The organism is bacterium (assembly GCA_017744355.1).
Lineage (GTDB): Bacteria > Cyanobacteriota > Sericytochromatia > S15B-MN24 > UBA4093 > JAGIBK01.
Genome location: JAGIBK010000004.1, coordinates 173,015 through 288,357 on the forward strand (window position 1 = coordinate 173,015; position 115,343 = coordinate 288,357).

Below are 115,343 nucleotides of genomic sequence, written 5' to 3' on the forward strand. Positions count from 1 at the left end.
GTGGGCACGGGCGAGCAAGGCGACAGCGGTGACGGCGGCCCAGCCTCCCAGGCCAAGCTGTACGTGCCCGGCGGCATCACCGTGGACGCGAACGGCAACCTCCTGTTCGCGGACATGTACAACCATCGGATCCGCATGGTGGCGAAAGTGACGGGCACCTACTTCGGCAAGTTCATCACCGCGGGCAACATCGACACCATCGCAGGCGACGGCACCGCAGGCTTCGCCGGCGACGGCGGCCCCGCCTCGGGCTCCAAGCTCAACATGCCCTTCTCGCTGGCCTTGGATGGGGCGGGTAACCTCCACTTCTCAGATGCGAGCAACAATCGGATCCGCATGGTGGCGAAGGTGACGGGCAACTACTTCGGCAAGAACATTACGGCGGGCAACATCGACACCATCGCAGGCGATGGCGACGGGTCCTTTGCGGGCGATGGCGGCCCCGCCGCGAGCGCCAAGCTCAATATGCCCTTCGGCCTCACCGTGGACGCTGCGGGCAACCTCTATGTCGCGGACACGAGCAACCAGCGCGTACGGGTCGTCTCCAAGAACGGCGGCACCTTCTTCGGCAAGTTCATCGCCGCGGGCAACATCGACACCGTCGCGGGAGACGGCACCGCGGACTTCGCGGGTGACGGGAGCCCGGCCTCGAGTGCCAAGCTCAACACGCCCGCAGGCGTGGCGCTGGGATCGGGCGGGCAACTCTACATCGTGGACGCCTACAACAACCGGGTGCGCATGGTCCCGAGCGTGTCAGGGGCCTACTTCGGCCAGGCCATGACCGCCGGCAACCTCTACACCATCGTGGGCGACGGCACCACCACCGAGACGATAGGGGCCACCCCGAAGACCACCTCGCTCAACGTCCCGATCTCTGTGGTCGAGGACCCGCGTGGCGACCTCTACATCTCGGTGCTCGGGGCGAACTACGTCGTCAAGGTTTACTAGCAGGACCCCGCGGAGGAACACTCGCCATGCGCTTGACCATCTCGACAGGCCTCGTCCTCTGCGGACTGCTCGCCGCTTGCGCGAGTCCCGGCGTGAGCCCCGAGGCCCTCACGCTCGAGGGGCGGGTCTCCTCTGGCGGCGGAGGGCGGCAGGTCGCTGCGACCATGGAGACGATCGCAAGCGGCGCCACCGTCTCCTTGATCGATCCCGACACCGGCAACACCCTCGCGACCACCCTCACCACCCCGAGCGGCAGCTTCCACCTGAAGTTCTCGAACGACTTCAGGCCCACCCAGGGGCCCTACGTGCTCGAAGCGATCAAGGGCGGCAAGGCCGGCTCGACGGTCACACGCGTGCGCACCCTCGTCTCCCGGCAGAGCGATGGCTGGCGATCGCTGAGCGGTAGCGGGGTGCTCATCAGCGGGTCGAGCACCGCCGTCGCCATCCTCGCAAGCCTCAAGGGCCTCGACGCGCAGCAGGAGCTCGCCCTCATGGGGTGCATCACCCCCGGCCTCCCCTCATCGCAGGACGCGATCGCCTGCCCGGACACCTTCCGACCGACCTCGGGCCTCACGCACCCCACGTTCTTCCAGGCCTACGACCTGGTCGTGCGGGCGCTCGAGCTTGACGCCGATCCCGTCGCGAGCCTCTTCACACGAGCCTCGGACGCCTTCACCGCAGGCAGCGCGAGCGCATCGGCCGGGGTCGGCGTCTACGACGGGCTCGGCATGGCCCAAGACGGATGGGCCGTCACGAGCCTCACCCCCTCCACCGCGAACGCTGCGAGCCCCACCACGCTCACGGTGCGAGGCATCGGCCTGCCCACCGCGACCGACAGCCTCCAGGTCACCCTCAACGGCACCCCCTGCCAGGTGATGGCGGCGAGCCCGAGCGGGACGCAGTTCACGGTGAAGGTCCCGGCGGGACTCGTCGCGGGCAACACGCACCCGCTCGTCATCACCTACGGCCCCTGGATCGATCGCTCTCAGACCGTGACGATCCAGTAGACCCCGGGAAAGGCAACCCCCATGCCCAGGCTCACCCTGCTCTCTGTCTTCATCGCCTTGCTCATGCTCGTCGGCTGCGCGCCCGAGGATGACGCCGTCCTCCTGCCGATCCAGAACAACCCGATAACCACTCCCCCCGACCCCAGCGGCCGGGTGGAAAGCGGGACGAGTGGAAGTCCGACCGTCCGTCACGTCAGCGTCACGCCCGCCACCCTGACCCTGAACGCCCCCGACGTGGACGGCAACACACCCGTGGGCTTCGCGGCAGCGGCCACCATCAGCGCCGAGGCCGTGCTGAGCAACGGCCAGCGGGATCCCAAGGGGATCACCTGGAGCATCTCGGATGCGCGCCTGCGGCTCGACGCTGACGGCACGCTGCGCGTGTTGCCGGGAGCCGCTGCCGGCTCGACCGTCATCAAGGCGGTCGCCGTCGGCGATTCGAGCCGAACGGCCTCGATCCCGATCATCATCACCGACAACGGCCAGCTGCGCTTACAGTTCTCACCGGCGCTGCCCCTGCTCTCATCGGACGCCTACCGGGTGACGGTGACGCGCGGCGGGATCTCCGTCCATCAGGGCAACTACAAAGGCACCACCCGCCTCACGCTGCCCGCCGGCACGAACTATTCGGTCCTGGTCGAGCGCGTCGTCGGACAAATGACCACCACAAGCGACAGCTCCTCGAGCGTGACCGTCAGCTCCAACACCCTCTCCACCCTGGACTTCAACCTGGAGTGAACCGCCGGCGCAGAAGGCCGAGTTCAGGGCCTTCCAGGGCGTTGAACGACGTCGCCACCCGATCCAACACGCGCTGAAGCACGCATCGTAACGCGGTTTCCGCGATAAAAGTCGTCGCTTTTCGTAGATAAGGGCGCCATGTGATAGATCCTGCACGAGGTCCGGGTACAAAACCAGGGACCTGGCGTCATCGCATCCCTGCCCTTCGTACGGAGATCGTTCATGTCGTCCCAGAAGGGGTCCGATCCTCGACGCGACACCCAGGCCCTGCGTCGTCCGAACGGCACGGCGTCCTTCGACACGTTCGCCAGCAGGGCACCTGCGTCCGACGCGATCTCAGCAGCTGAAACGCCCACGCAGCGCGCAGCCCTCGCCGAAGCGATCGCAGAGGCCGAGCCGCTGCTTGCGACGCTGCTGCCGCGCATCACGGCGATCTCCCGGGCGGACGCGGCCAACGCCCCCAACCGCCCCTCTTTCGACGAGCTCTTCGAGGGAGCCTCGGAAGGCGAGCGCGCTTTCACCCTGCAACTGGCGCGGATCCTTTCCGAGCACCCCGAAGCGGCACGCCGGGCGCGGATCGCCTGCCAGCAGTTTCAGCAAGCCGAACAGGATCTCGCCATCGCCCAAGAGGCACACGCCCAACTCGTCGCCGCCCAGCTCGAAGCGGGCCAGGTCACGGGCTTCAGCGTTACCAAGTTTCGCGGGACCCTGTACCCGCTCTACAACCTTGCGATGACCTTCGAGGGAATCCCCTTGCTCGAGAGCTTGTTCCCTCGCAACCGCGGCCCGGCCGCGACCCGGCCACTCAACACGCTCGGCTCGCCCACCAAGACCCAGGAGCTCAAGAACACCGCTCCCGTGCCGGAGGCCCCGCCGCTCTCCACGATGCAGCGCTTCGGAGACTGGCTCGTCAAGGTCCTCGGCGGCTCCCCGCGACCCGAGGACCATTAAATCCTCGTCAAAAGTTTGATCGCCTTGCCCGCTCCAGCATGGAAGCGGGTATATTGCCCCTAAGTTTGCCCGCGCGTTTCATGTCACATCCTTTGCCAGAGGAGAGGCCGCGATGAACCTGAACAGCGTCGACTCGCCAATTTCGCCGATCATTCGGCCGACCGCGCCGACGAGCGCCGCCCCAGCCCCGGCGGCCCCGAGCGCCCCCGCCGCCGCTCCGAGCTCGGATCGGAACCTGGTTCGAGACATGCTCGATCGCACCCTCGACTTCGGCGCCCTGCCCTGGGATCTGGCCGGCCGGGCTCCGGCGCCCCAGCAAGCACCCAAGGCCCCCGCCGCCTTCACCAAGAGCGAGAGCTTCAACAAGCTGAGCGCAGCCGATCAGCAGACCGTCCAGACCCTCTTCGACACGGCATCGCGCAGTGTCGACGACACCAAGCTCGGTGAGATCGAGCAGGACGTCCAGACCCTGCTGGAGTCGGGCAAACTGTCCCAGAACGACACCTTCGGCAAGAGCGCCGTGGGCTACCTCGAGACCTTCAACCAGAGCCCCCTGCACGACTCGCTCTCGGGCACGAGCAAGGCCGAGCTCGCCCAGGATCTGCTCAAGGCGCTGGCAAACCCCGAATCGGTCAAGCAGAGCCAGAGCCTCGACGACTGCGCCGAGGCGACCATGGAGGCGACGCTCGCCTACAGCCACCCGGCCGACTTCGTCCGGATCTCGACCGAGCTTGCGACCAAGGGTGAGGCGAGCATTCCCGGCGGCCCCAAGGGCCCCAACCCGGATACCCTGAAGCTCAGCACGAGCGGCTCGCGCGACGGCCGTTCCGCGCTCGGCTCCATGATGCAGGACTCCTTCGGGAAACACGTGACCAGCATCTTCCAGGGGATCCTGAGCGCCATCGTCTCGCTCGGCGGGGACAAGGGCCTCAACGCCAATCAGGTGAAGAGCCTCTACGACGGGGTTCTGGGCACCGACCACGTCACGGTCTTCGCCAAGAAGGGCGAGAACCTCTTGCCCACCATCCAGGAAGAGCTCGCCAAGCAGAACACGGAAAATCCCTCGGTCAAGGTCTCCATGCGCAACCAGGAGGGCTACCTCCACTCGATGTCCGTCACGGGCATCTCGGGCGACAGCGTCTCGCTGTGGGATCCGCGCAGCGGCGAGCGCACGACCATGTCCTCGGAGGAGTTCAACTCGCTGGCAGCCCGCGCCATGATCGAACGTTCAGCCCCCAAGAGCGGGTTGGTCGATGGGATCGTGGAGGCCATCTCATCGCCGATCAAGACCATCACGGAGGTGGTGGACAGCCTCACCGAAGAAGGAGGCGGTCGCCTCGGCGGGCGCGGCCAAGACGGCTAACCCGCGGCTCCAAGACGTCGAAGGGTGCGGCCCCTCTGCGGGACCGCACCCTTCTTGCTGAGCGGCCCTATTTCCACTTTATTAGCGCTTTGCTAAATCCCCATTTAGTTGCACATAGGCTACCTGTTTTGACGCGATAACATCAAGGATTGCCCGCTCAGTCCCAGGCCCTGCCGCCGAGGAGACCCGTCCGATGAGCCTGAAAAAGATCGATTCGCCGCTCTCAGCGCTGCTTCGGCCGGTCGCAAAATCGTCGGCACCCCCGGCGGGCCAAGAGGCCGCGAGCGTCTCGGGCCCCGTCGGAGATCGAAATTTCGTCGCATCTCCCACCACCCCGCAGGGGACGATGGGCGCCCTGCCCTGGGATACGGGCCCTCAGTCCTTCACGAGCGCCCTGCGCATCAAGACCCCCTACGGCGTCTTGGTGCTGAACAACCTGCAGCGTCAGCGCTGGCAGGTGGTCCCGACGCGCAACGGGCTGCTGCTCGTCCGGCTCGCCGAGCGATTCGCTCCGCAGCGCCCCCAAGGGCCGGCCGTGTCAAATCGTGCCGTCATCGGCCCCACTCCGGCCGTAACAGATCGTGCCGTTGTCGGCCCCACCCCGACCGTAACAGATCGTGCCGTTGTCGGCCCCACCCCGACCGTGCCGAATCGCGCCGTCGTGGGCCCGACCCCAGCCGTACAAGATCGTGCCGTCATCGGCCCCACCCCAGCCGTGCCGAATCGTGCCATCGTGGGTCCCACTCCGGCCCCTGAGCCGGCTCGCCCCGTCTTCGGGCCCACTCCGGCACCTGCACCAGGCCAAGCGGTGATTGGTCCCACCCCGGCTCCTGAGCCGACTCGGCCCGTCTTCGGCCCCACTCCGGCGCCTACGCCAGGCCAAGCGGTCATTGGCCCCACCCCGGCTTCTGAGCCGAATCGCCCCGTCTTCGGTCCGACCCCAGCTCCTACACCTGGCCGACCGGTCGTTGGACCGACCCCGGCGCCTGCACCGAGCCGCCCGGTCGTGGGTCCCACCCCGGCTCCCGAACCGAAGCCGCCTGTGAGCGCTCCGACGCCGGCGCCTGAGCCCGCCCCCAGCCCCGTGCAGGCCGGCGGGGGCGACGCACGGCCGGATCGGCCCGGGCTGCTCGCAAAGATCAAATCCCTGCTCCCGGCACCCATTCAAAAGGTGCTGGACAAGCTCGGCGAGAAGCTGGATCAAAAGGATCTCTCGGGCAAGAAAACGACGCTCGATCACCTCTACGACATGGCCGAGAAAGGCGTGGACAGCAGGCTGCCGCGCCTGGGCATCTCCACCGGCGAGATCCTCGGCAACCTGGTGCAAGAGCTCGACGAACCCGGCATCATCCATCAGGCCGACCGCGGGACCTGCGCGGCGACCACGGTCCAGTACTACATGGCGAGCAACCATCCCGCCGAGTACGCCCGCCTGGTATCCGACCTGGTGTGCGAAGGAGAGGCCCAGATGGCAAGCGGCAACAAGCTGCTGCTGGATCCCGGCTCGCTTGCGCGCGATAACAGCACCCGCAACCACGTCGATCGCATGTTCCAGACGGCCGCCATGGATCGCTCCGAGCTCGGCGATTACAACAACGCGACGGATCGGCGCGCGAACGGCAGTAGCGGCTTGACCCAGGATGACGTGACCAAGCTGATGAACGACGTCACGAACGGTCGTGACGGCGCATTCCAGACGGTCAAAGGCAACTCGGACGCGATCGTCGCGCGCATCGCCCAGAGCACGGCCCGCGGCATCGAGGTGCCCGTCGGCATGAAATGGGCGATAAGCGGCATGCACACAGGCCATGAGATGCTGGTGACCAAGATCGAAGGCGACAAGGTCTACCTGCGAAACCCCTGGGGCCGCGACGAGGACGGCAGCGCCGCCATGGGCCCGAGGCGACAGGTCCTCAACGACAACGGCGACATCGTCATGTCGCGCGCGGATTTCCAGGCGAACTTGATCACCTCGACCTTAGCCTAGGCTGAACCCGGAGGCCTCTCGATGAACCAGTTGCTGACCCAAACCCGCCGTATGCTCGAAAACCTCACGGGTGCTCCGATGGACGAGACCCGTGACTGGGCGGCGGTCCTGAGCACCCTGAAGGCCGGCAAGGGGGACGTGATCCTCGAACTGCCATGGCAGCACCCGGACGCTCCGCCTGAGCGCCACGAGGTGGTCCTCAAGCACCTGTCTCAGGATCGCGTGGTCTACTACAATGCCCGCTCGCCACAATCCCTTGCCGTGGGGACGATCCTGCCGGGCAACGCGACGATCCCCGAGCGTCGCGTCGAGGGAACGGGGCTAGAGAGCATGCCGCTCGGCGATCTCCAGCGCCTGTTCCTGGACGGCGAAGGCGCAGCCCTGTTGCCCACCGAGCGCCGCTCCCGGTAACCATCGCCATGGCCTTTCAAGAACCACCCCAACCGCGCCGGCAGACCGACGTGCTGCAACGGTCGCGTCACACCGCGCCCATCGATCCGAGCGCCCTGGCGGGCGCGCGGCCGGACGCTCCTCTGCGCAGCGCCGAACTCGCCCAGGCGATCGCCGAAGTCGAGCCGTTCTTGCGCTCCATGCAGCCCCGGATAAAAGCTGTCGAGCGTGCCCTTGCCGCATGCCCGGGCTCCGAGCAAACGCACGACGAGGTCTTCGCGGGGGTGTCCGCCGGCGAGCGCAAGTTCACCCTCCAGATGACCCAGCTCCTCACCAGCCGCCCGGACGTGCTGCGCAAGGCCCGGATCGCCGTGCAACAGTACCAGGTGGCTTCCAGGAGCTTTCAGGAGGCCCAGGAGGTCCACGCCCAGTTCCTGGCCGCAGATCTCGCGATCGGGCGCGTCGAAGGGTTCAGCCTCTCCAAGTTTCGCGGCGCGATCCACCCGCTCTACAACTTTTGCCTGTCATTTCGCGGCGTTCCGCTCTTCGAACCGCTCTTCCCACCCCTCGAAGGACCCGCGACGACCAAGCCTCTGCGCCCCACGGGCGCGCTCGCTCCCCACCAGGCGACACCCGACGAGGCCGCCCCGCTCGATAAACTCGCCCAGCTCCTCAAGGGGACCCCCCGCCTCGCCTCGGTCGAACCGGTCCTGCAGCAGGGCATCGAGTGGCTCCAGAAGGCCCAATCCGCGGCGCCAGGCATGATCACCCAGGCGATGGCCAAGCTCAAGAACCGCCGCTCCCCGGAAGCGGCCCTACCGGCCCCGATCGCGGAAACGGAAACCGACGTAACGGAAACCGACGTACAGGAAGATCTCGACTAGGCCCGCCCCCACAAGCAGCCACGGCTAGAACCACCATAAGCTCGCTCACCTAGCCACGACTAGAACCACCATAAGCTCGCTCACCTAGCCTCGCCCGATCGACAGAGGAGACCGCCCCATGAGCATGTTCAACATCAGCACGCGCAACACGGCCCCCCTGCCACCGCTCGTCGCTCCAGGTGCAGCCCCCGAGGCCCCACAGACCGTCGATCCGTCGCCCATGCCGGGCGCCGTGATGGACCAGTACGCGGGGGGCAGCCCGATCCCTCTCGGAGGTGAGATGGGAGCACTGCCGTGGGAGAGCGCCGAGACGCCGCAAGGGCCCGAGGCGGCCTTCATGAACACTCCCGGATATCAGGAACTGAGCGAGTCCGAGCAAGCCACGCTCAAGGCCTTCTTCGAAACGGCCATCCAGGGTGAGGGCGCAGCGCATGCCGACGAGATAGCGGCCCAGCTCGCTCAGTTGCTGGCACCACGCGACCCCTCGGTCGGGGGGATCACCGTCCTGGGAGCCCTGGATCTCATGGCCACCTTCAACCAGAAGCCGCTCCCGGCGGGCCCGGACGGAGCGGCGGCAAAGGGGAAGCTCGCCCGCGAGTTCTTGCCGTCCCTGCTGCCCCCTGCGGCGGCCCCCAGCGCGTTCTCCGCTGCGGACATCGCGGAGATCGTCTCCAGGGGGCCCTCGAAGGCCGGCCGCCTCGGCGCCCGCGCACAAGATGGCTAAAGCCTCCCAGCCGAAGGCATGATCCCACGCCCAGGCGCCAAACTGCTGCTGCTCTTCCGAGCCGGATCCGGAACACCCAAGAACAACGGGTGATTGTGGGTAAAACAAACATAAGCTCAGCTTGCTCGCCTAGCCCCGCCTTGTCAGCCGGAGGAGACCCGCCCCATGAGCCAATTCAACGTCAGCACGCGCCAAACGGGCCCTCTGCCCCCGCTCGTCGGGCCTATCTCGACGCCGACCGCTCAGCCGGCCGCCGAGCCACCGGCCGCGGCGTCTGTCACGGTGGATCAGTACCAGGCGCACGCTCAGACTCCCCAGATCGGCGACATGGGGCCGCTTCCGTGGGAGAGCGCCGAGGTGTCGCATGGGCCCGAAGCGCCCTTCGCGAACACGCCCGAATACCAGCAACTGAGCGAAACCGAGCAAGCCACGCTCAAGACCTTCTTCGAAACGACCATTCAGGGTAACGGCGCAGGGAAAGCCGAAGAGATGGCCACCCGTCTCGCCCAGCTGCTGACGCAGGGCAAGTTCGCGGCCAAGGACGCCTTCGGGCAAGGGCTCATGGACCACCTGGCCGCTTTCAACCAGGCGCCGCTCAACGACGCCCTGCAAGGCCGGACGAGCAAGGACAAGCTCGCTCGCGAACTCGTGACGGCCCTGGCCGACCCCGCATCCGTCATGCAGGGGCAGGGCACCGCCCACTGCGCGGAGGCGACCCTCGAGGCGACCCTCGCCTATACCCAGCCGGCGGACTACGCCCGGATCGCCACCGAGCTCGTGACCAAGGGGCAGGCCCGGATCCCCGGCCCCCCCGGCGGACCCAATCCCGACACCCTGCAGCTCGGCTCGAAGACCGACCTGATATTCATTCCATCCGATCTCAGCGCCATGCTGCAGCGCTCCTTCGAGGCGCGCGTGGCCGGGCGGCCCGCCTACTGGAGCGGGGGCGATTCAGGTGATGCGGGCCCCAGCGGCCTCAACCCAAATCAGGTCAAGGCGCTCTACGACGGGATCATCGGCTCGGATCACCTCACCATGTACGCCAACCAGGGCACCGACCTCTTGCCCGCCATCAAGCAGGCGCTGGGCCACCAGGGCGCGATCAAGGTCACCATGCGCTCGGAGGATGGCCTCCACTCCGTGGCGGTCACCGGCATCTCCGACAAGGGCGTCGCGATCTGGGATCCGGCCACGGGCAAGCACGAGACCCTCTCATCGGCCCAGTTCAACTCGCTGGTCGTGCGGGCCACCCTCGATCGAAATCATCTGGATCAAGACACCGTCAAGCGCCAGGAACAAGCGCAATGGCAGATCTATGGCGACGAGAGCGGCTCCTTCATCGTGCCCGAAAAGGGCGGGCGCCTCGGTGCCCGCGCACAACAAGGCTAGCGCGACCAGACGATAGGGATGATCCTGCACGCCCCCAGGCAACCCGAGGCTTCCGCCCGCCCTATGAAAGCGAGCGATTCCGGGTAAAACAGGCATGAGTTCAGCCTGCTTGCTCGGCCTCGCCCGCCCGACCAACAGAGGAGCGTCATTCCCATGCTCAACATCAGCACGCGCAACACCCGCTCCCTTCCCACGCTCGCAAAGCCCTCGAAGGCGCCCTCTGCCAAGCCGAACGGCGCTCCGACACCCGCTCCGAGCACCGCCCAGGATCGGTACCAGGCGCGGCCTCAGAAGACCTCCCAGAGCGCGGATATGGGGGCGTTGCCGTGGGCGACGCTCGTGACGGGAAAGCTTCCCGGCAGACACGAGCTGGGATGGCTCAAGCAGCCCAAGGGCGATGCCGCCGGCGGTCGCCTCGGCGCCCCCAAGCTAGAAGGCTAGAAGCTCCAGAGAAGGGATGACCATGCACCCCCCCCACGCTTCCCGGCGCCTCCTTTCGCTCGTCCTCGCCGCGACCCTGGCAGGATGCCTCCCGCTGAACAGCATGACGGGAGTCGGCAACTCGGACACACCTTCGTTCGGCGCCGTGGGCGGCAAGAAGGACACCCTCGTCTCCAACAACACGGCGAGCCTCGCGGGCGTCATCCGTGGCCCTGCGACGCTGGTCAGCAACAACGTCGCGGGCTACCGCGTCCAGGCCTACGAGGAGGCTCCCGCCCAGCAGACGGTGGTCTACCTGACGGCGCCTGACGAGCGCTTCTACGCGGGCGACGACGGCAAGGCGATCTTCACCGTCACCGACGACCAGGGCCGCTACGCCTTCAAGGCGGCTCCGGCCGATGTGCCGGTCGTGGTCACGGTCCTGCTTGCTCAGAACCGGCGCCTGGTGGGCTTCATGATCCCCAACAAGGGCGCGAACACCTACGACGTGGATCTCGCCACCACGGTAGTCGCGGAGTTCTTCCGCGATCAGGCCCGCCTGGCCAAGCGCTCCATGGCCGACTACTCGGCGCTCACCACCGAGCTGCCCAAGATCATTGGCCTGACCCGCGAGCTCATCACGAGCGGCAAGATGCCGGTACCGGATCTCGAGGTGAACGCGATCCCCGCCATGCGCCACGCCTACGTCCGCGCCTTCGGCGCCGACAACCAGGCGCTCAGCGATGCTTGGAAGCGCCTGCTCGGCTATCGCCCGCTGCTGATCGACGAGGTGGATGCCGGGCTCTCGGCCGGGCTCAACGCCCTTTCGGTCCATGTGGCCGAGGATGGCAGCCTCTACACGGCTGGCTTCAACAACTTCGACTTGCAGATCGTCCGCCTCAGGCCGGACGGCTCCTCCGAGACCATCACCCAGGCACCGCGCAACAAGTGGATCGACTACGTGGGCGGCATGCTCGCCATCGGCGACACGCTGCACGTGGGGGCCGCAGGCTCCAGCCACTACGGCTTCGACCTCCTGACGCCGTTCAATCCCACCCCCAACGATCCCGATGCGTTGCTTGAGAACAACTCGCTCTGGTTCGAGAGCGGCACGACCGCCGATGATACCCTGCCCTTCACGCCCTTCGACCTCGCATTCAAGGATGGCGATGGCTGGTTCTACGCGACGAGCGACAGCACCAACGAGGTCGTGCGCTATCACGCGCCCGGTGACTATGAGTTCGACGATAACGGCGAAATGTTCGCGTCGAACCTTGAAGTCATCGCTGGCGATCGCAACGAGGCAACCACCTTCGTCCCAGGCCAGGACGCCCAGGCGCCCAATGGCTCGGCCGCGCGCTTCAACTACCCCAGCAACCTCACCCTGCAGACCGTAGGGGGCAAGGACTACCTCTACGTCTCGGACACCCTCAACCACCGGATCAAGCGCATCGACCTTTCGAACCCCTCGTTCCCGACCGAGACGGTCCTCGGCTTCGCGAGCCTGACGCCGTACGGCAACATGCTCAAGCCGCCCGGCGCCCTCGAGGACGGCAAGGCTTCCCAAAGCAAGGCGCAGGGCTTCACCGACCTCGATTCGCCAGAGGGGGTCCCCAAGGCGAAAGCCACCCTCGCCTACCCGCACAAGGTGGTCTTCGACGCGCAGGGCCGGATGTTCATCGCGGACCAGGACCACCGCCGCGTGCGCATGTTCGACGGTCAGAAGGTCTACACCCTCGCAGGCACCGAGCCGGGAGTTGCGAGCGCCGTCGGCGACTCGCGCCGCGCGGGACTCGGCGAGGTGGCGAGCATCGCCTTCGACAAGGACGGCAACTTGCTGATAGCAGACGGGCGCTCGAACAAGCTGCGCCGCCTCTGGCTGAAATTCGGACTTTAAGGGGTTCATCATGAGACGTTCCCATCTGCACAGCCTCTTGGCCCTGAGCCTGTCCTTCGGGCTGCTCGGCTGCAGCCCCGAGCTGGTGGCGCGCCCGGTAACGGGCGACCCCAATGACCAGGCGTCACTGGTTTCGAACAACACGGCGGGTTTCGTGGGGAACGTGCGCGTCCCCGTCGAGCTGATCTCGAACAACGCGGGCGGCCTCATCTCGAACAACGCCGGGGGGCTCATCTCCAACAACGCGGGCGGCTACCGCATCAGCGCCCTTGCCGAGCAGGCGCTCGCCAATTCGCTCATCTACCTCCTCAACCCGGACGAGAAGTTCTACAACAACCTCAAGGGCGAGCGCATCGTCGCGACCACCGACGCGAAGGGCGCCTACCGCCTGCCGACGGTGCTGCCCACGGACAAGCAGGTCATCGTCAGCGCCATGCTCTCGGGGAACCGGCGCATGGTGGGCTACACCTTCACCCAGAAGGGAGAAAACCGCGTCGACGTCAGCGTGGCGAGCACCTACGTCACCGAGTTCTTCCGGGCCCAGGCCAAGAAGGCTGGCCGAACCATGGCCGACTACCCGGGTGCGCTCGACAAGCTCCCCGGGCTCGTGGCCGAAACCCAGAAGCTGCTGGATAACGGCACGCTCCCCATCCCCGACCTGACCATCGGGCAGGCGGATGCCATGAACAAGGTCTACCTGGCCGCCTTCGGCTCGCGCAGCAAGGCCCTGAGCGATGGCTGGGCCGATCTCCTGGGCCGCCGCCTGGTCGCGCTCTCGACTGCTGCGGGCAACTACGCACTCGGCGTGCTCCAAGATTCGGGGCCCGCCACGGGGCTCGGCCTGCACCTGCCGTCAGGCGTTGCGTGCGATTCGCAAGGCAATCTGTTCATCGCCGAAAAGAATCACCACGGGATCCGCTGGGTGAAGCCGGACGGCAGTAGCACCTTCATCGGCGGCTTCATGGGCGACGGCTCAGTGACCCTTCCGGAGCTATCACCGGACGGCGCTCCGTTCTCGGAAACCTTGCTGCCCGCGGTTCATGACGTCACCTGCGATCCCAAGGGCAACGTGATCGTCACCCTGCAGGGTGGGAGCATGCCGACCAACGTCCTGGTCTTCTTGTGCCGCGAGTCCGGGAACTACTATGGTCGAATGAATTTGGCGGCGGGCCACTCCTACATCCTGGGAGACCCAGCAGGCGAGTTTGGGCACAGTGATGGGCCGATCGGAGAGGCGACCTTCAACGCCGTCGCCGGGGTGACGACCGACGACCAAGGCAATCTCTACCTGGCCGATCGCCGCAACAACCTGATCCGCCGGGTCGACGTCGGGACGGGCCAGGTCTCCACCGTGGCGGGCATCAAGAGCTTCGACGCGAAGAAGAAGAGCACCATCCCCGCAGAGCTGCGCGTAGGCTATGCCACCCCCGAGCAAGAGGCCACGGCGGCCGTGATCCATCGCCCCTTCGACGTGGCCTGGCGCAAGGGGGCGAACGGCCTCGATCACCTCTACGTCTGGGAAGGTTCGAACCCCGACGAAACGGACCCCGACATCAAGGCGCTGGGCAACGCCATCCGCGAGATCACCTTCGATCCGCTGCAGCCAAGCGAAGGAACCATTCGCTTCCTGATGGGCGGCCAGGACAAGCGCGGACTAGGAGGCGACGGCGGCCCGGCCAAGGACGCCCTGCTGAACCTCGTCGATCCGTTCAACACCCCCGAGGTACCCTACGGCGGCCTCGCGGTCTCGAAGGACGGCCGGTACCTGTACTTCAACGACTCGCTCAACCGCCGGGTGCGCGTCATCGACCTGCAGACCGGCCTTGTCGACACCGCCGCGGGCGGCGGCGGCCAGGAAGGCGACGCAGAGGCCCGCGAAGCCCTGCTCAAGGACGTTTCGGGCCTCGCGATGGGGCCGAACGGCGAGGTCTACTTCTGCGATTCGGTCAACCACGTGGTACGCAAGCTGAACCGGCAATTCGGGTTCTGACGAAGATGAAAAAGCCCCCCGGCGGTTGCCGGGGGGCTTTTCTTGGGATACTACGCTCGTGCGGCAGGCACGAGGGCGACGGCGCCAGAGGCCTGGCCAACAGGCGGCGCTCCCGCCTCGCTCCGGAAGAAGGCGATCGCCGCCTGGAGGGCACGCGCCTGTTCCTGCAGGGCCTCGACCGATTGCGAGATCTGGGTGGTGGCCGCCGCCGACTCCTGCGCGGCGAGGTTGATCTGGCCCACCGAGGCGACGACACGCTCGCTGCCCGCCTCTTGCTCGGTCGAAGCGGCCGAGACCTCGCGCGTCATGCGGCTCATCTGGTCCACGGCCCGCACGATCTGTTCGGAGCCCTTGGCCTGCTCGCCGACCGCGACAGTGACCTCCTGGGTGAGGGCGTTCATCTGGTCCACCGCCCGGGTGATCTGGGTGGCGGTGCGAGCCTGCTCGCCAGCCGCCTCGACGACCTGGGCGACCAGCCCTCCCGCTTCGCCGATGGAAGCGACGATAGAGCCGAGCGCATCACCGGCCGAACGCGCAAGGCGGGTGCCGTTGTGGACCGCCTCGTTGCCGCGCGCCGTGGCCTCGATGGCCGCCACGCTCTCGGCCTGGATGCCCTTGATGAGGCTTGCGATCTCGCCGGTGGCCTTGGCCGAGCGCTCGGCGAGCTTGCGGACCTCGTCGGCGACCACTGCGAAGCCGCGGCCGTGCTCTCCGGCCCGGGCTGCCTCGATGGCAGCGTTGAGCGCCAAGAGGTTGGTCTGCTCGGCGATGTCGTCGATCACCTCGACGATGGCCCCGATCTCCTTGGAGCGATCGCCGAGCTGCGCGATCTGAGTGCTCACCTGGCCGATCACCTGGGTGATCGCCTCCATGCCCTGGATGGTCTCGTCCACCGCGCGCTGACCCTCGCGTGCAGCCCCGGTCGCACCGGCGGCCGCCTGATGGACTTGGGCGAGGTTGCCCGAGACCTGCTGGATCGAGGCCGCCATCTCGGTGATGGCCGCCGAGGTTTCCTGGGTGGAGGCGGCGAGACGCTCGGCGTTGCCCGCCACCTGACGGATCGAAGCCGTCATCTCGGCGATGGAGCTGGAGGTCTCCTCGACCCCCTCGGCCACGGCCTGGGCGTTCTCCGTGACCTGGTGAATGGCGACGGCCATCTCGCCCATGTCACCGGCCGTCTGCTGGGCGGAGGCCGCCTGAGAGCGGGCCGTGGCGGCGAGCTGGGCGCTGGCCGAACCGATCTGGTGCGAGCCGCTCGCGACCACGTCCGCCGCCACCCGGACCTCACCGACGATGCTGCCGAGCTGCCGCACCATCTGGCGGAAGCTCTTGGCCACATCGCCGATCTCGTCGGTCGACTGCACCGCGACCTTCACGTCGAGGCGACCACCGGCGATCGCCTCGGCGGCCTGCCCCAGCGCGCGCAGGTCCCGGGTGAAGCGGCCGCCCATGAAGAGGGCCACCCCGATGGTGACGAACAACGCGAGGCCGCCGACCCCGAGCAGGACGAGGTGAGCGCGTTCGTTCTCGGCCTTGACCCGCTCCCAGGCACCGTTGACGATCCGGTCCGTTTCCTTGTCCATCTGGGAGAACGTCGCGCGGAAGTCATCCATCAGGACCTTGCCGTCCCTCAGGTGGGCGCGGGCCTCCTGGATGCGGCCCTGGCGCCCGTGCGCGACCATCTCGGCGAGGAAGGCCTCGACCTTATCGATCTTGGGACGGGCCTCGGCAATCAGCTGCTGCAGAGCGAGATGGCCGACGCTCTCCTTGTCCAGGGTCGCAAGCGACGCCTCCAGGTTGGAGTGCCCCCGGTTGTAGGCCTCCAGCAAGCGCTCATCGCCCGTGACCAAGTAGCCACGGACCCCGGTCTCCATGTTCAGCATCTCGGTGAGGATCTGGCGGGTCGCGTTGCTCACGGGGATCGCGTCGTCGATGACCAGACGCGACTCCTCGGTGAGCTTGTTGACGCTCTCGTGCCCGGTGAACCCGATGAAGGCCATCAGGATTAGCGCGCTCGAGAAACCGAGCATCAATTTGCGAAAGACGGTCCAACGCATGTTCGAGTCTCCTTCTTCCATCCGCGGTCCCGGGCGCGTCGCGTCGACGGAATCGCTACCTATCAACAAATCAACATAAGATTCATAAAATCTTCTGATAACGAGAATCGTGTCATGAAAAACAAACAAGCAATCAATCCAATCTAATGGACATCGATTCCTGCTCGTTTGTTCCCGCTGGTTCTCAAAACCTATCGGAGAGCCTCGGATCAAATGCACGAAGCGCCGCGACGAGATCGCCGCCCGCGGGCCCAACGGTTGGGCTCGCGGACGGCTGGTTCAGGGGAGCGGTTCCTTGCAGTGGATGGGGGCTCGCGCGCGGGGGGATCCTCAGGGGGATTCGGCCTCCAGGCGATCGGCATCGATCGCGAAGCCCTTGTGCTCGATCAGGGCGCGCAGGCGTGCCAGGTCGGTCTCGGCGTCGTCACAGGTGACGTCGATGCGATCGGCGAGGATCTCGGCGGAATGGACCCCTCGCAAGAGGATCAGCGTCTTGCGGAGATCCTGGAAGTCGGCATGGGGAGTCGGATGGACTCGAAAGCTGACAAGACGCATGGGGCCTTCCTCTCGTCGCGACGATTCGGCGGGGCCATTCTAGCGCCTCGGCGGGGCGAGGAAAATCAACGCTCGCTGCTTTACTCCTCGGAAGGGTTCAGCCTAAGATCGGCGCACGAGCGACGACGAGGAGGTCTCCATGCTGTTCAGCGGGGTAGGCATCGTCTTGGCGGGACTCCTGGGCACGCTGGCCATGAGCACGTGGTTCTACTTCGCCCACGCCTTCGGGGTGGCCCGGCACAACCCCGGCTCCTACCTGGGGACCTTGATCTTCGGGGTCACCCGGGCGGCCTTCGCCACGGGGCTCGTCTTCCACTTCCTGATCGGGATCCTGGCAGCCTGGATCTACGCCGCGCTCATGAGCCTCTGGGGCATCCAGGGCGGCGTCGGCTGGGGGCTGCTCTTCGGGGCGGTCCACTGGCTGATCGTCATGAGCCTACTCGGCGTGGTGGCTCCGCTGCACCCGGCCGTCCGCAGCGGCAAGCTCGAAAACCCGGGCTACTTCGCACGGCGCGAGGGTTGGAGCGAGGCGGCGGGCAGCCTCATCGACCACCTCTTGTTCGGCGCGATCGTCGGCGGCACCCTGGGCATCTACCACCGCCACATGGGCTTCTCCGTGCCGTACTCGTTCGAGAGCTGGATGCAGCCGACGCTGGAGCCCAGCATCGGTTACCTGGTGCTCGTGATCGCGCTGAGCGTCCTCTTCATCGTCGTCGCGACCATCACCACCAAGCTCGGCTACGGGGACGAGGTATTCGCCGCGGCCACCCCGGACCAGGACGACCCCGATTGGAAGATCGCCCGAGAGCGGCGCGAAACGCCCGAAGTGGAAGGGGAATAGCACTGCGGCCGCCCTGCGCGGCACCCTTCCTTCATCAGAAGCCTCATCGAACCCTCGAACGTTGGGTATGAGACCTAAGGGCAAGGAGCGATCCCCGCCCTTACGAGCACCACCGGCACGAAGTTCGAGCGAGGCAACGACATGACGCGGTTGGTTCTTTGCGGCGCGATCGCGCTGGGCACCCTGGCCGGTTGCGCCCTGGCGCCCTCGGGCCCCGATCCCCGGCTCGACCTGAGCGGTATCGCTCGCTTCGCCGCGCCGCGCGCCACCCAGGCGACGCTCTCGGAGGTGGCCTCCTACGCGACCGTGTCGCTGATCGACGCCGCCAACAACCGCTCGGTTTCAACCACCCTCACCAACGAGAACGGGGCTTTTAGGCTGAGCTTCCCCAGCACCTTCAAGCCGGACCCGGCCAAGTTCTACTACCTCGAAGCGGTCAAAGGCCTGAGCGAGAACCGGCCCGGTTACGTGGCGGCGCGCCTTCGGACCCTCGCGCGCTTCAACAACGGCTGGACGACCCTGACCAACACCCAGCCCAACGGCGGGATCGTGGTCGATCTGGGAACGACCGCGCTCAGCATCGGCGCCGCCCTGCGCCACAACAACCCCGCCTCCTTCGATTTCCTGAGCTTGATTGGCGCCTACTCCCCCGAGGAGGGGGGCCACTACGTCCACCCCGCCCCGGCCCTGAGCACCGACGACTATGGATCCCTAGTAGCGCTGACCGCCGAGTCGCTCGGCCGAAGCGAGGACCCGGTGGCGAGCGTGGGGCTCACCCTGCCGAATACCTGGCACCGGCGCGGCGCCTACGTGACGGTCTCGGCCATCGAGCCCGCCAGCGGCAGCGTCGGGACCTCCTTGACCATCCGGGGCACCGGCTTCAGCGCCATCCCCGGGAACAACCTCGTCACCCTGGGCGACGCCCGGGCCACGGTCGCCACCTCCTCGCTCACCTTCGTCACCGTGACGGTACCGCCCGAGGCCCGCACCGCCTCGGTCTCGATCCGGGTGGGGGCCTTCAGCGCGCTCGGGCCGACCTTCACCGTGACGGGGGTCGTCTCGGGCGGCGTGAGCGACCAGTTCTAGGAGATCCGCCATGGCCACGCCGCAAGGACCGTCCCGCCTGCTCGTCGCTGCCCTGCTGGGCGCAACCCTGGCCGTTGCCAGCTGTCAGGCCGTGCCGACGCTCCTGCCGAACACTCATCAGGAAGCGGGCCGCACCCTCGCAGGAGCCATCGAGGGCGCGAGCGATCGCAACACCCAGGCCACCCTCGCCGAGGTGGCGAGCGGTGCGACCGTCTCCTTGATCGACGGGGTCTCGGGCGAGACCGCCGCCGCCACCCTGAGCACGGCGGACGGCCGCTTCGACCTGGCCCTGCCGAGCGCCTTCTCACCGGTTCCCGGGCGGGCCTACGTGCTCGAGGCGGCGAAGGGCCTCGGGGTGGGGCTCGGGGCGAACCGGGCGGGGGCACCGCTCGCGCGCCTGCGCACGGTCGTCGTCTTTGCGACCGACGGCAGCTGGACCAGCCTCGCGAGCACCACCCCGAACGCACCGGTCACCCTCGGCGCTTCCACCACGGCCCTCTGCGCGATCGCAAGCCTCCAGGGCCTCTCGAACGCGTCACAGGCCGCGCTGGTAGGGCGCCTGGCGAACGGCGCCTACAACGCCGCCGGCTCGCCCATCCCCGCGAGCGACCTCGACCGGGTCCGGACCCTGGTCGGCGAATGCCTCGCGGCCGATCAGGATCCGCTCGAAGCCATCGGCTACGACGCAAGCGCCGGGACCCCCGAGTTGCGTTACGGCCGCAAACCCAACCAGCTCGCGGTGTTCGGCACCCTCACCCCCGCCGTCCCGAGCCCAGGTGGTACCCTCGTCATCAAGGGACAGGGCTTCCCGAACGCCGGAGCCTCGGTGTCGGTCACCGTCGCGGGCAAGCCCGTCGGCTGGAGCGTGAACGCCACGCGCACCGAGCTCACGGTGACGCTGCCCCCAGACGCCTACACCGGCTACCTGAGCATCCAGCAAGGCTATACCGTGCAGACCGGCCCCTTCGTCCCGGTGAAGGGCACCGTCGGCACCTTCGCCGGCAGCCGGATCCTCGGCTTCGTGGACGGCATCGGCCGCGCGGCGTCCTTCACCTACCTCTACCAGCTCACCTTCGACCCGCAGGGCAACCTCTTCGTGGCGGACCGAGACAACCACGCCGTGCGCAAGATCTCGCCTGCGGGCAGCGTGACGACCTTGGCGGGCAACGGGACCGCCGGCTCCACCGACGGCACCGGCGGCGGCGCCCAGTTCAACACGCCGGTCGGGCTCACCACCGACGCGGCGGGCAACGTCTACGTGGCCGAACGCACGAACAACCTGATCCGCAAGGTCACGCCCCAAGGCGTGGTGACGACCTATTCAAGCGGCGGCGGCACCCCCTTCAGCGGGCCCGAGGGCCTGGTCTTCGACCCGGACGGCAACCTCTACGTGGCCGAGAACGCCAATCGCAGCATCCGCAAGATCGCCCCCAACGGGACCACCTCGGTCTTCGCCGGCACCCTCGGGACGTCGGGCTTCGCGGAGGGTGCGGTGGGCGTGGGGCGCTTCGCCCACCCGGCAGGCCTTGCCATGGACCCGGCTCGCAACCTGTACGTGGCGGACTTCGGCAACCACTGCATCCGCAAGGTCACCCCCGCCGGCGTCCTCTCGACGCTCGCGGGCACCAACATCGCCGGCTACGCCGACGGCACGGGGGCAAACGCTCGCTTCACCAGTCCAACGCAGCTCGTCTACGCGCCAGACGGCTACCTGTACGCCGTCGAGTACGGCCAGCGCCTGCGGCGGATCGACCGCAACACGGGCCAGGTCACCACCGTAGCGGGCTCGGGCCTGACCGGGACTGCCGACGGCCCCCTCGGCCTCGCCCAGTTCGCCACGCCTCCCGGCCTCGCTTACCGGAACGGCGTCTTCTACGTCGCCGAGCGAGACGGGCTCAACGTCCGCGCGATCGTGCCCTGAGGATGAACGCCATGCGCCACGCCTTGATCCTCGCAACCGGTCTTTCGCTCGTGCTCGCGGCCTGCACGGGCGATCGCGCGCTGCCGCCGGGCGCGCTCGCCCCCGCCCAGCTCCTGAGCGGCCGGGTCGTCTTCCCCGCGCGCACCGCCCAGACCACCCTCGACGCGGTCGCGAACAAGGCCTCGGTCTCGCTCATCGACGCCAGCACCCAGCAAACACTCGCCACCACCGTCACCGACGCCTCGGGCCAGTTCAACCTCTCGTTCTCGGCCCTTTCCCCCAAGGCGGGGAGCACCTACTACCTCGACGCCTACAAGGGGCTGGAAGGCCACCGGGCAGGGGCTGCCACCGTGCGCCTGCGCACCCTCCTGTTCTGGAACGGCGGCTGGCAAAGCCTCACCAACGCCACCCTCAACGCCGGCGTCACCCTCAGCGCCGCCACCACCGCGATCGCCACGGCAGTCAGCCTCAAGCAGGCCGCAGGCACCGCCCTCGACCTGGCGAAGCTGATCAACACCGTCAACGGCAGCGCGTTCGCCGAAGCCGGCACGGGCCTGAGCAACGCCAACGACTTCACCCCCGTCCTCTCGCACGTCACGAACGCCCTGACGCTCGACCAGGATCCGCTCGCCTCCATCGCCTACGACGCCACAACCGGCACCTACACGCTTGCGAGCCGCCTGCCCTGGGTCAGCTCCGTCTCCCCGGCCATCGGCACCCCCGGCGGAAGCCTGACGCTCAAGGGCGAGAACTTCGAGAGCCTGAGCGGGCGCTACGCCTTCTACTTCGGCACGACGGCGGCGAGCACTTGGAGCGTGAGCGCGGACCGCCGGACCCTCACCGTGCCCATCCCGGCTACCGCCTACTCGGCCCCGCTCACCATGCGCCAGCCGAACGGCGCAAGCCAGATCCTCGCGGGCTTCTACCGGCTGCGCGGGACCGTCGGCACCCTCGCAGGCGCCGGAATAGCCGGCAGCCGTGACGGCACGGGGCTCGAGGCCACCTTCAACCAGCCGGTCCGGCTCATGCCGGACGCCGACGGCAACTTGCTCGTCAGCGAGTACGTGGGCAACCGCATCCGCCGGGTGACGCCGGACGGGCGCGTCACCACCTTCGTGGGCGGCGGGGCCCAAGGCATCGCGAACGGCACCGGCACCGAGGCCCTCTTCTTCCGGCCGGGCGCCATGGTCACGATGCCCGGCGGGGACTACCTGCTCAGCGACATGTGGAACCACATGCTGCGCCGGATCACGCCCTCCGGCATCGTGACGCTCTACGCGGGCGTCGCGAGCGACTCGATCGGTCTTCCCGGCAACACCGACGGCGACCTCGCCACCGCCAGCTTCAACCTGCCCGTCGGCATGCGCTACCGGGGCACCGACCTCTACGTCGCCGACACCACCAACCACAAGATCCGCAAGATCGACGCGAGCGGCAACGTCACGACCTTCGCCGGCACGGGGGTCGCCGGGGACGCCGCGGGCGTGGGCGGCCAGCTCTACGGCCCGCGGGACCTGGTCTTCGACACGAGCGGCAACATGTTCGTCTGTCAATTCCCGCGGCACACCATCCGCAAGATCGCCCCCGACGGCGCCATCAGCACGTTCGCCGGCGCCTTCAACGTCGCGGCGAACGTGGACGACACGGGCGCGGCCGCGAGGTTCAGCAAGCCCCAGAGCCTCACGATCGACGCCGCCAACAACCTGTATGTCGTCGACTTCGGCAACCACAAGATTCGCAAGGTCACCCCGGCCGGGGTCGTGACGACCCTCGCCGGAAGCGGCGTGCAGGGCTACGCCGACGGTCCCCTGCTCGACGCCCGGTTCAACCAGCCGACAGGCGCCTACCTTGCCCCGGACAATACCCTCTACGTCACCGACGAGTACAACCACCGCATCCGGGTCGTCACGTTCTGATGCGGATGGCAGGAAGATCCCCCAGGAGTGGCCCCATGACCTCGAAGCGCTGGCTCCCCTTGCTCACGCTGCTGCTCGCCCTCGCGGCGGGCTGCGCCCCCGACGACGACACGCCCCTCGTGACGGGCGTTCAGCCGGGCACCGGCACCCCGAGCGCGGACACGACCATCGACGCCAAGATCCCGACCGACGGGCCCACCCCACCCTCGAGCGCTACCCCGACGCCCGAGCCCACCCCGAGCGGGCTCGACAGCGGCATCGACACCACGACCCCGACGCCCGGCACGGACGGCGGCTACGAGCAGGTCCCCACCCCGCGCCCGCCCGCCCCCAACGCCACGCCCCCGGGCACGCTGCTTGCGAGCCTCTTTGCGAGCGACCCGCTGCGGGGGATGAGCCTTGCCGGCAACCAGACCGAGCCCTGGGTCCTGCGCACCGCGGACGTGGCCAAGCTGAACGGCGACGGCGAGGTCGTCCTGAGCACGGCGCCGGGCGCCGACGCCGCGGCCCTGGTCGCCACGGCCTACGGGCTGTGGGTGCTGAGCGCCTCCGAGAACCGGCTCTACCGGCTGACGAACGACCAGTACGGCCTGAGCAAGACGGGCTATGGCGTACTGGCTAGCGGCGTGTTGCTCGCCGGTGACGACGCGGAAGGCTGGATCGCCCATGCCGGCGGCCAGCTAACGCGCGTCCGCCTCTCGGATGGCGCCATCCAGAGCTTCGCGGGCGTGACGGGCAGCCCGGTCGCGATCGCCCTCTCGTCGGCTCACGCCTGGGTCGCCACCTCGGACGGCAAGCTGCACCGGATCGACCGGGAGACGGGAGTCGAAGGGGCCACGATCGACCTAGGCGGCACCCCCACGGCCCTCACGGTTGATCGGCTGGGCAACACCTGGGCCGCCACCCATACCCCCAACGCCCTGCGGCGGGTGCCGAGCGGTTCGAGCATCGCCGACCCCGCCCTGGCGCTCGGCTCGCGTCCCTACGCGCTGGCGGCGGGCGATCGCGTCTGGGCCGCCCAGAAGGAGAACCAGCGCGTGACCCACGTGGCGCTGGACGGGACGAACCCCACCTCGGTCACCCTCCAGCTGAGCCCCACGAGCGTCGGGATCGACGCGAACGGCCGCGTCTGGCTGCTCGATCCCAGCCAGGGGCGCCTCGACGTGCTGTGGGGACGCTAGTCTTGACGCATACGAAGCTCGCCATCGGTCTCTGCGCCCTGCTGCTCGCCACGGGCGCGGCCACAAGCTGCCAGGTGCCGCTCGCGCACCAGACGCAAGCCCCCCACGCCCCGCTCACGGGCCGGATCCTCGAAATCGACGACCGCAGCACGCTCGCCGCGCTCGCAGAGGTCGCCAACGGCGCCACCGTCTCCTTGATCGACGCGGTGAGCGGCCGCACGGTCGCTACCACCGTCAGCGCCCCGAACGGCTCCTTTAGCCTCGCGCCGCTCACGGCCCCCGTCGAGAACCGCCCCTACCTGCTCGAAGCGAGCAAGGGGCTTGGCATGGGCCTCGGCGCGAACCGCATCGGCGCGCCGGTCGCGCGGCTGCGCACCCTGGCCTTCTACGCGGGGGGCAGCTGGACGAGCCTCTCGGGCGGCAGCACCCCCCAGCTCGGCCCCCGCACCACGGCCCTGGCGATCATCGGTGGCCTCAAGGGGCTGAGCCCCGCCCAGCTCCAGGCGCTTTCGAGCAAGCTCTCGGGCGGTGCCTTCGACCCGACGGGGACCGCGATCGCAAGCGACGAGTTCACCCAGGTCCACGCCCTGGTGCGCCAGGCCCTCGAACAGGACCTAGACCCGGTGGGAGCGATCGCCTACGAGCCGGGAGCGCCCGCGCGCTTCGCCCTGAAACCGGGCGAGCCCAGCCTGTTCGAGTCCTACACCCCGACCAGCCTGAAGCCCGGCCAGGCCGTCACGGTCTACGGCCAGAACCTACCCCTGCCGGACGCCAGCGTCTCGGTGACGGTGGGCAAGAAGCCCGTCCTGTGGGGAGTGAGCGGCGATCGCACCCAGCTGCGGCTCCAGCTGCCCTCGGACGCCCACAGCGGCTACGTGGAGCTGAAGGCTGGGACGAGCACCTGGATGGGCCCCTATCTCTTCGTCTCGGGGACCGTGGGCACCTTCGCGGGCGATGGCCCGGCGGGCGACTACGACCGGCTCACCTGGCGCGACGCCAAGGGCACCTACGCCCAGCTCAACGCCCCCAATTCCATCGTGCGCAACCCGGCGGACGGCAACTTCTACTTCACCGACCGCTACAACGGCTGCATCCGGCGCATGACCCCGCAGGGGGTCGTCAGCACCTTCACGGGCATCGGCAAGGGGTACCAGGACGGCGGCCCCGGCCAGGCCAAGTTCGCCGATCCCTTCGGCCTCGGGGCGGATCCCGCGGGCAACCTCTACGTGGGCGATACGGGCAACAACGTCGTCCGGAAGGTGGACCCTACGGGCAACGTCACCACCCTGGCGGGCACCAAGGGGCAGATCGTCTTTCAGGACGGACAAGGCCCCAGCGCCCGCTTCAAAAACCCCGTCGGCATGGCCTTTCACGGCGGGTACCTCTACGTGGCCGACTACACCGACCACCGGATCCGCCGCATCGCCGCGGACGGCACGGTCGTGACGGTCGCGGGCGACGGCACGAACGTCACCCAGGACGGCGTGGGCACCGCCGCCAAGATCGCGGGGCCCATCGGCCTTACGGTTGATAACGCGGGCAACCTCTACGCGACCGAGTACAACGGGCTCACCATCCGCAAGATCGAGGCCGGCACCTTCAACGTCACCACCCTCGCGGGCACCGCGCTCGCGAGCGGATCGATCGACGGCATCGGTGCCGCCGCGCGCTTCGTCAAGCCGTACCACATCCGAATGAACGAGAACGGCAACCTGGTGGTGTCGGACCCCGGTGCCAACCGCATTCGCCAGGTCACTCCCGCCGGCGTGGTGACCACCCTGGCCGGTAGCGATCGCATGGGCGCCCTGGACGGCGGGCAGTTCGCCGCCACCTTCCGGGGCCTCACCGACGCCATGCCCTGGAACGGCAGCCTGTTCATCGCAGACCGCTTCAGCCACCGAATCCGAACCTTCACCTACTAAGGCAGCACCCATGACCGCATCGAAGCACCCCATCGCCCCACTCGCCCTCGGCCTGCTGCTCGTGACGGCCGGCCTCGGGGGCTGTCTCGCCACCCCTACCGCGACCGTCGCCACGGCTCCCGCCCTGCGCGGCGAGGTGCGCTTCCCCGTCCGCCAGGCCCAGGCCACCCTCGAAGAGGTCGCCGACGGCGCCAGCGTCACCCTGTTCGAGGCGGCCTCGGGCAACGCACTCGCGAGCACCGTCACCAACGCGGGCGGCGCCTTCGTCCTGAGCTTCGCGGGGCTCTCACCGACCCCGGGCGGGGTCTACTACCTCGAGGCCCTCAAGGGGCTCGCCATGGGCGGGGATCCGAACCGCCCCGGCGCTCGCGCGGCGCGGCTGCGCACCCTGCTGGTATACGACGGCGGCTGGAAGAGCCTGACGAACACGACCCCCAACGCCGGAGTCGCCCTGAGCGCGGCCACCACCGCGATCGCCACCGTGGTCGGGCTCAAGCAAGCCACCGGCACGACCCTGGACCTCTCGAAGCTGGTCGGCAAGGTGAGCGGCTCCTCGTTCGACCAGACGGGCACCGGTCTCTTCGAGGCGTCCGACTTCACCCCGGTGCTCGGGCTGGTGACGAGCGCGCTCTCGCTCGATCAGGACCCGCTCGTCTCCATCGCCTACGACGCCGGCAAGGGCAGCTACTCGCTCATCGGGGGGATCCCCGGGGTGCTCGGCATGAGCCCTGCCATCGGGACGCCCGGGGGTACCGTGACGGTGCGCGGGATGCACTTCGACCCCAGGCCCGGGCGCCTGGCCTTCTGGTTCGGCGCGATCCCCGCCGCGACCTGGAGCATCGCAGCGGACCAGACGAGCGCTACCGTGACCATCCCCGCCCAGGCCTACTCGGCCGAGTTCACGGTGCAGCAGCCCGGGGGCGTCCGGCAGACCCTCTCGGCCTTCTACCAGTTGCGCGGCACGGTCGGGACGCTCGCGGGCAGCACCATCGCCGGCTGGGCCGACGGGGCGGGCTTCGGCGCCCAGTTCTCCAACCCGATCTCGGTGGTGCCCGACGCCGACGGCGCCCTCGTCGTGGTGGACCACAGCGGCCACCGGGTGCGCCGGATGACGCGCCTCGGGCAGGTGACGACCCTCGCAGGGGTGGGCTACCCGGTCGTCCAGGACGCCACCACCTCGGTCGCCGCCGTGGGGCTGAGCGCCTCCTTCAACTGGCCGGCAGGGGTGGCCCTGAGCCCGGACGGCAGCCTCGTTTTGGCCGACAAGAAGAACCACCTGCTGCGCAAGATCACTCGCGACGGCCTGGTGAGCGTCTTCGGCGGCACCGGCGCGACCGGCTCGGTGGACGGCGCGCTCGCCACCGCCCAGTTCAACTGGCCCTCCAACCTCAAGTACCGTGGCAGCGACCTCTACGTGGTGGATCAGGGCAACAACAAGATCCGCAAGATCACCCCCGACGGGACCGTCACGACCTTCGTGGGCAGTGGCGCCGCGGGCAACACCGAGGGGACCAGCACGGGCGCCGAGCTGAACAACCCCCACGAGATCGCCTTCGACTCGGCGGGGAACATGTTCGTCACCTCGTTCGGGGCCTACAACCTGCGCAAGGTCACCCCCGGCGGCGTCACCAGCTCGTTCGTGGGCAACCCCACGACCCAGGGCTACGCGGAAGGCACGGGAGCAGCCGCCCGCATGGCGGGCGTCCACAGCGTCGTGACCGATCCCAGCGACGACTCGCTGTATTTCACGGACTGGGGCAACCACCTGGTCCGCAAGGTCACCGCGGCCAGCGTGACGAGCCTGGTCGCGGGCACCGTCTCGGCCGGAGCCGGCGTCGCGGGCTACGCGGACGGCCCCCTCGCCGCCGCCAAGTTCAGGAACCCCGCGGGCCTCTACCGCGCCCCGGACGGCACGATCTACGTGGCGGACGAGGGCAACCACTGCATCCGCGTCATCACCCCGTAACGAGCCCCCAGCTCACAGCCCCCCGTCCTAGTTCAGGTCGGGGGGCTGTGAGCGAATGGCCGAAAGGCTTTAGAAGAGCCAGGGCTGGTTGAACTTGAAGACCAAGCCGACCATGTGGCGCGTCGCCCAGTCGGGATACAGGGTGTTGCGGTAGGCGTTGAATTTGTAGCTCAAGGCCGTGGTCTCGTTCAAGGGCAGCGAGATCACCGACTCGTCGTCCAGCAAGAGACCCTCGCCCGCCACGTTTCCCGTTGCGAACAGCTTGAGATCCGTCGAGAGCGAGAGGCTCCACAGCGTTCGCTTGAAGAGGACCTGGGAGGTGAGACCCGTTCGATCCGGCTGCTTGAGATCGAAGAAGTGGTGACGGTACTCCACACCCCCTCGCAGCTCGAAGCCCAGCGGGAACTGATGGCTCAGGCCGGTCCCGAGCTGGCCGAGGAAGTAGCGCGGGTCCTTGTCGTTGACGAAGCGCGTGTTGAGGGTGAGGGTCGCATACGGCTTGGTCTGGGCCGAGAAGGCCTGGGTGCGGTAGTCGGAGATGAACTGGATCCGGTCCGCCGAGGTCTGGCTCTTGCCGTCCGAGAGCTGATCGCTGTGGTAGGACAGCTTGAGGGTGTTGTCCAACTCGTTGGCCGCCCAGGTGGTGCCCAGCTCGTAGTTGAGGTCGCCCCCCCAGCTCATGCCGCTCTTGTCGCCCTTCCAGGTCAGGTCGGGGTAACGCGTGCCGGCCGTGTCCACCGTCCGCCGCTGGAGGTCGGTGGCGAACTGCAAGGACGACTTCCAGAAGGGGGTCAGGTAGTAGTCGGGAAAGCCCCCCTTGCCCACGGCCCGACCCAGCTTGCCTTGCTCGGCGAAGTAAGCGACCATCGCCTCGCGGATCGAGGTGTTCAGGGTGCGCGCCTTGACGCCGCTCAGGGTTTCGAGGTGCTGGGACTTGCCCTGGATGGCGGGCACCGGCACGGCGATCGAGTAGGTCGTGTTGGGCTCGACAGGGCGGCCGTTGATGTGGAGCACGTCGCCCACCTTGGCAAGCCCCGCCGCGAGTGCTGCGGGCCGATTACCGGCGAGCGCCTTGTCGTAGAGGGTCACGAGCACCGAGCCCTTGACCTCGGCCACGGCGATCGCATCCTCCCAGGGCATGGCGTAGTAGAGGCTCTTGGTGGTGGTGATGGGGCCGTAGACGCGCTCGTCGTGGAAGAAGCTCCGGGGCAGGACGGCGAGCTCGGCGCGGGCTTTCAGGCGCATGATCTCGGGGATCAGGGCCTTGGCCTCGTCCGAGGTCGTGCGATCGGCCAGGCGCGCGAGGCTCCCGTAGGCGCGCGCCCAGTGGTCGTTGGAGTCCTTCTTGGCCGTAGCAACCACGCCCGAGAGGGCGTGGCCCAGCGCATGGGGGCGCTCTTCGTCCAGGCGCAGCATGTCCGGCTCGATGCGGCTGAGGCGGTAGTCGCCCTGGGGCCCCGGCTCGAAGGTCAGGCGCGCCTTGCCCACGGCGGTCCCGAAGGCGCCGGCGTGCAGCGCACGCTTGCCGTCGATACCGACCACCTCGTGAACGGCGATGGCGTTGGGGTTGGCGGAGTTGAAGCCCCCGATCACCAGATCGATCCCCGAGTCGCGGGTCAAGAGGGGCATTTCCTGGTCGAGCGAAAGGTGGGTGAGGGCCACCACGATGTCCGGGGTGGCCGCCTTGCGGATGACGGGCACCCAGCGCGCGACCGCCTCCAAAGGCGGCACTACCTCGACCCGGCCGATGTCCTTGAGATCGACGTACTGAGCGAGCGCACCGTCCAAGAGGCCGATGACCGCCACCCGCACGCCGCCACGCTCGAAGACCGCATAGGGCTTGGCGAGAGGCTCCTTGGACTTGGCCCAGCGCACGTTGGTCAGGACCACCGACGCCGACGACTCGCGCACCCGGTCCATGAGGGCGTCGAGGCCGTAGCCGAAGTCGTGGTTGGCGGGCAGCCAGGCGTCATAGCCCGCCCGGTTCATGGCCTCGATGACCGAGCGACCCTTGGTGGCCGCTGCCAGCGAGCTCGGCCCGAGCACATTGCCCGAGGAGAGGAGCAGGGTGGCGGGGGTGCGATCGCGCTCCGTCCCGATGAGGGAGGCCGCTCGCGACAGGCCGCCCGCGATGGTGGGGCGGGCACGGTAGGGGTCGAGCCTCACCGGCTCGAAGAGGCCGAACGAGTCGTTGGTGTGCAGGATCGTGAGCGTGCGGGGCCGCGGCACGACCACCTCGGGCATCTCCATGAGCTGCTCGATCGACTGGGAGGCCACCGAGAGGGGCGGCGCATCGAAGGCGGGCACGGCACTCGACGGAGCGGCCTGGACGGCCGAGGGGGTGGCTTCCGGGCTCTGCGCAAAGACAGGCAAAGCACCCACCGCGCAGCCCAGGGCGAGGCCAAGCAAGGCCCCCAGAGTGAGACGCCCGACAGACGGCTTTAGGACATGCACAGCTCGTGCTCGAGTTGGCTCGACTGGACTTCCAGGTGGACCATCTTCGCCCGGTCCTCGGCGGGGGCCTGCGAGAGCTGCGGGTGGCGCCCGTACAGCTCGGCCAGCTCATGGTTGAGGCGGACCCGCTCGAGGGCCTTGGCCTTGAACTCGCGGTAGCTGTAGCAGGGCAGCGAGCCCTCGCCGAAACGGGGATAGGTGTCCTTGCGATAAGTGACGAACCATTCGCGCACCTGGCGCGTGGTGGCCTCGGGAAGGATTTCGAGGGAGTGATCCATGGGGGAGAGTGGCTCCTAGTGGCGCAAGTACTTGCGAAGGGTGGGGTAGAGGTCGTCGAGGGCGATCGCCTGGTATTCGAGCAGATAGTCAATCCGCTTGAGGACCCCGCCCGGCTTGGCGCTGGCGGGGTAGGTCTCGGGCAGGGCGTTCTCCCAGTCGGGCATCATGAGCAGCGAGCCGATCTTGCCTTCGTCCAGGGCGGTCTGATAGACCGTGACGCGCTCGTCGTTGAAGATCTGGGCGTAGCGCTTCTCTTTGAGGACGGTGCGCGCGTACCAGCGCTTGAAGAGCTCGATCAGGTTCGAGGTGGGCGGCACCCGGCGCAAGGCAGCCTGCTCTGCGTCGGCGAGGAAGGCGTCGATCGGCTCCGGCCCCTCGAAGAGCTGCTGGCGGGTCTCCTGGATGACGAAGCGATCGCCGCGTGGGGTCTTGAGGACCAAGAGCGAGAGCTTGGGCAAGTAGACGTTGCCCGTGGTGTCGCTGGGATCCGCCGGCAAGAAGGTCGGGCCGTAGACGTACTCCTTGCCCGGCTTGCCGTCGTAGAGCTCGAACTCGAAGCCCCGCGCGGCGCGCGGCACGGCGATGCCCCCCGTCGGATGCAGGTCGGGGTAGCGGCGCTCGTAGGCCGCGAGCGTATCGCCCGGCACCGGGTCGGCAACCCGGCGCGCGGGGGTCGGTTGGGGCCGGGGGGTCGGGGCGGCGAAGGCCGGCAGAGCCAGCGTCAGGCCCAGGACCAAAGCCCAGGCGAACCGCCTGCCCCCCAGAGGAAAGAAGGTCGCGCTCATCGCCCCTATTCTACCCTGCGTAGCAGGCGATCAATCTCTCGCCGCGGCCCCAGAAAGCAACTGAGGGCTTGCTTTTTGTGAACCTTTGCTCGCCCATAACCTGAGCTTAAGAAAGCCTCGGCGGTCTTTGACGGATAGATCTCGAAACGCTCTCGTTTTAGGAGGTCCCATGCCGAAGTCGATCCTGCGCAGCAGCACCGTCGCCACGCCCGTGCGCGCCGCGGCCCCGCTTGCCGCCAAGCCCCCGGCCTCGGAACCGAAGGCCAAAGGAAGCCTTCCCCAGGACCAGCTCACGCGCAGCGCGCCCGCGCAAGTGCGGCCCACCAGCCAGATGCTGCCCGGGCAAGTCGCTCTCTATCACGCCCTTTCAGACGCACAGCGCAAGCAGTTCGACCGGGTCTGGGGCGCTGCCGGCACGGATGGTCAAAGAGCACTCGTCAAGCTGCTCGAAGACGGCCGTCTCTTGAGCAGCAAGGACCTGCGCACGGGCGATCGCCTCCTCACCCACCTGGACCGCCTCGCGAGCCAGGCCCTGCCGAAGGGCCTCTCGCGCGCCGACGTGCTCGGCAGCCTCATCGTGCAGGCCCAGGACCCCGGCACCATCTCGCAGGGCGCTCGCGGCACCTGCACCGTCACCACCGCCGAGTACATGATCGCCAAGCAATCCCCGGCCGAGTACGCCCGCGTGGTCGCGGACCTCGCGAGCGCGAGCGGCCAGGTCACCCTCGCGAGCGGCGCCAAGATCAGCCGCGCCGCGGGCACCCTCGCCGACGACGACTCGGGCCGCACCGCCGCCAGCCGTCTCTTCGAGGCCGCCATGATGGAGTACGGCAACGGCCCGCTCAGCTACAGCAACGAGAAGGACCAGCATGGGATCGCGGGCGCCTCGGTGATCCCTGGCGGCCTTCCCGCCTTCGCCACCACCCGGGTCCTCTCGGCCGTCCTGAACGCTAACTACGAGACCCACACCACCCTGCTGGGGCGCGATCGCCTCATGAACACCCTGAAGGACGCCCTCGCCAAGGGGCAGATGGTCCCGGTCGGGATGGACTGGAAGGGCAGCACCGAGAAGAAGCGCTCGGGGCACGAGGTCCTGGTGCTCAAGATCGAGAACGACCGCGTCTACTACCGCAACCCGTGGGGCGAGACCTACCCGCCCGGCACCGAGACCGACGGCAAGACCAGCCCCAAGCGCCGGATCGAGGACCGCAGCGGTGTGGAGAGCATGACCCTTTCCGACTTCCGGAGCCGGCTGGACAACCTCTCGCGCAAGTAAGAGGGCCTCTCACGCGCCCCCGCATGGTATCCTCGGGGCATGCGCGCCCGCCTCTTCGCCCTTGCCGTCATCACCGGGTTCAGCCTGCTGAGCCCGGCTCGCGCGATCGCCGCCCCCTTCACGGATGAGGCCGACGCCGCCTCGCTGCTCACGGCCCTGGAGCGGCAGCAAGCCTACCTCGACAAGGACCGGATCGCCCCGCTGCGCCTGGGCGAGCGCCTCGTCACCCAGCAGGATCTGCGCCAGACGGCGATCGCCTTCGCCGCCTTGGTGCGCGAGGCCTTCGGCACCCCGGACTTCGAGCGCAAATTGCGCGAGCGCTTCACCCTGATCGAGGCCCCCGCCCACTTCACGGGCTACTACCTGCCGCGGCTCGACGCCCGGCGCACCGCAGACAGCCGCTTTCGCTTTCCCCTCTACGCCCGGCCGCCCGTGCTGACCCCGGGGGCTCCCGCCATGACCCGGACGGGGATCGAGGATGCCGGCGCCCTCGACGGCCAGGGCCTCGAGATCGCCTGGGTCGAGCACGAGCTGGATCGCTACCTCTTGATGGTGCAGGGCTCGGGCATCCTGCGCTTCGAGGACGGCCGCGAGGTCCCCGTCAACTACGGCGGCGGCAACGGCCACCCCTACGTGAGCCTCGGCAAATTGCTCGTCGCCGACGGCAAGATCCCCGTCGAGCGCATCTCGGTGCCCGAGATCCGGCGCTACTTCGCCGAGCACCCCGAAGAGCTGCACGGCTACCTCGTCCAGAACCCGAGCTACGTCTTCTTCAAGCTCGCCGACAGCGGGCCTTTCGGCGTCTCAGGCGTCATGCTCACGGCGGGCCGTTCGATCGCCACCGACAAGGCGCTCTCGCCTTCGGGGGCGATCGCCTACGTGCGCTATACGAAGGACGGCAAGGAGCAAGGTCGCTTCGTCTGCGACCAGGACACGGGCTCGGCCATCAAGGGCTGGGGCCGCGCGGACATCTTCTGGGGCGCTGGCGACGAGGCGGGCCTCATCGCGGGCACCCTGAACGCTTCGGGCTCGCTGACCTACCTGCTACTGACCCCGAGCGCCACGCGCTAGCGCGACGTCTCGGGCACCCGCACCAGGAAGTAGCCCTGGCCCCAGCGCTTGCGGTACTCATCGAGCCACTCGGCGACCGCCGGGCCCGGGATGTGCTTGGGCTGGTTGAAGATGTCCTTGATCATGAACTGCTCGGTCCCCGCGAGCGTCTCGCGCATGGTCTCGGAGAAGACCTCCAGGCAGCGAGTGGGCTCGGGCAACAGCGCGGGGTCCACCTCGCCCATGTCGCTGAGGACCGGCACGAAAGCCGGGAAGTTGATGCCGAAGTTGTTGCGCAAAACCTCGGTCATCTCCCAGGCGATGTAGTCCTCTTCGTGGTGGCAGCCGCCGTCGGTGGGCACGAAGCCGGCCTCGCCGTCCGAGCCCTGAGAAAACCAGCAGATGTAGTGTACGGACATAGTCTCTCCCCGCCCCTGCGCCGGGGCATGCTTGCTAATGCCCTCAGTATACGCCGCTAGAACTTGAACTGCGAGGCCAAAGCGTAGTAGCCCCCCTTGGAGGCGGCGAAGAGGCCGTCGTAGGAGCCGATGGCGAGATCCACCCGGCAGGCGCCGAGCTCCAGGCCGAGGCCCGTGGTGAAGCTGGTGGCGCGCTCGCCACCCGCGCTCAGGCCCGCGCGCAAGGGTAGCCAGTCGATGAGGCGCCACTCGCCGCCGAGGCGCACCTCGGGCTGGGTCGAGACCCCGTAGGCCCTGCCGGTGCCGAGCTCCACATCGCCGAGCAGTTGCAGGGGCAAGGAGCGCAAGGGAATCCAGCGTGCCCCAAAGCCAAGCTTGAGGGGCAACGGGTCCCACAGCTCCTGGTCGTTGCCGGGGCCGGGCGCCTCGGTGGTCGTCGTCGATGGCGCGCCAGCGCTGAACTGGGCGTCGTCGCCCGAGAAGCCGAGCTGATAGGGCTCGAGCCGGTAGGTGTGGTGCTTCTCGGTGATCTTGGGCCAGCGCACCGCCCCGATGTTCCCGAGGGTCGCCACCAGGCGCAAATCGTCGCGCACCTCAGAGGCGAGCGACAGGTCGAGCGCACCGCCCGCGCCCATGGTGCCGTACTGGTAGGTGGCCTGGGCCTCTCCCGAGAAGGAGCCGTCGGCATGGGTCTCGAGCAGCTTGCCCCGGGCCTCGGTGATCCGGGCGAAGCCGATCCCCTGGATGTAGCGGGCGGTGAGGCCAAGCGCCGTCGCCCTGGCACCCGAAAAGGCGACAGGTACTCCCACGGAGAAGCCCACGTCGGCGAAGGCGTCGGCTCTTGCCCCCTGCAAGGCGTCGATCGAGACCGCCGAGGTGACGGAGTTCCCGAGCAAGAGTAGCGTCAGCAAATCCCGCGGCACCGCGAGGCCCACCGTGTCGGCCGAGGCCCGCACGAAGAAGCCGCTGCGGTGCATGGGCGCGCTGACGCCCAAGGCCGAGCCGAAGTCGAGCTTGAGGCCCAGGCCGCTCGCTGGGATGCTCGCACTGAGCTGCCGGGCATCAGCGTCCGAGAGGGCCTTTCCGCTCAAGAGGGCATCGAGGGTCTGGAAGCCGAAGGCGTCGTTGCCCAGCCCCAGGCTCAAACCCGGCAGGGGCGCCATCATGGCCTGCTGGGCGCTAGGCAGCCCCAAGAGGGCCGCGTTGGTCCACGCCGTGCTCGCCGCCACGTCGAGTGCAAGCTGCGCGCGCCCCAGGCCGAGGCTGCGCGCGTCGAGCGCGGCGGCCATCGCCGGGGCGGCCTGGAAGGCGATCGCCGAGGCCAGGAGGCTTGCGCCCATTCGCGCGCAGGCTAGGGCCGTTCGGGCAGGCGTGAGGGTCATCTTTTCCCTGGCGAAATTAAGGGGGAGTAGGGCTTGAGGATGATAATCCGCTCAAGACGAAGAAGCAGAGACGATGGTCACAGATCGGACCGGCGGAATCCTCCTAAGCTCCTACCCTGCGCGCCTTAAAAAAACCGCAATCTCACGATCATCTCATAGAGATCATGCTTCAAAAGGGGTACAAGCGAGAAGCGGCGCTTGCTCCCATTCTTCGTCCCACCTCTTGCGCCCGGTGCCGCCTTCCGGCCCGTTGGAGAAGTTACAGGTGACCCAATGACGCGACGCCTGGTGGCCCATCTCGCTCTGTCCGTGAGCCTCGCAGCCTTGCTCGGTGCCCCGGCCCTCGCCGCGATCGCCCAGGCTCCGACGATGCAGCCCCCGCAGCCCCTCACCGCCGCGCCGACCCGCATCATCATCGGGGACCAGGGCCCGACCCTCGCGGAGCTGAGCTACGAGCGCCTGCTCGAAGAAAGCCTCCAGCAGAGCCTCGCCGCTTACCTGGGCCCCAACCAGTTCCTGCTCCAGGTGCGCGTGGCCCTCGCAGGGACCGAGGCCCCACCCGCCGCCCAGAGCACCCCGCTGATCCAGCAGGCGGCACCCTACCAGGCTCCGGCCGCCGCTCCCCAAGCCCCGGTCGCCGAGGCTCCGCTCGATGAGACCGCCGAACTCGAGGACTCCCCGCTGCTGCCCGGCCTGGGGAACCTGCGCGCCGACGACAGGCCCGCCGAGCGCCGCCCCATCCGCCGCCTCGCTGCCCCCGAAGCTCCGGCCGCTGCTCCCATGCCCGCCATGGCCCCCGTGCAGCCCCAGACCTTCGCGCCCCAAGCGCCGGCCGCGCAGCCGCCGCGCATCGAGCGGATCCGCATCTCCCTGGTGCTGCCGACGAGCCTCAAGAGCGGCGACGAGGACTACGTCAAGAACCTGGTCTTCCAGCGCGCCGACCTCAACTTCGCCCGCGGCGACACCATCGACGTTTTCCGCCGGGACTTCCCCCGCCTGGGCGCGGGCGCCGCGCCGGCGGGCAACAACGCCCTGCCCCCCTGGCTCTGGGGCGTGCTCGGCGTGCTGGTCGGCGCGGGTGCCATCGGTGCGATCGCCATGTGGCGCCGCAAGCCCGAGGCCCCAGTTGCAAGCCCCGCTCCGAGCGCCCCGCAGCCCCTGATCGGCGAGAACACCCGCGCGGCCGAAGCACTGCTTGCGAGCCTGAACACCGCCAAGCCCCAGGACCTCTTGCCCGTGCGCCAGGACCTCCTGGTCCAGCTCCTGGATCGGCCGGAGTCGGGCGAGCGCTTCCTGCGCAAGGTCCTGAGCGAAGAGGGCGGCCTCGACAAGGCCGTGGCCCTGACCCGCGCCATGGGCCTCAACGTCGCCAAGCGCCTCTTCACCGGCCTCTTGCCCCAGGAGTGGAAGGCCATCGAGCTCGCCTCGCTCGATCGCAGGGACGTCGGCGTCGAAGACCAGCGCGCCGTGCTGGAGGAAGCCCTCTACGCCGTGCTGCGCGAGAAGAGCGAGCAGCACGGCCCCGACAAGACCTCGCCCTTCGCCTTCCTCTCGACCCTCGACGATTCGCAGATCATCTTCCTGCTCGAAGACGAGGGCCCCCGGGTCCAGGCGCTCCTGCTCTCGCAACTTCCGCCCGACCGGGCGGTGGGCCTCATGCGCCTCAAGGCCCCGGCCGAGCAGGGCGCCATCGCGGCGGCCATGGGCGAGTTGCACCTCTTGCCCATGAGCTCGTTCATGGACCTGGCCCGCCACCTCTCGGACAAGGCCACCAAGGCCCCGCGCTTCGAGACCGCCGTCACCAACGGCCTGGGCCTCTTGGTCAACCTGCTCGACCACTCGGACCGCGCCACCGAGCAAGGCATCCTCAGCGGGCTCTCCAGCCAGAACCCCAAGCTGCTCGCGCAGGTCCGCGAGGCCTACCTCACCTTCGACGACCTGGCGGGCATCCCCCGCGAGATCCTCAAGGACGCCCTGCGCGAGGTGGACAAGGAATCGCTCGCCGAGGCGCTGCGCGACGCCCCCGCCCCGGTGCGCGAGGCCATGACGGCCGCCCTCACCGACCGGGCCCGGCGCATCGTCGAGGACACGCTCAGCCAGCCGCCCGTGGTCCAGCGCGACGAGGCCGCGCTCGACGCCATCCGCAAGGACCTGGTCGCGCGGGTCCGTCAGCTCATGCAGCTCGGACGCTTCGCCGTCAAGGAGCTGCGCGTCCCCCAAGCGAACGAGGGATTGCGCACCCCCCAGGAGGAACTGAAATGATGCGGCTTCCGCGCAACTTCGCGGGCGCGACGCTCGCCCTTGCGATCGCCCTCGGGCTCCCCGCCTGGAACGCCCAGGCCCAGGTCTCGGCCGACCCCGAGGTGGTGCCGGGCCCCGAGGCCTCGGCCAAGCAGCCCCTCTCGGAAGGGGTGATCCGGCTGCGGCGCGGCGGCCCGTCGATCGACCTCGACTCGCTCCTCGACTCCAACCAGCCCGACTTCTACCTCAACGTGGACATCCCGGCACCCGAGCCCACCCCCACGCCGGCGCCCAGCGTCGAGCCGAGCGCGGCCCCTGCCCCCGAGCCCACGGCCTCCGCGAGCCCCGAGCCCGCCCCCTCCGCCTCTCCCAAGCCCGCCAAGCACGGCTACGACCTGATGTACCAGGCCCAGCGCCTGGCGACCCTCGGCCAATACCGCAAGGCCCTCGGCCTGGTGGACGAGGCGATCGCCGAGGACGGCGAGGTCGCCGCCCTGCACGCCGTGCGCGGGTCGCTCCTGGTCAAGCTGCGCGACTACCCCGGCGCCGAGGAGGCCTGGACCCAGGCCCTTGTGCTCGATCCCAGCGCCCACGACGTGAAAGCCGGCCTGGACTGGCTGCGCAAGCGCCTCGCCGCCAGCGGCAGCGCCCTGTAGACCCGAGGAAGGACCATGAACAAGATCCTGTCCGTCGCCCTCGCCGCCGTGGTGGGGCTCGCGGCGTGCCCCGTCGCCCTCGCCGCTCCCAAGGAGCCCGTCAAGCCCGTCGCGGCCCTGACCGAGATCCTCTCGGACCCGCAGGCCATCCTGCGCGTCATCCCGGCGCTGCCCGACGCGATCGCCCGGGTCGACCCCACCGCGGTGCGGATCTTCCTGTACAACGAGCGCAAGCGCGAGGAGACCGAGTCGCTCGCGACCGTGGTCGAGAACCGCCTGAGCGAGGAGCTGCTGCGCCTGCACCGCTTCAAGGTGATCGAGGCCCGCGAGGCCAAGACCACCCGCGTCGAGTCGAGCACCACCAACTTCCAGCTCAGCAACACCATCGAGTCCCTGGCGCGCATGCGCTCGATCGGCCAGTCGGTGGGCGCCGACGCCATCCTCATGTACGCCCCGCAGATCCAGGACCGGATGGTGCTGGTCAACGCCAAGCTGGTGCGGGCGAGCGACGGCGAGATCCTCTGGACCGAGCGCTTCGCCTACAACTTCGACCTCCAGCGCGCCGAGCGCGAGGCCCAGCTCAAGGCCGAAGAGGAAGCGAAAGTCGAAGCCGAGCGCAAGCGCGCCTCCATGGAGAAGCGCACCCGCGACAACGGCCTCTACGCCTACACCGGCATGACCGGCTACGCCATGCGCCGCCTCTCGGCCGCTGCCGGCACCGCCGACGAGGTCTCGCCGGCGGGCCTGAGCCTCGGCTTCATGGGCCTGCGCAACATGGGCTTCGCCGAGAACGCCGCCTTTGGCCTCGATCTGCAGATCGACCAGATGGGCGCGGTCAACCCCAAGCTGAGCCTGCCCATGGTCACCCTCTCGCCCATCTTCCTCTTGCGGCTCGACCCGCTCTTCGTGAAGGGCGAGAACGACGGGATCTTCAACCTGTACTTCGGCCCGGGCGAGACCTTCATCTTCCAGGCGCCGCAGCTGACCTACCAGTTCACCGGCAAGGCCGGCCTGATGATCCGCTTTACCCCTGACACCTTCCTCAACCTGGGCGCCGTCTACGTGCCCCAGCAGGCGGTCGGCTTCCAGGCGGTGCCCGGCCTGGACGGCACGGTCAAGGACTTCGGCGGGCTGACCTACCAGGTCACCTTCGGCCTGGCCTTCAAGTAGAGGGATTGCGCGATGCCCATGATCTCCGTTTCGACCCTGCTCGGCATCGTCCTGGGCTTCGGCCTCTGCATCTGGGCGATCATGTCGGCGACCAAGGACTTCCACATCTTCTGGCACGTGGAGTCCTTCGCCATCGTCATCGGCGGCACGCTCGCCACCACCCTCATCGCCTACCGCACCCGCTACGTCCTGCGGGTGGTGCGGTCCATGGCCCGCATCTTCGTCATGCAGCCCATCCAGCCGACCACCCTGCGCGACGACGTCAAGCAGATGGTCGAGTGGGCCGCCCTCAACCAGCGGGGCCTGGGCGCGGTCGAGGACGACTTCGCCAAGCGCCAGAAGCCCGATCCCTTCCTCAAGCACGCCATCGACCTGCTGATGAACGGCTACAAGGAGCACGACCTGCGCCTCTTCCTGGGCGACTTCATCGAGTCGAGCTTCAGCCGCGAGATGACCCAGGCCCAGATCCTCAACCAGATGGGCGGCCACGCCCCGGCCTTCGGCATGGTGGGTACCTTGATCGGTCTGGTCATCATGCTGAGCAACATGGGCTCGGACCCCTCGGCCATCGGCCCGGCCATGGCCATGTCGCTGCTGGCGACCCTCTACGGGGTCATGGGCGCGCGGATGGTCTTCATCCCCGCCGCCAGCAAGATCCAGCAGATCCTCGAAATCGAGAAGTACCGCCGCTACATGATGCTCGAGGGCATCGTGATGCTGCACGAGAAGCGCCCGGCCTCCTACGTCCAGGACCGCCTCAACTCGCTGTTGGACCCGGCCATGATGTACCAGCGCGAGGGCGCGGCCAAGGGCGACAAGCAGCTCGCCGGCAAGCGGTAGGCCCCCATGGGAAATCCGATCGGCCAGAACAAGAGCCCCTTCGGCCCCAAGGCCGGGGGCGGCCACGCCCTCAAAGAGGACGAGGGCTGGCTGCTCACCTACGCCGACACCATCACCAACCTGATGGCCCTCTTCATCCTGATGCTCTCGGTCTCGACCATCAACCCGGCGGCCTTCGAGCAGGTCCAGTCCAAGCTCAAGAAGCAGTTCTCGGGCAAGGACGCCCCCAAGCCCATCGAGCAGATCGAGAAGCAGATCCAGAAGATCGTCGAAGCCAAGCACCTGGAAAAAGAGGTAGAAGTTTCCCGGGACGCCAAGGGGGTCGTGATCGAGTTCGCCTCGTCGGCGGTCTTCCAGCTGGGCAAGGCCGAGCTGCAGCCCATCATCAAGGGGGCCTTCAGCCAGATCGCCCACGAGATCAAGGCCAAGGACTACCGCAACTACACCATTGAGATCGAGGGCCACACCGACGACACCCCGATCAGGACCCCGGAGTTCCCGTCCAACTGGGAGCTTTCGAGCCGCCGCGCCACCAACGTCGTGCGCTTCATGATCGACCAAGACGTCGAGAAGACCCGCCTCAAGGCCGCGGGCTACGCCGACATCTTCCCCAAGATGCCGAACCGGGACGCCCAAGGCCGGGCGATCGCAGCCAACCAGGCAAAGAACCGCCGGATCGTGATCCGGCTGGTGCCCGGCCTGCGCACCACCGACGTGAAGGTCCTCTCAGAAGCAGGCAAGCAAGCCCCAGCGGCTCATTAAAACCCTTGGTCGTCCGGGCCTAACGCTCGCGCCTCCAAAACGCCGACCATGCCCTCCCGGTGCTACCGGGAGGGCTTATGCGTCATTGGACCCTGGGCTTGCCCCTCGCCATCGTCGTGGCCTTCCAGGCCCCCGCAGCCCGGGCCGAGGTGCGCGTCACCTTCGGCCTCAGCGCGAGCTTCGGGGCGGCCGAGAGCGGCCCGCGCTGGACGCTCGCCACCATGCCGGTCGGGGACGACAAGCTCAAGCACTTCGTGGCGGGGCTTGCGATCGCCTGGGCCCTTTCGAGCGCGGGCTACGACCCGGGCCTGGCCCTCATGGGGGCGGGGGCCGCCGGGGCCCTCAAGGAGGCCCGTGACGCGGGATGGCTGCCGGGGCTCGGCCGGGGCGACGTGGAGCTTGCGGACTTCGCCTGGACCTTCGCCGGCGGGCTCAGCTACCTCACCCTCCAGCGGATGCTCACGCAGCCCGAGCGGCCCTTCTCGCTTCACAATAATTAGGGCGCGGCGTCGGCGGAGCAGGCGGGCACATGTGCTACGCTCAGAGTAGGCAGAGAAGCGTCTGCCGCCATCGCGTACGGAGTTTGTTCGGTGCAACAGGAAGCCTCGATTTCGCAGGTCATCTACGAAGTCTATCGCTCGGGCCACTTGGCAAGTCAGGAGATCACCCTGAGGAACGACCTCGGCGAGGACTACCTGGCAGAGCTCGAAAGCAGCCTGCGCAAGGAAGGCTACAAGATCCTCCGCCGCGAGCCCTTCCGCATGGTCTACGGCACCTCCGACGAGGAGTTCCGGATCACCATCAAGCCGGTCGTCACCGTCTCCATCGATCTGATGGACAACCTGGTGATCCGTACCTTCCCGGACGAAACCCTCTAGCGGATCCGACGAACAACTTCAGCCAGCCTGACGCCCGCTTGCGTGCTAAGTTGGAGGCCCTACGCGCCTTCGACGTCGCAAGCGAGGTGGCCTCGACATGCCCATGCGCCGCATGCTTCGCCGCATGTCCAGGGCGGCTGCGATCTTGGCGATCGCGGGCTGCACCCAGCGCGTGCTGCCTGAGAGCGGCCTGATCGCCCCTCCGAGCCCACCTCCTCTCACCTCGGCCACCCCCCAGCCCACGACACCCACGGGCGGCCCGGTCCCGATCCCCGTCCCACCCTGCCGCTTCATCGCCTTCACCGCCTGCCGCGCGGCCCATGGCCGGGCCTACGGCGGCCTCTTCCTGTGGGACGAGGCCCTCCAGGACATCTACCTGCTCGGCGGGGCCCTGGCGGGCCTGCCGCTCGACGACGCCTGCGAAGGGCTCGTGGCGATCGTCCCGCGCGCCCTGCCTGACGGCCGTGTGCTCTTTGCCTTCGAGCACACCCTCTACCTGTGGGAGCCCCTGACCGAGACCCGCGCCACCATCGCCTTCGACGCGCGCACCGGCTACGGCGGTGCGCGCGCCCGCATCAGCGTGGACGGCCGGCTCGTGGCCTACGTCAGCAACAAGGGCACGGTCGTCCTCAAGGAGACCGACGGCGCCTACTTCACCAAGACCCGCGAGCTCACCAAGATCGCCGCCGAAGCCGAGGTCCGCGCCCAGAGCGGCCGCGACGGCATCGTCTACGACCTGGATCTGTCGGGCGACGGGCGATGGCTCGCCGTCGTGCTCGGCGGGGTGCTGTACCTCTACGACGTCCTCACCCCGCACCTCTTCCAGCTCCTGCCCCTGAGCGGCGAGGCGCTGTCGGGCGAAAGCGACCGGATCAAGGAGGTGGCGATCGACTTCGACGGTCGCTTCGTCGCCTTCACCGCGGGGGAACGCCTCCTGGTCCTCGATCGTCAGAGCGGCCTCATCGACAGCGTCCCGTACGCCAACCTCGGCTACGTCCTGGACGCACAGACGAGCTATCCGACAATGCCGCTCTTCTGCAACGACGGGCGCGGCCTGCTGTTCACGCTCCAGTCCTACGAGCGGCGCCGGATCCTCAAGTACGACCTGGTCGACGAGACCCTGCGCGGCATGACCCTCCTCAACAACGCCCTGGGCGCCCTGCCCCCGGGTTAACCGCCTCAGCGAAAAGCTTCACCTGGCTTTAAGAGAAGGAGGGCCGATCCGCGGGAATAGAACCCTTGCCTGCTGCCCGAGGGTCCTGTCCGCATGAACGTCTCTTCCTTCTCCACCACCCTCACCCTCCCCCGCGCGCCGCGCCCCGCTCAGGAGGCGCAGCCGGCGCCGGAGGCGCGCAGCACCGCGAAGCCGCGCAGCGTCATCGACAACCTGGTGACCACCAACAAGGCCATGGTCGAGCAGGTCGTCGAGGACGTCGAAAGCGTCGTCTCGAACCCCCTGGGCGCCCTCAAGACCATGGTCCAGGGCATGTTCCACCCCCTCTTGCACCCGACCGAAACCCTGCGCGGCGCCATCGAGGACATCAAGGCGGATCCGGTGAAGGGCACGGTCGATGCCATCTCGACCGCCACTGGCGTCGCCTTCGTCGGCTCGGTGATTCTGACGGCCGCCGCCGTCCTCGCCGCGCCCCTGACGGGCGGCGCGAGCCTCGCTTTGGCCTCGGGGGCGATGGCCTTCGGCAACGTGATCGCTTATGCCTGCATCGCTTCCAACACCGCAGGCATCCTCATGCACCAGGTCCGGGGCGCTCTGGCCGACACCGAGGAGCAAGCCAAGCAAGAAGGCCGCGACATGGCCGCCTATGTCGAAGACCAGGCCTTGCTCGCCGCCACCTGGGTGCTCGGCGACGCGGCCCAGGCCAAGCTCTTCCCGGACAAACCCAACCTCCCGGGCTTCAAGGCCCGCCCCGCCAACGGCTGGCTCCTCAACAACGGCATCGGGCTGACCGGGGTCTACGACGAGCCCGAAGAGCAGGCAACAGAGCTCGCCGTGCGCCAGGCGCCGGGCAAGAGCGATCGCCTCACCCTCTCCAAGACCGCCGCAGCAGCCTCGCGACAGGCGCCTGGCACCTCGCCTCGAACAGCGGAGTTGTAAAGAACGCTGAAGCTCGGTAAGATCGTCTTCATGGCCCGGAAGACGCATCTCTGCTTCGACTCACACATCGGGCGCCTCAAGCCGGAAAACATCCGTAACCGCGAGGCGGCTTGTCCGCTCTGCGCGCGTGACCAGCTCGTCGAGATCCTGGCCGAAGAAGGCCCCATCATCTGGGTCAAGAACAAGTTCCCGGTCTTGCAAGAAGCCTTCCAGACGGTGCTCATCGAGACGGACGCCTGCGACTCCGAGCTCTCGGAGTACGCGCCCGCGCACCTGCACCGCCTCATCCGCTTCGGCGTCGCGCGCTGGCAGGAGATGATCGCAAGCGGCGAGTACGCCTCGGTCCTCTTCTACAAGAACCACGGCCCCAACTCGGGCGGCAGCTTGCGCCACCCCCACATGCAGATCGTGGGCCTGCACCACATCGACTACCGCGAGCAACTCGTCGAGGAGCACTTCGAAGGGCTTCTCATCCACCAGGAGGCCGGGCTCTCGTTCAACCTCTCGACCCGCCCCCGCATGGGCTTCTTCGAGTTCAACGTGCTCCTGCACGACATGCAGGCCATCGACCGGATGGCGGACATGGTCCAGGTGGCGACGCACCACGTCCTGAACCACTTCCACTACGCCTGCAACAGCTACAACCTCTTCTTCTACGAGCGGGGCGCAGGGCTCGCGGTCAAGGTCGTGCCGCGCTTCGTCGTCTCACCCCTCTTCGTGGGCTTCGCCATCCCCCAGGTCTCGAACCGGATCGAGGAAGTAGCGGCCGAGATCCGAGCGCGCTACTTCGACGCCCCCTGAGACGCCTTCACGCCATCAGGTGCAGGATGCGCTCGAACAAGGCGCTCACCTGCCGACGCTCGCCTTCGCCGAGCTGCGCGTAGCCCTGGAGCGAAGGTTTTGGGTCGACGTCGAGGACGGCCGGCGCGCCGGCATGACGCACGAGGTCGATCGCCCCGAAAAAGAGGCCACAGCGCTTAAGAGTCTCGATCGCAAGGGCCTCGCTGGCTCCTGGCAGGACACAAGCCTCTTGCGCTCCGCCCTGTCGCGCACCCGTACCGAGCAAGAGATCTTCACCCGCAAAAGCAGGCGGCTTCGGGCGATAGGCGAGGACGACCTCATCCCCGAGCACGATTGCGCGGCTCACCTCGCCGGGGACCCGCTCCTGCAAGACGAAGCGATCCCGCACCATCGCCTGCCGGACGAGCGCCTCGCCGGAAGCGATGAGGTGTGCGCCGGGCATCACCCAATCGAAAGAGCGCAAGACGAGCGGATAGCCCAAGGCTTCAGCCGATGCGGCGACCCTCGTAAGTCCTTCCTCTTCCGAAGCCCCCCTCTCCCAGACGGCGAAGGGCGGCAACGGCAGGCCCTCGCGCGCGAGAAAGGGCAAGAGCTTGCCATGCTGAGCGGCCACCAGGGCCGAGGTCGCCGGGTTCAGGTCGAAGTCCTGGCTGCGCAGGTAGCGGATGCGCCCGTCGGGGTACACCAGCTGGGCCGCATGACCGAACTCCGGCTCGAGGCGCAGGTCGATCCCCAGGCGCCAAGCCACGGGCGCCAGCGTGCGGAACAGGAACGGCAACGGCCGGCCGCGGCCCAGGAGCATCACGGACGGCCCTCCCCCATCGCCAGGATCATGCGCTCCATCAGGGCCTCGACCTGCCGGTCCTGCTCGGCGCCGATGCAGGCGAAGTCGTCGAACTCCGGAGCGGCATTGACCTCGAGCAGGGCGTAGCTGCCGGGCTGGGTGGGATCGACGATCAGGTCGATCCCACAGAGGCGCAAGCCCGCACAGCGAGCGATCGCAAGCGCCATCGGCTCCAAGAAAGGCGGCAGCGCTGCCTCCGGCACCTGCGTCGGCCCCGCGGCGCCGAGCCTCACCTGGGCACGCACATCGAGCGGCAGGACGTCGCGCAGGGTCCAGCCCTGTCGGGCCAGGTAGGTCTCGACCTCGGCGGAATCGGCCCGCACGGCGGTCTCCTCCCCGCGCTCGGCGCGCCAGGCGAGATGCGCCGCGAGCAGCTCCTCGACCGTCCTGCGCCCGTCGCCCACCACCTCGAGCGGCGTCTTCACGTAAGCAAGCTCGAGCCGGCCGTCGAAGACGACCAGGCGGTACTCGACGCCGCGCGCGAGGCGCTGGAGCAAGAACATGGGATCCAGCGCGAGCACGTGCGGCAAGGCGGCCTCCAGTTCTTCGCGTGACGCGACGAGATGGACGCCGTTCCCGTAGGTCTGGCAGCTCGGCTTGAGGACGAGCGGATAGCCGAGACGCTCGGCAAACGCGACGGCAGCGGCCTCGTTCTTGGTGGAGCGATGGCGCGAGGCCCAGGCGTCGGCGAAGAAGAAATCGAACTCCGGGACAGCGAAGCCCGAGCGCCTCAGGAAATGCAGGGACCAGGCCTTCACCCGCGCCATGTCCGCCGCCGCGGCCGGATTCAGGTCGGTCGCGCTCCCCGAAAGGTGTCGCACCTGGCCGTTGGGGTAGTGCAAGCGCAAGACTCGCCGGTCGCCATCAAGGGCGAAATGGCCTATCCCATGCCGATCGCAGATCGCGCCGGCCCGCTCGACGAGCCCGGGGACAGCGCGCAAGCTCAGCCTTAGCCCTCTCCGCCGGACGGGCTCGGCGAGGGGGTCGGGTCGACGAACGTCATGCTCTCGTCCTCGTGGACCACCGAGCCCGGCGTGACCACGATCGTCCCGCTCGCCGTCGCGGAGAACAGCCGATCGACCAGTCGAACCGGCAACGCCGCCAGGGTCGGCCGCGTGTTGCGCCCGATGCTCACGTCCACATGAGAGCCGGTGGCCGTCTGCGAGATGAGATCATCGGTGGCCGTGCCCGAGGCCTTGTAGGCGAAGGCACGGAAGCGATAGGTCGTATCGGAGTGAAGGTTGTTGAAGGTCACGGACCCCCCGAGCGACGCGCGCGGCACGTCGGCCGTCACCGGCACGCCGCCCCGCACCACCTGCGTCTCCACGGAACCATCGACGGTATAGAGCCCGATGACGAGGTGCTCGATGTCCTGGGCGCGGTAAGGTGTCAGGTCGGGCTGAGTCTGCGTCTGATAATCAGCCGCAGAAACGACCGGCCGCAAGGTCACGGCGAGGTCTTCCGCGATCGCGGTACCGTGGAGAGGAACCGTGCAAGCGCCCAGCACGAGCGGGAAAGCCGGCAGCAAGTAAGACGGTTTCAAGAGCAACCTCCAGGAGTGCGAAAAAAGCCTTTCGGGAAACACGACAAGACCCTATGCGCCAGACACATGACGACGAGGCGAGGGATCACTCTCCGTAAATCGAGGGCGACCAATCGCAATCAAAGCGGAATCAGCGGAACGCTTCGATCTCGGTCAGGTAGGTGCCAGGGATGATGCTCAGTGAGGCATCTCCTCCGGCTCCGAAGGCCTTGCCCTTCAGGGTCACGGGCACCTCCGCGGCGGCGGGCTTCTCCTCGTCCGGCACCTTGATCTCGAGGGTCGACGAGGCCTCTTCCGAGATCAGGTCGATACTCGCCGTCCCTGCCGCCGTGAAGGCGAAGGCACGTACCCGGTAGGTCGCGCTCGGGTGGAGGTTGGCGAAGGTGATGGACTGATCGAGGGCCTCCGTGGGCACGTCCAGGGTCACCGGGTTCCCCTTCGGGTCGATGATCGCGCTCTCCGTCCCGTCTTCGACCTTATACAGCGCGAATAGCACGTGCTTCACGTCCGCGCGCACGTAGGGCGTGAGTACCGCCTGGGTGGAGAAGCCCTCGGGCCGGGTGACGTAACCGATCTCGTGGATCATGGGCGTCAGGACCAAGGAGGCCTTGCCCGCCGCGGCGAGGGTGCCCGCCGTCAGCTGCGGCACTTTCCCGAGCGGCACGTAGACGCAGCCTGCCAGGAGGGCGCCACCGAGTAGCGCGAGAATGAGCTTGTTCGAGGACATGGTTCGCTTCCTCCGTGGGATCAAGGCAGTTGCAGGACGCGGGGCTTCGACTGGCCGTAGTAGCTCGAGCCACGGAACTTGCCACCCTGCTTCCAGTACTTGACGAAGTGGTAGAGCTTCTTGCCCTTGATCTGGCCGGAGATGCCGAAGCTACCCTTCGTCCCGACGGTGGGCGCCGAGGGGAACGGCAAGATGTCGGTCCGGGAGTCGTCCGGATCCTCGCGCAGCACGCCCTGGTACACGGCGTCGGCATAGCCGGGCTTGAGGCCCCAGTGGATGCTCTGGAGCGCGCCCGAGCGGGGCTCCTCGAAGACCACGTCATCCCAGGCCAGGTCCATGTCCACGAAGACCGGCCGATCGAGCAGCACCTGCACCGCCTCGGAAACCGCCACGCCCACGGTGTTGGGCAGCATCTCCGGGTTGCGGAAGACGACCTGGTACTCGCCTTCTTCCAGCACGTTGTGGAAGACGTAGCGGCCGTTCGCGTCGGTGGTGGCCGTCTCGGCGACGTTCACGTAGTCGTTGCCCACCTTGCGCTTGAGGGCCGCGATCAGGGGCTTGGGATAAGCGCCGCCGGGCAGCATGGAGCTGAAGAGGCGACCCTCCAGGTGCGTAAAGTGAGCCGGCACGGGCGAAACTGCGGGTGCGGGAGTGGGGGCGGGGACAGGCGTCGCAGCCGGAGTCGGCACCGGGGCGGGCTCGGGGGCCTTCGCCGGGGCGGGCGCGGAGTAGAAGAGGCGGGTCCCGATACCGGCCAGGATCGTCTGGACGGGCAGGCCATAGGTATCGTTCGGCGCGTAGTAGTAGTTGGCCTGCAGGTAGCTTGCGTTGTTGAGGCTAAAACGGATCCCTGCGCTGTGCTGCAACTCGGTGCCAGCGATCGCAAAGGCCCCCTGCGCCGCGTTGACCACGTTCGAGCGCGCGCTCAGGCCGTAACCCAGGCCCAGCCGCTCCCAGGTCCAGTCGATGCCGCCCTCAGCACCCGCCATGGTGCGGTTGGACATGACGGCGAGCAAGGGCGAGAGATAGAGATTGAAGCCGCCGAGGGTGCGCATGCCATTGAGCTTGAGCTCCAGGCCCTGCGCGAGCGAGCCCGGCATGTAGCCTCCCATCGGCGATGCCAGGCCCGTGGTCGGGGCCGTCGTGAAGTAGAGGTCGGAGCGGTAGTGGGCCGCCCAACCGAGCGACCAGTCCGCCAGCGGAGCGAGCGGGCCGCGAAGGCCGATCTCGTTGAGCGGGCCCATGTTGGCCAGCAGCAAGAGACGGTCGGTGAGGCGCGCCTGGAAGGAGATCTGCCCGCCCACGAGCGAGGCCTCGCTACTCGGGTAATTGACCACCCCGCCCAGCAGGTTCATGTCGATGTCGCCCGCCTTGTCCAGGTAGCGCGGCGCGATGTTGAGGCCGCCTGCCGTCAGGCTGTTCTCAAGCCGCTTGAGCTCGGGAGCGGCCATCGCGGGAAGCGCGACGGTGGAGGCGAGGAGGGCGGCCACGAAGGCCCGACGGTGGAGGCTGGTCATGCGAGAAGCATCCTTCCAGGATTACGATGAAGAGGCAGGGGATCACCAAGGACAGGAATCACCCGGAAAAGGCCAGGCGGATGCCCTGCACCCGCCCGGCGATTCGAGGTTTAGGGGGGGGGAGGGGCGGGAGCATCGAACCGGACGCTGAGGGCCCCGTTATTGGACGTCGCCGTAAAGCTCCCCGTCGCACCCGGACCATAAACCTGCAGGTTAGGTGCAACCAAGTCAATGGCGATGATCGTATTCGACGAGTTGTTGGCGATGATCAGCGAGGCGGTGGCCGTGCTCACGCTCTTGGTGAAATTGTACTGAAAATTAGAGCTAGGCTGCCCATTGACGGTGAAGTTGCTATAACTACCCAGGATGTTGACGTCGAAGGACGAAGGCGCAGCCACGGTGATGGTCTCGTCTTCATGGATGAGGTCGCCATCGGTGACCACGATGCTACTGGTGGCCTCGGCCTTGAACAGACGGTTGATCAGCTTGACGGGCAGGCTCACGATGCTGGGCGCCAGGCTCCGGCCGACCGAAACGTCACGGTACGAGCCCGTGTCAGTGGTGGAGATGAGGTCGTCCGTCGCCTCTCCCGTCGCCTTGTAGGCGAAGGCCCGGATCCGGTAGGTCGTGTCGTGGTGCAGGTTCTTGAAGGTCACCGGCTCATTCAACGAAGCGGCACCCACATCAACCTTCACCTCGCCGGCGCCCCGCACCACGGCGGTCTCGGTGGCCCCATCCCAGGTGTAGAGCTTGAGGACCAGGTGGTTGATGCTCGACTTGGTGTAGGGCGTCAAGCCGGGGGCCTGGGTGCGGAACTGGCCGTCCTGCACCGCCGCGAGCACCGACAGGGAGGCGTCGCCGGCGCCGGTCGTGCCGACCAGGGGGCCGGCACAACCCGAGAGCAGGGTGGCGCCGAGCGCCATGAGGGCCACATTCTTTTTCATGCGCGCATTACTCCTAAAGTAAGCAAAAAAGCGGCGAAAATCCCCCGAGGATGGGCTGAGCGCGCTTACCCGCGCGGCAAGCCGAAAACTAACCCCGAGGAGTCTCGATCACGACGTTGAGCGTTCCATTCTGAGCCTGAACCATCAAACTCCCCGTCGCACCGACGGGGATGAGCACCCAGTTGGTCGCGTTATCCGAGTTGTTCAGGTCTCGAGCAAAGAAGGTCTCCGAGCCGTTGTTGGCGATGGTCAACAACGCGGTGGCCGTGCTCACGCTCGGGGTGTAGCGGTAAGTGTCAACGCTGCTGGGGTCGCCATTGACGGTGAAATTGTCCCAGACGCCCGCGATGGCGAGGTTGAAGGACGTGGGAACAGGAACGGTAATCGCCTCGTCCTCGTTGACGAGATCGCCATCGGTGACCACGATGCTGCTTGTGGCCTCGGCCTTGAACAGGCGGTTGATCAGCTTGACGGGCAGGCTCACGATGCTGGGCGCCAGGCTCCGGCCGACCGAAACGTCACGGTACGAGCCCGTGTCCGTGGTGGAGATGAGGTCATCCGTCGCCTCTCCGGTCGCCTTGTAGGCGAAGGCCCGGATCCGGTAGGTCGTATCGGGGTGCAGGTTCTTGAAGGTCACCGGCTCATCCAGCACCTCGGCGCCCACCTCGGCCTTGAGCTCGACGCCCCCTCGCATGACGGGGCTCTCGTTGGACCCGTCGAGGGTGTAGAGCTTGAGGACCAGGTGGTTGATGTTCGACTTGGTGTAGGGCGACAAGCCAGGGGCCTGGGTGCGGAACTGGCCGTCCTGCACCGCCGTGACCACCGACAGGGAGGCATCGCCAGCACCGGTCGTGCCGACCAGGGGGCCGGCACAACCCGCGAGCAGGATGGCGCCGAGCGCCGTGAGGGCATAAGTCTTTTTCATCGAGGCGTGACTCTCCGTGAAGATGGGGGCAACTGATCGCGAGCGAAGCGGGCGCGGACCGGGTGGGCGAGACACGTCCGCCCGATCAGGCTACTAAGTCGGACCCATGACCTCGACGTCGAGGGCTCCATCCTGGGAATAAACCGTCACGCTCCCCGTCGCGCCGATGGGGAAGTGCACCCCGTTGGACGGGTTCGGGTTGTTGTAGTCCCGGACATAAAAGTCGTCCGCCCCGTAGTTATTGACAGGCAAGGACACCGTGGCCGCGCTCACGCGTGGGGTGTAACGGTAGGTGTAGCCCACGCCGTTGGGCTGGCCATTGACGGTGAAGTTGTCCCAGACGCCCGTAATGGTAATCCCCAAGGGGGCCTGCGCGATGGCGATGTCCTCGAAGTCGGTGTCGTAGCCGCCCGGCGTCACGTCGATGCTGCTGGTGCCCTCCGCCCGGAAGAGGCGGTTCTTGAGCTGCACGACCAGATTCCCGACGGTGGGGCGCTGATCCGTGACGACCGTGATCTGCAGGTTGGAGCTCGCGGCTTCCGAGATGACGTTGTCCTGCGCGTCGAGGGCGACGGCCTTGAGGAGGTAGGTGGTGTTCGGGTGCAGGTTGGTGAAGCCTACCGGCTGCCCGAGATCCGCGTTCAGGATCTCCTTGGTGAGCGGCACGTTGTTCGCGTTGATCACGGCGCTCTCCGTGCCGTTGGCCACCCGGAAGAGGCTGAGGCGCAGCTTCGCCACGTCGGACTGAGCGTATGGCAGCAGATTGTTGGTGGGAAGCGTCTGGGTGCGGTAGCCGCCGGCGGCGACCTGCGGCCACACCTGGAGGCTGGCCTTACCCGAGGCGAGGCTGGCGACATCGAGCTGGGGCACCTTGCCGAGGGGCACGTAGGCACAGCCCACGAGCGAGACGCTGGCCGCGAGCGCCAACGCGAAACGAGCGAAAGACATCGAAACCTCCTTGAAGGAAGTGGTGAGAGAGCGGTGAAAGAGGCTAGGTTTCGCCACCGGGAGGGGTGGCATCGAGCGTGATCGAGCCCGTCGCGGCATTGGTCTCGGTGGTGGTCGTCACGTCGAAGAACTTGGTATCAAGCGGCACGTTGGAGGCGTTCACGGCCACCGCCACCAGCCGGTAAGTCGTATTGGCCCCCAGGCTGCCGAGCATATAGGTCGCGGGCAGGCTGGCAAGAGGGATGCTCCCCGTCGCGAGCACAGTGACACCCCGCCTCAGCGTCACCTCGACATGGTGCGTGAGGCCGGGATTCGTGATGGCGATCCGGACCGAGCTCGTGGCGGCGAAGTCCTTATCGATCAGACGGACCGGGACGGTGTCGACCGTGGGGCGATCGCCGGTGGTGACCTCGATGTCGCGGTAGGAGGCCGAATCGAGGCTGATCAGGTCCACCGACGCGGTGCCCGGAGCGCTGTAAGCGTAGGCCCTGACGCGGTAGTTCGTCTGGCTGTGCAGGCCGCCGAAGACCAGCGATGAGCCCAGCTTCGTTCCGGGCAGATCCTGGACCAGGGGCACGCCACCCACGAGCACCGGGCTCTCGCCACCGCCCGACACCGTGAAGAGCTGGACGCGCAGGTGGTTGATGTCACTCGCCTGGTAGGGGTTGATGGTCGCCTGCGCCCGGAAGGCCCCGGCGTCGACCTGCGGGGTCAGGACCAGGGAGCCCGCGGGGGTGGTGCGCGTCGCCGGAGAGGTGGAGACGCACCCCACCATCAGCAGCGAGAGCGAAGCGAGCAGGGCAAGACGAGATCGCAAAAGGGTTACCTCCATGACATCCGGATGCCAACGGATTCACGAGCACGAAAGCCCGCCGAACGGCCATCAGCAACAATAACGTCATAAAGGGTGAGGAGTCATGAGGGGTACCCCCCTCATCTACCGAGCTTTTGGTGAATCGTCGATAAAGAAACCGTGAGGAACCTCAGCGACCAAGGAACAAGCTCAGGAGCAGGGGCGCGAAGATAATGACGAAGATGGTTGGGAAGATGAGAAAGACGGTCGGGAAGGTCAGCTTCAGGGTCGCCTTCTGGGCCATCTCCTGGGCGCGCTGCCAGCGGGCCTCGCGCAGCACCTCGCTCTGCACCCTCAGGGTCTTGGCGATCGAAGCACCCATGGCCTCGGCCTGGACCATGGCGACCGCCACCGAATTGAGCTCCTTGAGGCCCGCGCGCTTGCCGAGCTCGCGAAGGGCCTCGGCGCGCGGACGGCCGAGCTGGACCTCCTTGAGGGTACGCTCCAGCTCGTCACGCAACGGATGCGGCTTGCTGAGCTCGACGACCTTGGCCATGGCGGCTTGCAGCGAGAGGCCCGCCTCGACGCAGGTGGTGAGCAGATCCAGGGTGGTCGGCATGGACCGGATGATCTGGTTCTGGCGCTTCTCGGTCGCGGTCTTGAGCCGCTGGGGCGGCAGGATGTAGCCCACGTAGCAGGCGCCGGCGGCCCCCGCGATCGCCACGGGCCAGGCAAGCTCCAGCACGATCCAGTTGGCCGCGCACCAGAGCACGATGAGGATCCCCGCCCACAGGAACTGCTGGGCAAGAAACTGGGCCGGGGTGGTCTTGTAGTCGCCCGAGGCCTGGAGCTTGCGGATGATGGCGAGCTCCTGCTCGGGCGTCAGGCGCTGCTCGGCGAAGGGCTTGAGGCGCGCCTCGATGATCGAGAGGTACTTGCTCGATCCCGCCGTGTTCGTTTCGGCGGGCTCCTCGAAGACCACGCGCTTGCCGACCGAGCGCGATCGCTTCAGGCGCTTCTCGACCTTGCTCTTGCCCTTGGGCTTGGCGAAGGCCAGCACCAGGATGGCGACGGCCGCGACGATGAGCAGGAAGACCAAAAACAGCATGACCCGGATCTCCTACACGTCGATCGCGACGATGCGCGAAATGACGAAGCCGCCGAGCCCGATCATGAGGCCGCACACCCCGATGATCCCCCAGCCGAAGGGGTGGGTGAACAGGATCCCCATCCGCTCCGGCATGATGAGGTAGAGCATGCAGTAGAGGCCCACCGGCAGCATGGAGAGGATGGCCCCCGACATGCGGCCCTGGGTGGTGAGGGTGCGGATCTGACCCTGCATCTTCTTGCGATCGCGCATGGTGGTGGCGAGGTTATCGAGGATCTCGGCCAGGTTGCCGCCCGTCTGGCGCTGGATGATGACGGCCATTCCGAAGATCTCCAGGTCGTCGTTGGGCATGCGATCGAGCCAGTTGCGGATGGCCACGTCGAGGGCGGTACCGACCCGCAGTTCGTGCAGGACCTCGGAGACCTCGGCCGACATGGGGTCGGTGAATTCCTCGACCACCAATTCCAGGGCCTGCTGGACGCTGTTGCCCGCCTTCACCGCGTTGGCGACCACCCCCACCATGTCCGGGAGCTGCTCCTCGAAGTCCTTGCAGTACTTCCGGTACAGGACGTTGAGGTACTGGTCCGCTCCGAACCACGACACCGCCCCGAAGACCGCCGCCATGAAGAGGCGCCCGAGCACGCCCGCCCCGATGAGCAGGCCCAAGAGGGCGGTGACCCCCGTCAGGATCTGCTGGAAGCGCTGGAAGCGCTCGTTAGAAAAGGGATTGCGGGTACGGCGCAGGCGGAGACCTACCCCGCTACGGTAGGTATCGAGCTTCTCGACCAGGGATCCGCCGTACTTCTGGAAGACCAGGTAGGCGACGATCGCCGCCGAGAGGGCGACGAGCAGGACGACCAGGATCAGGCGAATGTCCACCTCGGGCTCCTATCAGGAAAGCGACATGCCGCCCGCGCCGAACTTCAGGCCCACCCGGGCGAACTGATCGGCAGCGTTGGGCACCAGGCCCGTGTAGCGGAACTGACCGACCACGCGGCCCTGCGCATCGACGGTCTCCTGGTCGTAGGCGAAGAGGTCCTGCATCACGATGGTGTCGCTCTCCATCCCGGCGACTTCCGAGATGCGGGTGATCTTGCGCGAGCCGTCCTTGAGGCGCGAGATCTGCACGATGATCTGGATGGCGCTCGCGATCTGCTCGCGGATGGCACGGCTCGGTAGCTCCACGCCGCCCATCAGGACCATGGTCTCGAGGCGGGACAGGGCGTCGCGCGGGCTGTTGGCGTGGCCCGTGGCAAGGCTGCCGTCGTGACCGGTGTTCATAGCCTGGAGCATGTCGAGGGCCTCGCCGCCACGGACCTCACCCACGATGATGCGGTCGGGGCGCATACGCAAGCTGTTGCGCACCAGGTCGCGGATGGCGATCGCCCCGGTCCCTTCCAGGTTGGGCGGCCGGCTCTCCAGCGAGATGACGTGATCCTGGTGGAGCTTCAGTTCGGCGGCATCCTCGATGGTCACGATGCGCTCGTCGCTGGGGATGAAGCCCGAGAGCACGTTGAGCAAGGTGGTCTTACCCGAGCCCGTCCCCCCCGAGATGAAGACGTTGAGCTTGGCGAGGATGCTGCACTTGAGGAAGTGCGCCATGTCCTGGTTCAAGGAACCGAACTTGACCAGGTCCTCGATGCCGAGCCGGTAGTTCGGGAACTTTCGGATGGTGATGGTCGAGCCCGTGAGCGCCAAAGGCGGGATGATCACGTTGACGCGGCTACCGTCCGGCAAGCGCGCGTCGCACATGGGCGAGCTCTCGTCCACCCGTCGCCCGATGGGGGCCACGATCCGGTCGATCACGACGCGCAGCTGCTTCTCGTCGGTGAAGGTGTCCGGGGTGCGGGTCAGCTTGCCGCTGCGCTCCACGTAGATGGTCCGGTGGCCGTTGACCATGACTTCGGTGACCGCCGGATCCGCCAGGAAGCGCTCCAGGGGCCCGAAGCCCACCGCCTCGTCGGCGATCGCGTTGATGAAGGCCACGCGCTCGGCGCGGTTGCGCAGGGGCACGTCCTCGAGCTGGTCGAGGATCTCGGCCGTCACCTCCAGCACCTTCTCGCGGATCTCGCCCTTGCGCGTGGGGTCCGCCAGGTACTCCAGGCTCAGGTTGAAGCGCTTGAGCGCCTCGACCAGCTCCCGGTGCACCTCGCGTCTCAGCTCCACGAGCGCCTCGTCGACCACGGGCGCCTGGTGGGGAACGACCGCCTTCACCTCGCTGCCTGCACTCGAAGGGGCGACCGACGCGCTCGGGCCCGGAGCCGCCTGCGTGACGGGCCGCTCGGTAGCGCGGGCGAGCACGCCCTTGGCGGCGCTTTCGAGGTTGGTCGCGCTCTGCGCGAGGGCGCGAGCCCCCAGCTGCAGGATCCCCGCCGAGACGGGGTGGCTGGGCTGCTTGAGGACGATGGGCTCGCCCCGATTGAGCGAGGCGACGACCGCGCCGCTGGAGGGCACCTGGCCGATGAGCGGCCGCTCCAGGTGCTCGGTAATGTCATCGGGGCCCAGCTCGTCCACGCTGCCGGCGCGATTGAGGACCACGTGGATCTTCTCCAGGGGGAAGCGCAGCGCGCGCGCCTGGTCGATGACCGCCTTGGAGGCGTTGAGGGTCGTGATGTCCGGGGTGACGAGCAACAAGACGACGCTCGCCATGTCGAAGAGGGCAACCATCGCCTCGTGGCCGAGGTTCGGGAAGCTGGTGTCGGCCACGACCAATTCGTGGTCGCGCGCAAGCTCACGAGCGATCGAAGCCACGTCCGCCGCGCGCGGCACGAGAGCCTCTCCAACCGGCGGTGCGGCCAAGAGCGACACCCCCGACTCGTGCTCGGCAAGCGCATCGTCGAGGGCCTTGGCGCCGCGGACCACATCCGCCCAGTTGCCGGGGGGCGGGTCTAGATCCAAGTAGGAAGCCTGCGAGCCCCCGCCCATCCAGTCCAGGTCCCAGAGGGCGGTCGCGCGCTTGGTTCGCCGGGCGATCGCCACCGCGAGGTTGCCCGCGATGACCGAACGCCCGAGACCTCCCTTGGCACCGAAGACCAGGATCAAGCGGGATGCCATGGCCTAGCGCTTCCCGTACTCGTTCTCCGGCATGGAGGCCGGGTTATTCACGATGGTCGGGGTCAGCAAGAAGACCAGCTCGGTGTGGTTCTTGCGGCTCTCGCGATACTTGAAGGCCTCACCGAGGAAGGGAATGCTCGAGAGGATGGGCACGCCCGTGACCGTCTCCTCGTCCTCATCCGACAGGAGGCCCGAGACGACGATGCTCTCGCCACTCTTGAGCTGCATGAAGGTCTCGGTCCAGCGGGTCGCGACGGCGGGCACCGAGATGTTGGGCAGCTTGATCGCGTTGGCCTGGTCGATGCGCGAGACCTCAGGGCGCACCTTGAGCACCATGGTGTCGGCCCCTTCGACGCGCGGGGTCACGTCCAGCTTGACGCCGAAGGGCTTCCACTCGATCGAGGAGCTGTTGTTGAGGATCAAGGGGATGGGGATCTCGCCCCCCGAGAGGAACTTGGCGCTCTCGCCGCTCATGGTGAGCAGGGTGGGCTGCGCGAGGAGCTTGGCCTTGCGGTTCTGCACCATCATGTTGAGCTGGGCTTCGAGCAGCGACGAGCGCATGGGCAGCCCGACCCGGAAAGGCGAGTTGGGGGGCGCCTCGGTCCAGGAGACCGCGTCGCTCCAGTCCACGCCGGTCTTGCCCGACTCGGAGCGGCTGACTTCCAGCACCTTGACCCGCACCGCCACCATCTCGGGCCGGCGGTAGGTCAGGACCTCGATGTTGTAGTTGCGCACCGCCCCCTGGATCATGCGGCCATCCGGGCCCTTGTAGGGCAGGGGCCAGACCAGGAAGTTGGTGAAGCCCGGCTTCTTGGCGCTGATGAGCAGGTCCTTGCTCTGGCCACCGAGTGGCTGAACGCCCAGCACCTCGCCGTCGCCGATCGCCACGCGCTCGACCCCTTCGGGGACGGTGTAGACGATGGTCTGGCCCATGCGGATCACGATGTCAGGAGCGATCGCAAGCGCCGGCGAGGCAGCACCCGCGACGATCAGCATCATCGCCAGCACCCCTGACAGCAGCTTTCCCTTGACCCAAGCGCGCAACACGGCGGAACTCCTTCTTGTCTACTTCTTCTGGATCAGCGTCGTACCGCTGTAGATCTCGAGCTGCTGGCGCTTGGGCTCGGCGGGGCGGGCCGTGGCGACCGGACGGGGACGCGGCGGCGCGGGCTCGCGGACGACGACCGGGCGCGGCGCCACCTTCACCGGCACTGGGCGGGGCGCCTGGACCACCGGCACCTTGCCGAGCACGTAGCGCACCAGCTCGCTCTCGGCGATCTCGGGCGGCGTGACCGAAGTGTCGCCCTGCTCGCGCAGCGAGAGGCTCAGGTTGCCCTGCTGCTTGAGGGCGGTCAAGAGCGCCACCTTGGTGGAGGGCACCGCGAGGGTCAAGAGGTCGCCGTAAGCGGAGCTCGCCTCCTCTTCGGAGGCTGCGATCGCATTGGAGAAGCGGTTGCCCACCGACATCACCCGCACGCGCTGGGCGACCTTGGTCGAGAGGAAGCCCGTCGGCGTCTGGATGGTCGCCGTCAGGTCCACGTAGTCGTCGGGCTTGACCAGGGCGATGTCGTTGGCCCCATCGGGCACGAACAGGAAACCGCGCTCGTTGGCCTTCAGCTTGGGCGCCACGCCGGTCGCGGCCGACGGCACACCGACGCGCTTCTTGTGGAGGATCTCGCCCTTCACGACCGGCGCGAGGGTGATCTTGCCCTCGAAGTCCTTCTCCTCGACGATGGCGCCCTCGGGCAAGAGCTTCTTGGGGAACTTCACGGTCGTGACGACCGACGAGTCGAGCTGCTTGCGGGCGGGCAGGTCCTCGGAGGGAACGTAGACCTCGACCAGCTTGCCGCCGTCCATGATGCCGTCCGAAAGGTCCGAGAGGTAGGTGACGGCGATCAGGCCCGCCAGGGCCGCGATGCCGAGGGCGGCGAAGAGGAGCTTGCGGTTGACGTCCAGCCCGTCGAGCAACGAGGGCTTGGGGGCGGCCTTCGCCTTGGAGCGGCCCTTGGCCTTGGCGCCGACCCGGGCAGCGGTCCCCGAGCGGGCCTTCGCCTTGGCGACCAGGTGCTTGGTGACGGCCTTCTTCGCGACGCGCGACTGCCGGAGGCCCTCTTCGGGCGGCTCCGGAGGTTGCTCGCGCAGCTTATCGCGCAGGTTTGCCATGCTCCAACTCCTGTTGCCTGCGGCTCGGTTCGGCTCCGAGCCAGATCGTCGAGACGGGCTTTGCGCCCGGCCTGGACGCCACGACGACCCTCAGGCGCGCGTCGCCCTTCTCGTAGAGCAAGAGCGCGAGCGGAACCTTGTCGAGATCCCGGTTCAGGAGGTCGTCGTCGATGGCCGATCGCCAGCCCTTGCGGGGAAGCTCCTTGCGGTAGAAGGCCACGACCGACCGGAGGTCCGCCTCGACGGTCACGATCGCTTGGTCACCCTTGGAGAGCCTGGTGGGATGCGGCTTGGCGCCAGGATACAAGGGTATCTTACCCCGCGCTAGCTCCTCTGTCACAGAAGCGAAGGCCGGGAGCTGCACCCCGAGTGTCAGGATGAGAGCGGCAAGAAGCCTCACGGCGCCAGCGGCTCCTCGAGGATGTCCTTGATCCAGGGGTTCAGGTCCACCAGGCCGACCTTGGCGCCGACGGGCATCCGCACGGGCAGCTCGCTCGGCATGTAGGCCTCGGCCCGCACGCCCATCCCGTCCCAGATCTTGCCGGTCTTGCCCGTGACGAGGCGCGCACCCTCGTTGGCGCCGGTGCCGACCGACTCGAACCAGCCCGCCTTGGAGGTGATGCGCTGGCCGTACATGACAAAGCCAATGCCGAACTTGCCGGTGGGGTCCTTGGCGACGTAGGCCCGAGCGTAGCTGCCGAGCGGAACGGGCTCCTTGAGAGCCTTGCGCGGGGAAACGCTCTCGTAGCGCCAGGTGGGCGGGGCCGCGTTCACCGTGCGGGCACTACCCAGTACCTTCTTGGCATAGGTAGCGCGCTCGTTGCCGTTGGCCGCTTCCTTGAGGACGCTGACCCCCATGAGCTTGTCGTTGACGCCGCCGGCCATGGCGTTGATCGAGGCCTCGCGGGCGGCGAAGCGGCTCGCGATGAGCACGTTCTGGCGCTCGTAGATCCCGAAGCCGATAAAGGCGACGGCGAGCAGCATGAAGACGAGCAAGGGCAGCAGCAGCCCCGCCTCGACCATCGCTTGCCCCTTCTGGGGGCTAGTGCTCCGAGACAATGCCGCCTCCCGCATTCGAGCCGCCGAAGCTGCCGTTGTGCTTCTGCCCCGTCCTCACCAGGCGCGGCGAGTACCACCTCAGCCCGAAGGCCCCGATCTTGAGGGCCTGCCCCTTGGCCGCCGGGTCCTTCGAAATCTCCTCGCTGGAGACGTAGCCCGCCGAGGCCCAGGCGGCCACGTCCACCGCGGTCTCGCCGGTATTGACGCCGAAGAGCGACCAGTTGGAGCCCTGGTACTTGGGAACGACCTCGACGAAGCTCTTACCCGCGCCCTTCTGCTTGCCCAGGCCCTCGACGGGGTAGTTGACCGCGCCGATGAACTGCTGCTGGGTCGTGTTTTCGCGCAGGGCCTGCTGGTCGTCGAAGGCCCGGATGTTCTGGGCGTCGACCGCAGCCCCAGTGCTCAGGTGGTCGTTCATGCCCTGGATGTTGGCGACGTAGGCCATACGGGCCGCGTCGGCCACGATCTCGGGACCAGCCTGATCGATCCAGGCGTTGTAATCCACGAGCCCTTGCTGGAGCTTCTCGATCCGCTTGACGTAGGCCCTGGCGCGACTGAGGCGACGCTCGAACTCGGCTTGATTGTTGAGATTCCCCAGGGCATGCAGCAGCTCGACCCGCGCGCGCAGCCCCTGCTCGGTCATGGCGAGGTAAGCGAGCTCGCGGGTGTGGTGGACGCTGACCTTGACCGAGACGGCCGCGAGCGCCGCCGCATCAGCCCCGTTCTGGGCCTGGATCTTGGCCGTGGTGAGGCGCCCCATGTCGAAGAGCGCGAACAGCACCGTCACGAGCACCGCCAGGACCAGGGCGACGTAGATAAGCGCCTGACCGTCCTCTTCTTGGGCAATGCGGCGAATCGAGCACGGGCGGCGCATCACTTCCGGCCTCCGGTCACGCCGAAGACCTGGGAGTCGACGGCATCCAGGCCCACGAGGGTCTTGTCCGCAGCGTCGGCGAGCTGTCTGACGCCAAACAGGACAAGCTCCAGGCTGGCCTTCGTCGTCGGGTCGAGGAGGGACGACGCCTCCTGAAGCCCTCTCAGCGCATCGGGAGCGAGTCGCAGGCTCTCCTTCAGGTGGGCGGACTGCATGGTGAAATCCGTCTTGAGGGTCTCGTTGTCCGACGAGGCGTAGACCGCGGCCTTCGAGCGACCCGGCGTGTAGATCGCTCCGCCCGGATTGGGCCCCACCGACTGGAGGGGGCTAAAGGTGAAGACCCCCACCAGGCCCGCCACCTTGTCCCCGAGGCCGAATGGCGCAAGCTTGTCCTGAAGGGTCCTGGTGATCGGGGTGGTCAGGTTGCTGATGCCGTTGATCGGCCCCAAGTCCGCCTGGTACTCGACGATCTGATTGGTGGTCTCCTGGGCCGCGGATCGAGCCCCCTTGCCCCTCACGTACTCGCGGTTGATGGCGATCGTCCCGCCCATCTGGCCGACCTTGGGCGGATTGGCGCTACCGAGCAAGCGTGAGAAGGCGGCGACTCCGTCGTTCCACTCTCGATTGTCCTTGAAGGCGCTCAGCTTGAGCAGGCGCTCGTTCTCCTCAGCCTTGACCGAGAGCTTGCCGTCACTGCCATCGGTGATCGCCACGATCCAGGGCTGCTCAGACTCCTCGCCATAGGCGCGCAGTACCTCCTTGGCAGGAGACTCGAAAGAGGTGCCGTCACGGCCGCCGACCGTGGCCGCGCGGGCCGCCAGGAAGCTCGCCCCCGTCAGGGTGATCTGGCGCTGCAAGAAGATACCGAGCTGGATGGTACCGAAGGTGAGCACGAGCAGGATCGGCAGCACGATGGCGAACTCGACCAGGCTCTGGCCGGATTCGTCCCTGAGCGCGCGATCCCGAAGCTCCATGCCTTACCTCCCGAAGAACGTCGGCAGGTGCGGGTAGAACAGGGCGACCAGGGTGCCCGCCGCGATCGCGACCCCGTAAGGGAAGGGCGGCAGCGCGCTGGTCCCGAGCATGGCATCCGGCTTGGCCCCCGGGGTGAAGAGACTCAGCATGAAGAAGTAGATGTTGCGCAGGACCTTCTTCAGGGCCCCGTAGCGCAGGGCGAAGAGCAGCGAGATGACCCCTCCCGCGAGCGCCACGTCCACCAGCGCCGTCAGGATGAGGGGGTAGCCGATCCAGGCGCCGATGGCGACCATCAGCTTGAGATCACCCGCTCCCATCTTGGCGAAGAGGTACAGGAAGAGGAAGACCACCAGGGCGATGCCCGCCCCCGCGAGGCTCGACAACAACCCCGGCACCCCGCCCATGATCACGCTCAGGATGAGGCCCGCGAAGAAGGCGGGAAAGGTCAGCCAGTTATAGATCCGATGCCAGCGCCAGTCCGTATAGACGGCCACCAGCAACACCGGAATCAAGCCCCAGGTCCACACGAACGCGATCGCCCTTCATGCTCGAACGAAAAATCGTCTCAATGCCACTACTTGCTTGAATTACCATACCCTGGCCCCCAGATGGTATCACCCGTCCGCAAGAGCGCCTATACTAGACGGTGGCAACCACGCGACCCAAAGGAGACCCACGGTGAAACGCGCATTCGGTCGGACCCTGAGCCTGCTGCTTTCAGCTGCATCGCTCGCGCTGGCAGCATCGGGCGCCTGGGCCGCGAGCGAAGGGCAAGGCCTCGTCATCCTGGACAAGGAGGTTGGCGACGTCACCGGCGACGGGATGCCGGACACCGTGCTTCTCAAGGGCAAGAAAGCTGGAGAGCGTTTCCGGACGGACCTGACCGTCTTCGTCGAGGACGGTGCCAAGCGCACCATGTACCGTGCGAGCGTCGGCAAAATGAACGCCGGCTACGATCCCGAGCTCGACCTGGAGGACCTGGACGGCCGCACCGGCCAGGAGATCCTCGTCTCCTTCAACCCCTCGGGCACCAGCGCCGTCGAGATCTACAGCCTCTTCACCTTCGATCGCAAGCTCAAGCCCGTGATCCCCCAGGAAGCGCTGAACCGCCCCGTCGAGGTCAAGGTGACCTTCAAGCCCAACTTCCAGGTGGTGGTCGAGGCCAAGGGCCTCTCCAAGGTCTTCGACCGCTCCAAGGAGAAGCAAGAGTACATCTCGTCGGGCCTCTACTGGCCGGACGGCACCCTCAAGCGCCGGATGGACGTGGGCTACGGCGCCGACGGCATCACGGACCTAGACGTGGTCGGCCGCGATCGCATCAAGACCGTGCAATCCGTTTCGGGCGCCTCGCGCGCCGACAAGATCGCCATCCTCGAAGCGGAATGGCGCGTCGAGAACGGTCAGCGCAAGTTCCTCAAGGCGAGAATCCTGCCGCGCGAAGAGCATTAAAAAAAGGCCCTCGCGTCGTTGCGAGGGCCTTTGCGTTTGGATTTCGGTTTTTACTTGATGTTCTTGGACATCGCGTCGACGCTCTTGCCGAGCTTCTCGATCATGCCGTTGATCTTCTCACCGAGGACCTTGTAGGTGCCGGCGCAAACCAGGGCGACAACGGCGACGATCAGACCGTACTCGACCATCGACTGGCCTTCTTCTTCACGGATGAGCTTGGTGATCAGTTCCATTGTTCGTTCCTCCTCTGGCTGCGGGGCGGTAAACTCTTCACACCCTTCTTATCGCCCCACCGGATCCAAACTCGGTAAGATCCAACTCAAGCTTTGGTTAAGATAAGAATAAACCAACAGACACCTTGTATAAAAACTTCACTTGCTAAAATATATACTAAAGTATAAGACAGAGAATAGACTCCCTTCGTTCCGCCTGGAGAAAGGCTCCCGATGACCAGCAAGCTCCTTGCCACCTCTCTGACGGCCACGATCGCCGGTACCCTGCTGGTGGCCTCCCCCGTCCGCGCCGACGATGATGATGCCTTCGGCGCCCTCAGCGAGAAGGAGCAAGCGCGGATCGATCGCGGCGAGATCGTCGTCCAGGTCGAGAAGACAACAAACGCCCTCAAGCACTTCCGCGCCGTCGGCCAGATCAAGGCCCCCGCCTCCAAGGTCTACGCGGCCTTCACCGACTACGCGCGCTACCCCGAGATCTTCAAGCTCAAGGAGACCCAGATCCTCAGCCGCAAGGGGAACGTCCTGAACGTGCGCGCGGTCCTGGGGCTGCCCTGGCCCATCGGGGATCGGTGGGTCACCAATGCCACCACCCTCTCCCCCGAGACCCTCTCTTTCTCCTATCGCCGGGTCGAGGGTACCGTCCTCGAGTACGAAGGCACCATCGAAGTGGTTCCGAAAGGCCCCAAGCTCAGCCAGGTCTACTACGCGGCCAAGGGCGACCCCGGCATCCCGCTGCTGCCGACCTGGCTGCTCAACCGCTTCCAGGAGAGCCTCCTGCCCGACTCCATCCAGCGCGTGCGGGACTTCCTCGGCACCAACTAAAACGAGCGCCCCCGAGAATTCGGGGGCGCTCGTTTCTTATCTTCCTTGAACGGAAAAGCCGCAGGCGCTGGACGGAAAAGCCGTAGGCGTTAGCGGGCCCGCATCAAGCCCTTTGCATGATGGCCGTAGGCGAGGCCGAACGCGCCGCCCAAGAGCTTGATCGAGACGATCATCCCGACCGCGAGCGCCCCCGCCACGAGCGCGTACTCGATCATGCCCTGCCCGTGCTCGTCACGCAGTAGACGCGCGGCAATTCCCCGCATCTAGAGCCCAGAGAACACGATCGGCACGTTGATTTTCAGAATGGTGCCAAACTGGGCATCATCCAGGCCGGTAAGCACCACCTGGGCGGTGAGGGTGCCCGGCTTGTTCGAGGTACCGTAGTCAAGTACCTTCTGATTGACGATCGGTAGCACGGTCTTGCCGGTGCCCTGGGTGAAGGTGCGCTCCTTGGAGGCATCGGACGTGTAGGGCGTCAGGGAGGCAGGCGCCACCCGGAGGTTCAGGAACACGTCCTTGGCGTCCAGCTCCTTGATTGGGGTGCTCGACGAGTCGAAGTAGGTGATGGCCGCATGGGTGTAAGTTGCCCCGAGCGAGCCCTGCTCGCCGATCGCCGTCACGGTCGGATTGGTGAACGCGGGCGGGCTGCTGCCGTTGAACACCACCCCGACGGTGCCCGGCTCGACACTCTGCACCGAGATCTGGGCGGGCACGTTGGTGTACCAACCGCACCCCGCAAGGCCAAGGACCAGCGCCACCGCTCCAATTCGCTTCAACATAGTTTCCTGCTTCGGTTACATCTAGCGGGCCGAGCCGCTGCCGTGGAAGGCGCCGCGCATCATGCGCTGCAGCTCGTTGGGGTTCTCGGAGTAGGAGAGGGCGTCGTCCAGGGTGATCACGTCGTCCTGGTACAGGTTGAACAGGGCCATGTTCATGCTCTGCATGCCGTCCATGCCGCCCTGGTTGATGACGTGGTTGAGCTGGTCGAGCTCGTTCTTGTAGATGATGTCCTGCACGGTGGGCGTCGAGACGAGCACCTCGACCGCCGCGCGGCGGCCTCGGCCGTTGCTGCGCGGGATGAGGCGCTGCGAGATGGCGCCCCGCAGGATGGCGCCGAGCTGGTGGCGGATGCCCTCCTGCTCGTGCGGGGGGAAGGTGCTGATGACGCGCGAGACCGTGCCCACGCAGTCGGTGGTGTGCATGGTGCTCATGACCAGGTGGCCCGTCTCGGCCGCCTTGACGGCCGCGAGGATCGTCTCCTGGTCGCGCATCTCACCGATCAGGATCACGTCCGGGTCCTGACGCAGGGCGTACTTGATGGCGTTGGGGTAGGTCAGGGTGTCGGCGCCCAGCTCGCGCTGGGTGATGACCGACTTCTTGTTCTGGTAGACGAACTCGACCGGGTCCTCGATGGTCAGGATGTGGACGTCCTTGGTCGTGTTGATGAACTCGACCATGGCCGCGAGCGTCGTGGACTTGCCCGAGCCGGTGGGGCCGGTGACGAGCACCAGGCCCTGGCGCTCCAGGGCGAGCTTCTTGATGACCGGCGGCAGGTCCATGCCGTCGACGACCGGGGGCTTGAGCGGAATGACGCGGAAGGCCGCGCCGATGTTGCCCTGCTCGAAGTAGACGTTCACGCGGAAGCGCGCGAGCCCATCGATGGTCAAGCTAATGTCGATCTCGCGGTTCTGCTCGAACTGCTGGCGCTGCTCGGTGTTCATCAGGCTGTAGAGCGCCTGACGGGTGTCGGCCGGGGTGAGCACCTTGTACTCGGTCGGCACGATGCGGCCGTCGATGCGCAGCACCGGGCTGGACCCCACCTTGATGTGGATGTCCGAGGCGGTCTTCTGGACCGCGGTGCGCAGGAAGTCGATGATGTTCATAACGACAGGGGCTCCTCGCTACGACTGAGCGCCGACGGCGGCGGCAGGGATCTGGGCGAGGGGGAAGCCGACGCACTTGCTGAGGATCCGCTGGATGTCGAACAGGTTGCGAATCGCCTCGGGGTGCGTGGTCTCGCTCTGCCAGGTCTCGACGACCTGACCCTTGTCGTCCATGAAGTTGACGGCCATGGTGAGGTTGGTGGGCAGGAACTTGCCCGCCTGCACGTTCTTGATCTCGTCCATGGTGGGCGGATCGTACTTGAGGTTGATCTCGCCGATGGTGTGGATCTTCTTCTTGCGGTAGGCGTGCGACTTGGGGAAGAGGTTGATCAGGATGAAGTACGCCGAGGTGACGAGCACGACCTCGCAGGTGTAGTAGTTGCCGGCCGCCTCACCCGGCGCCCCGGCCGTCGCATCGAACTGGTAGTAGCAGCCGAGAATCCGGTCTGCGGGATTCACCGTGTCGAAGAGGATCTGCAAGAGCACCTGACCGATGCCCGGCACGGTTCCCGCCTTCTTCATCAGCTCTTGCAGGCGCGGATGGTTGAAGGCATTGTGAGGGGCGGCCGAGGCGGGTTGAGAGGAGACGGTTTCGGTGCTCAAGGGGCGAACCTCCGGAAACGCAAGGACGGACGCTCGTATTGTACCCGAGCGTCCGTCCTGATAATCCGCGAAGGCTAGACCTTGGCCGTTTCGCCGGCTCCGGTCGGGACCAGGCGATCGATCCCGCCCATGTAGGGGCGCAGGGCCTCGGGGATGATCACCGAGCCGTCCGCCTGCTGGTAGTTCTCGAGGATCGCCGCCACCGTGCGGCCGACCGCAACCCCCGACCCGTTGAGGGTGTGGGGGAACTGGACCTGCTTGTCCCGGCGGAAGCGCAGGCCGCCGCGGCGGGCCTGGAAGTCGCCGCAGTTCGAGCAGCTCGAGATCTCGCGGTACTTGTCCTGGGCGGGCATCCAGACTTCCAGGTCGTAGGTCTTGATGGCGTTGGCGCCCATGTCGCCGGCGCAGAGCAGGATCTTGCGGTAGGGCAGCCCCAGGCGCTGGAGGACGGCCTCAGCGTTGGCCGTCATCTTCTCGTGCTCGTCGGCCGAGGTCTCGGGGGCGACCACCTTGACCAGCTCGACCTTGTCGAACTGGTGGACGCGGATCAGGCCCTTGGTGTCGCGGCCCGCCGCCCCCGCCTCAGAGCGGAAGCAGGGGGTGCCCGCGGTCATGTGCAGGGGCAGGACTGCCTCGTCGAGGATCTCGTCGCGGTAGAGGTTGGTGAGCGGGATCTCGGCCGTCGGGATCAGGTAGAGCTTGGTGTCTTCGAGCTTGAAGAGCTGGTCGGCGAACTTGGGCAGGTTGCCGTTCGCGAGCATCGTCTCCTCGTTGGCGACGTAGGGGGGCTGGATCTCGGTGTAGCCGTGCTCGAGGGTGTGCAGGTCGAGCATGAAGTTGATGAGCGCTCGCTCCAGGCGCGCGCCGTGGCCCTTCATCAGGGTGAAGCGGGTGCCGGCGAGCTTGACCGCGCGCTCGAAGTCGATGACCCCCAGGGCCTCGCCCAGCTCCCAGTGAGGCTTGGCTTCGAAGTCGAAGGCACGAGGGGTGGCCCAGCGCGTGATCTCGACGTTGTCGTCCTCGCTCAGGCCATCGGGCACCGAGGCATCGGGCAGGTTGGGGATCTGGTACATGAGATCCTGGCGCTCGGCCTCCACCTCGTTCTGGCGGGCTTCGAGCTCCTTGATGCGATCGCCGTTGGCCTTGACCGAGGCGATGACCTCGGAGGCGTCCTGCTTGGCCTTCTTGAGGGCGGCGACCTGCTCGCTGGCCTGGTTGCGGATGGAGCGCAGCTCGTCCAGCTTGGCCTGGTTCTCGCGGAACTCGGTATCGAGGCGGACCAGGGCGTCGAAATCGAACACGAAGCCGCGGCGCGCGAGGCCACGCTTGACCAGATCGGGTTCCTGCCGGATGAGCTTGATGTCTAGCACGGGGAGGCTCCTTACGTTATCGCTGCCGAATGATCCAGTATAACGCGCGTTAAAGGCACAAGCCAAGCCGACGCCGAAGCGATTCGCCCAGTCCGTACATTGACACCTCTTGCTCGGAAGGCTACAACGGAGCCCAACGAAGGAGGATGCGCATGTTCTGGAAGCAATGGGCAAGCGGCGCATTCCGCGAGATCGGCTGGCTGATCGTGCGGGTGGCGTTCGGGCTCCTGCTGATGACCCACGGTTACGCCAAGCTGTTCGGCGTCACGCAGAGCGGCGGGAAGGTGATCGAGGGCTTCGCCAAGAGCATGGTCGAGCCGCTCGGCTTCCCCGCACCGCTCTTCTTCTCCTACCTCGCGGCCCTTTCCGAGTTCGTGGGGGGCCTCTTCATCGCGCTCGGGCTCTTCACCCCGCTTGCCGCCGTCGCTGCCGCAGGCACCATGCTGGTCGCCATCCTGCACCACATGGGCCAGGGCGATCCGCTCAAGGTCTTCGAGCTGGCCCTCATCTACCTTGCAATCGCCATCGGGGCCATGCTCATCGGCGGCGGGCGCTACTCGCTCGATCGCATCCTGCGCACCCCGTTCCGGCCCGCCGAGCCGCAGGCTCCTCCCACGCCCTAGTCCCCCTCGCTCTGTACCAGGAGACGTTGAATGCTTCACGCCACCGTTAGAACCCTCGCCGTCGCAGCCCTGACCCTCGGGGTCGCCGCCTGCGGCCAGCAGAACGTCAAGCAAGCGCACGACCACGACGAGGCCACCGCGATCGCCGAGCCCCTGCCGAGCCTCAGCATCACGAGCCCCAAGGAGGGTGAAGTGCTGCCGAGCGGTGACGTAACTGTCACCTTCGACCTCAAGAACTACCAGGTCTCCCCCAGCGCCCAGCACGTCCACCTGATCCTGGACAACGAGCCCTACCAGCCCATCTACGACGTCTCCAAGCCCGTCGTCCTCAAGAACGTGGCCCCCGGCAGCCACACCCTGCGCGCCTTCCCCAGCCGCGCCTGGCACGAGAGCATCAAGAACCCCGAGGCCTTCGCCTTCGTCAACTTCGCGGTCAAGAAGGCCGACAACGCCCGCAAGATCGATCCCAATGCTCCTCTCTTGACCTTCAGCCGTCCCAAGGGCACCTACGAGGGCGCCGCCGCGGATCGCATCCTGATGGACTTCTGGCTGCGCAACGCGGAGCTCTCGCCCACCGGCTACAAGGTCCGCTACACCCTCGACGGCAAGAGCACCGTCCTGACCGAGTGGCTGCCCGTCTACTTCGAGAACCTCCCGAGCGGCACCCACACCCTCAAGCTGGAGCTGCTGGATCCCGCGGGCAAGGTGGTCCCCGGCGCCTACAACAGCACCACCCGCGAGTTCACGGTCAAGCGCTGATCTCCGCAACCGGATTAAGGCTGCGCTAAAACCCGCTGTAAACGCGCAAGAAAAGGCTCACTTTCCGGGAAAGAGAAAAGAAGTCGAGTGCTTCTTTAAAAGGGCCCCGTGATGCAAGGACCGATTCGCAGCCAATTCGCCTCGAACCCGATGCCGCTCAAGGCATCGGGTTCGAGCGCTTCTCCACCCGTTCCTGAGACGCCCAAGCAAGGCGACGCACGCGGCCCGGCGATGCAAGGGGATGCGCTCTCCCTCTCGGCGGACGCCAAGACTCAGAGCGCCTGCGCCCACGATCGCGGCGGCTGCATGTGCTCGGCGCTCCAGGCCGCGCAAGCAGCCCAAGGCGAGGACGCCCCCATCAAGACCACCATCACCGTCACCGTGATGGAGCCCATGAAGCCCATCCCGCCCGATCTGCACCAGCAGACGGTGAAGGAAGCCCTTTCGAGCAAGAAACCCGTCAGCTTCACCAACTCACTCGGTCAGAGCGAGACCGTCCAGATCACGCCCGAAGGCACCCGCGGCAAGCAAGCGACCTTCGACGTTCGGGTCGGCAAGGACCGCTTCGAACTCCAGATGCCCCAGGGCGAGGACCCCACGGTCAACTTGGCGCTGGCCGTCAACTACTTCTCCATGAACCTGCCCGAGATCCGCGACGAGCTGGACGTGCTCAAGATCAGCCCCGACAAGAACCCGACGGATGCGGAGTTCGCCAAGACCTACAACATGCCGAACTTCAGCTCGGCAGCGACTGCCGGCGGCGGGACCATCACCTTCTGGCACAACGGCAAGTACCTGGACCAGAAGACCTTCGACCACGAGATGGCCCACCTGATGAGCCCCAAGGCATCGAGCAAGCGCCTCATGATGCCCGACGGCTACGAGGCGGCGATCGCCAAGGATTCCAAGACGCCGACCGTGTACTCCAAGGCGGCGCCGATCGAGGACTTCGCGGACTCCTGGGCGCTCTACCTCAAGGCCCGCCAGACCTCGCCCGAAGCGCTCGCCAAGTTCCAGGCAGACTTCCCCAACCGCGCGGCGGCGATGGAGCAGTTCTGGAACCGGTTCGCCCCGAGCACCGACAAGGGTCAGGCGAACCCGGCCACGCGCAACCAGACCCCCTCGGTGGACCTCAAGACCCTGGAGGTCAAGCAGGAGTACCGCAAGATTCGCGAGGAGGTCCTCCCCGGCCTCCAGGAACTCCCGAGTCCAGACAAGCTCATCCCGGCGAAGCCGCCCACCCAGAAGGCGCCCGAAAAGAAAGCTCCGGAACCAAAGCCCCCCGAGAAGAAGACATCCGAGCAGAAGAGCAAGCCCCCGATCGCTCAGGAGCCGCTCGACGCCGACATGCTCTTCGTCAACGAGCCGATGCCCGAGCACTTCATGGACGACCTGCGGCGTAACCCCGAACTCCCCTCGGACGATTTACGGCGTAAGATGGAGGTGGTCGCCCCGGACACCCACATCGCAAGCGCGTCCCAGCCGGACGCCGCCGAGGAAGCCCGGGCCGAGCTCGAGACCCGCATCACCTAGCCTGGAAGCGTCATGAACCACGAAATCGAATACGTCGACGGCAACACCGGGGCCGTCGTGGCCCGCAAGCCGGCCTTCACCGTCCCGCTCGAATCGCGCGCCATCTACCTGCGCGGCGATCAGATGGTCGATCATCCCGACGACGCGGACCGGAGCGTGCCGATCGTACGCGTCGTCAAGCTCGCCGTGAACGCGGCGGGCGAGCCCGTCGAGATGGAGCGCGCGAGCCAGGTGCTGGTGCGCGAGTACGACGCCGAGGGGCAGATGCGGCGCGAGACCGTCATGGTGCGCCGCGTGGGCGGCAGCTAGAGGTCCCGCCCCGTCTCGAAGTAAGCGGTGACCCTCGGCTGGAGCGGCAGCACCAGGCGCTTCAGCACCTTCTGCATCTCGAGGTTCTCTTCGAGCACCTGCAAGACACCGTGCGAGGCCCCCGAGTTCAGGGCCCCGCGGGACGTCGCCGCGGCCAGGGCGATGCCGAGCCCCTTGCCGCGATAAGGCGGCCGGATGAAGAGGGCGCGGTAGTAGAGCGTGCCCGGGATCTCCTGATCCACCAGGGACCACCCGATGAGCTCATCACCCTCGAACAAGGCGTAGCTGCAGGCACTCACGATGGGCTGCGCCTTGCGGCTGGGCCTAAAGTAATCCGGGTTGTCCGTCTCATGATCCAGGGCGCGCTCCGCCTCGTCCCAGACGGCTGGCGGCACCTGATCCCAAGGGAGCAGACGGTACCGGGAGGGCGCACGCCAGCGCGCAAGCCAGCGCGCTTCCTGTAGGGGCTGCAGCGCAAAGCGGTAGTACCGGGTGATGAGGGATGGCGCCTCCCACCCCGCACGCGAGAGGAGGCGGCGCAGGGCGGTCATATCGCCGACCTCGTGGAACCTCGTTGCCAAGCGCCGGATGCCCTGTGCTCGGCAGGCCGCCTCGAGTGCTTCGAACAAGGCCGCCCCAACCCCAGCCCGCCGGTGCGCCTCCTTTACGAAGACCGAGCAAAGGGTTGCCTCCTGACCGTCTTCTTCGATGCCCGCGACGACGAGCCCCACGGGCTCGTCCCCGAGCCGCGCCCCGAAGGCGATCAAGCGTTGCGCGATCGGGTGGTGCTCGTCGAGCAACCACGGGCGGTACTGGCGGTAGGTAAAGGGGGCATACGATGGGGCCGTTGCGGGGGAAAGCTGAGCGATCGCAAGCAAAAGGGAAAACCTCACACGCGCCGGGCGACCGAGACGTCGATGTCTCGGTCGCCCGGCAAGATGGCTTTGAGGGTTACTTCTTCTTTTTCTTCGGCGGCGCGTCGTAGATGATCATGGCCGCGAAGGAGGTCCCACCCGTCACCAGCTCGAGCTCGGACTCGTCCAGCTCGTCGGCGTCGGCCTTGAGGGGCGGCAGAACGATCGTCATGTCGGCGCCCTGCGCCTCCAGGACGTTGATCGTGAAGCCCTCGGGCACCTCGGCGCCCGTCAGCTCCTTGACGGCAAGGGCCGGGTCCTTCAGGGCGAGGGCGCGAAACTCCGTGTCACGGGCGGCGCGCTGCTTGAACTGCTCAATGGCCTGCTGCAGCGATTCGGTATTCCAGTTCGACATGGATGACTCCTGAAAGGGGATACCGGGCGCCTGCAGCCTCAGGCACCCGATAAGGGACGCCGCCGTTATTTTTTCTTCTTCGGTGTATCGTAGGTGCCGCCCTCGCCGTGGATGATGAAAGCCCGGAAAGAGATCCCACCCGTCACCAGCTCGAGCTCGGACTCATCCAGCTCGTCGGCATCGGCCTTGAGGGGCGGTAGAACGATCGTCATGTCGGCGCCCTGCGCCTCCAGGACGTTGATCGTGAAGCCTTCGGGCACCTCGGCGCCCGTCAGCTCCTTGACGGCAAGGGCCGGGTCCTTAAGAGCGAGGGCGCGAAACTCGGTGTCACGGGCGGCGCGCTGCTTGAACTGCTCAATGGCCTGCTGCAGCGATTCGGTATTCCAGTTCGACATTGAGGCCTCCTGAAAGGGGATGCCGGGCGCCTGAAGCCTCAGGCACCCGGCAAGGAAACGGCGCCGTGACTATTTCTTCTTCTTAGGCGGCGCGTCGTTCGGACCGTAGAGGATGAAGGCCGAGAACGAGGTCCCGCCCGTCACCAGCTCGAGCTCGGACTCGTCCAGCTCGTCGGCGTCGGCCTTGAGAGGCGGCAGGACGATCGTCATGTCGGCGCCCTGCGACTCCAGGACGTTGATCGTGAAGCCCTCGGGCACCTCGGCGCCCGTCAGCTCCTTGACGGCGAGACCCGGGTCCTTCAGGGCGAGGGCGCGGAACTCGGTGTCACGGGCGGCGCGCTGCTTGAACAGCTCGATGGCCTGCGTCAGCGATTCGGTACTCCAGTTCGACATTGATAACTCCTATCGAGGATGCAACAACTGATCATCTAATACCCGCCAAAAAGAGGAATCATTCCTGCCCTCAGGCAACTTATTTCATGATCGGGCCGCACACGATGCGCGTCCCCGCGTTGCCCGCAGGATCGGTCACCTCGTCGTCCGGCTTGGCGTGGATGACCAAAGAGGTCCCCTCGCCCGAGAGCAGCGAGTGGCTGCCCGCCCCCAAGTTCACCCCGGGCGCGACGACGTCCACGGCCACCGTACCGTCCTTCCCCACCTCGATGTTCGGTAGATCACCGGCATGTGCCCCTTCGGGGTTCTTGTGGCCGTGCTTCTTGTGGTCGGGGTTGAAGTGGGGGCCCGCCGAGGTGAAGTCCGGCCCTTCACACTTGCAGACCGCATGCAGGTGCATGGCATGAATCCCGGGCGGCAAGCCCTTCGCCTTCAAGACGACCCGAACCCCCTCCGGCACCTCGGTGAAGTTGGCCGTGCCGACCTCCGCTCCCTGCGCGTTCCGCAGGACGGCCTTGGCCGTCGGAGCCGGGGAGGAGGGCGCGGTCGCCATCCCCATGGTCAAGAAGCCCACGAACGACAGGGCCAGAACACTCTTTCGCATGAACCCTCCGCTTGCTATCGACACCGCATCGGGCCCATGCTCGCCAATCGCAGGGGCCAAGGTCTACGTGCCAAACAGAGAGATTCTCGTCAGCGTGTCGAGCGAGGGTAGGTCACGCGATAGATGCGCCCGCCCGCGTCATCGCTCACCATGAGCGAGCCATCGGGGGCTTGCAGCACGTCCACGGGCCGCCCCCAGGCCTCGCCACCTCGCAGCCAGCCAGTGGCGAAGTCCTCGTAGGAGACGGGCTTGCCGCCTTTGAAGCGGACCCGCACCACCTTGTAACCGGTCGGGGGTTGGCGATTCCAGGAGCCGTGGAAGGCGACGAAGGCATCCCCCCGGTAGTCGGCGGGAAACTGAGCGCCCGTGTAGAAGGCGAGGCCCAACGCGGCCGAGTGGGCCTGGAAGGCGAGCGCGGGCGGCTCGGTCTTGGCGCAGAGCGCGGGATCCCCCAGATCGGGGTCCGGGTGGCGATCGCCCCAGCAATAGGGCCAGCCGTAGTGCGCCCCTTCCTTGACGAGGTTCAATTCATCAGGCGGTTGGTCGTTGCCCATCCAGTCGCGGCCGTTGTCGGTGGCCCAGAGGGCCTTGGTCTCGGGGTGCCAGACGAAGCCGACCGCATTGCGCAGGCCCTTGGCGAAGATCCGGCGCCCGCTGCCATCCGGCGCGAAGCGCATGATCGTCGCGCGGCGCTCGTCCTTCTCGATACAGGCGTTGCAGTCGGAGCCCGCCGACACGTAGAGGCCCCCGTCCGGGCCGAAGCCGAGGGTCCGGGTCCAGTGCATGCCCCCGGCGGGCAGATCGCGGCTGAGCACCTGCTTGCGATCCACCTTGCCATCCCCGTCGGTGTCCTCGAGCTTGAGGATCGCGCCCGTCTCGGCGACGTAGAGCGCCCCGTCGCGCCAGGCGAGACCGTGGGGTCGATCGAGCCCCGAGGCGAAGACCACGACGCGATCGGCGCGGCCGTCTCGGTTGCGATCGGGGAGGACGAGGATCTCACCCTTGTTCGGGCGGCTCACGGTCAAATCCCCTGCCGGCGAGAGGGCCATGAAGCGCAGGCCGGGCAGGCCCTCGACGAAGGGCGCGATCGCAAACCCCCGAGGCACCGTGAGCGGGTGAGGCAGGGGGGCGGCATCGGCCCCCGAGGCGAGTGCGCCGATGCCGAGAGCCAGGTTCAGCAGGATGCGTTTGCGCATGGCGGCCTCCTCGCGAGGGGATCATGATATCACTCGCAAGGCTCGTTTGGTTGCCTAGCCCGGTTCGCGAGGGCGAGCTTGAGAAGCTCGGCGAGGACCGGCAGGCTCGCCGCGACCCCGACCCCGCGCGCGAGCTCGCCGAGCGAGAGCGGCACCGTGCCGAGCACCGCATGGAGGGGCGGGGCGTAGATCGCGAGCAGTTGGAGCGCCACCGCGATCGCAAGACCCAAGAGCATCCATGGGTTCGAGAAGATCCCCAGGCGCGAAAGGGGCTGCTCGATCGAGCGGAACACGAAAGCGCTGAACCACTGGAAGGCCACCAGGGTGACGAAGGCCATGGTCCGGGCCCGATCGAGCCCCCCCCCCCGCCCGAGCTCCCAGGCGAAAACGGCGAGGGTGCCCGTCGCCATGACCAGGGCGGCCGCGACCATCCGACGGATCATCTGCCGATCGACGAGCGGCGCGCCCGGCACCCGGGGCGGCTTGCGCATGTGGCCGGGCTCGGGCCGCTCGAGGGCCAGAGCCTTATCGAGCACGCCATCGGTGACCAGGTTGATCCAGAGGATCTGGACCGCCAGGAGGGGGAGCGGCAGCCCAATCGCCACCGCCGCCGAGATGGTAAGAATCTCGGCCAGGGTGGTCGAGAGGAGGTAATGCAGGACCTTTCGGAGGTTATCGGCAATGGTGCGGCCCTCCTCGACGGCCGCGACGATGCTCGCGAAGTTGTCGTCCACCAGCACCATGTCGGCGGCCCCCTTGGCGACCTCGGTGCCGGTGCCCCCCATGGCCACCCCGATGTCCGCCTGGGCGAGAGCCGGCGCGTCGTTGACCCCGTCGCCCGTCATGGCCACGATCTCGCCCGAAGCCTGGAGGGCCCGGACGATCCGCAGCTTGTGCGCGGGGGACACCCTGGCGTAGACCGACGCCTCAGCCACCCGGGCCGCGAGCTGGACCTCGTCCAGCCCCTCGACCTCGCGCCCCTCGGCGACCTGACGCTGTCCGGCCCGCGCGATCCCCAGGCGCTCGGCGATGGCGCTCGCCGTGACGCGGTGGTCTCCTGTGATCATGGCGACCCGGATGCCTGCGGACTGGCAGACGCTCACGGCCTCAACTGCCTCGGGCCGCGGCGGATCCCACATGCCGACGAGCCCCACCAGGGTGAGCCGGCCCGCCCCGGCCGGACACTCGAGGGCCTCGAGGCTCGCAGGTGGAGCCAGGCGCCCCACCGCGAGCACTCTGAGGGCTCGGCTCGCCATGGCCTCGAAAGCCTCCTGCCACCGTGCGCGGGCGGCCTCGTCCAGGGGCCGCAGCCCCCCTTCGGCGTCGAACTCGCTTCCGGCCATCGGCAAGAGGCGCTCCAGGGCGCCCTTGACGTAAGCGACCGTACCTTCCGGGGCCTCGTGAAGGGTCGCCATCCAGCGGCGCTCCGAGGCGAAGGGGATCTCGGCGAGGCGGGGCCAGTCCTCGTCGAAGCCCAGCTTGAGCGCGAGGCTCTGCAAGGCCCCCTCGGTAGGGTCCCCGAGCACGCGCCAGGCACCCTCGGCCTCCTCGAGGAGGGCGTCGTTGCAGAGGGCGCTGGCCGCCGCAAGCTCCCGGAGCGCTGCCCGTGGCAGGGGCGCGCCCTCCGGCTCGGGCAGCACCTCCCCCGCCGGGGCGTAGCCCTCGCCCGTCACCCGCACCCAGCCGCCCCCCACGTAGAGACGCTGGACCGTCATCTGGTTCAGAGTGAGGGTGCCGGTCTTGTCCGTCGCAATCACGGTCGCCGAGCCGAGGGCCTCGACGGCGGGCAGGTTGCGAATGAGGGCGTTGCGCCGGGCCATGCGCCAGACGCCCACCGCGAGCAGGACCGACACGACGATGGGCAGCCCCTCCGGGATGGCCGAAACCGCCATGCTGAGCGCCACTAGAAACATCCCGGCGGGCGGCAGCCCCCGCAGGATCCCGAGCGCGAGCACAACGGCGATGAGGCCCAGGATGCTGGCGCCCAGGACCCGGCTGAAGGCCCGGAACTGCCGCAGGAGGGGTGAGGTCATCGAGACGCTCGCGACCTCGCCCGCGATCGCGCCAACCTCGCTGGCCATGCCGGTGGCGACCACCACCGCGCGCCCCCGGCCGAGGGTGACGCTCGTGTGCATGTAGACCATGTTCCGGCGATCGCCGAGGGGCAAATCGGGGGCCGAAAGCGGAGCCGGGTCCTTGGCCGAAGGCAGCGACTCGCCGGTCAGGGCCGACTCGTCCACCCTCAGCTCGTAGACCTCGAGCAGGCGCGCGTCCGCCGCCACCCGATCCCCCGCCTCCAGCACCAGCACATCCCCGGGCACCACCTCGGAGGCGGGGAGCTCATGGACCCTCCCCTCGCGCAGCACCTTGGCCCTGGGGGCGGTCATCCGGCGCAGGGCGCAGAGCGCCTGCTCGGCACGGGCCTCCTGGAAGTAGCCGATCGTCGCGTTGAGCAGGACGATCCCGAGGATGACGTAGGGGTCGTAACGCTCGCCCACGAAGAAGGAGACGACCGCCGCCACGAGCAGCACATAGATGAGCGGGCTCCGGAACTGGCGCAGGTAGCGCCGCCACGGCGCGGGCGGCTCGCGCTCGGCGAGCGCGTTGGCGCCGAAGTCCCGCAGGCGCCCTCGGGCCTCAGGGGCGGTGAGGCCCGAGGGCGCGGATCCCAGAACGTGAAGGACGCGCTCGCTTTCCAGCTGATGCCAGGGCCTGACCGAGGCGCGTGCCCTGACGCGGGTGGAGGGGGTATCGCGGACCATCTCGTCGCCTCCTCGCAGGCTAGCCTGGGGCCCTCAGGGCCGTGATCACCCGATCCACGAAGGCCCGGGTCGAGAGCGGCTTGCGGTTGTGCTGGCAGATGTCGAAGGTCCTCGCCCCGGCGGCGATGGCGTCGCTCACCGCCCGCCGGATCCCCGCGGCCTCCTCGGGCATGCCGAGCGCCATCTCGAGCATCAAAGCCGCCGCCAGGATGGCCGCCGTCGGGTTCGCGCGCCCCTCGCCCTGCAGGCTGGGGGCCGAGCCGTGCCCCGGCGAGAAGAGCCCGCCGCCCTTCCGGCAGAGAACGGCCGAGGGGTGGAGGCCCATGGAGCCCGAAAGGCTCGCCGCCTGGGTCGAGAGCAGCTCCCCGGCCAAGATCTCGGCCAGGATGACATCGAAGCGGCGAGGGTTGAGGGAAAGCTCCAGCATGCACTGATCGAGATCGATCGGGGTGAAGCGCACCTGCGGGTAGGACGCGCTCAGCGCGGTGACCACCTCCAGCCAGAGCTCGCCGCTTTCGAGCACCTTGGCGAGCGTCGCCAGGGCCAGGTGGTTGCGACGATGCGCGGCGGCCTGGAAGCCGGCGTGCGCGACCCGCTCGATCTCGCTCTCCGAATAGACCAGGGTGTTCACCGCCACCCGGCGGCCCTCGCTCACCTCGATGCCGCGGGGATGCCCGAAGTACAGCCCCGCCGACACGTCCCGCACGACCATCAGATCCACGCCCCGGACGATCTCGCGCCGATACGGGGAAATCCCGAGCAGGCTATCATCGATGTGGAAGGGGCGCAGGTTGGCGTAGGCCCCAAGCCAGCCGTGAAGGCGCTGCATGGCGAGCTTGGGCTCCGAGAGGTGGGTGATGTGGCTCCAGTGGGCGCCGCCGACCGGACCGAGCAGCACCCCTTCTGCCTGCTCGCACAATTGCACCGTCTCGATGGGCAGGGACGACTTCCCCGCTGCGAGCGCGGCATCGCCGATCAGCCCACGGCTCAGCTCGACCCCGAAGCCGAAGCGCAGCCCAGCCGCCTCCAGCACCCGCCGAGCTTCCTCCATGACCTCCGGGCCGATGCCGTCGCCTGGCACCAGGCCCACGTGGATCGTCCTCACCGTGCCTCCCGGCTCTGGTCGTCGTCCCATCCGTGGAACCTGTATACCAGAATCGCCCGGCGAGGCGGAGCCTCGACCGGACGATTGGGGATGGATGAAACCTAGCGGCTAGCGCCAGCGCCTGCGGCTAGCGCCCGCGGCTATCTCCAACGAACGAGGGCGTTGGGCTGGTTGATGGTGATCTGCTGGTGGGCGATCGAGATGACCCCGTCGTCCTGGAGACGGTTGAGGGCGCGGGTGACGGTCTCGCGGCTGGAGCCGACCATGTTGGCCAGGTCCTGGTGGGTCATCTTGAGGTTGATGAGCACCTTGCTGCCGATGGCGCGCCCTTCGCTCTTGGAGAGCAGGTTAAGGGTGCTCGCGACGCGCTCGTGCACGTCCTTGAAGGCCAGGTCCTCAACCTGCTGGTTGACCTGACGGATGCGACGGGTGAGATCGCCCATGATCTGCATGGCGATGGAGGGGTTCTCCGAGAGGATCCGCTCGAAGTCGCGCTTGGCGACGGTGTAGACCGTGGCCGCATCGTCGATGACCTCGGCGGTCGCCGAGCGGGGGAGATTGTCGAAGATGGCCATCTCACCGAAGAAGTCACCGGGCTGCATGATGGTGAGGGTTTTCTCGCGGCCATCCTCGGTGATCTTCGAGATCTTCACGCGGCCGACCTTGAGGATGTAGAGGGTGTCCCCCTCGTCGCCCTCATGGAAGATGATGCTCTTCTTGGCGTAGGTCTTCTCGCCGGTGATCGCGGCGACGCGGGACAGGCTCTCGGGCGAGACCCCCTTGAAGATCGAGACCCGCTGGAGGAAAGCGACGGCGTTCGTCGAAGACGTCAGGGGAACTTCCTTGGGCGCCAACGGGAACCTCCTTCTCCCACGAGCGGGATGCGTGCAGGATGTCAACAAATCCAGGTCGCTGCGAATGTGGCAAGCAATTATAACAACCAAAGGAACACCGGAACAAGATCGAAAACTCGCTTGCTGAGCGGATTCACGAAACGTTACAGAGCCCTGGGTGTTACATAACCTAGCTTAGACCATAACATAACAAGCCCTGATTACGTTAGGCCGTGCGCTTTGTCACATGTCCGGGACGCAAAAAAAGCGGGAGGCATCGCCTCCCGCTCTTCGAAGTCAGATCAGGCCTTCACGGGCGCCTGAGGGTGGAACTCGTCGGTCGGGCGATCGCTTCTAAGACCGAAGAAGAAGCGGATCGCCTCGACGATGCGCGCAGCCGCATGACCATCGCCGTAGGGGTTCACCGCGTTCGCCATCCGGGCGTAGGCCGCGGGGTCGTCCAGCAGCTCCTGAGCGTTGTTGAAGATGACCTCGCGCTCGACGCCCACCAGGCGGACGGTGCCCGCCTCGACCGCCTCGGGGCGCTCGGTGGTGGTGCGCATGACGAGCACCGGCTTGCCGAGGCTCGGCCCCTCTTCCTGCACGCCGCCCGAGTCGGTCAGGATGAGGGTCGCTTCCTTCATGGCCTTGACGAAGGGGGCGTAATCGAGCGGATCGATGATCGCCACTCGGTCGAGCCCGCCCAGGATCTCGCGGGCGGTGTTCTGGACGATGGGGTTCAGGTGGGCGGGGAAGACCACGTCCACGTCGGGGTTGCGCTCGACCAGATCCCGGACCGCCCAGCAGATGTCGCGCAGGGGCTCGCCCCAGTTCTCGCGGCGGTGGGCCGTCACCAGGATCGTCCGGCGACCGGTGGCGGGGGCGTCGATCTTGCCGGCGGTCTCGAGCAAGGCGTCGATGACCGTGTTACCCGTCAGGAAGATCCCCTCGCTCGAAATCCCGTCGCGGCGGAGGTTATCGACCGCCTTGGACGTCGGGGCGAAGTGCAGGCGGGTGAGCTGGCTCGCCACGCGCCGGTTCATCTCCTCGGGGAAGGGGTTGTAGAGATCCTCGGTGCGCAGGCCCGCCTCCACGTGCCCCACCGGGATCTGCTCGTAGAAGGCGGCCAGGCTGCTTGCCATGGTGGTGCTGGTGTCGCCGTGGACGAGCACCAGCTGGGGCTTGAGCTCCTTGAGGACGGGGGTGAGCTGGGTGAGGACCCGGCCCGTGAGGTCCGGCAGGGTCTGGCCCGGCTGCATCAGGTCCAGATCAGCGTCCGGGACGATGCCGAAGAGGTCCAGGACCTGGTCGAGCATCTGACGGTGCTGGGCGGTGACGCAGACCTTGAGGTCCAGATCGTGAGCCTTGGCGATCGCAAGGACCACCGGCGCCATCTTGATGGCCTCGGGGCGGGTGCCGAAGACGCAGAGAACAGTGGGTTTATTCACCTTTGGTTTCCTTGGATGTCGTGAGGCGCGAGGCGCGGTAGAGACGGAAGATGCCGTAAGCCAGGAAGCAGCCGCCCGCCAAGAGGACCGGGTAGCCGCCCTCGACCCCGGCGAGCCAGAGGGCGGTGCCGGCGAGCGTCAGACAGATGCCGTAGATGACGAGGACCGCGCGCCGCTGGGTCAGCCCCGCATCCAGCAGCCGGTGGTGCAGGTGGCCGCGGTCCGGGCTGAAGATGGGCTTGCGGTTCCAGGCCCGGCGCAGGATGGCAAAGGCCGTGTCCAGGATGGGCACGCCCAGGATGAGCAGGGGCAGGGCGAAGGCCACCGCCGCCACCAGCTTGAGCACGCCCATGATCGAGATGGAGGCGAGGGTGAAGCCCAGGAAGAGGGCCCCGCCGTCCCCCATGAAGATCTTGGCCGGGTTGAAGTTGTAGCGCAGAAAGCCGATGGTCGCCCCGGCGAGGGCGAGGGCCATCAGCCCCGCGATGGGCTGGTTGGTCTGGAGGGCGATGATGCCGATGGTGCCCGCCGCGATCAGGCTGACCCCGCCCGCGAGCCCGTCCAGGCCGTCGATCAGGTTGATGGTGTTGGTGATGCCGACCAGGTAGAAGACCGTCAGCGCCACCGGGATGAGGCCCGGCAAGAAGTAGAGGCCGCTCGCCCAGGGATTCGAGACGAACTCGATCCGCACCCCGTAGTAGTAGGCGGCGAGCGCTGCCAGGATCTGGAGGCCGAACTTGACCTTGGCGTTGAGCGGCTTGAGGTCGTCGACGATGCCCACGAGGAACATCAGGGCCCCACCGATCAGCACCCCACGCAGGGGCCCTTCGAGGGCGAAGAGCTCACCTGGCACCAGCAGCTCCATGGCCGCCAGGCCGATGAGGAAGCCCGCGAAGATGGCGACGCCCCCCAGGCGGGGGATGGGGATGGTGTGGACCTTGCGCGCATCCGGGGTGTCCACCTTGCCGATCTTGTAGGCAAGGCGGACGACCCACGGGATGAGGATGTCCGTGGCGAGCCACGGAGCCATCACGGACAGGGCGACGACGAGCAGCCAGTAATCGGGCACGATAGGCTTACTTCACGCTACCCGCCGGCACCCCCTCGTACAGGGGGAAGGCGGCGCAGAGGCTCGCGACCGTCCGCTCGACCTGGGTGCGGACCACCGGGTTCTCGGGGTCGCGCAACAGGCTCACGATCGCCTCGGCGATGCGGTCCATCTCGGGCTCCTTCATGCCGCGGGTGGTCACGGCGGGGGTGCCGATGCGAACACCCGAGGTGACGAAGGGGCTCTCAGGGTCGTTGGGGATGGTGTTCTTGTTGACGGTGATGCCGACCTCGTCCATCACGGCGCTCGCGACCTTGCCCGTCAGGCTGACCGAGCGGACGTCCAAGCTGAAGAGGTGGGTGTCGGTGCCGCCCGAGACGATGCGCAGGCCTTCCTTGGCGAGGCCCTCGGCCAGCCGCTTGGCGTTGGCCATCACTTGGCGCTGGTAGTCGGCGAAGGCGGGCTCGAGAGCCTCCTTGAGGGCCACGGCCTTGCCCGCGATGACGTGCATGAGCGGACCGCCCTGGGTGCCGGGGAAGACCGCCTTGTCGATGGCCTTCGCCCACTCGGCGGTGCAGAGGATCATGCCGCCGCGCGGACCGCGCAGGGTCTTGTGGGTGGTGGTGGTGACGAAGTGGGCGTGGGGCACGGGGCTCGGGTGCAGACCCGCCGCCACCAGGCCCGCGATGTGGGCCATGTCGACCATCAGGAGGGCGCCGACGGAGTCCGCGATCTGACGGAAGCGCGCGAAGTCGATCTGGCGCGAGTAGGCCGAGGCCCCCGCGATGATCATCTTGGGCTTGTGCTCCTGGGCGAGCTTCTCGAGGGCCTCGTAGTCGATGCGCTCGGTCTTCTCGTCCACCCCGTAGGGGATGATGTTGTAGAACAGGCCCGAGAAGTTGACGGGGCTGCCATGGGTGAGGTGGCCGCCGTGGGCGAGGTTCATGCCGAGCACCGTGTCGCCGGGCTTGAGAGCCGCCACGAAGACCGCGGTGTTGGCGTTAGCACCCGAGTGGGGCTGGACGTTGGCGTGCTCGGCCCCGAAGAGCTTCTTGGCGCGCTCGATGGCGAGCGTCTCGACGCCGTCGACGAACTCGCAGCCGCCGTAGTAGCGCTTACCAGGATAGCCCTCGGCGTACTTGTTGGTGAGGACCGTGCCCATGGCCTCCATCACCGCCTGGCTGGTGAAGTTCTCGGAGGCGATGAGCTCGAGGTTGTGACGCTGGCGACCGAGCTCTTCGTCGATCAGGGCGGCGATATCGGGGTCGGCCTGGCGAAGGTGCGGAAACTCGTTCAAAGCTGGCTCCTCGTATATTTAGCGGGTGACGGCGTCGATCATGGCGACGCGGGCCTCGTGGCGCCCCCCCTCGAAGGGGGTCGCCAAGAAGACCCGCAGGATCTCTTGGGCCATATCAGGGCCCACCAGGCGCGCGCCCAGGCAGACGATGTTGGCATCGTTGTGCTCGCGCGAGAGACGCGCCGAGACGGGTTCGTTGACCAGGGCCGCGCGGGCCCCCTCGATGCGGTTGGCCGCAATCGAGACCCCGATCCCCGAACCACAGACCAGCACCCCACGCTCGGCGTTGCCAGAAGCGACCTCGCGGGCGACCGCGTGGGCGATAGGGGGGTAGTCGGTGCGGGTGGTGTCGTGGCAGCCAAGGTCCGAGACGGTGTGGCCTTCGGAAAGGAGCCAGGCCTCGAGGGCTTCCTTGAGGTCGAAGCCGGCGTGGTCGCTACCGAGCGCGATGCGCAAATCAAGTCCTCCTGGTACCGGCTTGCACCGGCGTTCAGCGTACGGATGCCAGTATATCGCGTTTCAACGAGGCCCGAAAGCAGCCGTTCTATCCGCCGTGCGCGGCCGGATCGTCCAGGGTGAGGGGGCCGAGCGCGCCGCCGCGCAGGTCCGTAAGGAAGGTGCGGGCCGTGCGCTCGTGATCCACCTGGTCGCCCTGCTTGAGGAAGCCCCGCTTGCGGCCGATGACCTCGAGGCTGGGCTCGGGGCCGAAGGCGTCGAGCGTCTTGGGAGCGTGCTCCTTGAGGATCTCGATGGCGAAGCGCGCGACCTCGACCGGGTCGTAGGCCTGGCTGCCCACCCCGCCGGTCATGGCGAGCTTGAGGGCGACGATGGGCTCACCCAGCTTGGGCGGGATGATGCCCGGGGTGTCCATCAGCTCCAGGTCCTTGCCGATACGGATCCACGAGACGGCGCGGGTGACGCCCGGCTTGTCGCCGGTCCTGGCGCGGCCGGTGCGGGTCAGACGGTTGATGAGCGAGCTCTTGCCCACGTTCGGCAGGCCCACCACCATGATCCGCGCGGGACGCGGCAGGCGGCCACGAGCCTTGACCTTGGCCTGCACCACCTCGTTGAGCTTGGCGATCTCCTGCTTGAGCTGGGAGATCCCCTCGCCCTTGAGCGAGTTCATGGCGATCGCCGGCTGCCCCTGGCTGCGCAAGAGCTTGATCCAGGCCTGGGTGCGGGCGGGATCGGCCAGGTCGGTCTTGGTCAGGACCACGATCGAGGGTTTGCCCTTGATCAGCTCGGTCGTCTGGCCGAAGCGGCTGCTCGCGGGGATCCGCGCGTCCACCAGCTCCAGCACGAAGTCGATGATCTGGAGCTTCTCTCTCAGCTCGCGCTGAGCCTTGGCGATGTGCCCCGGGAACCACTGGACGGTGGGATAGGGGGAGGAGGGCTTCTCCTCTTCTTCGTCGAGGTGGGGATCGGTCATGGTCTCTTCCTAAAAAATACATAGGGCGAGCCCCGGAGCGATGCGCCTGACGGCTTCGGCTCCGGGGCTCGTGAGGCTGTAAGGCCTACTTGGCGTTGCGCGCCTTCTCCTTGATGCGGGCAGCCTTGCCCTGCAGACCGCGGAGGTAGTAGAGCTTGGCACGACGGACATCACCGCGGCGCAGCACCTCGATCTTGTCGATGCGGGGCGAGTGCAGCAGGAACACGCGCTCGACGCCCACACCCTGGAAGATGCGGCGGACGGTCACGGTCTGGTTGAGGCCCGAGCCGCGGCGCTTGATGACGACGCCTTCGTAGCCCTGGATGCGCTCCTTGCCGCCCTCAACGATCTTGGCGTAGACCTTGACGGTGTCGCCGGGGTTGATCGCAGGCACCGACTCCTTGAGCTGGGCTTTCTCGATCTCGTTGATGACGTCGCGCGCAATCAGGCGGGTGCTCATTGGTGTCTCCTTAGATATGGATCCGACGAAATGCGGAGCCGGCCATGGGGCCGGTCAGTGGCAAACAGGTACTGCGATCTGGAAGTTTATCACAGTCAAAATTGAGATGCAACCTGATCTTAACCCTCAGCCTCGACCGGATCGTGGATCGCAAGCGGGATCTCCGGATCCGGGGTGCGGGTGAGGACCTCAAGGCCGCAAGAGGCCTCGGCCGTCAGCTCGTGCTCCTGCTTCCAGGCGTTGCCCTGCTTGCGGTACACCGCGAGGGTCATGTTGGCGAGCTGGGTCTGGTAAGAGTAGGCGGCTTCCCCGGCCGGATCCTGGTAGGCGAGGCCCGCCGAGCGGCCGTAGGGCACCTCGATGGTGCCTTCGAAGCGGCGATCGCCCTGGACCACGTCGAAGTACCAGCCGCTCGGGTCGTAGCGACCCTTGGCGCCGAGCAATTGGCGCAGGTCGTTGACCACGTGCTCCTCGCCGTCGTAGCGGAAGCGGAAGGCGCTAAGGCGAGGCCTGAGCACGCCGCCCGGATCGGTGGAGATCGCCTCGAAGGAGGCCTCCGGATCCTCGCGGAAGGTGGCACAGTGGGCCCACGCCGAGCCTCTGGGCAGGCCCGGCCCCCAGGAGTGGAGCTGGACCCCGGTGGCGCCGTTGAGCTCGATGCGCCGCTTGTTGAAGAGGACCTCGCCGCTGATCTTGAGATCGGGGTTCGGCACCAAGAGCTTGGTCCCGAGAAAGCCCGTGTCGTAGAGGGCCTTGAAGGGGTAAGGCCTGAAGGAGGAGGTGGCCCCCTCCCAGTGCAGGACCCAGGCGAGGCGCTGGGCGTCGCCCTCGATCCGGCCGCGCGCACTCTTGTGGGTCAAAAGCGCACGTTCGATCTGGAAGGCGAAGGGTCGGGTGTCGAAGCGCGCCTGCTCGAAGGGCCGCACCTCACGGATAATAATGTGCTTGTTAGCGCCGGCCCCGTTGAAGGCCGCCCCCCAGAGCTCGACGAAAGGATCCCCCTCGACGGGGGAAACCAGCACGTAACGCAGCCAAAGGGCGACCCCCTGACGGGGGTCGCTCACCTTGAGGGCATAGGCTTCGTGCCAACCGGACTGGCCGCTCCAGACCGTCAGGTTGTCGCGCTCGGCGCCCCCCAGCTTTTGCGGACGCGGCGGCATGGGCGGCGACCGGGGCTAGGCGCCCAGGCGGTAGCCGAAGCCGCGAACGGTCTGGATGAACTTGGGGTTCGAGGGATCTTCCTCGATCTTCTCGCGCAGCCAGCGGATGTGGACGTCGACGGTCTTGGTGTCGCCGTAGAAGTCCAGGCCCCAGACCTGCTCGAGCAGCTCTTCGCGGGAGAAGACGCGGCCCGGCGTGCCCATGAGCATGGCGAGGATCTTAAACTCCTTGGGCGAGAGCTCGACCTCGCGATCGCCGACCATCACCCGGTGCTCCGAGAGGTTGATCATCAGGTCGCCGTGCTGGAAGACCTTGCTCTTGTTCTCGGCGTCGCTGGGCTTGCTGCGGCGCAGCAGGGCCTTGATGCGGGCGACCAGCTCGCGGAGGCTGAAGGGCTTGATCAGGTAGTCGTCGGCGCCGACCTCGAGGCCGATGACGCGGTCGATCTCCTCGCCCTTGGCGGTGAGCATGATGATGGGAATGTCGTTCTGCTCGCGACGGAGCAGACGGCAGACTTCGAGGCCGCTCAGCTTGGGCAGCATCAGGTCCAAAACGATCAGGTTGGGCTTCGCGAGCTGAACTTGCTGGAGGGCCTCTTGTCCATCGTGGGCCTTGACGACCTCGTAACCCTCCTGCATGAGGGCGAACTCAATGGACTCGACGATCATCTCTTCGTCGTCGACAAGCAGAATCTTCTCGGCCATTGCCACTCCTTTGCAAGCGCGTGAGTCGCTCGGTGAAAAAGCTCGCGCACGGGCATTTTACCCACATCAAGGGGGTTTCTTAACCTGATTCTATCACCGGGCCTTAACCTTGACAAGAAATCACTAAGGAGGTCTTAAGGCCTAGAAGCGACGTTGCCAGTTCAGGGTGGCCGAAGGGTTGACCTCGCCGAGGTTTGGGATGACCGGCTTCGTCGCGCCCTGGATGTCGTTGTTGTCCACGCCCGCTTGCAGGGACAGGAACTCGTTGAAGCGATAGTTCAAGCCCGTCTGGTAGACATTCTTGCCGCCGGAGCGGAAGGTGTAGCGCCCCGAGAGGGAGATCCCACCCAGGAGGGGCTTGGTTTCCGTGTACATGGAGGGGCTGAGCCCCAGCCCCGAGAAGATCGCCATCTTCTCGCTGTTGTTCGCGATCGAAACCAGGTCGAAGCCGAAGGACTCGAGCGGCAGGAAGTTCTGCAGGCCCGAGGTGACAGGGTTGAAGAAGCGGCGGCTCGCCGTCGAGAGGAAGCCCGAGACCTCGGTGGTCACGATGGTGCGGGTCATATCCTCGCCATTCTCGCCGCCCTGCTTGAGCCCGCCCCCGATGACGCCCGTGACCAGGTACTCCTTGCCGAGGACCTTCTCGATGCGATCCTGCGACATCAGCGGCACGTTGGTGGCCTCGAACTTGCGCTCCATGTTCTGGAGGCTGCCGGTGACCGTCACCTTGACTTCGAGCAGCCCACCGTTCGGGTACTGGGTCGGGTTGGGGAAGTCCAGAGGGTTGTAGTCGTAGACCTGACCCTTGGCGATGACGTTGAGGCGTGCGTTCGGAAGCTTGGAGTTCTCCGGCGAGGTGGCGAAGAGAGGCAACAGGTCCTCGAAGCCCTCGACGGCGTCGGGATTGACCCCCTGGCCCAAGAACTCGACGGTCCCGCCCACGATGTCGAAGGGGCTATTGAGCGGCACGAAGGTGCCGCTGCGCACGTTGATGGTGCCCCGCGCCTGGGGGGCGTCGAGCATGCCGTTCACGATCAGACCGCCGTCGATGTTCGCCTCGAACATGCGCGCATCCCCCAGCGAGATCACGGCCTTGTTGCCGAGCACCGTGATAGCGCTCGGAATGCGCAGGTTCAGCTCCTTGATCTCGATGGGCACTGCGGGCTCCGCGGGCGCAGCGTTCGCGCCGCCGCCCTCGCCGCCCATCATGGCGTCCAGGTCCACCGTGCCCCGACTGAGGCTCACCGTCCCCCCGACGACCGGCCTGCGCACCGTGCCGCCGACCTCCACCGAGGCGTCGACCAGGCCGCTGTAGAGGCCGCTCGTCATCTCCAAGTGGGTCTGGCGCGCGATCGCCTGCAGGCGCAGCCTGTCGGGCTGGAACTGCTTGAGCATGACCTGACCGGTCGCAAGCAGGCTCCCCTTGCCATAGAGGGCCGTGGCGCGCTCGATCGAGATGGCCTTGGACGTGATGGTCGCCAGCGCCCGGATGTCGGTGATGTCGTTCTTGAGGTTACGCTCGCGGATCGTCACGCCCCGCAGGTCGATGTTGCCCGAGAGGTCGGGAGCCTCGAGGGTGCCGGCCAGCTTGACGGTCACGCTGCCGGGGCCGCCCTTCCAGAGGATCTCGCCTCGGGTGAGGGCCGTGACGATGGCGAGGCTCTCGTCCTTGAGGTCGAGGGCCATCTCGAGACTGTCGCCTGCCATGGCCGGGAAGATGGGCAGGTTGCCCGAGATGTGGGCCTCGTGACCGTCCTTGACGATCTTGGAGTGCTCGATGTTCACCCGGCCACGGTAGTACGATGCCTTGGCCTCCGCGCGGTTGAAGGTGAAGCGGTTCTCCTCGTCCACCTTGGGCTTGCCAGTCGCAGGCCCGACGGCGCCGCCGCCGATCTCGGCGACGATCTCGAAGCGCGGATCGGCCAGATCCCCCTTCGCCAGCAGAGTGAAGCCCCCGCGCCCCGTGAGCGCGAGCTCCTGGGCGCGCAGGTACGGGTTGGCCCAGCTCAGGTCCAGGTTGCTGCCGTAGATGGCCAGGGTGCCGTCTTCGCCAAGCACGCCGCGTGCCTGGAGGGCCGCCCCGGTGTCCGCGGTCTCGAACACGTCGAATACCGGCACGTAGAGGCGCTGGTTGCGATAGACCGCCGTCAAGTTGGCGTTGCGCAAAGAGTGGCCGTAGAGGCTCCCGTCCTTGAGGCGCGCACGGACACGCACCTCGGGCTGGGACACGAGGCCCTGGTAGGCGAGCTCCAGGTTGAAGCGACCGTCCACCGCCGCCCAGAAGGGACGCTTGGATCCGGCGACCTCCTCGCCGACGCTCAGCGGCTCGATGTGGCGGCGCTGCCAGTGGGCGATCAGGTCCTTGAGAGGGATCGAGCCGCTCGCCGCCGAGAGCTTGTCGTCCGCGAGCGTCGCGAGCAGCGTGGGCGGCCCCTCGGGGGCCTTCTCGCCGAAGCGCTTATCGATCCAGGTCCCACGCAGCAGCTGCTCCCAGTGGACGGCGCCCATCAGGTCCCGAGCGCTCACGTCCTGAAGGCTCACCTCCAGATCAGCCGCAGGCTCCGGCCGGTCGAAAGCGAGCGAGCCGCGCACGGTCGCCGGCACCCCCTTGGGCAGCCGGATAGCCAACTCGGGGAAGGTCAGGCGCTCGTGACCAAAGTAGACCGGACCCGAGACGCGCTCCACGCGCCCCAGGCGCGCCGCGTCGAGGCTGGTACCGAGGGCTTCGGCCTGCATGCGCCAGGCCTTGCCGTCGCTCTCAATGCTGCCGGTGGCCGAGACCCGCCCCTTCAGCTCGCCGGTCTGAGAGGCGAGCTCGACCTGCAAGGGCTCGAGCTGCGCAAGCTCGAGGTGCTTGGCCACAAAGTCCGCCCGCAACCGGGGCAACTTGCGCGACGGCGAAAGATCGATCTGGGCGTCCCCCGTCACCGAACCGTCGGCAAGGGCCGCCGAGAGGCCCGAAAGCGCCAACTGGCCGCTCTCGACCGCCCAGCTCGCGGAAGCTTGATCCACCGCCTGCTCGGCGATATGCGCCGAACGAAGCTGGGCCTCGCCCTTGGCGCGAACTTCCGCCAGGCGCGTCCAATCGCCCGCGAAGGAGCCGTTCGCCGAGGCGCTACCCCGCACCGGGGCCTCGACGCCGAGAGGACCGAGCGCTTCGAGGGGCAGGGCCTGCGCGTCGAAGCGACCGGCGAAGACCCCCGTCTCGGTGCCATGCGCCGAGAAGTGCAATGCGCCATCGCCGAGCCCCACTGCGCCCTGCGGGACTTGCCAGCGGTGATCGGCATAAGAGAAGGCGAGAGAAGCCTCCGAGAAGGACTGCGCGGCGTAGCGCGCGTCCATCACCCGGACCGAGCCCGTCGCCACGGGTCGCAAGGTGGTCCCGGTGACGCTGACCTGGCCTTCCAGCTTGCCGCCGAGGCTCGGCACGTCGCTCACGTAGCGCGCAAGAGTCTCGGGTACGTCCACCCCGCTCCAGCGGGCTTCGGTCGTAAGCTTGGGGTTCTCTTCGAGGGTGAAGCCCGAGCGGCCGGTGACCGAGCCGCCGTTGAGCGTCGCCTGCCAGCGAGGGATCGTGACGTCCATCCCCTCGTAGTGAATGTCGGCGGACAGGTCGCGGGCGGTCTGCTTGAGGACCCGCCCCTCGGCCAGGGTCGCCTTGGCATCCACCACCGGATGCAGGGTGGTCCCGCTCACCACCGCGGTGCCCTGCGCGAGGCCCCCGATGCCGTAGTCGGCGAGCTCCGGCACCAGGGGCACCAGGGTCGCAACGTCGATCTTCTGGGAGCCACCGGTGAAGCGCAGGCGCATGGCGGGCTTGCCCAGATCGAGCACCTTGCCGGTCGCCGAGAAGCGGTTACCGGCCATGGCACCGCTCGCCTCGCTCACCACGACCTCGTGCAGGTCGAAGGCGGCCCGCGCCTGGATGTCCTGCACCGGCAGGCGCACCCCGCGCGCGTCGAGCGAAGCGTTTGCGATCTGCACGTCGCCCTTGAGCTGGAGGGTCTCGGGGCTCTCCCACTGGATCCGGGTGGCGACCCTCGCAGCACCGCCGGTGATGACGAAGTCGGGCGAAGAGGCCAGGTAATTGACCCAGCGCGCCGTGGGCAGCGCCTGCACCTCGGCGTCGACCTGGCCGTTCATGCGCTCAAGATGGATCGAGCCCTGGGCGGTGAGGCGCGCGGGGGCCTCCTGGCCACTGGCCTGGAACTTCAGGACCTTGTCGACGATGTCCACCTGCCCCGAAAGGGAGCGAACCTCGGCCCGGAAGTCGGGCACCCGGTACATGCCCCGGTCGCGCCAGGCGGCGCGGCCGTCGTGGACCCGGATCCGGATGGGCGGCAGGTTGGGAAGCTTGGCGGGCTCGCCCGGGCCCTCGGCGAAGGTCGGGGCGTAGTCGATCGAGCCGGTGGCCGTGCGCGAGAGGGCGAAGCGCGGCTGGTAGACGTCCACCATGACCGGGTGCTTGCCCAGCTTCAGGATCTCGAGGATCGAGTACGAGGCGCGGATGCGGGGCGCCTGGGCGATGACCGGCGCCCCCTTGCGGTGCGAGCCGTAGATCTTGACGTCGCGGATCGTCAGGCCGTTCCAGAAGGGGCCCTCGACCTTGCCGACCGAGACAGGCACGCCGAGCGCGGTGGAGACGGCCGCCTCGACCGCCCGCACCCCTTCGTGGAGCAGGGCATGGCGCGACTGATAGAAGGACAACCCGGCAACCGCGAGCACCCCGCCCAGGAGGCAGGTGATGAGCAGCAACAAGCGGCTGATAACGGTTATCGGCGACACCCTGGAAGCCGGGGGCGGCGTCGAGGGCGCGAGGTCTTCGGTCTCTTTCACGGCGCCTCGTTGGAGCACCCGATAAAACCAGGCAAGGGATGACTGTCGGCCGCCGTGGGCGGCAAGGCGACAGCGCGACTTCAGGTGCTTTCATTATATCGCGCGGCGATCGCGAATGCACGGCCCGCGAGCCGGAAGGCTTGGACCCACCGGGGCGCGCCGAAGTTCCGACGACCGGTCGCAAAAAAGCGCAAAGGCCGCCTGGAAAGGCGGCCTTTGCTTGAGTTGCGGGGGCAGGATTTGAACCTACGACCTTCGGGTTATGAGCCCGACGAGCTACCGGACTGCTCTACCCCGCAAATTAAATGTAGCACAGGGGCCGCCCGAACACAACCGTTCCGAAACATTTCGTTAATCTCGCCAAAACAGAGCGACGAGCAAGGGATGCTCGCCGCTCTGTTTTGGGAAGGTTTTAGCGCCCCAGGGCCTTGGCGGCGTCGATGCGGCCGTAGCCGGTGTAGGAATCGTAGCCGGGGGTCTGCAGGTCGCTGGCGGTCCGCTCGAGCTGGGACTTGACCGCCGCGGGGGTGATGCGGGGGTTGGCCGAGCAGATGAGTGCCGCGAGGCCCGCCACGTAGGGGGTCGCCATCGAGGTACCCGAGAGGGTGCCGTAGGCGATGTCCGCGCCGGGGTCCTGGTCCATCAGGGTGGTGTGGTAGGTGGGCATGGTCGAGTAGATCTCGCCGCCCGGGGCCGCGACGCTGATCCAGCGACCGAAGTTCGAGAAGTCCGAGCGGGTGTCGCCCTCGTCGACCGAGCCGACGGCGATCACGCCGGGGTAGGAGGCCGGGTAAGCCTGGAGGTTGCTGCCGTCGTTGCCCATGGCTGCGACGACCACGCAGCCCTTGCGCTGGGCGTAGGCCACGGCGCTCTCGAGGGCCTTGCCGCCCCCGCCGCCGCCCAGGCTGAGGTTAATGACCCGGGCGCCGTGCTCGGCGGCCCAGACGATGCCCGAGACGATGTCGCTGGTGTTGCCCTCGCCGTTGGTGTCGAGCACCTTGACCGGCATCAAGCGGCAGTTGGGGGCCACGCCGACCACGCCCTGGCCGTTATTGCCGGTGGCGGCGATGATGCCTGCCACGTGGGTGCCGTGGCCGTTGTCGTCCATGGGGCCCGAGGTGTTCTGAACGAAGCTGACGCCCGAGACGAGGCGATCGCGCAGGTCCGGGTGGGTGAGGTCGATGCCGGTGTCCACCACGGCGACCACGACCGAGGGGTCGCCCATGGTCACGTCCCAGGCGCGCGACACGTTGATGGCGCGGTGGCCGTACTGGTGGCCGAGGCCGGGGTCGTTGGTGACGACCTGGGTCTTGGTGACGTAATCGGGCTCGGAGTACTCGACCGCGCCGGTGCTCGCCAGCGCCGCGAGCTGGCTGCTGGCGTCCTTGGTGCCCACGTTGAGCACCGAGATGCCGAGGCTCGGGATGCTCGACGCCACGAAGCGCGAGACACTCTTGACCTGCTGGTCGGTGGCGCTCGCGCGGAACTTGACGATGACGCGGTTGGAGCGGACCTTGAGGCTCTGGGCCTTGGTCTGCATCGTGCGGTTGTAGGAGATGGCGCTGGTATTGGGCGCCCCGCACCCGGTCAGGAGCAGGACGAGCCCCGCCAAGAAGGCGGTCAAGCGATGGAGGCTCTGTTGGCGCACATCCTTGCTCACGGCTTCAACACTCCTGGAAAACCTATCCTAGAAAGTTATCCGCCCCGGCGGGGCCGGGCTGACGCGCAGGCGGTTAAGCCGGTGTTAAGTTTGAGCGAAATCTCCGAGTCGAGGTGCCTTGACGCTGAGGCCGACCTCGCCGACCATGGGACCATCAGGAGGTCCCGATGCCCCTCTACCTCTCCGCTTGCAGCCTCATGCCCGCCATGGGCCTCGTCGAGACCCTCGAGGTCCTGCGACTCGCTAGCTGCCGACGCCTGGTCCTGCCCGGCCTCCCGGCCCTGCTTTCCGATCCCGACGTGACCCGTCCGCTCCTGGACGCGGGCTGCGCCCTCGCGGTGCACCACGCCTTCGCAGAAGAACCGCGCGCCAACCTTGCCGCCCTCGACGAGGACTTCCGGCAGCGCTCGATCCGCCTTTTCGAAGAGGTCATGACCCGCGCTTCCGCACTGGGCATCAAGCGCTTCAGCTTCATGCCGGGCTATGCCCTTGAAGAGACCCTCGACGAGGCGCGCGCAAGCCGACCGGTGTCGCGCACCAGGGCCCTGGACCAGCTCAAGCGATCGCTGGATCGCCTCGCGGAGGCGGCCGATGCCCACGGCCTGGCCCTCGCCCTGACCAACAGCGACATGCGCCATCCGGCCATGCTCCTGGGCGAGGCGGGCGAGATCCGGGCGGTGCTCGGCGCCCTGCAGGTGCCCTTTCTGGGGGTGCAGGCCGATCTGGGCCACGCCCTGGCGGCAGCAGGCCGGATCGGCGGCGCCGACTCCTGGAGCACCCGCGGCGCCTGGGCTGAGAGCTTTCTCGTCGCCCTCGCCCCGCACCTCTCGGCCCTCAGGCTCCACGAGCTTGGGCCCAACGGCGAGGCCCACCGCCTGCCGAGCGAGTCGGGGTGGACCGAGGAGGTGCTGGGCAAGCATCCCGATTGGCGGGCCCTGCCCCTGACCCTGGAGGCGCGGGGGGCGAGTCTAGATCGGCTGCTGGATACCGCCGAGCGGCTGGAGGCGCTTGCGCCGAAGCCCCTACTGGGACCTGCTCGGTAGCTCGGCGACAGGGGTCTTGGAGAGGTAGCCCAGGATCCCGTTGGCCACCGCCGCGCCCAGCTCGCGCTGGAAGGTCTCGCTTGCGAGCAGTTTCTCCTCTTCCGGGTTGGAGAGGTAGGCCGACTCGAGCAAGACCGACGGCACGGTCTGGCTGCGCAGGACGTAGAGACGCGCCTGGCGCACCCCGCGATCGGGACGATTGAGCACCCTTGCGATCGCCTGGTGGAGGTGGCGGGCCAGCGGGCGGCTCACCTCGTTGCGGTAGTAGGTCTCGAGCCCCCCGATCTCGGGCGACTCGCAGGAGTTGCCGTGGAGGCTGACGAAGAGGGCGGGCTTGAGGGTGTCCACCAGACGGGCCCGCGAGGCGAGATCCACCGAGGCGTCGGTGGTCCGCGTCATGATGACGTTCAGATCCCCTCGGGCTTCGAGGGCCTCGCGCACCGCCTTGGCCATGGCCAGGGTGACGTGCGCCTCCCTGGTGCCGGCAGGCCCGATGGCGCCGGGGTCGTCCCCGCCGTGACCCGCGTCCACGATCACCGTGGGCTTGCCCCCCTCCACGTCCTGGCGGCGCCAGGTGAGCTCCAGAGCCTTCCCGCTGTCCACGCTCAGGGCGTCGTAGGCGTAAAGGCCGCGCGGCAGCTTTAGGTGCAGGCGCCAGTCCTTGCCGTCTTGCTCCACCTCGAGGCCCTCGACCCCGTCGAGCGCGCGGGGCAGGCGGCCTGCGAAGGTGCCCCCGGGCACCCGGACGGTCAGCTTGGAGGGAGCCCACTCTTGCTCGACCTCGTAGGTGAGGGAGCGATCGCCGACGAGGCGAAGGATCAGTTGCCCATTCTTGCGCTTGAGGGTGAGGGCGTCGATCCGCTGGCTCCGAGCGGCCTCAGCCGTGACGACGGGCGACGGGCTGGGCGAGAGGCTCGGCAGCGGGCTAGGAGTGGGACTCGGTTGCGGCAGCGCGGGGCCGTAGGCCAGGCGCTCGGGGACGGCCTCGGGCCAGTCCGTGGGCAATGCCGGGCCGTAGATCCGGAACGTGTCGGGCAAAGCCGGGCCGTGCTCCAGGAAGTCCTTGGGCGCCTGGGGGCCGTGGGCCAGAAAATCGCGCGGCGCCGTCGGACCGAGAGCCTCCTTGGGCGTGCGGGTAAGGCGCGAACCCTGCTCGGGCCTAGGCGTCCGGCTTGGCTCGGGCGTCGAGCGCGCCAGGCTGAGGGTCTGGCCCTCCTGCTGCTGGGTCAGGCGGACGTCGACGTCGGCGCTGCAGTCCAGGACGAAGCGAATGAAGCCCTCTTCGGGATGGAGGGCGATCCGCAGGCGGCGAAAGGGCTCTTCCTGGATGGTGAGGGGCTGGACCAGGGAGGGATCGGCGAACTCGGCCCCGAACAGGTCGATCACCACCCGGTGAGGGGCCTCGAGCTTGAGCAAGCGGGCCTGAAGGGGGCGATCGCCCTCGATCTCAAGGCGACCGTCACGCCAGAACACCCCGGTGACGATGGCCGCTTCCTCGGCGGCGCGCTCGACCCGGACGGTCTCGGCCTTCGGCCGCGCCTTGGCGTCGGCAGGCGCGAGGGGCCCCGCGGCGAAGGCCGCGGCAGCCATGAGGACCAGCCAGCGATTGAACTTGCGCATGAGTGCCTCCGACGCCACGCTCCCAGGCTAGCCCAGCCGAGAACGAGGCGCGGTGCGCCCGGTCACGGGATCGAAGCATGCGCGGGTTACGAATCGACGAAGCGACGGTATGATCCTCTCGGAGTCCCCCCACCGTCTTCGAGGAGGCTTGTGCGCCACCCATGGCCAACGTCAACTTCGATCGCCTCTCCAAGTTGCCCGCCCTCGAGGGGCTGACGCCCGAGGAGATGACGGCGTTCTTCACGATCGCCACCAAGCATGCCTTCCAGCCGGGCGATCCCATCCTCAAGACGGGGGAGAAGGCCGATTGCTTCTTCCTGGTCGCCGCGGGCCAGCTCGAGATCCTCCTGCCCCAGGGCAAGGGCGTCCCTGCGACCCCCATCGCCCAGGTCGGCTCGGGCCAGCTGGTCGGCGAGATGCCCCTGCTCTACGCCCAGCCCCTGCGCCAGGCCGACGTGATCGCCGCCAGCGAGGCGGTGCTCCTGCGCTTCGCCTACGGCGACTACGAGCGTCTCGCACAGGCCCACCCCCAGCTCGCCAACAAGTTCCGCCGCAACCTGGGCAAAATCGTCGCGGGCCGGGTCTGGAGCACCATCCCGACCCAGGGCGGGACCGGCCCCCTGCGCGCCATCGAGGAGCCCCAGAAGGCCCCCCAGACGAGCAACCACGACGCCATGAAGGCCGCGACCATCTTCGCCGGCCTCAAGCCGGACGAGCTCCAAGCCATCGAGGCGATCGCCCTTCCCTTCACCGCCCAGGCAGAGCAGCCGATCGTCCACCAGGGCTCTCCGGCCGACTCCTTCTACCTGATCGTCCACGGCCACTGCGAAGTGCGGATCCCCAAGGACGGCCAGGCCATGCCCGTGGCGCGCCTCGGCAGCGGCCAGGTCTTCGGCGAGATGGCCCTCGTCTACAAGCAGCCCGAGCGCACGGCGGACGTGGTCGCCGTCACCGAGGCCAAGCTCCTCAACTTCCCGTTCGACGACTACCAGCGCCTGACCCAGGCCATGCCCGAGATCGGCCGCAAGCTGCGCAACAACCTGGGCCGCGTCGCCGCGAGCCGCAGCTGGACCATGCAGGCGGACCAGAGCAAGGAGATGCAGCGCCGCTCCAGTTCGACCGGCAATCTCTAAAGGCCCCAACGCAAGAGCGCCCGGCCGATGGCCGGGCGCTCTTGCGTTGGAAGTGGTGTGGTTTTAGCGCGCCTTCTTGGGGAGCTGCTCCATCCAGTTGCTGCCCAGGTTCGCGAAGAAGTGATGGGCGTCCAGCACCTCGTCCGGCGAGATGGGGGGCAGGCCCGAGAACTTCTCCTCTTCGCGGCGCGACGAGAAGACTCCGCGCACTCGGCTCACCTGGGGCTGGCTCGAGGCCTCGCGGCTCACTTCGCCCGAAGGAGCACTCGCCTCGGCCGACTCGTACTCGACCCCGACGATGGCGACGCCGGCAGGCTGGTTGCACTCGGTGCAGTGGACACGGACGACCCAGTAATCCTTCTCTTCACGCAGGAGCTTGACGCCTTCGGGGGTGAAAGCCTCGTTGCAGTGCGCACAACGCAGCTTCCGGAAGTGCTCTTGAACGACCGAAAAATTTTTCATCCCACACACTCCAATCCTGGTGAATCCCGTGATCGCGCCGTTTTAGCGCCCCTGGCGTCCTGTGCCTCCTATACCCGTGGCCTCTGAAAAATTATCCGCGCGTCACCAAGTTGATGTTGCTTAACATAACGGCTTAGCGGCAGGCTGTCCGGCTCGCCGAGGGTAGGCTTTCGGCGTCGGCATTGTCTTTTCAACCACGACCAGCGCCCGCTCGCCGAACCCCTCGGGGAGAGAAAACTTCACGATCTGGCGGATCTCCCCGCCGAGGGTCTTGAGGGCCTTCTGGGCCCGCGAAACCTCCTCGTCGACCCCGGCGCCCTTCATGGCGACGAAACGTCCGCCCTGCTTGAGAAAGGGCAGGCACAGCTCACTGAGCACGTTCAGCTCGGCCACGGCCCGGCCGAAGACCAGATCGTACTTTTCGCGGTGCTCGGGGGTCTGGGCGAGCTCCTCGGCGCGGCCGTGCAAGGCGCGACCGCTCAGGCCGAGGGCCTCGATCGACTCGCTCATGAAGTCCACCTTCTTGCGGGTGGCCTCCAGCTGGGTGCCCGACCAGGCGGGGGCCAGGGCCATGAGCGGGATCCCGGGGAAGCCGGCCCCCGCCCCCACGTCGATGAAGCGCAGGGAGGCCGCGCGGTCCTCGGCCGAGAAGGCGCGCAGCACCGAGAGAGAGTCCAGGAAGTGCTTGACCACCGCCTCGCGCTCGTCGGTGATGCGCGTGAGGTTGGCCCGGCGGTTGCCCTCGATCAGCAGATCGTAAAAGCGCTTGAGGGCGTTGACCTGCGCGTCATCGAGCGGCACGCCCCACTCGGCGGCCTGGGTCGTCAGGAGTTGCCAGGGTTCCATAGGGTCCTCGTCGGGTGAAATGAAGGAAACAAGCGGAGATCTTACCATGCAGGATCGCCCGCTTGAGGGTATCATGGCCCTTATGCAGACCACTTCCAGAACCCGCTGGGTCGTCGTCGACCTGGAGACCACCGGCATGTCCCCCGCCAAGGGCGATCGCATCGTCGAGATCGGCGCGGTGGCCGTCGAGGACGGCCAGATCACCGAGACCTTCTCCTCGCTAATCCATCCGGAGCGCTCCATTCCTTACTTCGTGCAGCGCATCCACGGCATCTCGGACGCCATGGTGGCCTCGGCCCCGCGCTTCGCCCAGGTGCTGCCGCAGTTTCTCGCCTTCTGCGCGGACTCGCCTCTCATCTCCCACAACGCTCCGTTCGACCGCAGCTTCCTGGACTTCCAGAGCACCCTGGTCACGGACGCGCCCCTGCCCCACGCCCACCTGGACACCCTGCGCGTGGCGCGTCTGCTCTTGCCCAAGCTCGGCAAGCACAACCTGGACGCGCTGGTCCAGCACTTCGGCGTGAGCCTGAGCGCCAAGGACCGCCACCGGGCCCTGGGAGACGCCAGAGCGACAGCGGAGATCTGGCTCAAGATGGAAGCCATGGCCGCCTCGGAGGGCAAGAGCCTCTTGAAGGGCTGGATCCGCCGAAATTGACGCTTTTGGGGGGATGCCGTACCTTTCTTTAAGATTGGATCCCGCCCTCGCCCGAAGGAAAACCATGAACGCGACGATCTCCCTGCCCACCGCCTTTCTGGCGGGCCTCATCTCGTTCCTCTCGCCCTGCGTCCTGCCCCTGGTGCCCGGGTACCTCTCGTACATCTCGGGGGTGTCCAGCGAGCAGATGCGCGAGGGTGCGGACACCGCCACCAAGCGCAAGGTGATCATCAACTCCCTGGGCTTCATCCTGGGCTTCTCGATCGTGTTCGTGGCCCTGGGCGCCACGGCGACCGCCTTCGGCCAGGTCCTCAACCAGAAGCTGACGCTGCTCTCCCAGGTCGCAGGCGTCGTGATCATCCTGTTCGGTCTCCACACCATGGGCCTGTTCAAGATCAAGGCGCTCTACATGGAGAAGCGCTTCCAGGTAGGCGCGAAGCCCGCGGGCTTCTTGGGCGCGACCCTGGTCGGCCTGGCCTTCGCCTTCGGCTGGACCCCCTGCATCGGCCCGATCCTGGCCGCGATCCTCACCTACGCGAGCCAGTCCGAGACCCTCAACCAGGGGATCGCCCTGCTACTCGCTTACTCCCTCGGCTTGGGGGTGCCCTTCTTCGCGACCGCGCTCGCCATCAACGCCTTCTTCTCGCTCTTCAACCGCATCAAGAAGCACATGCGCAAGGTCGAGATCGCAAGCGGCCTCCTGCTGGTCGGCGTCGGCGTCCTGATCTTCTCCAACAACCTCTCGATCCTCGCCAACATGCTCCAGAGCTCGCCCGCGGGCCAGGCCCTGCTCGGGATCGAGCAGAAGCTGAGCCAGTAGCCATGCTGACGCTCGATCTCTTCGCCGGCACCGACCCCCAGGTCCGCGACGCGCTGCGCATCCGCGAGACCGTCTTCGTGCAGGAGCAGGGCGTCCCCCTCGATCTCGAGATCGACGACTACGACGGGATCGCCTGGCACGTGCTCGCCCGTGAAGACGATCAGGCGGTCGCCACCGCCCGGCTCATCAGCCTCGACGCGAGCCGGGTCAAGATCGGCCGCGTCGCCACCCTGCCCGCGCACCGCGGCAAGGGGATCGCAAGCAAGCTCGTCCGGCTCCTGATGGAGTACGCCCGGCGCGAGGGCTTCGCCGAGGCCGTCCTCGACAGCCAGCTCGATGCCATGCCCCTCTACGAGAAGCTCGGCTTCGTCGCCGAGGGCCAGATCTTCATGGACGCGGACATCCCCCACCGCCGGATGACCCGCAAGCTCGAGGGAATTTAGAGCGTCTAACAAAACTGTTCCTTCAGGGCGCCCCCGGCGCCCATTGGCCGAAACATGCCTGGTTTTGTTAGATGCTCTTAGCCCGAGCGATCAACCATACAATTTAATTTCTTCTTGGTGCGTCTATAAGAATCATCCAAGCCGCTTCGCCGATAACGACCCTATCGGATCGTCGAAAGAGCCTTCAAGGAGATTTGCATGCGCACCGACGCTCGCATGGCCCAGGCCCAAGCCACGAACAACCGTCCCGCTCAGGCCACCCCCTTGCGCGCGGCCGCACAGCCCCGCACCGCCCTCGCCCAGGACGCTCTGAAGCTCTCCGCCCGCTCTTCCCGGCCGCAGCCGGCCGCACCGGTCCTGCCGCCCAAGCCCGCCAAGCGCATGCTGGACAACGAGGCGAACCTCGCCGCCCTCAAGGCGCAGGCCGCCAAGGACCAGATGCCGAGCGTGATCACGAGTGACGGGAAAACCCTCTCCTACTTCAATGGCGCGCTTCCCACCGAGAGCAAGATCGCCCGCCTCCACGCGGACGAGGCCATCAGCCTGGCCGACCGGATCACCGTCGGCGGCAAGAAGCACACCGTCCTCTACACCGACGACGGCTTCGCCGAGCTGGACCAGCGCAAGGTCACGGTCGCCGTCATCGACTCGGGAGTGGCCCCCAAGAGCCGCATCCTCGAAGGCCGGCTGCTCACGGGCTACAACACGGGCACCAAGGGCACCGACACCGCGGACGACGAGGAGGGTCACGGCACTGCCGTCGCCTCGATCATCGCGGGCTCGGACACCGCCGACAGCGTGGCCAAGGGGGTCTCGATCCTGCCCATCAAGATCCAGGACTGGGACGACGATAAGTTCCTGCCCCAGCTCGCCGACGGCATTCGCTACGCCGCCGATCACGGCGCCAAGATCATCAACGTCAGCGTCGGCGCCAACTTCCTCGACCCCAACCACCAGTGGGAGCTTTCCCCCTCGGACCCCAAGGTCCACGCCGAGGCCATCAAGGCGGTGAGCGAGGCGATCGCCTACGCCGAGGAAAAAGGCAGCCTGGTGGTGGTCGCCGCGGGCAACGAAGGCGACCAGCTGCCCGACACGGTCCTTTTCCCCGCCAGCGACCCTCGCGTGGTCGCGGTCTCCAACCTCGACGACACCCAGCGCCCCGCCCGCCTCTCCAAGGATTCGAGCCGGGGCCCCGCCGTCGATCTCGCCGCGCCCGGCACCAAGACCCTCGCCTGGTTCGGCGGGGGCTACGGTTACCACAGCGGTTCTTCCTTCGCCGCCCCCTACGTTTCAGGTGTTGCCGCCCTCATCGCCGCCCGCCACCCTGACTGGACCCCGGCCCAGATCAAGGAACAGCTCTACAAGACCGCCCGGGACCTCGGCGCCCCGGGCAAGGACGACTCATACGGCCATGGCGCCGTAAACGCCATCGAGGCCGTCTTCGGAAAGTAGCCCTCGCTGGGCTGCTTATGTTAAGATTGGATTATATCTTAACCATTTTTTAAATTGGAAAGGTCAACGTGCGAAAGAATTTCAAACGCTTCGCCACCGCCCTCGGGTTCACCCTCTCCCTGACGGCGCTCGCCGGTTGTAACGGCGCCCTCCAGCTCGGCAACAGCAACTCTGACAAGCAGAACGCCCAGAATGCCGCCGAGAGCCAGGCCCCGCGCAGCCAGGTGCGGATCTACTTCCGCGACGTCTCCCAGCTGGAGGCGGCCTCGCGCGCCGGGGTGGACCTGTTCGAGAACGTGGACCGCACGGCGGGCACGGTCGACGCCCTGGCGACGGCCAAGGGTGAAGACGCCCTCAAGCGCCTCGGCATCCGCTACGAGGTCCTCGAAGCCCCCCGCACCACCCGGGGCGCGGGCCTGCCCTCGGGCTACCAGACGGTCGAGGCCGTGATGGCCGACGTCAAGCAGGTGGCCGCGAACTACCCTTCGATCGTGCGGCTCGAGACCATCGGTAAGTCGCTGCAAGACCGCCCCCTCACGGCCGTCCACGTGACGTCCAAGCCCCAGGGCATCCAGCCCGCGGTGCTCATCACCTCGGGCCAGCATGCCCGCGAGCTGCCCCCGGTCGAGCTGAACATGCGTCTGCTCAAGCTTCTGACTGAGCAGTACGGCAAGGATCCCGCCATCACCAAGCTGGTGGACACCCGCGACATCTGGCTCGTGCCCGTGCTGAACCCGGACGGCCGCACCATGGTCGAGGGCGGCAGCGCCATGTGGCGCAAGAACGCCCGCAACAACGGCGACGGCACCCGTGGGGTGGACACCAACCGCAACGCCGACGACCACTTCGAGCAGGGCAACCCCAGCACCCACGCCGACGACTACCGCGGCAGCGCCCCCTTCTCGGAGCCCGAGTCGCAGGCGATCCGCGACCTGTGCGCCCGCGAGAAGTTCACCGTCTCGCTGGACATCCACTGCTACGGCGGCATGTTCCTCTGGCCGCCCGGCAACACCAGCACCCCGACCAAGGACGAGGCGACCTTCCGCAAGATCGGCGATCACATCGCGAAGCCCCTGGGCTACCGCTACGGCACCATCAACCGCACCATCTACCCGACCTACGCGGACATGGCCACCTGGCAGTACAACGCCCACGGCATCCTGGCCTTCGCCGCCGAGCTCCAGGACCCGCGCTTCAACCCGCCCTTCTCCCAGGTCGACACCGACTGGAAGCAGTGGAAGGATAATCTGCTTTACCTGATCGACGTGGCGGACAGCCCGCGCACCCGCTCATAGCAAGCGAATCGGCTCCCCCAAATGGGGGAGCCGATTTTCTTTTGGCCCGCGGCGTCGGTTGACGCCAACATGTTACCTATATAAGAATTAAAATATTAATAAGAACATCACCCAGGACATTACCCTGCCTCACAGAGAGCGATCGCATGCCGCCGTTTTCATCCCCACGCTCCAGAGCACTCGCCACCGGCATCCTGCAAGGGGGCGCATTTTATCTCCTCTACTGGCTCATCACGCACCGGGTCGCCGCATTCAGGCAGCCTACCGTATTCCTTCCCGCTACGACCTTCGTGGCCTTCGTTCCGCTCGCCCTTCAGCTCTTGGCCCCTCTACCGCCTTCGTGGCGCAAGTGGGCCTTCACGCTGGCCGCGACGTCGGTCCTGCTTGCCACAGCGTTCTATACAGGCTGGACCACCAATAGCGAGACCTTCGGCGCGATCAACGCGCTCAGCCGTGCCCTGACCTTCGGCCTGAGAATAGCCATCGGCTGGTTTCTCGCTCTCTGCCTGATGCAAGACTGGATCGAAACCGGCTCACGGAAGCATCCCTACGCCTCCTTCCTACACGCCCTGGGACATCACGCTTATGTCATCGGGAGCAGCGTTCTCTTCGTCGGTATCGTTTGGAGCCTGCTAGGGATCGGAAGCGGCCTCTTCACGGTGATCGGTCTTCAGCTGGTCGCCGACATGTTCTTCGATCCGCTCTTCTTCTTCCCCTTCACGACAACCCTCTTCGCCTGGTCGATCCACCACCGCCAAACCAGAGGGTTCACCCCTCAAAAGCTCCGCCAGCAAGTAAGCTTCTATGCCTGGCTGACACCGCTCGCAAGTGGCATCGCCTTGCTCTTCCTCGCCAGCCTTCCCTTCACAGGCCTCGAACCGTTGTGGGGCACCGGCCATGCCACTTCCTTGATGCTCGCGCTACAAGTCGCGACCCTGGCACTGACCAGCCTCACCGTGCAGGACGGAAGCCACGAGCCGCCTTTCTCGCCCAGGCTTCGTGGTCTCATCACGCTGAGCCTCTTTGCCATGCCGCTCTATGCGATCCTGTGCGCCTATTCGCTAGGGCTTCGGATCCAGCAATACGGCTGGAGCGTGAGCCGCGTTTGGGCCGCCTTGCTCGTCGCCACCATCGGGCTCTGGGGGGTCGGATACGCGCTTGCCCCGCTGAAGCGTCACGATCGGTGGCTCGCTCTCGTCCCGGCCCTGAACAAGGCCTTTGCCACGCTGATCGTTCTGATCGCGATCCTGGTCAACACGCCGCTCCTGGATGCCGAGCGTATAGCGGTCGCAAGTCAGGTCAATCGTCTCCTCGAAGGCACGGCCGCCATCAAGGACTTCGACTTCGCCTACCTGAAGTCGCACTCAGGCAAGTACGGCCACGATGCCTACCAGCGCCTCGCCAGTCTCACGGCGCACCCCCAGGCAGCGGTCATCAAAGGAGCGATAGAAGCCTTGCAAGACAAGCCAAAAGTCGCGATCGCCCCGCTGAACTCGACGGCCGAACTCCTCGTCCGGACCGAAGTCTATCCACGCGGCAAAGCCCTGGATGCGACCCTCGCCGCCTATCTGTTCGAGCGCTACCGAGAAGGGGCCAGCGAGGTTTCTTGCTACCGTACGACCCCCAGCTGCCTCATGGTGGCCATCGATCTGAACGGCGATCGCACCGAAGAGTTCGTGCTGCTCGAGGACGCCTTCCACGTTTTCTCGCGCACGCCGAAGGGTTGGACGAACGTCGGCCAACTGCAGAATGAGACCTGGGGCGATCTGACGCGTGCCGCGCTGCGGAGACGCCTCCAGAACGCCCCCCCGAGAGCCATCCCTGCCAAATGGCACAACCTCTCGCTCGGCGAGCTGGAGTTCCGAGTGAGGCCCCGTTATCCTTCTCCCGCTGCAGCGACTCCCTCAAGCCAAGCAGCGGCATATCCCGATTGAAGGGATGCCTAGCGCTCCAGCTGATAGGGCAGGTCGATGACGGCGGTGTTAGGACGGAAAATCAGCGCCAGCTTGAGCCGGGCGGCGTCCTGGTCGTGAAGGAAATACTCCCACCAGTTGCCGGGGCACGAACTCCGAGAGCACGATCGTTACGGGCGTATGGTGGGCGTCGGTCGAGAGCCCCCAGCAAACCCGGTCCTGTTCAGGTCGCGGGAGCGGTGCGATGGGGGGCGCGGCTCTCGCGCTACCTCACAAGCCTGCGCATCACTCCTCGAAAGCTTGATTCGCCCGGATGGCCAGGGCGAGGCGAATGTCCCCGTAGGAGACGCGCTCACCCAGGTCCTCGTAGATAGGCTTGAGGCGCTCGGCCTGAAGGCGCGCTGCCGCCTCGACCACCCGGGCGTAGGTCGCACGGCTGAGCCAGGGCTCAGGGCGCGTGACGTTCTCGTCCTGGATGAACTCGAGCAGGTAGCCCTCGACGGTGCTCGCGGCCCGGCCCGTGAGCGCGGCGACCTCGTCCACCGTCTTGCTCGCGCGGAAGGCCTCGAAGGCCGCCTCGCGCTGGGGGTTGGCCCGGCCGGGCTTATCGATGGCAGGCTCGGCGGCAGGGGCTGCGGCCTTGGAAACCGAGACGAGCGGTGCCTCGGGGCCAACGCTCAGGCCAAGAGTCTGAGCCTGCTGCTGGATGAGCTCGATCAGGCGATCGCCCAGATCTCGCGCCTTGGCTTCGCCGATGCCCTTGATCCCACGCAAGCCGAGCTGCGAAGTGGGGCGGTGATGGGCGAGCTCCTTGAGGGTCGCGTCCCCGAGGATGAGGTAGGGCGGCACGCCGCGCTCCTGGGCGATCGCGCGGCGCCACCCGCGCAGCTCCTGGAACAGGCTCTCCTCTTGCGGCGAGAGGGCGAGACCCTCGGCCCCCGCCCGACGGCTCGGAGCCTTGCGCTCGACCTGGCGCGGCAGGGTGAGTTGCACGCTCGCCTCGCCCTTCAGCAGCGCCCAGCCTCCGGGCGTCAAGCGCAGGGTGTGGAACTCGCCCTCGCGCACCAGGAAGTCGAGCCCCGTCAGCTGGTCGATCCAGTCACCGATGTCCGTGAGCTGGTACTCGGACAAGAGGCCGTAGGTGGTGAGCTGGTCGTGACCATTCTGGAGGACCTTGGCGGTCTTGGAGCCCTTGAGAACTTCGGCCACGTAGCGGGCGCCGAAGCGCTCCTTGACCCGGGCGACGCACGAGAGGATCTTCTGGGCCACCACCAGCGAGTCAGGCAGGACCGCGTGCTCACCGAGGCATACGTCGCAGGCCCCGCAGCTCTCGCCCTCGAACTCCTGGCCGAAATAGTTGACCAGGAAGCGATGGCGGCAGGTGAGCGTCCGGCAGAAGCGGTACATCTCGTTGATCTTGTCGAGGGCGAGGCGATCGTAGTCGGACTGAGGGTTGCCCTGGATGGTGCGCCAGGCCATGGGGTCGGCGGCACCGTACAAGAGGACGCACTCGGCGTCGAGGCGATCGCGTCCCGCGCGGCCCGCCTCCTGCTGGTAGTTCTCGATGGCCTTGGGCATGCCCGTGTGGATGACGAAGCGCACGTTGGAGCGGTCGATCCCCATCCCGAAGGCGACGGTCGCCACGATGAGATCCACCCGCTCGGTCGAGAAGGCCTCTTGGTTGACCCGGCGGGTCTCGGGGCTGAGGCCCGCGTGATAGGGCAGGGCCTTGTAGCCCAGGCCCTGCAGGGTCTCGCAGAGGCTCTCCACGTCAGCGCGGCGGATGCAGTAGATCACGCCCGCCTCGCCCGCATGACGGTCGAGCACGGCGCGCACCTGGGCGAGCATGTCCTTGCGGTACTCGGCCCGGTAGAGAAGGTTGGGGCGGTCGAAGCTGCCCACGAGCGTCAAGGCATCATTCATGCCGAGGGCGCGCACCACGTCCTCGCGCACCGCCTCGGTAGCGGTCGCGGTGTAGGCGTGGATGCCCACCTCGGGGAACCACTCGCGGAGCTTGGCGAGGTTGCGGTAGTCGGGCCGAAACTCGTGGCCCCACTGGCTGACGCAGTGGGCCTCGTCCACGGCGAAGAAGCTGATGGACGTGCTCTTGAGGAGGTCGTGGACGTCCGGAGCCGAGAGACGCTCGGGCGACATGTAGAGGAGCTTGACCTGCCCGTCGCGGATGGCCTGGTAGGTCCGGCGTTTCTCGTCGGCCGAGAGGGTGCTGTTGAGGGTGGCAGCCGCGATCCCGTTGGATACGAGCGCGTCCACCTGGTCCTTCATGAGGGCCAGAAGAGGCGAGACGACCACCGCCATGCCGTCGAGGGCGAGCGCGGGCAGCTGGTAGCACATGGACTTACCACCGCCCGTGGGCAGGATGACGAGGCAGTCACGCCGCTCAAGCACGGCCTGAACCGCCTCGGCCTGGTTGGGCAGGAAGCTGTCGTAGCCCCAGTGGCGCTGCAACAGATCGAGGAGGCGGGGTTCGATCGCAGATTCAACTCGCATGAGTCCATTTAAACATAAGTTCGATAGGCTCATGCATCCCATGCGGGATCATCCGCCTCCCTCAAAGACGAGGCGTCACAGGACCTGCGCTGGGAAGGGGCTCGTCACGGCACGGCGCACGTTAACCCGCCCGTGGCCATACTTGTCATCCCGCCCGAGGGCACCTAGGTCATCGCTCGTCGCCATGATGTGCTGGCGAACTTGATCATGGAAAGCGGCGTTCAGCCGGGTGTTGGAAGGATCATGCTTGGCGACGAGCAACGCCGCTAAACCCGCGACATAGGGACAGGCCATCGAAGTGCCGCTCATCGTGGCGTACGAGGTAGTGCCCGTGGAATTGGCGTAGGTGGGAACGGTCGAATAAATCTGGCCGCCCGGAGCTGCGACGTCGATGCGATCGCCACGGTTCGAGAAGCCAGAGAGCCACTCCCAGATGACCTCCCCTACCTGGTAACGGCTCGTAGACGAGACGCTCAGGCAATCCGGCGAGTTGGCCGGTGCGCAGACCTCGGCGCCGTCGTTGCCGCTCGCGACGACCACCATGACCCCACGCTTGCGGGCCTCGGCGAACACGAAGTCGTAGAACGGACTCCGGCCCTGATAGCTGCTCCCGAGGCTCATGCTGATGATCCGAGTCCGGCAATCCTCCTTGCCTTGGGGAAGAACCTTGCGGTAGCCGTCATCGTCCAGGCCATTCCCGTCCGAATCGAGGCCGAGGGCGTAGACGAAACCGGAGAGAATCCCGAAATCGGTGCCACCCTGCTCCCCTAGGACCTTCACCGGCATCAGGTTCACATCCCACGCGAGCCCGGCCACGCCCGTGGCGTTGTTGCCCGCCGCTCCGATGATCCCCGCGCAGTGGGTCCCGTGGCCGTCGGTGTCACGCATCTGAGAAGACGGACGGCTGGGATCAACGCTGAAGTCGGCCGCCGCCACCACCCGCTGGGCGAACTCCGGGTGGGTCACGTCCAACCCCGTGTCCAGCACCGCGACAATCACCTTGCTGGCATCGAGGTTCTTCACGGGGTCCGCCCCGCCCCAGAGGGCCTTCGCCTCCGTCACCTGGTGAGCCCACTGCGATCCGAACAAGGTATCGTTCGGCGCCACGTACGACGCGCTCGGCCGCTGCCGCCAGTTGAGCGACACGTCCGTGACGCCCGGACGATCGAGCAAGCGTGCGTGCGCGTCGACCAAGCTCATGCCCTCGGGAATCCTCAGGCCCACGATGCGATCGCCCAGGCTGATCTCCCCAAACCGCTCGAAGCCCTCGAGCGCAACGGCGGCATCGGCGCCTTCGGCGAGGCGCACGAGCAGTTGCCGGGGCAAGTAGGAGTCAGCCGGCACGTCGCGCGGCCCGGTGAGGGCCTCGGGCGGGTGCTTGCTCGCAGCAGGCGCGTCATGGACGGTGATTCCCCACTCGGTCGGCGTTGCCACGGGCGCCTGATGGCACCCGACCGCCAGCACGAGCGCCAAGGCGAGAGATAGGGGGACGTACTTCCGGAACATCAGCGCCTCCTGTGGCACACGCGCAATCGTCGCTCCGATGGCCTGCGAGCTTTAAGGACGAAACACCTCGACGCCCCGGGACTGACGCCCTGCGGGGTCGTACCCCCCGAGCGCGAAGAGGCGATCGCCGAAGGCGACCAAGGCAAGATGGGCCCGCGGCGCCGACATAGGGGCCTTGAGGATCCATGCGTTGTACGTGGGGTCGTACTCCTCAACCGAGTCCAGGAGACGTCCCTGCGCATCGACGCCGCCCGCGACGTAGAGCCTGCCATCGAGCTCCGCGGTGCCGAAGGAGTGGCGCGGCACGTTGAGTGAGGCGAGCGGTGCCCCCCAGAGACTCGTCGTGGTCCATTCCCCTGGCGTGTAGCGCAACATGCCGCCGAAGGTCTGCAGCGCTCCGCTCTCCGCGTGCTTGGCGTACCCGCCGACCACGTAGAGGTGGTGATTGAGCACCGCTGCACCCAGGCCGGCACGCGGCTGGGGCAGGTCCGTCTCGTCGTACTGGTACAAGGTCGAGGGCACGAAGGCGCACACATCGTCGCTCGCGAGCGATGCAGCCCCCCAAGCCTGCATCATGCCGCCGATCACGAAGATCGCGCCGTTGTAGGTCAAGGCCGCGAAGCCGATGCGGCCATAGCGCGCGTTCGTCAGGGTGGGGGCGGTGAGATCCTTCCAGGCTTGCCGCTGGGGAACGTAGACGTCGATAAACGGCGTCAGCGTGTCGTACGTCCCGCCGATGTAGTAGATGCGGCCATCCGAGACGATGGATGCGCCAAAGTATCGCGATCGACTCGAGGCGTCATGGTAGCTCGCCGAGTCGCTCCAGGCCGGCGTAGGGGCCACCCGCCAGCTGTCCGCCTGCGGGTCGTAAAACTCGAGGCTGGACTCGCCATCGCCCCCGATGGCGTAGAGTTCCCCCTCGACCACCCCCGCCGAGAGGCCCCCACGCTCATGCGACATGGGGCTAGCGACCGTCCAGGAGTTCCGCGGCATCTCGACGTAGGCGAGGCCAAGCTCCGCTGGGCGTGGCGTGGCGTGGTTCCCAGTCGGATCCTCACTCTGCGACCCGGGCGGCTTGGTGGTCGGTGGCGCTTCCAGGATACTCCGCTCGTTCGCGGCGCGTGGGCACCCTGCGAGCGTCAAGCTGAGCAGGGACAGTAAGAGCATGAAACGAACAGGAGAACGCATGGCCCCTCCTACTCCAAGACCATCGACTCGGCGGCACGCAGCGGTGAGACGCTTTTTGCGACGAAGTGACCGTCGCTCCCGCCGACCACGAACGCCTTGCCGTCGACTCCCGCCGCGGCGGCGTGCCCGCGCGCAACGCGCATCCTGGGGCGCACCTCCCAGGTGTCCGTGGCGATGTCGTAAACCTCGACGTTCGCGAGGGCCTTGCCTCGAGCGTCGATGCCGCCGACCACGTAGACCTTGCCGTTCCTGACCAGCGCGCTTGCCCCATGCCGGGCCGTCGGCATGGCCTGGCGATCCCGGACCAACAAGCTCCCGGCATCGATCTCCTCGACCCGATGGGTGAGCGTATCATTCAGCAGGGCCCCGCCAAAGGCGTAGAGCTTCCCCCCCACCGCCGCGAGCGCAGCGCCGTAACGGGCAGTGTCGAGACGGGGTTCGCCAAGCTGATCCCCGTACTCGACCCAGGCGGCCCCCGGCGCCCCGAGGGAAAGACGGTAGATCGAACGATCCAGGTAAGTGCCAGCACTATTGGACCAGGTGCCCGTGGCCATGTAGAGGTACCCGTCGAGGCACGTCGCCGCCCCCATGTAGCTCGGGTACCTGAGAGTGGGTAGCGGTGTCGACCATTGATTCGCCGCCACATCGTACACCTGCACCAGGCGCGTGATGCTGTTCGCGGCGTCGACGCCCCCCAGCACGTATAACTTGGTTCCCTGCGAGGCGTAGGCCGCATGGGAGACCGGCACGGGCATCTTGGCAAGGGGAGTCCAGCCATTCGGCGAGTAGCGCAGGACGCTGTCCGTGGCAACGTTGGTGGCTCCCTGAGGAGCGAGGCCACCCGCCATCACGAAGCTGTCCTCACCGTTGAGCTTGAAGAAGCCGGCCGCCGCACCGGCTCGCGCCTCGGGCAGCTCCTCGATATCCGAGGAGGCCGTCGCAAAATTGAGGCTCGCAGTCGCATCCGCCGACAGGTCCACGGGAACGGGCCCCACGGAGAAGGCGCCAGCCCGGCCGTAAAGCTGCCATTGGCCGGGCTTGACGGGTGAGATGGCGTAGCCGCCGTTGGCCAGACCCGATTGCTTGGGCGAAACCGGATCGTTGACCCAGACGGAGGCAGCCAGGTTCGCGGGCAAGCCTGAGACCGTGACGCGCAGGGCCACCGGCCGCTGCACCAAGCGCGCATCGCCGAGATCGAGCGCCGCGAGATTGCCGCCCTGCTGCTCCAACTGCACAGCGAGCGCATCCGCATCGATCAGACCGTAATGTTCGACACGCCGTGCGACCTTGAGCCCATCGATCACCGCTTGGACCTTGTCGCCGTCGAGGCTCGTCGCCAGCGCGGAGGCATCTGCGAGCAGACGCTGGAAGACCCCGCCTCGCACCGTGGTGGCCGGCGAGACTTGAGCAACGTTCTGCCCCTCGGCGAGCGTCACGGTGGTCATGAAACGGCAACCGGGGATGGGAAGGTCGCCCGCATCGAGACTCTCGATCGAAACGATGCGGTTGCGTCCGGCAGGAAGCCCCGTGAGCGTGATCGCATCATTCTGAGCGCCGATAGGCGCCGTCTTGACCAGCGGCGTTACGATGCCGGGCCCGCTGATGACGACCCGCGCCTTGTTCCCTGACACCAGATACTGGAGCTGACGCTCGCGGGGGAAGACGCCAGCGAGCGAGAGCTGCAGCGTTCCTTGAGGGGTGCTCGATGGAGCCGGGGGGACTGCGCAACTGGCGCCGAGCAGCGTACCGACACCGATCGCTGTTAGTAGCTGCCTCATGGCTTCCTCATCACGGGTGTGGAAGGCGGCAAGGCCGCGATCTTGAAAAGGACAGAGGATGGTCAACAAGACCATACATAAAACAATAATAAAATATAGACATTATATATCATAAATCAGTTAGACGGCACTCAGAAAGCAGCCATCATTCCGGCCCTGCGCCCCGCGTGAGGATGAAGTAGCCTTGACACGGGTATTTGGGGCGTGGGTTCATGGACTGATCCCGCTACTAGGAAGGCTTTGAGATGGCACCCAACTCCGAGATCCGCTTCATCGACACCCCCAAGGGGCTCCAGGCCCTATGCGACGACCTGGCCGGCTGCGACGTGCTCGCCCTCGACACCGAGTTCATCCGCGAGCGTAGCTACGCCCCCCGCCTGGAGCTGGTCCAGGTGGCCTCGCGCGACGGCGTGGTCGCCGCCATCGACTACGGCACCCTCGGCCGGATGGACAACGACCCCTTCGCGGACCTGCTGCGCGACGAGTCGATCCTCAAGGTCTTCCACGCCGCCGAGCAGGATCTCGAAGTCCTCAGCGCGCTGACCGGCGAGCTGATGCCCACCATGTTCGACACCCAGCTCGCCGCGGGCCTGGTCGGCTACGGCGCCAAGCCCGGCTACGGGGCGCTGGTCGAGGCCGTCCTCAAGATCAGGCTGCCCAAGGGTGAGAGCATGACCGACTGGTCGATTCGCCCCCTGACCGAGGCCCAGCTCACCTACGCCCTGGACGACGTGCGCCACCTCTTGGCCGTCTACGACAAGGTCCACGCCGCCCTTACCCAGTCGGGTCGCTTCGAATGGGCCCAGCAGGAGTGCGATCGCCTCGTCGGCGCCGTCGCCGCCCAGCAGAAGGCCCGCGAGAACCCCGAGACCCTCTACATGCGGGTGCGCGGCAAGGGTGGCCTGGACTCGGCCGGCCTGTGCGTGCTGCGCGAGCTGGCCATGTGGCGCGAGAGCGAGGCCCAGCGCCGCGACAAGCCCCGCGGCTCCATCCTCAAGGACGAGATGCTGGTCGAGATCTCCCGCCGCTCGCCCAAGCGCACCCAGCAGCTGCGCAACCTGCGCGGCATCCAGCCCCGGGACCTGGACCGCTACGGCGACGAGCTGGTGGACTTGGTCGCGCGCGCCCTCTCGCGCCCGCGTGCCGAGTACCCCGTGGCCGAGCCCCCCTCGCCCCCGCCCGACGAGGCGACCCTCGCGCTCGCCGACCTCTTGCAGGCCGTCACCCACACGGTCGCTGCCGAGTCGGGGATCGCCGCCTCGCTGCTTGCGACCAATGGCGACCTTCAGAGGCTGGCCGAGGCTTACCGCCGAGGCGAGTCGCTGAGCCTCTCCTTCCTCGAAGGCTGGCGCGGAACGCTCTTGGGGGAGCGCCTGCGGGCCATCCTCGAAGGTCGCTCTGCACTTGGCTGGGATCCCAAGGATCACAGCCTACGCCTCGTAAGCCTCTAAGCCACCTCACCGGAGATCTGCGTGTCGAACGCTTTCACAAGGCTCAGCGCTTGAAAGCTCACGGCTGAACCGGCGGGAGAGATCCGTTCAAGTCCGCAACTTCGAAAGGCACAGCCCCCGCTAAAGCGGGGGCTGTGCCTTTCGAAGTGATGGGGTTATTTTACAGGCTGCGGCTCCCAGTCGTGGTCTGAAAAACGTAATCGAACGTCACCTTCTCGGAAGACCAGTCCTTGAGCCAAAGCTTGCCATAATAAGCGGTGCTGTCGCTGGGGTACTGGACTCGGAACAGGTACACATTGCCCGGCGTGAGTTTCATGCTATTTCTGTTGCCGA

Annotated in this window: 106 protein-coding genes and 1 tRNA gene (2 of these 107 running past the window's edge); 47 read left to right on the plus strand and 60 right to left on the minus strand. The window is 67.2% G+C overall.

The window, feature by feature from the left end:
* From J7643_11735 to J7643_11795, 13 genes are all read left to right on the plus strand, one after another.
* Positions 1-948, plus strand: the end of a protein-coding gene (locus tag J7643_11735; protein ID MBO9541250.1) for a hypothetical protein. Its footprint begins 2,337 nt before the window's first position; only the last 948 of its 3,285 coding nucleotides appear in the window; its start codon lies off the left edge, out of view; it ends in the stop codon at positions 946-948.
* A gap of 26 nt (positions 949-974) precedes the next feature.
* The gene (locus J7643_11740) at positions 975-1,955 is read left to right on the plus strand and encodes an IPT/TIG domain-containing protein (protein ID MBO9541251.1); all 981 of its coding nucleotides are present in this window, start codon (positions 975-977) and stop codon (positions 1,953-1,955) included.
* 21 nt (positions 1,956-1,976) lie between these two features.
* Positions 1,977-2,693, plus strand: a complete 717-nt coding sequence (locus J7643_11745; GenBank protein MBO9541252.1) for a hypothetical protein — start codon at positions 1,977-1,979, stop codon at positions 2,691-2,693.
* A gap of 222 nt (positions 2,694-2,915) precedes the next feature.
* Positions 2,916-3,644, plus strand: coding sequence for a hypothetical protein (locus J7643_11750; GenBank protein ID MBO9541253.1), 729 nt, complete (start codon positions 2,916-2,918; stop codon positions 3,642-3,644).
* Positions 3,645-3,756: 112 nt separating this feature from the next.
* Complete coding sequence (locus J7643_11755) at positions 3,757-5,007, plus strand: hypothetical protein (protein ID MBO9541254.1); 1,251 nt, start codon at positions 3,757-3,759, stop codon at positions 5,005-5,007.
* A 193-nt stretch (positions 5,008-5,200) separates the two neighbouring features.
* Positions 5,201-6,994, plus strand: coding sequence for a hypothetical protein (locus tag J7643_11760; protein ID MBO9541255.1), 1,794 nt, complete (start codon positions 5,201-5,203; stop codon positions 6,992-6,994).
* 21 nt (positions 6,995-7,015) lie between these two features.
* Positions 7,016-7,405: a hypothetical protein gene (locus tag J7643_11765; GenBank protein MBO9541256.1), complete on the plus strand. Its 390-nt coding sequence runs from the start codon at positions 7,016-7,018 to the stop codon at positions 7,403-7,405.
* Between the two features lie 50 nt (positions 7,406-7,455).
* Positions 7,456-8,268 carry a hypothetical protein gene (locus J7643_11770; protein ID MBO9541257.1) on the plus strand — a complete coding sequence of 271 codons (813 nt, stop codon included), beginning with the start codon at positions 7,456-7,458 and terminating at the stop codon, positions 8,266-8,268.
* A 118-nt stretch (positions 8,269-8,386) separates the two neighbouring features.
* Positions 8,387-8,992: a hypothetical protein gene (locus J7643_11775; protein MBO9541258.1), complete on the plus strand. Its 606-nt coding sequence runs from the start codon at positions 8,387-8,389 to the stop codon at positions 8,990-8,992.
* A 165-nt stretch (positions 8,993-9,157) separates the two neighbouring features.
* Positions 9,158-10,381, plus strand: coding sequence for a hypothetical protein (locus J7643_11780; GenBank protein MBO9541259.1), 1,224 nt, complete (start codon positions 9,158-9,160; stop codon positions 10,379-10,381).
* Positions 10,382-10,534: 153 nt separating this feature from the next.
* Positions 10,535-10,822: a hypothetical protein gene (locus J7643_11785; protein ID MBO9541260.1), complete on the plus strand. Its 288-nt coding sequence runs from the start codon at positions 10,535-10,537 to the stop codon at positions 10,820-10,822.
* Positions 10,823-10,844: 22 nt separating this feature from the next.
* The gene (locus J7643_11790; protein ID MBO9541261.1) at positions 10,845-12,698 is read left to right on the plus strand and encodes a hypothetical protein; all 1,854 of its coding nucleotides are present in this window, start codon (positions 10,845-10,847) and stop codon (positions 12,696-12,698) included.
* 10 nt (positions 12,699-12,708) lie between these two features.
* Positions 12,709-14,688 (plus strand): hypothetical protein, encoded by a 1,980-nt coding sequence (locus J7643_11795; protein ID MBO9541262.1) that lies wholly within the window; start codon positions 12,709-12,711, stop codon positions 14,686-14,688.
* A 50-nt stretch (positions 14,689-14,738) separates the two neighbouring features.
* Here J7643_11795 and J7643_11800 read toward each other — a convergent pair whose 3' ends face one another.
* Both J7643_11800 and J7643_11805 read right to left on the minus strand, forming a co-directional pair.
* Positions 14,739-16,745, minus strand: coding sequence for a CHASE3 domain-containing protein (locus J7643_11800; protein ID MBO9541263.1), 2,007 nt, complete (start codon positions 16,743-16,745; stop codon positions 14,739-14,741).
* 330 nt (positions 16,746-17,075) lie between these two features.
* Positions 17,076-17,300, minus strand: a complete 225-nt coding sequence (locus J7643_11805) for a hypothetical protein (protein MBO9541264.1) — start codon at positions 17,298-17,300, stop codon at positions 17,076-17,078.
* 139 nt (positions 17,301-17,439) lie between these two features.
* On the opposite strand from J7643_11805, the gene J7643_11810 reads away from it, so the two are divergent.
* From J7643_11810 to J7643_11840, 7 genes are all read left to right on the plus strand, one after another.
* Positions 17,440-18,141 carry a hypothetical protein gene (locus J7643_11810; protein ID MBO9541265.1) on the plus strand — a complete coding sequence of 234 codons (702 nt, stop codon included), beginning with the start codon at positions 17,440-17,442 and terminating at the stop codon, positions 18,139-18,141.
* A 141-nt stretch (positions 18,142-18,282) separates the two neighbouring features.
* Positions 18,283-19,227, plus strand: a complete 945-nt coding sequence (locus tag J7643_11815; GenBank protein MBO9541266.1) for an IPT/TIG domain-containing protein — start codon at positions 18,283-18,285, stop codon at positions 19,225-19,227.
* A 10-nt stretch (positions 19,228-19,237) separates the two neighbouring features.
* Positions 19,238-21,148, plus strand: coding sequence for a hypothetical protein (locus tag J7643_11820; protein ID MBO9541267.1), 1,911 nt, complete (start codon positions 19,238-19,240; stop codon positions 21,146-21,148).
* Positions 21,149-21,159: 11 nt separating this feature from the next.
* Complete coding sequence (locus tag J7643_11825) at positions 21,160-23,064, plus strand: IPT/TIG domain-containing protein (protein ID MBO9541268.1); 1,905 nt, start codon at positions 21,160-21,162, stop codon at positions 23,062-23,064.
* A 35-nt stretch (positions 23,065-23,099) separates the two neighbouring features.
* Positions 23,100-24,245 carry a hypothetical protein gene (locus J7643_11830; GenBank protein ID MBO9541269.1) on the plus strand — a complete coding sequence of 382 codons (1,146 nt, stop codon included), beginning with the start codon at positions 23,100-23,102 and terminating at the stop codon, positions 24,243-24,245.
* A gap of 2 nt (positions 24,246-24,247) precedes the next feature.
* Positions 24,248-26,167: an SMP-30/gluconolactonase/LRE family protein gene (locus J7643_11835; protein ID MBO9541270.1), complete on the plus strand. Its 1,920-nt coding sequence runs from the start codon at positions 24,248-24,250 to the stop codon at positions 26,165-26,167.
* A 10-nt stretch (positions 26,168-26,177) separates the two neighbouring features.
* A complete protein-coding gene (locus J7643_11840) occupies positions 26,178-28,133 on the plus strand; it encodes a hypothetical protein (GenBank protein MBO9541271.1) in 1,956 nt (651 codons plus the stop codon).
* 69 nt (positions 28,134-28,202) lie between these two features.
* On the opposite strand, the gene J7643_11845 is transcribed toward J7643_11840, so the two are convergent.
* From J7643_11845 to J7643_11855, 3 genes are read right to left on the minus strand one after another with little or no spacing between them, the layout of a single operon-like run.
* On the minus strand, positions 28,203-30,542 hold the full coding sequence (locus J7643_11845; protein ID MBO9541272.1) for a hypothetical protein: 2,340 nt from the start codon (positions 30,540-30,542) through the stop codon (positions 28,203-28,205).
* 32 nt (positions 30,543-30,574) lie between these two features.
* Positions 30,575-30,865 (minus strand): hypothetical protein, encoded by a 291-nt coding sequence (locus tag J7643_11850; GenBank protein MBO9541273.1) that lies wholly within the window; start codon positions 30,863-30,865, stop codon positions 30,575-30,577.
* Between the two features lie 15 nt (positions 30,866-30,880).
* Positions 30,881-31,651 carry a hypothetical protein gene (locus J7643_11855; GenBank protein ID MBO9541274.1) on the minus strand — a complete coding sequence of 257 codons (771 nt, stop codon included), beginning with the start codon at positions 31,649-31,651 and terminating at the stop codon, positions 30,881-30,883.
* A 169-nt stretch (positions 31,652-31,820) separates the two neighbouring features.
* Here J7643_11855 and J7643_11860 point away from each other — a divergent pair, with 169 nt between their 5' ends.
* Together J7643_11860 and J7643_11865 are read left to right on the plus strand one after the other, a co-directional pair.
* Positions 31,821-32,927, plus strand: coding sequence for a hypothetical protein (locus tag J7643_11860; protein ID MBO9541275.1), 1,107 nt, complete (start codon positions 31,821-31,823; stop codon positions 32,925-32,927).
* Positions 32,928-32,966: 39 nt separating this feature from the next.
* The gene (locus tag J7643_11865; protein ID MBO9541276.1) at positions 32,967-33,998 is read left to right on the plus strand and encodes an MltA domain-containing protein; all 1,032 of its coding nucleotides are present in this window, start codon (positions 32,967-32,969) and stop codon (positions 33,996-33,998) included.
* Here J7643_11865 and J7643_11870 read toward each other — a convergent pair.
* Positions 33,995-34,396 (minus strand): hypothetical protein, encoded by a 402-nt coding sequence (locus tag J7643_11870; protein MBO9541277.1) that lies wholly within the window; start codon positions 34,394-34,396, stop codon positions 33,995-33,997. The genes J7643_11865 and J7643_11870 overlap by 4 nt on opposite strands.
* Before the next feature lie 56 nt (positions 34,397-34,452).
* Positions 34,453-35,778, minus strand: a complete 1,326-nt coding sequence (locus tag J7643_11875; protein MBO9541278.1) for a hypothetical protein — start codon at positions 35,776-35,778, stop codon at positions 34,453-34,455.
* A gap of 273 nt (positions 35,779-36,051) precedes the next feature.
* Between J7643_11875 and J7643_11880 the strand changes: the two genes are divergently transcribed.
* From J7643_11880 to J7643_11925, 10 genes are all read left to right on the plus strand, one after another.
* Positions 36,052-38,040 carry a hypothetical protein gene (locus J7643_11880; GenBank protein ID MBO9541279.1) on the plus strand — a complete coding sequence of 663 codons (1,989 nt, stop codon included), beginning with the start codon at positions 36,052-36,054 and terminating at the stop codon, positions 38,038-38,040.
* Positions 38,037-38,675, plus strand: coding sequence for a hypothetical protein (locus tag J7643_11885; protein ID MBO9541280.1), 639 nt, complete (start codon positions 38,037-38,039; stop codon positions 38,673-38,675). Before J7643_11880 ends, J7643_11885 begins: the two co-directional genes overlap by 4 nt.
* Positions 38,676-38,690: 15 nt before the next feature.
* Entirely contained in the window at positions 38,691-39,845 is a 1,155-nt protein-coding gene (locus J7643_11890; GenBank protein ID MBO9541281.1) for a hypothetical protein, read from the plus strand.
* Between the two features lie 12 nt (positions 39,846-39,857).
* Positions 39,858-40,685, plus strand: a complete 828-nt coding sequence (locus J7643_11895; protein ID MBO9541282.1) for a MotA/TolQ/ExbB proton channel family protein — start codon at positions 39,858-39,860, stop codon at positions 40,683-40,685.
* Between the two features lie 6 nt (positions 40,686-40,691).
* A complete protein-coding gene (locus J7643_11900; protein MBO9541283.1) occupies positions 40,692-41,447 on the plus strand; it encodes a flagellar motor protein MotB in 756 nt (251 codons plus the stop codon).
* Between the two features lie 77 nt (positions 41,448-41,524).
* Positions 41,525-41,947 (plus strand): hypothetical protein, encoded by a 423-nt coding sequence (locus J7643_11905; GenBank protein ID MBO9541284.1) that lies wholly within the window; start codon positions 41,525-41,527, stop codon positions 41,945-41,947.
* 90 nt (positions 41,948-42,037) lie between these two features.
* Positions 42,038-42,325, plus strand: a complete 288-nt coding sequence (locus tag J7643_11910; protein MBO9541285.1) for a hypothetical protein — start codon at positions 42,038-42,040, stop codon at positions 42,323-42,325.
* 97 nt (positions 42,326-42,422) lie between these two features.
* Entirely contained in the window at positions 42,423-43,499 is a 1,077-nt protein-coding gene (locus tag J7643_11915) for a hypothetical protein (protein MBO9541286.1), read from the plus strand.
* A gap of 93 nt (positions 43,500-43,592) precedes the next feature.
* Positions 43,593-44,438 (plus strand): hypothetical protein, encoded by an 846-nt coding sequence (locus J7643_11920; protein ID MBO9541287.1) that lies wholly within the window; start codon positions 43,593-43,595, stop codon positions 44,436-44,438.
* Between the two features lie 30 nt (positions 44,439-44,468).
* On the plus strand, positions 44,469-45,239 hold the full coding sequence (locus J7643_11925) for a DUF4931 domain-containing protein (GenBank protein ID MBO9541288.1): 771 nt from the start codon (positions 44,469-44,471) through the stop codon (positions 45,237-45,239).
* Positions 45,240-45,246: 7 nt separating this feature from the next.
* On the opposite strand, the gene J7643_11930 is transcribed toward J7643_11925, so the two are convergent.
* From J7643_11930 to J7643_12020, 19 genes are all read right to left on the minus strand, one after another.
* Positions 45,247-46,044: a hypothetical protein gene (locus J7643_11930; protein MBO9541289.1), complete on the minus strand. Its 798-nt coding sequence runs from the start codon at positions 46,042-46,044 to the stop codon at positions 45,247-45,249.
* Positions 46,041-46,925 carry a hypothetical protein gene (locus J7643_11935; protein ID MBO9541290.1) on the minus strand — a complete coding sequence of 295 codons (885 nt, stop codon included), beginning with the start codon at positions 46,923-46,925 and terminating at the stop codon, positions 46,041-46,043. The genes J7643_11930 and J7643_11935 overlap by 4 nt, the downstream gene beginning before the upstream one ends.
* A 107-nt stretch (positions 46,926-47,032) precedes the next feature.
* Positions 47,033-47,626 (minus strand): hypothetical protein, encoded by a 594-nt coding sequence (locus J7643_11940; GenBank protein MBO9541291.1) that lies wholly within the window; start codon positions 47,624-47,626, stop codon positions 47,033-47,035.
* Between the two features lie 130 nt (positions 47,627-47,756).
* Positions 47,757-48,353, minus strand: coding sequence for a hypothetical protein (locus tag J7643_11945; protein ID MBO9541292.1), 597 nt, complete (start codon positions 48,351-48,353; stop codon positions 47,757-47,759).
* Positions 48,354-48,373: 20 nt separating this feature from the next.
* Positions 48,374-49,870, minus strand: a complete 1,497-nt coding sequence (locus J7643_11950; protein MBO9541293.1) for a hypothetical protein — start codon at positions 49,868-49,870, stop codon at positions 48,374-48,376.
* Between the two features lie 110 nt (positions 49,871-49,980).
* Positions 49,981-50,814: a hypothetical protein gene (locus tag J7643_11955; protein ID MBO9541294.1), complete on the minus strand. Its 834-nt coding sequence runs from the start codon at positions 50,812-50,814 to the stop codon at positions 49,981-49,983.
* An 88-nt stretch (positions 50,815-50,902) separates the two neighbouring features.
* Positions 50,903-51,739: a hypothetical protein gene (locus tag J7643_11960; protein MBO9541295.1), complete on the minus strand. Its 837-nt coding sequence runs from the start codon at positions 51,737-51,739 to the stop codon at positions 50,903-50,905.
* Between the two features lie 93 nt (positions 51,740-51,832).
* Positions 51,833-52,687: a hypothetical protein gene (locus tag J7643_11965; GenBank protein ID MBO9541296.1), complete on the minus strand. Its 855-nt coding sequence runs from the start codon at positions 52,685-52,687 to the stop codon at positions 51,833-51,835.
* Positions 52,688-52,730: 43 nt separating this feature from the next.
* Entirely contained in the window at positions 52,731-53,504 is a 774-nt protein-coding gene (locus J7643_11970; GenBank protein ID MBO9541297.1) for a hypothetical protein, read from the minus strand.
* Positions 53,505-53,670: 166 nt separating this feature from the next.
* Positions 53,671-54,588 (minus strand): type II secretion system F family protein, encoded by a 918-nt coding sequence (locus tag J7643_11975; GenBank protein MBO9541298.1) that lies wholly within the window; start codon positions 54,586-54,588, stop codon positions 53,671-53,673.
* Positions 54,589-54,600: 12 nt separating this feature from the next.
* Positions 54,601-55,467: a type II secretion system F family protein gene (locus J7643_11980; protein ID MBO9541299.1), complete on the minus strand. Its 867-nt coding sequence runs from the start codon at positions 55,465-55,467 to the stop codon at positions 54,601-54,603.
* 12 nt (positions 55,468-55,479) lie between these two features.
* The gene (gene tadA / locus J7643_11985; protein MBO9541300.1) at positions 55,480-57,642 is read right to left on the minus strand and encodes a Flp pilus assembly complex ATPase component TadA; all 2,163 of its coding nucleotides are present in this window, start codon (positions 57,640-57,642) and stop codon (positions 55,480-55,482) included.
* A 3-nt stretch (positions 57,643-57,645) separates the two neighbouring features.
* Entirely contained in the window at positions 57,646-58,689 is a 1,044-nt protein-coding gene (locus J7643_11990; protein MBO9541301.1) for a pilus assembly protein N-terminal domain-containing protein, read from the minus strand.
* 18 nt (positions 58,690-58,707) lie between these two features.
* The gene (cpaB, locus tag J7643_11995; protein MBO9541302.1) at positions 58,708-59,805 is read right to left on the minus strand and encodes a Flp pilus assembly protein CpaB; all 1,098 of its coding nucleotides are present in this window, start codon (positions 59,803-59,805) and stop codon (positions 58,708-58,710) included.
* Positions 59,786-60,112 carry a hypothetical protein gene (locus J7643_12000; protein MBO9541303.1) on the minus strand — a complete coding sequence of 109 codons (327 nt, stop codon included), beginning with the start codon at positions 60,110-60,112 and terminating at the stop codon, positions 59,786-59,788. The genes cpaB and J7643_12000 overlap by 20 nt, the downstream gene beginning before the upstream one ends.
* 89 nt (positions 60,113-60,201) lie before the next feature.
* Entirely contained in the window at positions 60,202-60,864 is a 663-nt protein-coding gene (locus J7643_12005) for a pilus assembly protein (protein MBO9541304.1), read from the minus strand.
* Complete coding sequence (locus J7643_12010) at positions 60,848-61,738, minus strand: pilus assembly protein (protein MBO9541305.1); 891 nt, start codon at positions 61,736-61,738, stop codon at positions 60,848-60,850. Before J7643_12010 ends, J7643_12005 begins: the two co-directional genes overlap by 17 nt.
* Positions 61,738-62,712, minus strand: a complete 975-nt coding sequence (locus J7643_12015) for a pilus assembly protein (GenBank protein ID MBO9541306.1) — start codon at positions 62,710-62,712, stop codon at positions 61,738-61,740. Before J7643_12015 ends, J7643_12010 begins: the two co-directional genes overlap by 1 nt.
* Before the next feature lie 3 nt (positions 62,713-62,715).
* Entirely contained in the window at positions 62,716-63,240 is a 525-nt protein-coding gene (locus J7643_12020) for a prepilin peptidase (protein ID MBO9541307.1), read from the minus strand.
* A 151-nt stretch (positions 63,241-63,391) separates the two neighbouring features.
* On the opposite strand from J7643_12020, the gene J7643_12025 reads away from it, so the two are divergent.
* Entirely contained in the window at positions 63,392-64,162 is a 771-nt protein-coding gene (locus tag J7643_12025; protein MBO9541308.1) for a hypothetical protein, read from the plus strand.
* Positions 64,163-64,212: 50 nt separating this feature from the next.
* On the opposite strand, the gene J7643_12030 is transcribed toward J7643_12025, so the two are convergent.
* Complete coding sequence (locus tag J7643_12030; protein MBO9541309.1) at positions 64,213-64,395, minus strand: Flp family type IVb pilin; 183 nt, start codon at positions 64,393-64,395, stop codon at positions 64,213-64,215.
* Positions 64,396-64,608: 213 nt separating this feature from the next.
* On the opposite strand from J7643_12030, the gene J7643_12035 reads away from it, so the two are divergent.
* Positions 64,609-65,217: an SRPBCC family protein gene (locus J7643_12035; protein MBO9541310.1), complete on the plus strand. Its 609-nt coding sequence runs from the start codon at positions 64,609-64,611 to the stop codon at positions 65,215-65,217.
* Between the two features lie 89 nt (positions 65,218-65,306).
* Here the strand turns inward: J7643_12035 and J7643_12040 are convergent, their stop codons facing one another.
* The 5 genes from J7643_12040 to serS all read right to left on the minus strand — a co-directional run bounded on the left by J7643_12040 (position 65,307) and on the right by serS (position 69,073).
* Positions 65,307-65,480 (minus strand): Flp family type IVb pilin, encoded by a 174-nt coding sequence (locus J7643_12040; protein ID MBO9541311.1) that lies wholly within the window; start codon positions 65,478-65,480, stop codon positions 65,307-65,309.
* Positions 65,481-65,993, minus strand: a complete 513-nt coding sequence (locus tag J7643_12045; protein MBO9541312.1) for a hypothetical protein — start codon at positions 65,991-65,993, stop codon at positions 65,481-65,483. It abuts the gene before it with no gap.
* A gap of 24 nt (positions 65,994-66,017) precedes the next feature.
* Positions 66,018-67,100, minus strand: coding sequence for a type IV pilus twitching motility protein PilT (locus tag J7643_12050; GenBank protein ID MBO9541313.1), 1,083 nt, complete (start codon positions 67,098-67,100; stop codon positions 66,018-66,020).
* Positions 67,101-67,118: 18 nt separating this feature from the next.
* A complete protein-coding gene (locus J7643_12055; GenBank protein ID MBO9541314.1) occupies positions 67,119-67,703 on the minus strand; it encodes a hypothetical protein in 585 nt (194 codons plus the stop codon).
* A 74-nt stretch (positions 67,704-67,777) separates the two neighbouring features.
* A complete protein-coding gene (gene serS, locus J7643_12060; protein MBO9541315.1) occupies positions 67,778-69,073 on the minus strand; it encodes a serine--tRNA ligase in 1,296 nt (431 codons plus the stop codon).
* A 152-nt stretch (positions 69,074-69,225) separates the two neighbouring features.
* On the opposite strand from serS, the gene J7643_12065 reads away from it, so the two are divergent.
* From J7643_12065 to J7643_12080, 4 genes are all read left to right on the plus strand, one after another.
* Positions 69,226-69,696, plus strand: a complete 471-nt coding sequence (locus tag J7643_12065; GenBank protein MBO9541316.1) for a DoxX family protein — start codon at positions 69,226-69,228, stop codon at positions 69,694-69,696.
* Between the two features lie 30 nt (positions 69,697-69,726).
* Complete coding sequence (locus J7643_12070) at positions 69,727-70,455, plus strand: hypothetical protein (protein MBO9541317.1); 729 nt, start codon at positions 69,727-69,729, stop codon at positions 70,453-70,455.
* Between the two features lie 111 nt (positions 70,456-70,566).
* On the plus strand, positions 70,567-71,988 hold the full coding sequence (locus J7643_12075; protein ID MBO9541318.1) for a hypothetical protein: 1,422 nt from the start codon (positions 70,567-70,569) through the stop codon (positions 71,986-71,988).
* Positions 71,989-72,000: 12 nt separating this feature from the next.
* Positions 72,001-72,297, plus strand: coding sequence for a hypothetical protein (locus tag J7643_12080; GenBank protein MBO9541319.1), 297 nt, complete (start codon positions 72,001-72,003; stop codon positions 72,295-72,297).
* Here J7643_12080 and J7643_12085 read toward each other — a convergent pair.
* The 20 genes from J7643_12085 to J7643_12180 form a co-directional block, all read right to left on the minus strand.
* Complete coding sequence (locus tag J7643_12085) at positions 72,294-73,175, minus strand: GNAT family N-acetyltransferase (protein ID MBO9541320.1); 882 nt, start codon at positions 73,173-73,175, stop codon at positions 72,294-72,296. The two genes, J7643_12080 and J7643_12085, sit on opposite strands and share 4 nt — an antisense overlap.
* A gap of 73 nt (positions 73,176-73,248) precedes the next feature.
* Positions 73,249-73,566 (minus strand): hypothetical protein, encoded by a 318-nt coding sequence (locus J7643_12090; protein ID MBO9541321.1) that lies wholly within the window; start codon positions 73,564-73,566, stop codon positions 73,249-73,251.
* Between the two features lie 65 nt (positions 73,567-73,631).
* Positions 73,632-73,961 carry a hypothetical protein gene (locus J7643_12095; GenBank protein ID MBO9541322.1) on the minus strand — a complete coding sequence of 110 codons (330 nt, stop codon included), beginning with the start codon at positions 73,959-73,961 and terminating at the stop codon, positions 73,632-73,634.
* Positions 73,962-74,030: 69 nt separating this feature from the next.
* Positions 74,031-74,354, minus strand: coding sequence for an NHLP leader peptide family natural product precursor (locus J7643_12100; protein MBO9541323.1), 324 nt, complete (start codon positions 74,352-74,354; stop codon positions 74,031-74,033).
* Between the two features lie 79 nt (positions 74,355-74,433).
* The gene (locus J7643_12105; GenBank protein MBO9541324.1) at positions 74,434-74,913 is read right to left on the minus strand and encodes a superoxide dismutase family protein; all 480 of its coding nucleotides are present in this window, start codon (positions 74,911-74,913) and stop codon (positions 74,434-74,436) included.
* Between the two features lie 134 nt (positions 74,914-75,047).
* Positions 75,048-76,154 carry a sorbosone dehydrogenase family protein gene (locus J7643_12110; protein MBO9541325.1) on the minus strand — a complete coding sequence of 369 codons (1,107 nt, stop codon included), beginning with the start codon at positions 76,152-76,154 and terminating at the stop codon, positions 75,048-75,050.
* Between the two features lie 29 nt (positions 76,155-76,183).
* Positions 76,184-78,916, minus strand: a complete 2,733-nt coding sequence (locus J7643_12115) for an HAD-IC family P-type ATPase (GenBank protein ID MBO9541326.1) — start codon at positions 78,914-78,916, stop codon at positions 76,184-76,186.
* Positions 78,917-78,935: 19 nt separating this feature from the next.
* Positions 78,936-80,021, minus strand: coding sequence for a 3-isopropylmalate dehydrogenase (locus J7643_12120; GenBank protein ID MBO9541327.1), 1,086 nt, complete (start codon positions 80,019-80,021; stop codon positions 78,936-78,938).
* A gap of 140 nt (positions 80,022-80,161) precedes the next feature.
* Positions 80,162-80,875, minus strand: a complete 714-nt coding sequence (locus J7643_12125; protein ID MBO9541328.1) for a Crp/Fnr family transcriptional regulator — start codon at positions 80,873-80,875, stop codon at positions 80,162-80,164.
* Positions 80,876-81,156: 281 nt separating this feature from the next.
* Positions 81,157-82,302: a UDP-N-acetylglucosamine 2-epimerase (non-hydrolyzing) gene (gene wecB, locus J7643_12130; GenBank protein MBO9541329.1), complete on the minus strand. Its 1,146-nt coding sequence runs from the start codon at positions 82,300-82,302 to the stop codon at positions 81,157-81,159.
* On the minus strand, positions 82,295-83,332 hold the full coding sequence (locus tag J7643_12135; GenBank protein MBO9541330.1) for an undecaprenyl/decaprenyl-phosphate alpha-N-acetylglucosaminyl 1-phosphate transferase: 1,038 nt from the start codon (positions 83,330-83,332) through the stop codon (positions 82,295-82,297). The genes wecB and J7643_12135 overlap by 8 nt, the downstream gene beginning before the upstream one ends.
* Positions 83,333-83,378: 46 nt before the next feature.
* Positions 83,379-84,647, minus strand: a complete 1,269-nt coding sequence (locus J7643_12140; protein ID MBO9541331.1) for a serine hydroxymethyltransferase — start codon at positions 84,645-84,647, stop codon at positions 83,379-83,381.
* Between the two features lie 18 nt (positions 84,648-84,665).
* Positions 84,666-85,103: a ribose 5-phosphate isomerase B gene (gene rpiB / locus J7643_12145; protein ID MBO9541332.1), complete on the minus strand. Its 438-nt coding sequence runs from the start codon at positions 85,101-85,103 to the stop codon at positions 84,666-84,668.
* A gap of 88 nt (positions 85,104-85,191) precedes the next feature.
* Positions 85,192-86,076 (minus strand): ribosome biogenesis GTPase YlqF, encoded by an 885-nt coding sequence (ylqF, locus tag J7643_12150; GenBank protein MBO9541333.1) that lies wholly within the window; start codon positions 86,074-86,076, stop codon positions 85,192-85,194.
* Positions 86,077-86,161: 85 nt separating this feature from the next.
* On the minus strand, positions 86,162-86,536 hold the full coding sequence (gene rplS / locus J7643_12155) for a 50S ribosomal protein L19 (GenBank protein ID MBO9541334.1): 375 nt from the start codon (positions 86,534-86,536) through the stop codon (positions 86,162-86,164).
* A gap of 119 nt (positions 86,537-86,655) precedes the next feature.
* Complete coding sequence (locus J7643_12160; GenBank protein MBO9541335.1) at positions 86,656-87,696, minus strand: hypothetical protein; 1,041 nt, start codon at positions 87,694-87,696, stop codon at positions 86,656-86,658.
* A gap of 15 nt (positions 87,697-87,711) precedes the next feature.
* Positions 87,712-88,401: a response regulator transcription factor gene (locus tag J7643_12165; GenBank protein MBO9541336.1), complete on the minus strand. Its 690-nt coding sequence runs from the start codon at positions 88,399-88,401 to the stop codon at positions 87,712-87,714.
* Positions 88,402-88,542: 141 nt separating this feature from the next.
* Positions 88,543-93,237, minus strand: a complete 4,695-nt coding sequence (locus J7643_12170) for a translocation/assembly module TamB domain-containing protein (GenBank protein MBO9541337.1) — start codon at positions 93,235-93,237, stop codon at positions 88,543-88,545.
* Positions 93,238-93,462: 225 nt separating this feature from the next.
* A tRNA-Met gene (locus J7643_12175) sits at positions 93,463-93,536 on the minus strand.
* 113 nt (positions 93,537-93,649) lie between these two features.
* Positions 93,650-94,897, minus strand: coding sequence for a peptidase S8 (locus tag J7643_12180; GenBank protein MBO9541338.1), 1,248 nt, complete (start codon positions 94,895-94,897; stop codon positions 93,650-93,652).
* 167 nt (positions 94,898-95,064) lie between these two features.
* Here J7643_12180 and J7643_12185 point away from each other — a divergent pair, with 167 nt between their 5' ends.
* Entirely contained in the window at positions 95,065-95,940 is an 876-nt protein-coding gene (locus J7643_12185; protein MBO9541339.1) for a TIM barrel protein, read from the plus strand.
* Here the strand turns inward: J7643_12185 and J7643_12190 are convergent.
* Positions 95,920-97,560: an N-acetylmuramoyl-L-alanine amidase gene (locus J7643_12190; protein MBO9541340.1), complete on the minus strand. Its 1,641-nt coding sequence runs from the start codon at positions 97,558-97,560 to the stop codon at positions 95,920-95,922. The genes J7643_12185 and J7643_12190 overlap by 21 nt on opposite strands.
* Before the next feature lie 161 nt (positions 97,561-97,721).
* On the opposite strand from J7643_12190, the gene J7643_12195 reads away from it, so the two are divergent.
* Positions 97,722-98,693 (plus strand): cyclic nucleotide-binding domain-containing protein, encoded by a 972-nt coding sequence (locus J7643_12195; protein MBO9541341.1) that lies wholly within the window; start codon positions 97,722-97,724, stop codon positions 98,691-98,693.
* 63 nt (positions 98,694-98,756) lie between these two features.
* Here the strand turns inward: J7643_12195 and J7643_12200 are convergent, their stop codons facing one another.
* A complete protein-coding gene (locus J7643_12200) occupies positions 98,757-99,155 on the minus strand; it encodes a hypothetical protein (protein MBO9541342.1) in 399 nt (132 codons plus the stop codon).
* Positions 99,156-99,275: 120 nt separating this feature from the next.
* Entirely contained in the window at positions 99,276-100,001 is a 726-nt protein-coding gene (rsmG, locus tag J7643_12205) for a 16S rRNA (guanine(527)-N(7))-methyltransferase RsmG (protein ID MBO9541343.1), read from the minus strand.
* 73 nt (positions 100,002-100,074) lie between these two features.
* On the opposite strand from rsmG, the gene J7643_12210 reads away from it, so the two are divergent.
* The 6 genes from J7643_12210 to J7643_12235 all read left to right on the plus strand — a co-directional run bounded on the left by J7643_12210 (position 100,075) and on the right by J7643_12235 (position 106,600).
* Positions 100,075-100,656, plus strand: coding sequence for a 3'-5' exonuclease (locus J7643_12210; protein MBO9541344.1), 582 nt, complete (start codon positions 100,075-100,077; stop codon positions 100,654-100,656).
* Between the two features lie 64 nt (positions 100,657-100,720).
* On the plus strand, positions 100,721-101,476 hold the full coding sequence (locus J7643_12215; protein ID MBO9541345.1) for a cytochrome c biogenesis protein CcdA: 756 nt from the start codon (positions 100,721-100,723) through the stop codon (positions 101,474-101,476).
* A gap of 2 nt (positions 101,477-101,478) precedes the next feature.
* Complete coding sequence (locus tag J7643_12220) at positions 101,479-101,919, plus strand: GNAT family N-acetyltransferase (GenBank protein ID MBO9541346.1); 441 nt, start codon at positions 101,479-101,481, stop codon at positions 101,917-101,919.
* Between the two features lie 198 nt (positions 101,920-102,117).
* Positions 102,118-103,371: a S8 family serine peptidase gene (locus J7643_12225; GenBank protein MBO9541347.1), complete on the plus strand. Its 1,254-nt coding sequence runs from the start codon at positions 102,118-102,120 to the stop codon at positions 103,369-103,371.
* Between the two features lie 68 nt (positions 103,372-103,439).
* Positions 103,440-104,666, plus strand: a complete 1,227-nt coding sequence (locus J7643_12230) for a zinc carboxypeptidase (protein ID MBO9541348.1) — start codon at positions 103,440-103,442, stop codon at positions 104,664-104,666.
* Between the two features lie 146 nt (positions 104,667-104,812).
* Complete coding sequence (locus J7643_12235; GenBank protein MBO9541349.1) at positions 104,813-106,600, plus strand: DUF4153 domain-containing protein; 1,788 nt, start codon at positions 104,813-104,815, stop codon at positions 106,598-106,600.
* A gap of 264 nt (positions 106,601-106,864) precedes the next feature.
* Here J7643_12235 and recQ read toward each other — a convergent pair whose 3' ends face one another.
* The 4 genes from recQ to J7643_12255 all read right to left on the minus strand — a co-directional run bounded on the left by recQ (position 106,865) and on the right by J7643_12255 (position 113,559).
* The gene (gene recQ / locus J7643_12240; GenBank protein ID MBO9541350.1) at positions 106,865-109,087 is read right to left on the minus strand and encodes a DNA helicase RecQ; all 2,223 of its coding nucleotides are present in this window, start codon (positions 109,085-109,087) and stop codon (positions 106,865-106,867) included.
* A 75-nt stretch (positions 109,088-109,162) separates the two neighbouring features.
* The gene (locus J7643_12245; GenBank protein MBO9541351.1) at positions 109,163-110,593 is read right to left on the minus strand and encodes a S8 family serine peptidase; all 1,431 of its coding nucleotides are present in this window, start codon (positions 110,591-110,593) and stop codon (positions 109,163-109,165) included.
* Between the two features lie 51 nt (positions 110,594-110,644).
* On the minus strand, positions 110,645-111,781 hold the full coding sequence (locus J7643_12250) for a hypothetical protein (protein ID MBO9541352.1): 1,137 nt from the start codon (positions 111,779-111,781) through the stop codon (positions 110,645-110,647).
* 8 nt (positions 111,782-111,789) lie between these two features.
* A complete protein-coding gene (locus tag J7643_12255) occupies positions 111,790-113,559 on the minus strand; it encodes a hypothetical protein (GenBank protein MBO9541353.1) in 1,770 nt (589 codons plus the stop codon).
* Between the two features lie 245 nt (positions 113,560-113,804).
* Here J7643_12255 and rnd point away from each other — a divergent pair, with 245 nt between their 5' ends.
* The gene (gene rnd, locus J7643_12260; GenBank protein MBO9541354.1) at positions 113,805-115,010 is read left to right on the plus strand and encodes a ribonuclease D; all 1,206 of its coding nucleotides are present in this window, start codon (positions 113,805-113,807) and stop codon (positions 115,008-115,010) included.
* Between the two features lie 160 nt (positions 115,011-115,170).
* Here the strand turns inward: rnd and J7643_12265 are convergent, their stop codons facing one another.
* A protein-coding gene (locus J7643_12265; GenBank protein MBO9541355.1) for a hypothetical protein crosses the window boundary here: on the minus strand, positions 115,171-115,343 show its 3' end. The gene runs 481 nt beyond the window's last position; the window shows 173 of its 654 coding nt (coding positions 482-654); its start codon lies beyond the right edge, outside the window — the gene reads right to left on this strand; the stop codon is at positions 115,171-115,173.

Bases quoted from the DNA above. Each gene is read 5' to 3' on its own strand.
- J7643_11740 (MBO9541251.1), top strand. From the start codon at position 975: ATGCGCTTGACCATCTCGACAGGCCTCGTCCTCTGCGGACTGCTCGCC.
- J7643_11745 (MBO9541252.1), top strand. From the start codon at position 1,977: ATGCCCAGGCTCACCCTGCTCTCTGTCTTCATCGCCTTGCTCATGCTC.
- J7643_11750 (MBO9541253.1), top strand. From the start codon at position 2,916: ATGTCGTCCCAGAAGGGGTCCGATCCTCGACGCGACACCCAGGCCCTG.
- J7643_11755 (MBO9541254.1), top strand. From the start codon at position 3,757: ATGAACCTGAACAGCGTCGACTCGCCAATTTCGCCGATCATTCGGCCG.
- J7643_11760 (MBO9541255.1), top strand. From the start codon at position 5,201: ATGAGCCTGAAAAAGATCGATTCGCCGCTCTCAGCGCTGCTTCGGCCG.
- J7643_11765 (MBO9541256.1), top strand. From the start codon at position 7,016: ATGAACCAGTTGCTGACCCAAACCCGCCGTATGCTCGAAAACCTCACG.
- J7643_11775 (MBO9541258.1), top strand. From the start codon at position 8,387: ATGAGCATGTTCAACATCAGCACGCGCAACACGGCCCCCCTGCCACCG.
- J7643_11780 (MBO9541259.1), top strand. From the start codon at position 9,158: ATGAGCCAATTCAACGTCAGCACGCGCCAAACGGGCCCTCTGCCCCCG.
- J7643_11785 (MBO9541260.1), top strand. From the start codon at position 10,535: ATGCTCAACATCAGCACGCGCAACACCCGCTCCCTTCCCACGCTCGCA.
- J7643_11790 (MBO9541261.1), top strand. From the start codon at position 10,845: ATGCACCCCCCCCACGCTTCCCGGCGCCTCCTTTCGCTCGTCCTCGCC.
- J7643_11795 (MBO9541262.1), top strand. From the start codon at position 12,709: ATGAGACGTTCCCATCTGCACAGCCTCTTGGCCCTGAGCCTGTCCTTC.
- J7643_11800 (MBO9541263.1), bottom strand. From the start codon at position 16,745: ATGCGTTGGACCGTCTTTCGCAAATTGATGCTCGGTTTCTCGAGCGCG.
- J7643_11805 (MBO9541264.1), bottom strand. From the start codon at position 17,300: ATGCGTCTTGTCAGCTTTCGAGTCCATCCGACTCCCCATGCCGACTTC.
- J7643_11810 (MBO9541265.1), top strand. From the start codon at position 17,440: ATGCTGTTCAGCGGGGTAGGCATCGTCTTGGCGGGACTCCTGGGCACG.
- J7643_11815 (MBO9541266.1), top strand. From the start codon at position 18,283: ATGACGCGGTTGGTTCTTTGCGGCGCGATCGCGCTGGGCACCCTGGCC.
- J7643_11820 (MBO9541267.1), top strand. From the start codon at position 19,238: ATGGCCACGCCGCAAGGACCGTCCCGCCTGCTCGTCGCTGCCCTGCTG.
- J7643_11825 (MBO9541268.1), top strand. From the start codon at position 21,160: ATGCGCCACGCCTTGATCCTCGCAACCGGTCTTTCGCTCGTGCTCGCG.
- J7643_11830 (MBO9541269.1), top strand. From the start codon at position 23,100: ATGACCTCGAAGCGCTGGCTCCCCTTGCTCACGCTGCTGCTCGCCCTC.
- J7643_11840 (MBO9541271.1), top strand. From the start codon at position 26,178: ATGACCGCATCGAAGCACCCCATCGCCCCACTCGCCCTCGGCCTGCTG.
- J7643_11850 (MBO9541273.1), bottom strand. From the start codon at position 30,865: ATGGATCACTCCCTCGAAATCCTTCCCGAGGCCACCACGCGCCAGGTG.
- J7643_11855 (MBO9541274.1), bottom strand. From the start codon at position 31,651: ATGAGCGCGACCTTCTTTCCTCTGGGGGGCAGGCGGTTCGCCTGGGCT.
- J7643_11860 (MBO9541275.1), top strand. From the start codon at position 31,821: ATGCCGAAGTCGATCCTGCGCAGCAGCACCGTCGCCACGCCCGTGCGC.
- J7643_11865 (MBO9541276.1), top strand. From the start codon at position 32,967: ATGCGCGCCCGCCTCTTCGCCCTTGCCGTCATCACCGGGTTCAGCCTG.
- J7643_11870 (MBO9541277.1), bottom strand. From the start codon at position 34,396: ATGTCCGTACACTACATCTGCTGGTTTTCTCAGGGCTCGGACGGCGAG.
- J7643_11875 (MBO9541278.1), bottom strand. From the start codon at position 35,778: ATGACCCTCACGCCTGCCCGAACGGCCCTAGCCTGCGCGCGAATGGGC.
- J7643_11880 (MBO9541279.1), top strand. From the start codon at position 36,052: ATGACGCGACGCCTGGTGGCCCATCTCGCTCTGTCCGTGAGCCTCGCA.
- J7643_11885 (MBO9541280.1), top strand. From the start codon at position 38,037: ATGATGCGGCTTCCGCGCAACTTCGCGGGCGCGACGCTCGCCCTTGCG.
- J7643_11890 (MBO9541281.1), top strand. From the start codon at position 38,691: ATGAACAAGATCCTGTCCGTCGCCCTCGCCGCCGTGGTGGGGCTCGCG.
- J7643_11895 (MBO9541282.1), top strand. From the start codon at position 39,858: ATGCCCATGATCTCCGTTTCGACCCTGCTCGGCATCGTCCTGGGCTTC.
- J7643_11900 (MBO9541283.1), top strand. From the start codon at position 40,692: ATGGGAAATCCGATCGGCCAGAACAAGAGCCCCTTCGGCCCCAAGGCC.
- J7643_11905 (MBO9541284.1), top strand. From the start codon at position 41,525: ATGCGTCATTGGACCCTGGGCTTGCCCCTCGCCATCGTCGTGGCCTTC.
- J7643_11915 (MBO9541286.1), top strand. From the start codon at position 42,423: ATGCCCATGCGCCGCATGCTTCGCCGCATGTCCAGGGCGGCTGCGATC.
- J7643_11920 (MBO9541287.1), top strand. From the start codon at position 43,593: ATGAACGTCTCTTCCTTCTCCACCACCCTCACCCTCCCCCGCGCGCCG.
- J7643_11925 (MBO9541288.1), top strand. From the start codon at position 44,469: ATGGCCCGGAAGACGCATCTCTGCTTCGACTCACACATCGGGCGCCTC.
- J7643_11945 (MBO9541292.1), bottom strand. From the start codon at position 48,353: ATGTCCTCGAACAAGCTCATTCTCGCGCTACTCGGTGGCGCCCTCCTG.
- J7643_11950 (MBO9541293.1), bottom strand. From the start codon at position 49,870: ATGACCAGCCTCCACCGTCGGGCCTTCGTGGCCGCCCTCCTCGCCTCC.
- J7643_11955 (MBO9541294.1), bottom strand. From the start codon at position 50,814: ATGAAAAAGAATGTGGCCCTCATGGCGCTCGGCGCCACCCTGCTCTCG.
- J7643_11960 (MBO9541295.1), bottom strand. From the start codon at position 51,739: ATGAAAAAGACTTATGCCCTCACGGCGCTCGGCGCCATCCTGCTCGCG.
- J7643_11965 (MBO9541296.1), bottom strand. From the start codon at position 52,687: ATGTCTTTCGCTCGTTTCGCGTTGGCGCTCGCGGCCAGCGTCTCGCTC.
- J7643_11975 (MBO9541298.1), bottom strand. From the start codon at position 54,588: ATGCTGTTTTTGGTCTTCCTGCTCATCGTCGCGGCCGTCGCCATCCTG.
- tadA (MBO9541300.1), bottom strand. From the start codon at position 57,642: ATGGCATCCCGCTTGATCCTGGTCTTCGGTGCCAAGGGAGGTCTCGGG.
- cpaB (MBO9541302.1), bottom strand. From the start codon at position 59,805: ATGGCAAACCTGCGCGATAAGCTGCGCGAGCAACCTCCGGAGCCGCCC.
- J7643_12010 (MBO9541305.1), bottom strand. From the start codon at position 61,738: ATGCGCCGCCCGTGCTCGATTCGCCGCATTGCCCAAGAAGAGGACGGT.
- J7643_12015 (MBO9541306.1), bottom strand. From the start codon at position 62,712: ATGGAGCTTCGGGATCGCGCGCTCAGGGACGAATCCGGCCAGAGCCTG.
- J7643_12030 (MBO9541309.1), bottom strand. From the start codon at position 64,395: ATGGAACTGATCACCAAGCTCATCCGTGAAGAAGAAGGCCAGTCGATG.
- J7643_12035 (MBO9541310.1), top strand. From the start codon at position 64,609: ATGACCAGCAAGCTCCTTGCCACCTCTCTGACGGCCACGATCGCCGGT.
- J7643_12040 (MBO9541311.1), bottom strand. From the start codon at position 65,480: ATGCGGGGAATTGCCGCGCGTCTACTGCGTGACGAGCACGGGCAGGGC.
- J7643_12050 (MBO9541313.1), bottom strand. From the start codon at position 67,100: ATGAACATCATCGACTTCCTGCGCACCGCGGTCCAGAAGACCGCCTCG.
- J7643_12065 (MBO9541316.1), top strand. From the start codon at position 69,226: ATGTTCTGGAAGCAATGGGCAAGCGGCGCATTCCGCGAGATCGGCTGG.
- J7643_12070 (MBO9541317.1), top strand. From the start codon at position 69,727: ATGCTTCACGCCACCGTTAGAACCCTCGCCGTCGCAGCCCTGACCCTC.
- J7643_12075 (MBO9541318.1), top strand. From the start codon at position 70,567: ATGCAAGGACCGATTCGCAGCCAATTCGCCTCGAACCCGATGCCGCTC.
- J7643_12080 (MBO9541319.1), top strand. From the start codon at position 72,001: ATGAACCACGAAATCGAATACGTCGACGGCAACACCGGGGCCGTCGTG.
- J7643_12090 (MBO9541321.1), bottom strand. From the start codon at position 73,566: ATGTCGAACTGGAATACCGAATCGCTGCAGCAGGCCATTGAGCAGTTC.
- J7643_12095 (MBO9541322.1), bottom strand. From the start codon at position 73,961: ATGTCGAACTGGAATACCGAATCGCTGCAGCAGGCCATTGAGCAGTTC.
- J7643_12100 (MBO9541323.1), bottom strand. From the start codon at position 74,354: ATGTCGAACTGGAGTACCGAATCGCTGACGCAGGCCATCGAGCTGTTC.
- J7643_12105 (MBO9541324.1), bottom strand. From the start codon at position 74,913: ATGGGGATGGCGACCGCGCCCTCCTCCCCGGCTCCGACGGCCAAGGCC.
- J7643_12110 (MBO9541325.1), bottom strand. From the start codon at position 76,154: ATGCGCAAACGCATCCTGCTGAACCTGGCTCTCGGCATCGGCGCACTC.
- J7643_12115 (MBO9541326.1), bottom strand. From the start codon at position 78,916: ATGGTCCGCGATACCCCCTCCACCCGCGTCAGGGCACGCGCCTCGGTC.
- J7643_12135 (MBO9541330.1), bottom strand. From the start codon at position 83,332: ATGGCTCCGTGGCTCGCCACGGACATCCTCATCCCGTGGGTCGTCCGC.
- ylqF (MBO9541333.1), bottom strand. From the start codon at position 86,076: ATGACCGATCCCCACCTCGACGAAGAAGAGGAGAAGCCCTCCTCCCCC.
- rplS (MBO9541334.1), bottom strand. From the start codon at position 86,536: ATGAGCACCCGCCTGATTGCGCGCGACGTCATCAACGAGATCGAGAAA.
- J7643_12160 (MBO9541335.1), bottom strand. From the start codon at position 87,696: ATGCCGCCGCGTCCGCAAAAGCTGGGGGGCGCCGAGCGCGACAACCTG.
- J7643_12165 (MBO9541336.1), bottom strand. From the start codon at position 88,401: ATGGCCGAGAAGATTCTGCTTGTCGACGACGAAGAGATGATCGTCGAG.
- J7643_12185 (MBO9541339.1), top strand. From the start codon at position 95,065: ATGCCCCTCTACCTCTCCGCTTGCAGCCTCATGCCCGCCATGGGCCTC.
- J7643_12190 (MBO9541340.1), bottom strand. From the start codon at position 97,560: ATGCGCAAGTTCAATCGCTGGCTGGTCCTCATGGCTGCCGCGGCCTTC.
- J7643_12195 (MBO9541341.1), top strand. From the start codon at position 97,722: ATGGCCAACGTCAACTTCGATCGCCTCTCCAAGTTGCCCGCCCTCGAG.
- J7643_12200 (MBO9541342.1), bottom strand. From the start codon at position 99,155: ATGAAAAATTTTTCGGTCGTTCAAGAGCACTTCCGGAAGCTGCGTTGT.
- rsmG (MBO9541343.1), bottom strand. From the start codon at position 100,001: ATGGAACCCTGGCAACTCCTGACGACCCAGGCCGCCGAGTGGGGCGTG.
- J7643_12210 (MBO9541344.1), top strand. From the start codon at position 100,075: ATGGCCCTTATGCAGACCACTTCCAGAACCCGCTGGGTCGTCGTCGAC.
- J7643_12215 (MBO9541345.1), top strand. From the start codon at position 100,721: ATGAACGCGACGATCTCCCTGCCCACCGCCTTTCTGGCGGGCCTCATC.
- J7643_12220 (MBO9541346.1), top strand. From the start codon at position 101,479: ATGCTGACGCTCGATCTCTTCGCCGGCACCGACCCCCAGGTCCGCGAC.
- J7643_12225 (MBO9541347.1), top strand. From the start codon at position 102,118: ATGCGCACCGACGCTCGCATGGCCCAGGCCCAAGCCACGAACAACCGT.
- J7643_12235 (MBO9541349.1), top strand. From the start codon at position 104,813: ATGCCGCCGTTTTCATCCCCACGCTCCAGAGCACTCGCCACCGGCATC.
- recQ (MBO9541350.1), bottom strand. From the start codon at position 109,087: ATGCGAGTTGAATCTGCGATCGAACCCCGCCTCCTCGATCTGTTGCAG.
- J7643_12245 (MBO9541351.1), bottom strand. From the start codon at position 110,593: ATGTTCCGGAAGTACGTCCCCCTATCTCTCGCCTTGGCGCTCGTGCTG.
- J7643_12250 (MBO9541352.1), bottom strand. From the start codon at position 111,781: ATGCGTTCTCCTGTTCGTTTCATGCTCTTACTGTCCCTGCTCAGCTTG.
- J7643_12255 (MBO9541353.1), bottom strand. From the start codon at position 113,559: ATGAGGCAGCTACTAACAGCGATCGGTGTCGGTACGCTGCTCGGCGCC.
- rnd (MBO9541354.1), top strand. From the start codon at position 113,805: ATGGCACCCAACTCCGAGATCCGCTTCATCGACACCCCCAAGGGGCTC.